The sequence below is a fragment of the Actinomycetospora sp. C-140 genome (assembly GCF_054796175.1).
The window spans coordinates 1-111,667 of record NZ_JBTWNF010000020.1; the positions used below are offsets into that span (position 1 = coordinate 1).

110 protein-coding genes, 1 tRNA gene and 1 pseudogene (1 of these 112 cut by a window edge) are annotated in these 111,667 nt (G+C 74.8%); 55 read left to right on the forward strand and 57 right to left on the reverse strand.

Going from position 1 to position 111,667, the window contains the following annotated elements:
- Positions 1-114: 114 nt before the first annotated feature.
- The 3 genes from ACR9E3_RS26590 to ACR9E3_RS26600 are packed head-to-tail and all read right to left on the reverse strand — an operon-like array spanning position 115 to position 2,750.
- On the reverse strand, positions 115-918 hold the full coding sequence (locus tag ACR9E3_RS26590; protein WP_460383767.1) for an SDR family NAD(P)-dependent oxidoreductase: 804 nt from the start codon (positions 916-918) through the stop codon (positions 115-117).
- A gap of 3 nt (positions 919-921) precedes the next feature.
- The gene (locus ACR9E3_RS26595; protein ID WP_460383768.1) at positions 922-1,773 is read right to left on the reverse strand and encodes a 3-hydroxyacyl-CoA dehydrogenase family protein; all 852 of its coding nucleotides are present in this window, start codon (positions 1,771-1,773) and stop codon (positions 922-924) included.
- Between the two features lie 53 nt (positions 1,774-1,826).
- On the reverse strand, positions 1,827-2,750 hold the full coding sequence (locus ACR9E3_RS26600) for a LysR family transcriptional regulator (RefSeq protein ID WP_460383769.1): 924 nt from the start codon (positions 2,748-2,750) through the stop codon (positions 1,827-1,829).
- Positions 2,751-2,861: 111 nt separating this feature from the next.
- Between ACR9E3_RS26600 and ACR9E3_RS26605 the strand changes: the two genes are divergently transcribed.
- Positions 2,862-4,070 carry an MFS transporter gene (locus ACR9E3_RS26605; RefSeq protein ID WP_460383771.1) on the forward strand — a complete coding sequence of 403 codons (1,209 nt, stop codon included), beginning with the start codon at positions 2,862-2,864 and terminating at the stop codon, positions 4,068-4,070.
- Between the two features lie 53 nt (positions 4,071-4,123).
- Here the strand turns inward: ACR9E3_RS26605 and ACR9E3_RS26610 are convergent, their stop codons facing one another.
- Positions 4,124-5,041 carry an AEC family transporter gene (locus tag ACR9E3_RS26610; RefSeq protein WP_460383772.1) on the reverse strand — a complete coding sequence of 306 codons (918 nt, stop codon included), beginning with the start codon at positions 5,039-5,041 and terminating at the stop codon, positions 4,124-4,126.
- Between the two features lie 50 nt (positions 5,042-5,091).
- On the opposite strand from ACR9E3_RS26610, the gene ACR9E3_RS26615 reads away from it, so the two are divergent.
- Positions 5,092-5,853: an SDR family NAD(P)-dependent oxidoreductase gene (locus ACR9E3_RS26615; protein WP_460383773.1), complete on the forward strand. Its 762-nt coding sequence runs from the start codon at positions 5,092-5,094 to the stop codon at positions 5,851-5,853.
- Position 5,854: 1 nt separating this feature from the next.
- On the opposite strand, the gene ACR9E3_RS26620 is transcribed toward ACR9E3_RS26615, so the two are convergent.
- Entirely contained in the window at positions 5,855-6,640 is a 786-nt protein-coding gene (locus ACR9E3_RS26620) for a helical backbone metal receptor (protein WP_460383774.1), read from the reverse strand.
- 74 nt (positions 6,641-6,714) lie between these two features.
- On the opposite strand from ACR9E3_RS26620, the gene ACR9E3_RS26625 reads away from it, so the two are divergent.
- Positions 6,715-8,073, forward strand: coding sequence for a wax ester/triacylglycerol synthase family O-acyltransferase (locus ACR9E3_RS26625; RefSeq protein WP_460383777.1), 1,359 nt, complete (start codon positions 6,715-6,717; stop codon positions 8,071-8,073).
- A gap of 53 nt (positions 8,074-8,126) precedes the next feature.
- Here ACR9E3_RS26625 and icmF read toward each other — a convergent pair whose 3' ends face one another.
- Complete coding sequence (gene icmF / locus ACR9E3_RS26630) at positions 8,127-11,360, reverse strand: fused isobutyryl-CoA mutase/GTPase IcmF (protein ID WP_460383778.1); 3,234 nt, start codon at positions 11,358-11,360, stop codon at positions 8,127-8,129.
- Positions 11,361-11,587: 227 nt separating this feature from the next.
- Here icmF and ACR9E3_RS26635 point away from each other — a divergent pair, with 227 nt between their 5' ends.
- Together ACR9E3_RS26635 and ACR9E3_RS26640 are read left to right on the forward strand one after the other, a co-directional pair.
- Positions 11,588-12,559 carry a proprotein convertase P-domain-containing protein gene (locus ACR9E3_RS26635; protein WP_460383780.1) on the forward strand — a complete coding sequence of 324 codons (972 nt, stop codon included), beginning with the start codon at positions 11,588-11,590 and terminating at the stop codon, positions 12,557-12,559.
- 332 nt (positions 12,560-12,891) lie between these two features.
- Positions 12,892-13,047 (forward strand): hypothetical protein, encoded by a 156-nt coding sequence (locus ACR9E3_RS26640; protein WP_274199477.1) that lies wholly within the window; start codon positions 12,892-12,894, stop codon positions 13,045-13,047.
- Between the two features lie 61 nt (positions 13,048-13,108).
- Here ACR9E3_RS26640 and ACR9E3_RS26645 read toward each other — a convergent pair whose 3' ends face one another.
- The 3 genes from ACR9E3_RS26645 to ACR9E3_RS26655 are packed head-to-tail and all read right to left on the reverse strand — an operon-like array spanning position 13,109 to position 15,594.
- Entirely contained in the window at positions 13,109-14,197 is a 1,089-nt protein-coding gene (locus tag ACR9E3_RS26645) for a nitronate monooxygenase (protein ID WP_460383781.1), read from the reverse strand.
- A 24-nt stretch (positions 14,198-14,221) separates the two neighbouring features.
- A complete protein-coding gene (locus ACR9E3_RS26650) occupies positions 14,222-14,728 on the reverse strand; it encodes a 2'-5' RNA ligase family protein (RefSeq protein ID WP_460383783.1) in 507 nt (168 codons plus the stop codon).
- On the reverse strand, positions 14,725-15,594 hold the full coding sequence (locus ACR9E3_RS26655) for a pseudouridine synthase (RefSeq protein ID WP_460383936.1): 870 nt from the start codon (positions 15,592-15,594) through the stop codon (positions 14,725-14,727). The genes ACR9E3_RS26650 and ACR9E3_RS26655 overlap by 4 nt, the downstream gene beginning before the upstream one ends.
- 173 nt (positions 15,595-15,767) lie before the next feature.
- Between ACR9E3_RS26655 and ACR9E3_RS26660 the strand changes: the two genes are divergently transcribed.
- Positions 15,768-16,811 carry a methyltransferase gene (locus ACR9E3_RS26660; protein ID WP_460383785.1) on the forward strand — a complete coding sequence of 348 codons (1,044 nt, stop codon included), beginning with the start codon at positions 15,768-15,770 and terminating at the stop codon, positions 16,809-16,811.
- Here the strand turns inward: ACR9E3_RS26660 and ACR9E3_RS26665 are convergent.
- From ACR9E3_RS26665 to ACR9E3_RS26695, 7 genes are all read right to left on the reverse strand, one after another.
- Complete coding sequence (locus tag ACR9E3_RS26665; protein ID WP_460383787.1) at positions 16,808-17,569, reverse strand: DUF5995 family protein; 762 nt, start codon at positions 17,567-17,569, stop codon at positions 16,808-16,810. The genes ACR9E3_RS26660 and ACR9E3_RS26665 overlap by 4 nt on opposite strands.
- On the reverse strand, positions 17,566-20,778 hold the full coding sequence (locus ACR9E3_RS26670) for a helix-turn-helix transcriptional regulator (RefSeq protein WP_460383789.1): 3,213 nt from the start codon (positions 20,776-20,778) through the stop codon (positions 17,566-17,568). Before ACR9E3_RS26670 ends, ACR9E3_RS26665 begins: the two co-directional genes overlap by 4 nt.
- Positions 20,779-21,047: 269 nt before the next feature.
- Complete coding sequence (locus tag ACR9E3_RS26675; RefSeq protein ID WP_460383791.1) at positions 21,048-22,202, reverse strand: cobalamin-independent methionine synthase II family protein; 1,155 nt, start codon at positions 22,200-22,202, stop codon at positions 21,048-21,050.
- Positions 22,203-22,268: 66 nt separating this feature from the next.
- The gene (locus ACR9E3_RS26680; protein ID WP_460383793.1) at positions 22,269-23,087 is read right to left on the reverse strand and encodes an IclR family transcriptional regulator; all 819 of its coding nucleotides are present in this window, start codon (positions 23,085-23,087) and stop codon (positions 22,269-22,271) included.
- Between the two features lie 4 nt (positions 23,088-23,091).
- Positions 23,092-24,177: a histidine phosphatase family protein gene (locus ACR9E3_RS26685; RefSeq protein WP_460383794.1), complete on the reverse strand. Its 1,086-nt coding sequence runs from the start codon at positions 24,175-24,177 to the stop codon at positions 23,092-23,094.
- Positions 24,174-25,112 (reverse strand): catechol 2,3-dioxygenase, encoded by a 939-nt coding sequence (locus tag ACR9E3_RS26690; RefSeq protein ID WP_460383795.1) that lies wholly within the window; start codon positions 25,110-25,112, stop codon positions 24,174-24,176. The genes ACR9E3_RS26685 and ACR9E3_RS26690 overlap by 4 nt, the downstream gene beginning before the upstream one ends.
- A gap of 17 nt (positions 25,113-25,129) precedes the next feature.
- Positions 25,130-26,044, reverse strand: coding sequence for a catechol 2,3-dioxygenase (locus ACR9E3_RS26695; RefSeq protein WP_460383796.1), 915 nt, complete (start codon positions 26,042-26,044; stop codon positions 25,130-25,132).
- Between the two features lie 140 nt (positions 26,045-26,184).
- Here ACR9E3_RS26695 and ACR9E3_RS26700 point away from each other — a divergent pair, with 140 nt between their 5' ends.
- The 7 genes and pseudogenes from ACR9E3_RS26700 to ACR9E3_RS26730 all read left to right on the forward strand — a co-directional run bounded on the left by ACR9E3_RS26700 (position 26,185) and on the right by ACR9E3_RS26730 (position 30,829).
- The gene (locus ACR9E3_RS26700; protein ID WP_460383798.1) at positions 26,185-26,910 is read left to right on the forward strand and encodes a hypothetical protein; all 726 of its coding nucleotides are present in this window, start codon (positions 26,185-26,187) and stop codon (positions 26,908-26,910) included.
- Positions 26,907-27,737: an IclR family transcriptional regulator gene (locus ACR9E3_RS26705; protein WP_460383799.1), complete on the forward strand. Its 831-nt coding sequence runs from the start codon at positions 26,907-26,909 to the stop codon at positions 27,735-27,737. Before ACR9E3_RS26700 ends, ACR9E3_RS26705 begins: the two co-directional genes overlap by 4 nt.
- Positions 27,738-28,526, forward strand: a complete 789-nt coding sequence (locus tag ACR9E3_RS26710) for a 2-keto-4-pentenoate hydratase (protein ID WP_285648410.1) — start codon at positions 27,738-27,740, stop codon at positions 28,524-28,526. It begins immediately after the preceding gene.
- Between the two features lie 2 nt (positions 28,527-28,528).
- Positions 28,529-29,290: a 2-keto-4-pentenoate hydratase gene (locus ACR9E3_RS26715; protein WP_460383800.1), complete on the forward strand. Its 762-nt coding sequence runs from the start codon at positions 28,529-28,531 to the stop codon at positions 29,288-29,290.
- 43 nt (positions 29,291-29,333) lie between these two features.
- Positions 29,334-29,549 (forward strand): annotated as a pseudogene (locus tag ACR9E3_RS26720) (2-hydroxymuconate tautomerase); the annotation flags it as partial.
- A complete protein-coding gene (locus ACR9E3_RS26725; RefSeq protein ID WP_460383801.1) occupies positions 29,546-29,887 on the forward strand; it encodes a Rieske (2Fe-2S) protein in 342 nt (113 codons plus the stop codon). The pseudogene ACR9E3_RS26720 and the gene ACR9E3_RS26725, both read left to right, overlap by 4 nt.
- A gap of 102 nt (positions 29,888-29,989) precedes the next feature.
- The gene (locus ACR9E3_RS26730) at positions 29,990-30,829 is read left to right on the forward strand and encodes a proprotein convertase P-domain-containing protein (RefSeq protein WP_460383802.1); all 840 of its coding nucleotides are present in this window, start codon (positions 29,990-29,992) and stop codon (positions 30,827-30,829) included.
- A gap of 21 nt (positions 30,830-30,850) precedes the next feature.
- Here ACR9E3_RS26730 and ACR9E3_RS26735 read toward each other — a convergent pair whose 3' ends face one another.
- From ACR9E3_RS26735 to ACR9E3_RS26760, 6 genes are all read right to left on the reverse strand, one after another.
- On the reverse strand, positions 30,851-32,152 hold the full coding sequence (locus ACR9E3_RS26735; protein ID WP_460383803.1) for an MFS transporter: 1,302 nt from the start codon (positions 32,150-32,152) through the stop codon (positions 30,851-30,853).
- A 155-nt stretch (positions 32,153-32,307) separates the two neighbouring features.
- Positions 32,308-33,771, reverse strand: coding sequence for an MmgE/PrpD family protein (locus ACR9E3_RS26740; RefSeq protein ID WP_460383805.1), 1,464 nt, complete (start codon positions 33,769-33,771; stop codon positions 32,308-32,310).
- A complete protein-coding gene (locus tag ACR9E3_RS26745) occupies positions 33,768-34,616 on the reverse strand; it encodes a cyclase family protein (protein WP_460383806.1) in 849 nt (282 codons plus the stop codon). Before ACR9E3_RS26745 ends, ACR9E3_RS26740 begins: the two co-directional genes overlap by 4 nt.
- Entirely contained in the window at positions 34,613-35,491 is an 879-nt protein-coding gene (locus ACR9E3_RS26750) for an HpcH/HpaI aldolase/citrate lyase family protein (RefSeq protein WP_460383807.1), read from the reverse strand. The genes ACR9E3_RS26745 and ACR9E3_RS26750 overlap by 4 nt, the downstream gene beginning before the upstream one ends.
- Positions 35,488-36,699 carry a CaiB/BaiF CoA transferase family protein gene (locus ACR9E3_RS26755; RefSeq protein WP_460383808.1) on the reverse strand — a complete coding sequence of 404 codons (1,212 nt, stop codon included), beginning with the start codon at positions 36,697-36,699 and terminating at the stop codon, positions 35,488-35,490. The genes ACR9E3_RS26750 and ACR9E3_RS26755 overlap by 4 nt, the downstream gene beginning before the upstream one ends.
- Complete coding sequence (locus tag ACR9E3_RS26760) at positions 36,696-37,505, reverse strand: IclR family transcriptional regulator (protein ID WP_460383810.1); 810 nt, start codon at positions 37,503-37,505, stop codon at positions 36,696-36,698. Before ACR9E3_RS26760 ends, ACR9E3_RS26755 begins: the two co-directional genes overlap by 4 nt.
- Positions 37,506-37,693: 188 nt before the next feature.
- Here ACR9E3_RS26760 and ACR9E3_RS26765 point away from each other — a divergent pair, with 188 nt between their 5' ends.
- Together ACR9E3_RS26765 and ACR9E3_RS26770 are read left to right on the forward strand one after the other, a co-directional pair.
- Complete coding sequence (locus tag ACR9E3_RS26765; protein WP_460383812.1) at positions 37,694-39,073, forward strand: FAD-dependent oxidoreductase; 1,380 nt, start codon at positions 37,694-37,696, stop codon at positions 39,071-39,073.
- Positions 39,070-40,548, forward strand: coding sequence for a dihydroorotase (locus tag ACR9E3_RS26770; protein ID WP_460383813.1), 1,479 nt, complete (start codon positions 39,070-39,072; stop codon positions 40,546-40,548). Before ACR9E3_RS26765 ends, ACR9E3_RS26770 begins: the two co-directional genes overlap by 4 nt.
- 32 nt (positions 40,549-40,580) lie before the next feature.
- On the opposite strand, the gene ACR9E3_RS26775 is transcribed toward ACR9E3_RS26770, so the two are convergent.
- The 3 genes from ACR9E3_RS26775 to ACR9E3_RS26785 are packed head-to-tail and all read right to left on the reverse strand — an operon-like array spanning position 40,581 to position 43,264.
- Positions 40,581-40,820, reverse strand: coding sequence for a hypothetical protein (locus ACR9E3_RS26775; RefSeq protein WP_460383814.1), 240 nt, complete (start codon positions 40,818-40,820; stop codon positions 40,581-40,583).
- A gap of 11 nt (positions 40,821-40,831) precedes the next feature.
- Positions 40,832-42,181 carry a Rieske 2Fe-2S domain-containing protein gene (locus ACR9E3_RS26780; RefSeq protein WP_460383816.1) on the reverse strand — a complete coding sequence of 450 codons (1,350 nt, stop codon included), beginning with the start codon at positions 42,179-42,181 and terminating at the stop codon, positions 40,832-40,834.
- Between the two features lie 39 nt (positions 42,182-42,220).
- Entirely contained in the window at positions 42,221-43,264 is a 1,044-nt protein-coding gene (locus ACR9E3_RS26785; protein WP_460383817.1) for a GlxA family transcriptional regulator, read from the reverse strand.
- Between the two features lie 72 nt (positions 43,265-43,336).
- Here ACR9E3_RS26785 and ACR9E3_RS26790 point away from each other — a divergent pair, with 72 nt between their 5' ends.
- The 3 genes from ACR9E3_RS26790 to ACR9E3_RS26800 are packed head-to-tail and all read left to right on the forward strand — an operon-like array spanning position 43,337 to position 46,048.
- The gene (locus ACR9E3_RS26790; RefSeq protein WP_460383818.1) at positions 43,337-44,653 is read left to right on the forward strand and encodes an MFS transporter; all 1,317 of its coding nucleotides are present in this window, start codon (positions 43,337-43,339) and stop codon (positions 44,651-44,653) included.
- Complete coding sequence (locus tag ACR9E3_RS26795) at positions 44,650-45,270, forward strand: carboxymuconolactone decarboxylase family protein (protein WP_460383819.1); 621 nt, start codon at positions 44,650-44,652, stop codon at positions 45,268-45,270. The genes ACR9E3_RS26790 and ACR9E3_RS26795 overlap by 4 nt, the downstream gene beginning before the upstream one ends.
- Before the next feature lie 10 nt (positions 45,271-45,280).
- Entirely contained in the window at positions 45,281-46,048 is a 768-nt protein-coding gene (locus ACR9E3_RS26800; protein ID WP_460383820.1) for an IclR family transcriptional regulator, read from the forward strand.
- A gap of 3 nt (positions 46,049-46,051) precedes the next feature.
- Here ACR9E3_RS26800 and ACR9E3_RS26805 read toward each other — a convergent pair whose 3' ends face one another.
- From ACR9E3_RS26805 to ACR9E3_RS26815, 3 genes are all read right to left on the reverse strand, one after another.
- Positions 46,052-47,242, reverse strand: coding sequence for an MFS transporter (locus ACR9E3_RS26805; protein ID WP_460383821.1), 1,191 nt, complete (start codon positions 47,240-47,242; stop codon positions 46,052-46,054).
- A 125-nt stretch (positions 47,243-47,367) separates the two neighbouring features.
- Entirely contained in the window at positions 47,368-48,465 is a 1,098-nt protein-coding gene (locus ACR9E3_RS26810) for a PEP/pyruvate-binding domain-containing protein (RefSeq protein ID WP_460383822.1), read from the reverse strand.
- Positions 48,462-50,270 carry a PEP-utilizing enzyme gene (locus ACR9E3_RS26815; protein ID WP_460383823.1) on the reverse strand — a complete coding sequence of 603 codons (1,809 nt, stop codon included), beginning with the start codon at positions 50,268-50,270 and terminating at the stop codon, positions 48,462-48,464. The genes ACR9E3_RS26810 and ACR9E3_RS26815 overlap by 4 nt, the downstream gene beginning before the upstream one ends.
- A 182-nt stretch (positions 50,271-50,452) precedes the next feature.
- Between ACR9E3_RS26815 and ACR9E3_RS26820 the strand changes: the two genes are divergently transcribed.
- Positions 50,453-51,208 carry an SDR family oxidoreductase gene (locus tag ACR9E3_RS26820; protein WP_460383825.1) on the forward strand — a complete coding sequence of 252 codons (756 nt, stop codon included), beginning with the start codon at positions 50,453-50,455 and terminating at the stop codon, positions 51,206-51,208.
- 96 nt (positions 51,209-51,304) lie between these two features.
- Here ACR9E3_RS26820 and ACR9E3_RS26825 read toward each other — a convergent pair whose 3' ends face one another.
- From ACR9E3_RS26825 to ACR9E3_RS26870, 10 genes are all read right to left on the reverse strand, one after another.
- The gene (locus ACR9E3_RS26825) at positions 51,305-52,120 is read right to left on the reverse strand and encodes an alpha/beta hydrolase (RefSeq protein ID WP_460383827.1); all 816 of its coding nucleotides are present in this window, start codon (positions 52,118-52,120) and stop codon (positions 51,305-51,307) included.
- Positions 52,121-52,122: 2 nt separating this feature from the next.
- Positions 52,123-52,854, reverse strand: a complete 732-nt coding sequence (locus ACR9E3_RS26830) for a pentapeptide repeat-containing protein (protein WP_460383828.1) — start codon at positions 52,852-52,854, stop codon at positions 52,123-52,125.
- A 152-nt stretch (positions 52,855-53,006) separates the two neighbouring features.
- A complete protein-coding gene (locus ACR9E3_RS26835; protein WP_460383829.1) occupies positions 53,007-53,519 on the reverse strand; it encodes an SRPBCC domain-containing protein in 513 nt (170 codons plus the stop codon).
- On the reverse strand, positions 53,516-53,848 hold the full coding sequence (locus ACR9E3_RS26840; protein ID WP_460383831.1) for an ArsR/SmtB family transcription factor: 333 nt from the start codon (positions 53,846-53,848) through the stop codon (positions 53,516-53,518). Before ACR9E3_RS26840 ends, ACR9E3_RS26835 begins: the two co-directional genes overlap by 4 nt.
- Before the next feature lie 52 nt (positions 53,849-53,900).
- A complete protein-coding gene (locus tag ACR9E3_RS26845; protein WP_460383832.1) occupies positions 53,901-55,136 on the reverse strand; it encodes a cytochrome P450 in 1,236 nt (411 codons plus the stop codon).
- A gap of 44 nt (positions 55,137-55,180) precedes the next feature.
- Positions 55,181-56,170: an AraC family transcriptional regulator gene (locus ACR9E3_RS26850; protein ID WP_460383833.1), complete on the reverse strand. Its 990-nt coding sequence runs from the start codon at positions 56,168-56,170 to the stop codon at positions 55,181-55,183.
- A gap of 6 nt (positions 56,171-56,176) precedes the next feature.
- On the reverse strand, positions 56,177-56,599 hold the full coding sequence (locus ACR9E3_RS26855; protein ID WP_460383834.1) for a tautomerase family protein: 423 nt from the start codon (positions 56,597-56,599) through the stop codon (positions 56,177-56,179).
- Complete coding sequence (dmpG, locus tag ACR9E3_RS26860) at positions 56,599-57,633, reverse strand: 4-hydroxy-2-oxovalerate aldolase (protein ID WP_460383835.1); 1,035 nt, start codon at positions 57,631-57,633, stop codon at positions 56,599-56,601. The genes ACR9E3_RS26855 and dmpG overlap by 1 nt, the downstream gene beginning before the upstream one ends.
- Entirely contained in the window at positions 57,630-58,535 is a 906-nt protein-coding gene (locus ACR9E3_RS26865) for an acetaldehyde dehydrogenase (acetylating) (RefSeq protein WP_460383837.1), read from the reverse strand. The genes dmpG and ACR9E3_RS26865 overlap by 4 nt, the downstream gene beginning before the upstream one ends.
- A gap of 66 nt (positions 58,536-58,601) precedes the next feature.
- On the reverse strand, positions 58,602-59,321 hold the full coding sequence (locus ACR9E3_RS26870) for an IclR family transcriptional regulator (RefSeq protein ID WP_460383838.1): 720 nt from the start codon (positions 59,319-59,321) through the stop codon (positions 58,602-58,604).
- 109 nt (positions 59,322-59,430) lie between these two features.
- On the opposite strand from ACR9E3_RS26870, the gene ACR9E3_RS26875 reads away from it, so the two are divergent.
- Genes ACR9E3_RS26875 through ACR9E3_RS26920 form a run of 10 tightly spaced genes read left to right on the forward strand, consistent with a single transcriptional unit; the run spans position 59,431 to position 66,841 of the window.
- Positions 59,431-60,414 carry a DODA-type extradiol aromatic ring-opening family dioxygenase gene (locus ACR9E3_RS26875; RefSeq protein ID WP_460383839.1) on the forward strand — a complete coding sequence of 328 codons (984 nt, stop codon included), beginning with the start codon at positions 59,431-59,433 and terminating at the stop codon, positions 60,412-60,414.
- The gene (locus ACR9E3_RS26880; RefSeq protein ID WP_460383840.1) at positions 60,414-61,226 is read left to right on the forward strand and encodes a class III extradiol ring-cleavage dioxygenase family protein; all 813 of its coding nucleotides are present in this window, start codon (positions 60,414-60,416) and stop codon (positions 61,224-61,226) included. Before ACR9E3_RS26875 ends, ACR9E3_RS26880 begins: the two co-directional genes overlap by 1 nt.
- Complete coding sequence (locus ACR9E3_RS26885; protein WP_285648385.1) at positions 61,226-61,516, forward strand: BMC domain-containing protein; 291 nt, start codon at positions 61,226-61,228, stop codon at positions 61,514-61,516. Before ACR9E3_RS26880 ends, ACR9E3_RS26885 begins: the two co-directional genes overlap by 1 nt.
- A gap of 5 nt (positions 61,517-61,521) precedes the next feature.
- Positions 61,522-61,860 (forward strand): BMC domain-containing protein, encoded by a 339-nt coding sequence (locus tag ACR9E3_RS26890; protein ID WP_460383842.1) that lies wholly within the window; start codon positions 61,522-61,524, stop codon positions 61,858-61,860.
- Positions 61,857-62,102 carry a EutN/CcmL family microcompartment protein gene (locus ACR9E3_RS26895; RefSeq protein ID WP_460383843.1) on the forward strand — a complete coding sequence of 82 codons (246 nt, stop codon included), beginning with the start codon at positions 61,857-61,859 and terminating at the stop codon, positions 62,100-62,102. Before ACR9E3_RS26890 ends, ACR9E3_RS26895 begins: the two co-directional genes overlap by 4 nt.
- The gene (locus ACR9E3_RS26900) at positions 62,099-63,190 is read left to right on the forward strand and encodes a PEP/pyruvate-binding domain-containing protein (protein WP_460383845.1); all 1,092 of its coding nucleotides are present in this window, start codon (positions 62,099-62,101) and stop codon (positions 63,188-63,190) included. The genes ACR9E3_RS26895 and ACR9E3_RS26900 overlap by 4 nt, the downstream gene beginning before the upstream one ends.
- Positions 63,180-65,003 carry a PEP-utilizing enzyme gene (locus ACR9E3_RS26905; RefSeq protein WP_460383846.1) on the forward strand — a complete coding sequence of 608 codons (1,824 nt, stop codon included), beginning with the start codon at positions 63,180-63,182 and terminating at the stop codon, positions 65,001-65,003. Before ACR9E3_RS26900 ends, ACR9E3_RS26905 begins: the two co-directional genes overlap by 11 nt.
- Positions 65,000-65,707: an HAD-IA family hydrolase gene (locus ACR9E3_RS26910; protein ID WP_460383848.1), complete on the forward strand. Its 708-nt coding sequence runs from the start codon at positions 65,000-65,002 to the stop codon at positions 65,705-65,707. The genes ACR9E3_RS26905 and ACR9E3_RS26910 overlap by 4 nt, the downstream gene beginning before the upstream one ends.
- On the forward strand, positions 65,704-66,150 hold the full coding sequence (locus ACR9E3_RS26915; RefSeq protein WP_460383850.1) for a RidA family protein: 447 nt from the start codon (positions 65,704-65,706) through the stop codon (positions 66,148-66,150). The genes ACR9E3_RS26910 and ACR9E3_RS26915 overlap by 4 nt, the downstream gene beginning before the upstream one ends.
- Positions 66,140-66,841, forward strand: coding sequence for an alpha/beta hydrolase family protein (locus ACR9E3_RS26920; protein ID WP_460383852.1), 702 nt, complete (start codon positions 66,140-66,142; stop codon positions 66,839-66,841). The genes ACR9E3_RS26915 and ACR9E3_RS26920 overlap by 11 nt, the downstream gene beginning before the upstream one ends.
- Here ACR9E3_RS26920 and ACR9E3_RS26925 read toward each other — a convergent pair.
- Positions 66,829-67,251, reverse strand: coding sequence for a hypothetical protein (locus ACR9E3_RS26925; RefSeq protein ID WP_460383853.1), 423 nt, complete (start codon positions 67,249-67,251; stop codon positions 66,829-66,831). The genes ACR9E3_RS26920 and ACR9E3_RS26925 overlap by 13 nt on opposite strands.
- A gap of 156 nt (positions 67,252-67,407) precedes the next feature.
- Here ACR9E3_RS26925 and ACR9E3_RS26930 point away from each other — a divergent pair, with 156 nt between their 5' ends.
- Complete coding sequence (locus ACR9E3_RS26930) at positions 67,408-70,215, forward strand: ATP-binding protein (RefSeq protein ID WP_460383854.1); 2,808 nt, start codon at positions 67,408-67,410, stop codon at positions 70,213-70,215.
- A 6-nt stretch (positions 70,216-70,221) separates the two neighbouring features.
- Here ACR9E3_RS26930 and ACR9E3_RS26935 read toward each other — a convergent pair whose 3' ends face one another.
- On the reverse strand, positions 70,222-71,070 hold the full coding sequence (locus tag ACR9E3_RS26935; RefSeq protein WP_460383855.1) for a mycofactocin-coupled SDR family oxidoreductase: 849 nt from the start codon (positions 71,068-71,070) through the stop codon (positions 70,222-70,224).
- Between the two features lie 182 nt (positions 71,071-71,252).
- On the opposite strand from ACR9E3_RS26935, the gene ACR9E3_RS26940 reads away from it, so the two are divergent.
- The 3 genes from ACR9E3_RS26940 (at position 71,253) to ACR9E3_RS26950 (ending at position 75,822) form a co-directional block, all read left to right on the forward strand.
- The gene (locus tag ACR9E3_RS26940; RefSeq protein WP_460383856.1) at positions 71,253-72,149 is read left to right on the forward strand and encodes an AAA family ATPase; all 897 of its coding nucleotides are present in this window, start codon (positions 71,253-71,255) and stop codon (positions 72,147-72,149) included.
- Between the two features lie 221 nt (positions 72,150-72,370).
- Positions 72,371-73,132 (forward strand): vWA domain-containing protein, encoded by a 762-nt coding sequence (locus ACR9E3_RS26945; protein ID WP_460383857.1) that lies wholly within the window; start codon positions 72,371-72,373, stop codon positions 73,130-73,132.
- Positions 73,133-73,212: 80 nt separating this feature from the next.
- Complete coding sequence (locus ACR9E3_RS26950) at positions 73,213-75,822, forward strand: AAA family ATPase (RefSeq protein WP_460383858.1); 2,610 nt, start codon at positions 73,213-73,215, stop codon at positions 75,820-75,822.
- 19 nt (positions 75,823-75,841) lie between these two features.
- On the opposite strand, the gene ACR9E3_RS26955 is transcribed toward ACR9E3_RS26950, so the two are convergent.
- On the reverse strand, positions 75,842-76,303 hold the full coding sequence (locus tag ACR9E3_RS26955; RefSeq protein ID WP_460383859.1) for a nuclear transport factor 2 family protein: 462 nt from the start codon (positions 76,301-76,303) through the stop codon (positions 75,842-75,844).
- 67 nt (positions 76,304-76,370) lie between these two features.
- Here ACR9E3_RS26955 and ACR9E3_RS26960 point away from each other — a divergent pair, with 67 nt between their 5' ends.
- Both ACR9E3_RS26960 and ACR9E3_RS26965 read left to right on the forward strand, forming a co-directional pair.
- Positions 76,371-77,666 carry an alpha-hydroxy-acid oxidizing protein gene (locus ACR9E3_RS26960; protein WP_460383860.1) on the forward strand — a complete coding sequence of 432 codons (1,296 nt, stop codon included), beginning with the start codon at positions 76,371-76,373 and terminating at the stop codon, positions 77,664-77,666.
- Positions 77,667-77,684: 18 nt separating this feature from the next.
- The gene (locus ACR9E3_RS26965) at positions 77,685-78,434 is read left to right on the forward strand and encodes a histidine phosphatase family protein (protein ID WP_460383861.1); all 750 of its coding nucleotides are present in this window, start codon (positions 77,685-77,687) and stop codon (positions 78,432-78,434) included.
- A gap of 21 nt (positions 78,435-78,455) precedes the next feature.
- Here ACR9E3_RS26965 and ACR9E3_RS26970 read toward each other — a convergent pair whose 3' ends face one another.
- The gene (locus ACR9E3_RS26970; RefSeq protein WP_460383862.1) at positions 78,456-78,788 is read right to left on the reverse strand and encodes a GYD domain-containing protein; all 333 of its coding nucleotides are present in this window, start codon (positions 78,786-78,788) and stop codon (positions 78,456-78,458) included.
- A 226-nt stretch (positions 78,789-79,014) separates the two neighbouring features.
- On the opposite strand from ACR9E3_RS26970, the gene ACR9E3_RS26975 reads away from it, so the two are divergent.
- The 4 genes from ACR9E3_RS26975 (at position 79,015) to ACR9E3_RS26990 (ending at position 81,360) form a co-directional block, all read left to right on the forward strand.
- Positions 79,015-79,323, forward strand: coding sequence for a hypothetical protein (locus ACR9E3_RS26975; RefSeq protein WP_460383864.1), 309 nt, complete (start codon positions 79,015-79,017; stop codon positions 79,321-79,323).
- A complete protein-coding gene (locus ACR9E3_RS26980) occupies positions 79,320-79,994 on the forward strand; it encodes a DUF4383 domain-containing protein (RefSeq protein ID WP_460383866.1) in 675 nt (224 codons plus the stop codon). The genes ACR9E3_RS26975 and ACR9E3_RS26980 overlap by 4 nt, the downstream gene beginning before the upstream one ends.
- A 90-nt stretch (positions 79,995-80,084) precedes the next feature.
- Positions 80,085-80,903 (forward strand): enoyl-CoA hydratase, encoded by an 819-nt coding sequence (locus ACR9E3_RS26985; protein WP_460383868.1) that lies wholly within the window; start codon positions 80,085-80,087, stop codon positions 80,901-80,903.
- 55 nt (positions 80,904-80,958) lie between these two features.
- Positions 80,959-81,360, forward strand: coding sequence for a VOC family protein (locus ACR9E3_RS26990; protein WP_460383869.1), 402 nt, complete (start codon positions 80,959-80,961; stop codon positions 81,358-81,360).
- A gap of 164 nt (positions 81,361-81,524) precedes the next feature.
- Here the strand turns inward: ACR9E3_RS26990 and ACR9E3_RS26995 are convergent, their stop codons facing one another.
- Complete coding sequence (locus ACR9E3_RS26995; protein ID WP_460383870.1) at positions 81,525-82,250, reverse strand: hypothetical protein; 726 nt, start codon at positions 82,248-82,250, stop codon at positions 81,525-81,527.
- 169 nt (positions 82,251-82,419) lie between these two features.
- On the opposite strand from ACR9E3_RS26995, the gene ACR9E3_RS27000 reads away from it, so the two are divergent.
- The 3 genes from ACR9E3_RS27000 to ACR9E3_RS27010 are packed head-to-tail and all read left to right on the forward strand — an operon-like array spanning position 82,420 to position 84,971.
- Positions 82,420-83,583 carry a sensor histidine kinase gene (locus ACR9E3_RS27000; RefSeq protein WP_460383871.1) on the forward strand — a complete coding sequence of 388 codons (1,164 nt, stop codon included), beginning with the start codon at positions 82,420-82,422 and terminating at the stop codon, positions 83,581-83,583.
- Positions 83,580-84,257 carry a response regulator gene (locus ACR9E3_RS27005; RefSeq protein WP_460383872.1) on the forward strand — a complete coding sequence of 226 codons (678 nt, stop codon included), beginning with the start codon at positions 83,580-83,582 and terminating at the stop codon, positions 84,255-84,257. Before ACR9E3_RS27000 ends, ACR9E3_RS27005 begins: the two co-directional genes overlap by 4 nt.
- Before the next feature lie 57 nt (positions 84,258-84,314).
- Positions 84,315-84,971 carry a winged helix-turn-helix transcriptional regulator gene (locus tag ACR9E3_RS27010; protein ID WP_460383873.1) on the forward strand — a complete coding sequence of 219 codons (657 nt, stop codon included), beginning with the start codon at positions 84,315-84,317 and terminating at the stop codon, positions 84,969-84,971.
- A 25-nt stretch (positions 84,972-84,996) separates the two neighbouring features.
- Here ACR9E3_RS27010 and ACR9E3_RS27015 read toward each other — a convergent pair whose 3' ends face one another.
- Positions 84,997-85,713, reverse strand: coding sequence for a TetR/AcrR family transcriptional regulator (locus ACR9E3_RS27015; RefSeq protein ID WP_460383874.1), 717 nt, complete (start codon positions 85,711-85,713; stop codon positions 84,997-84,999).
- 50 nt (positions 85,714-85,763) lie between these two features.
- Here ACR9E3_RS27015 and ACR9E3_RS27020 point away from each other — a divergent pair, with 50 nt between their 5' ends.
- The gene (locus tag ACR9E3_RS27020; protein ID WP_460383876.1) at positions 85,764-87,221 is read left to right on the forward strand and encodes an MFS transporter; all 1,458 of its coding nucleotides are present in this window, start codon (positions 85,764-85,766) and stop codon (positions 87,219-87,221) included.
- A 1-nt stretch (position 87,222) separates the two neighbouring features.
- On the opposite strand, the gene ACR9E3_RS27025 is transcribed toward ACR9E3_RS27020, so the two are convergent.
- A complete protein-coding gene (locus tag ACR9E3_RS27025; protein WP_460383877.1) occupies positions 87,223-88,137 on the reverse strand; it encodes an enoyl-CoA hydratase-related protein in 915 nt (304 codons plus the stop codon).
- 340 nt (positions 88,138-88,477) lie between these two features.
- Between ACR9E3_RS27025 and ACR9E3_RS27030 the strand changes: the two genes are divergently transcribed.
- Positions 88,478-88,726 (forward strand): hypothetical protein, encoded by a 249-nt coding sequence (locus tag ACR9E3_RS27030; protein WP_460383878.1) that lies wholly within the window; start codon positions 88,478-88,480, stop codon positions 88,724-88,726.
- A 158-nt stretch (positions 88,727-88,884) separates the two neighbouring features.
- Here the strand turns inward: ACR9E3_RS27030 and ACR9E3_RS27035 are convergent, their stop codons facing one another.
- The 3 genes from ACR9E3_RS27035 to ACR9E3_RS27045 all read right to left on the reverse strand — a co-directional run bounded on the left by ACR9E3_RS27035 (position 88,885) and on the right by ACR9E3_RS27045 (position 96,211).
- Positions 88,885-94,707, reverse strand: a complete 5,823-nt coding sequence (locus ACR9E3_RS27035; protein ID WP_460383879.1) for an ATP-binding protein — start codon at positions 94,705-94,707, stop codon at positions 88,885-88,887.
- Between the two features lie 221 nt (positions 94,708-94,928).
- A complete protein-coding gene (locus tag ACR9E3_RS27040; RefSeq protein WP_460383880.1) occupies positions 94,929-95,180 on the reverse strand; it encodes a hypothetical protein in 252 nt (83 codons plus the stop codon).
- A 101-nt stretch (positions 95,181-95,281) separates the two neighbouring features.
- Positions 95,282-96,211: a nicotianamine synthase family protein gene (locus ACR9E3_RS27045; RefSeq protein ID WP_460383882.1), complete on the reverse strand. Its 930-nt coding sequence runs from the start codon at positions 96,209-96,211 to the stop codon at positions 95,282-95,284.
- Positions 96,212-96,312: 101 nt separating this feature from the next.
- On the opposite strand from ACR9E3_RS27045, the gene ACR9E3_RS27050 reads away from it, so the two are divergent.
- The 3 genes from ACR9E3_RS27050 to ACR9E3_RS27060 are packed head-to-tail and all read left to right on the forward strand — an operon-like array spanning position 96,313 to position 98,363.
- A complete protein-coding gene (locus tag ACR9E3_RS27050; RefSeq protein WP_460383883.1) occupies positions 96,313-96,672 on the forward strand; it encodes an ArsR/SmtB family transcription factor in 360 nt (119 codons plus the stop codon).
- 11 nt (positions 96,673-96,683) lie between these two features.
- Entirely contained in the window at positions 96,684-97,823 is a 1,140-nt protein-coding gene (locus ACR9E3_RS27055; RefSeq protein WP_460383884.1) for an adenylate/guanylate cyclase domain-containing protein, read from the forward strand.
- Between the two features lie 18 nt (positions 97,824-97,841).
- Positions 97,842-98,363: a VOC family protein gene (locus tag ACR9E3_RS27060; RefSeq protein ID WP_460383886.1), complete on the forward strand. Its 522-nt coding sequence runs from the start codon at positions 97,842-97,844 to the stop codon at positions 98,361-98,363.
- A 124-nt stretch (positions 98,364-98,487) separates the two neighbouring features.
- Here ACR9E3_RS27060 and ACR9E3_RS27065 read toward each other — a convergent pair whose 3' ends face one another.
- The 5 genes from ACR9E3_RS27065 to ACR9E3_RS27085 form a co-directional block, all read right to left on the reverse strand.
- Complete coding sequence (locus ACR9E3_RS27065; RefSeq protein WP_460383888.1) at positions 98,488-99,972, reverse strand: HNH endonuclease signature motif containing protein; 1,485 nt, start codon at positions 99,970-99,972, stop codon at positions 98,488-98,490.
- Between the two features lie 82 nt (positions 99,973-100,054).
- Positions 100,055-101,380 carry a hypothetical protein gene (locus ACR9E3_RS27070; protein ID WP_460383890.1) on the reverse strand — a complete coding sequence of 442 codons (1,326 nt, stop codon included), beginning with the start codon at positions 101,378-101,380 and terminating at the stop codon, positions 100,055-100,057.
- A gap of 149 nt (positions 101,381-101,529) precedes the next feature.
- The gene (locus ACR9E3_RS27075) at positions 101,530-102,315 is read right to left on the reverse strand and encodes a crotonase/enoyl-CoA hydratase family protein (RefSeq protein WP_285648350.1); all 786 of its coding nucleotides are present in this window, start codon (positions 102,313-102,315) and stop codon (positions 101,530-101,532) included.
- Positions 102,312-103,070 (reverse strand): SDR family NAD(P)-dependent oxidoreductase, encoded by a 759-nt coding sequence (locus ACR9E3_RS27080; protein ID WP_460383891.1) that lies wholly within the window; start codon positions 103,068-103,070, stop codon positions 102,312-102,314. Before ACR9E3_RS27080 ends, ACR9E3_RS27075 begins: the two co-directional genes overlap by 4 nt.
- Positions 103,071-103,133: 63 nt before the next feature.
- Positions 103,134-104,330, reverse strand: coding sequence for an MFS transporter (locus ACR9E3_RS27085; protein WP_460383892.1), 1,197 nt, complete (start codon positions 104,328-104,330; stop codon positions 103,134-103,136).
- Positions 104,331-104,397: 67 nt separating this feature from the next.
- Between ACR9E3_RS27085 and ACR9E3_RS27090 the strand changes: the two genes are divergently transcribed.
- A complete protein-coding gene (locus ACR9E3_RS27090) occupies positions 104,398-105,300 on the forward strand; it encodes an SDR family oxidoreductase (protein ID WP_460383893.1) in 903 nt (300 codons plus the stop codon).
- A gap of 5 nt (positions 105,301-105,305) precedes the next feature.
- Here ACR9E3_RS27090 and ACR9E3_RS27095 read toward each other — a convergent pair whose 3' ends face one another.
- Entirely contained in the window at positions 105,306-105,620 is a 315-nt protein-coding gene (locus ACR9E3_RS27095) for a GNAT family N-acetyltransferase (protein ID WP_460383894.1), read from the reverse strand.
- A gap of 269 nt (positions 105,621-105,889) precedes the next feature.
- On the opposite strand from ACR9E3_RS27095, the gene ACR9E3_RS27100 reads away from it, so the two are divergent.
- From ACR9E3_RS27100 to ACR9E3_RS27110, 3 genes are all read left to right on the forward strand, one after another.
- Positions 105,890-106,753 carry an esterase/lipase family protein gene (locus ACR9E3_RS27100; RefSeq protein ID WP_460383896.1) on the forward strand — a complete coding sequence of 288 codons (864 nt, stop codon included), beginning with the start codon at positions 105,890-105,892 and terminating at the stop codon, positions 106,751-106,753.
- A gap of 125 nt (positions 106,754-106,878) precedes the next feature.
- Complete coding sequence (locus ACR9E3_RS27105) at positions 106,879-107,163, forward strand: WhiB family transcriptional regulator (protein ID WP_460383897.1); 285 nt, start codon at positions 106,879-106,881, stop codon at positions 107,161-107,163.
- Between the two features lie 30 nt (positions 107,164-107,193).
- A complete protein-coding gene (locus ACR9E3_RS27110; RefSeq protein WP_460383898.1) occupies positions 107,194-107,604 on the forward strand; it encodes an OsmC family protein in 411 nt (136 codons plus the stop codon).
- Between the two features lie 3 nt (positions 107,605-107,607).
- On the opposite strand, the gene ACR9E3_RS27115 is transcribed toward ACR9E3_RS27110, so the two are convergent.
- Complete coding sequence (locus ACR9E3_RS27115) at positions 107,608-107,964, reverse strand: nuclear transport factor 2 family protein (protein WP_460383899.1); 357 nt, start codon at positions 107,962-107,964, stop codon at positions 107,608-107,610.
- A gap of 32 nt (positions 107,965-107,996) precedes the next feature.
- Here ACR9E3_RS27115 and ACR9E3_RS27120 point away from each other — a divergent pair, with 32 nt between their 5' ends.
- A complete protein-coding gene (locus ACR9E3_RS27120; protein ID WP_460383901.1) occupies positions 107,997-108,644 on the forward strand; it encodes a rhomboid-like protein in 648 nt (215 codons plus the stop codon).
- On the opposite strand, the gene ACR9E3_RS27125 is transcribed toward ACR9E3_RS27120, so the two are convergent.
- Complete coding sequence (locus tag ACR9E3_RS27125) at positions 108,550-109,263, reverse strand: winged helix-turn-helix transcriptional regulator (protein ID WP_460383903.1); 714 nt, start codon at positions 109,261-109,263, stop codon at positions 108,550-108,552. The two genes, ACR9E3_RS27120 and ACR9E3_RS27125, sit on opposite strands and share 95 nt — an antisense overlap.
- A gap of 121 nt (positions 109,264-109,384) precedes the next feature.
- Between ACR9E3_RS27125 and ACR9E3_RS27130 the strand changes: the two genes are divergently transcribed.
- Positions 109,385-109,831: a cupin domain-containing protein gene (locus tag ACR9E3_RS27130; protein ID WP_460383905.1), complete on the forward strand. Its 447-nt coding sequence runs from the start codon at positions 109,385-109,387 to the stop codon at positions 109,829-109,831.
- Between the two features lie 7 nt (positions 109,832-109,838).
- On the opposite strand, the gene ACR9E3_RS27135 is transcribed toward ACR9E3_RS27130, so the two are convergent.
- Complete coding sequence (locus tag ACR9E3_RS27135) at positions 109,839-110,651, reverse strand: hypothetical protein (RefSeq protein ID WP_460383906.1); 813 nt, start codon at positions 110,649-110,651, stop codon at positions 109,839-109,841.
- Positions 110,652-110,734: 83 nt separating this feature from the next.
- Between ACR9E3_RS27135 and ACR9E3_RS27140 the strand changes: the two genes are divergently transcribed.
- Positions 110,735-110,809 (forward strand) — tRNA-Leu (locus ACR9E3_RS27140).
- A gap of 356 nt (positions 110,810-111,165) precedes the next feature.
- Positions 111,166-111,667 carry the 5' portion of an ANTAR domain-containing response regulator gene (locus ACR9E3_RS27145; protein ID WP_460383907.1) on the forward strand. Its footprint extends 128 nt past the window's final position, so the window shows 502 of its 630 coding nt (coding positions 1-502); it begins with the start codon at positions 111,166-111,168; its stop codon lies beyond the right edge, outside the window.

Here is a 111,667-nt window from a genome sequence, read left to right on the forward strand (position 1 = left end):
CGAGCCTGGTAGCGGACCAGACCGGAACCGCTGACCGACACGCTCACAGATCAACGGGGAGTTCGTACGCGTAGAAGCAGCGAACAGCGCGTTCGCTGCGAAAGACCCCGGACCTCAGTAGTGGACGACGCCCCGCTCGCCGCCGCCGGCCGCGACGGTGTCGCCGGTGACCGCGACGGCGCGGGGCGAGGCGAGGAACACGACGACGTCGGCGACCTCGTCCGCGGTGATGATCCGCCGCAGGCTGGTGCCCGCCGCGAGCTCCGCCCGGACCTCGTCCTCGGAACGCCCCGTCGACTCCATCCGCGACGCCACCATCCCCGGCGTCCGCTCGGTCTCGGTGTAGCCCGGGTGCACGACGACGACGCCGACGCCGTGCGGGCCGAGCTCGTCGGCGAGGTTCGCGGTGAGCGCCGCGACGCCGACGTTGCGGATCGTCCCGGCGATGGAGCCGGTGCGCCGCGCGTTGAGCCCCGAGATGTTGACGATGCGGCCCCAGCCCTGCGCCGTCATGTGCGGGGCGACCGCGCGGGCGGTGCGCAGGTAGCCGAGCACCTTGGTGTCGACCTCGGAGAGCACCGCGTCGTCGGTCAGCTCGGTCAGCGGCGGGATCGGTGAGCCGCCTGCGGGTCGGGCGGCCGCGTTGACCAGCACGTCCACGCCGCCGAGCTCGTCGACCACCCGCGCCACCATCGCCCGCACCGACGCGTCGTCGGTGGTGTCGGCGACGACCGTCAGCACCCGCGACGCGGGCCCGGCCGCACGCACCCGCCCGGCGGCGGTCTCCAGCGCCTCGGCGTCGCGGGCGACGAGCACGACGTGCGCGCCCTCGGTCGCGAGCACCCGCGCGCACGACAGCCCGATGCCGCGCGACGCGCCGGTGACGATCGCGACGCGGCCGCCCAGTCCCAGGTCCACGGCTCAGCTCCAGTCGTAGAAGCCGCGCCCGGACTTCTGCCCGAGCTCGCCGCGCTCCACCTTGTCCCGCAGCAGCTGCGGCGGCGTGAACCGCGGGCCGAGCTCCGTCGTGAGGTGCTCGGCGATCGCCAACCGGACGTCGAGTCCCACCACGTCGGTGAGCCGCAGCGGGCCCATCGGCCAGCGGTAGCCGAGCTGCATGCCGGTGTCGATGTCCTCCGGGCTCGCGACGCCCTCCTCGACCATCCGGATGGCCTCGAGGCCGACTGTCAGCCCGAGGCGCGAGGTGGCGAAGCCGGGCGCGTCGTTGACCACGATCGCGGTCTTGCCCAGCGCGTCCACCCACTCGCGGGTGGCGCTCGTCGTCTCCTCCGACGTACCGGGGTGCACCACCAGCTCGACGAGCTTCTGCGCGGGCACCGGGTTGAAGAAGTGCATGCCGATGACGCGGTCGCCGGGCAGGTCGGCCGCGATCGCGGCGATCGAGAGCGACGAGGTGTTGGACGCGAGGACCGCGCCCGGGCAGGCGCGCGCGGCACCGCCGAGCACGGTCTGCTTGAGCTCGACCCGCTCGGGGACGGCCTCGATGACGATCGCCGCGTCGTCCGGCAGTTCGGCGACGTCGGTGGCGAGGGTCAGACGGGCGAGCAGGTCGTCGCGCGTCGTGCCCTCGGGCAGCTTCCCGCGCGACGCCGCGCCGTCGAGGCTCGTCTCCACCGCCTGCCGCGACGCGTCGACGCGGGAGGCGTCTGCCTCCACCAGGGCCACCGGCGATCCGGCGGCAAGCAGGACGTGGGCGATCCCGGCGCCCATCGTCCCGCCGCCGATGACCGCGGCCGTCGGGCGTGCATCCACGAGTTCTCGAACCTCCAGGGTCGTGTGTGTGGCCGCCGGTATCTCAGCACGACTCACGACTGCGCGAGCGCCAACGAGACGTGATCGGGCATGAGCACCGCCGCCCGCGACACGAGCGCGAGGAATCGGTTGGTCAGCGCGTCGGGCTCGGCACCGGTGTAGGCGACGAGCTCGCGCTCGACGCGGGGGACCGGGCGGGCGATCGCGCCGATGAACTGGGGCGGGACGATCGCCGCGGGCACCAGCGACGGTCCGATCCCGGCCGCCGTGAGCAGGGGAGCGACCGCGGTCTGCTCGGTGCGCACGGCGACCTGGGGTCGGTAGCCCACCTCCCGGCACGCGTCCAGCAGCACGTCCGACAGCGCGTGGTCCGGGGCGTACTGCACCCACGGGACGTGCTCGAGCCGGCTCAGGGCGATCTCCCCGGCGGCGGGGCGCATGAGGTCGTCGGCGCCCAGGTTGGGCGGCAGCAGCACGACCATCTCCTCGGTGCCGAGGCTGCGCTGTCGTCCACGCCACTGCGGCGGCACCGGCCCGACGCCGACGTCGGCCTGGCCCTCGGCGATCGCGGTGGCGAGCGCGTCGCCGTGCCGGTGCTCGTAGAGCCGCACGGTCACGACCGGGTTCTCGGTGCGCCATCGACGCAGCACGCCGGGGAGGAGCCCCAGGCTGACGGAGTACACGGTGGCCAGGCGCAGCTCGCCGCCCTCGGAGCCGGTGGCCGCCCGGGCGGCGGCGTTGCCGCGCTCGGCGGCCGTCACGGCGGTCCGGGCGTGGGGGAGCAGGGCCCGCCCGGTCGGGGTGAGAGCCACCGCACGGGGCAGGCGGCTGAAGAGTGATCCACCCAGCTCCCTCTCGAGCGTCGCGATCTGCTGCGAGAGGCCGGGCTGGGTGACGAACAGCCGGTCGGCGGCCCGCGTGAAGGAGCCCTCGTCCACGACCGCGAGGAAGTACTCGAGCTGGCGCAGCGTCGGCATCAGCTCAGCTTATGGCTCATGGCGAGAAGCTTCTTCGACTTATGGTTCCTGCGCTCGCACGGTGGATGGCGACCGGATGAAGACCAGTCGTCCACCCCCGAGGAGCTCCCCGTGCCTCTGGCCCTGCTCGCCCTCGCCCTGGGCACCTTCGGCATCGGCACCACCGAGTTCGTGATCATGGGCTTGCTGCCCGAGGTCGCGGGCGACCTCGGTGTGCCCGTCTCCGAGGCAGGCCACCTCGTGTCCGCCTACGCCGCCGGCGTCGTCGTCGGCGCGCCCCTGCTCGCCGGCGCGACCGTCAAGCTGCCCCGCCGCCCCGTCCTCATGGCCCTCATGGGCGTGTTCGCCGTCGGCAACCTCGCCTCCGCGATCGCCCCCGGGATCGGGTCGCTCATGGTGGTCCGCTTCCTGACCGGCCTGCCGCACGGCGCCTTCTTCGGCCTGGCGTCGGTGACCGCCGCGGCCATGGTCGGCCGCGACCGCCGCGCCACCGCCGTGTCGCGGGTCTTCCTCGGCCTGACCGTCGCCAACGTCGTCGGCGTGCCGCTCGCGACGCTGCTCGGCCAGGCCGCCGGCTGGCGCGCCACGTTCGCCGTCGTCGGCGTGATCGGGCTCGTCGCCCTCGGCGCCGTCGCCGCGTTCGTCCCGGCCGCCGCGCCCGCCGCGACCGGCAAGGGCGCCCTGCGCGGCGAGGTCGCCGCGCTGCGGCAGCCGCAGGTCGTGCTCTCGCTGGCCGCCGTGGTGTTCGGCTTCGGCGCGATGTTCGCCTGCTACAGCTACGTGACGCCGATGCTCACCGAGGTCGGCGGGTTCTCCACCGCCACGGTGACGCTGCTGCTCGCCGTCGTCGGCCTCGGCATGACCGCCGGCTCGGTGCTCGGCGGCCGCGCCGCCGACCGGGCCCCGCTCGGGACGCTGTACGTGTGCCTGCTTGCGCTGGCCGGCGTGCTCGTGAGCTTCGTCGTCACCGTGCACCACCCGGTGCTGGCGGTGCTCTCGCTGTTCGGCGCCGGCATGTTCTCGCTGGCCCTCGGCCCGGCGATCCAGACCCGCATCCTCGACCTGGTCGGTGAGGCGCCCACGGTGGCGTCGGCGGCCATCCAGTCGGCGTCGAACATCGCCAACTCCCTCGGCGCGTGGCTGGGCGGCATGGTCATCGCCGCCGGCCTCGGCTACCTCGCCCCCACGATCGTCGGCGCCGCCCTCGCCGTCGTCGGCCTCGCCGTCCTGGCGCTGTCCGGCGGCCTCGAGGTCCGCGGCCGCCGCCGGTCGACGGCCGCCGAGGCGCCCGACGAGACCCGCGAGCTGGTGCCCGCCTGACCCCGTATGTGAGCGAACTTTGGTGCTATGGCCCCAAAGTTCGCTCACATACGTCAGAGCGCCACCACCAGCAGCACCGGGACGCTGAGCAGGGTCGTGAGCAGGGCGGCGTCGCGGGCCAGGGCCACGCCGGTGTCGAAGCGCACCGCGTACCCGAAGACGTTCTGCGCCGTGGGCAGGGCCGCGCTGACCACGACCGTCAGCAGCGCCGGGCCGGTGAGGCCGAAGACCAGCCCCAGCGCCCAGGCGATGAGCGGGTGCGCGAGGTTCTTCAGCACGATCACCGCACCCAGGCACACGGGGTCGTCGTCGCGGCCCGGCCGCTGGGCGTGCGCGAGCGAGAGCCCGAAGGCCAGGAGCATCGCCGGCACCGCGAGGTCGGCCAGCAGCTCGACGGGCTCGAGCAGGCTCTCGGGCACCCGGACCCCGGCCACGTTGAGCGCGAGGCCCGCCACCGTCGCGATCAGCAACGGGTTGCGCAGCGGCGCCAGCAACGCCCCGCCGAGACCTCCGGTCTCCCCGCGGCGACGGGCGGCGACGGCGTCCAGCAGCGTGGTGTAGGCGGGCGTGAGCACCGCCAGCTGGAAGATCAGGGCCGGCGCGATCTCGGCGGCGCTGCCGAGCGCGTAGGTCGCGATCGGGAGGCCCAGGTTGCCGGCGTTGAGGTAGCCGCTGGCCATCGAGCCGACGACCGTCTCGCCGCGCGGGCGGCGGCGCAGCATCCCGACCGGCACGTAGAGCAGGCACACCGCCACGGCCGCGAGGGCGGTGACGACGAGGCCCGTCGAGAGCACCCGCGCCACGTCCGCCCGCAGCAGCGTGACGAAGAGCAGCGCGGGGCTCGCGACGAAGAACGCCGTCCGCGACAGGACCTCCGTGGCCCCGTCGGGGAGCACCCCGAGACGCCCCACGAGGATCCCCACGGCGACGACGACGCCGATGACGACGAAGCCCTCGACCACACCGCTCACGTGCCGACCACCCGACGAGCCTAGGCACGGACCGCTACGGTCCCCCGACCATGGGCATCCTCGATCGCTTCCGCCTCGACGACCGCGTCGCCGTCATCACCGGCGCCAGCTCCGGGCTCGGCGCGGTGTTCGCCACCGCGCTGGCCGAGGCCGGCGCCGACGTCGTGCTGGGCGCACGGCGCACCGAGAAGCTGGAGGACACGCGCAAGGCCGTCGAGGAGCGCGGGCGGCGGGCGGTCACCGTGCGCACCGACGTCGCCTCGCCCGAGGACTGCCACGCGCTCGCCGACGCTGCTGTGAACGAGCTCGGGCGCCTCGACATCCTGGTCAACAACGCCGGGATCGGCACCGCCTACCCCGCGACCAAGGAGACGCCGGAGCAGTTCCGCGAGGTGATCGACATCAACCTCAACGGCTGCTACTGGATGGCGCAGGCCGTCGCGCGCCACATGGCGCCCGGCAGCGCGATCGTCAACGTCTCGAGCATCCTGGGCCTGACCACGGCCGCTCTGCCGCAGGCCGCGTACTCGGCGTCGAAGGCGGGCCTGCTCGGCCTGACCCGCGACCTCGCCCAGCAGTGGACCGGCCGCAAGGGCATCCGCGTCAACGCCCTCGCGCCCGGCTTCTTCACCTCGGAGATGACCGACAGCTACCACGAGGGCTACCTCGAGACGATGATGCCGCGGGTCCTCGCCAACCGGATCGGCGATCCGGAGGAGCTCGCGGCGGCCCTGGTGTTCCTCGTGTCCGACGCCGGGTCCTACGTCACGGGCACCACCCTGACCGTCGACGGCGGCGTCACGACGACCTGAGCTACGCCCTGAGCGATGCCACCCCGAGCTGCTCGGGCAGCACCCGGGCGGCCTCGAGCAGGCTGGGGCCGTACCAGGTGAGCAGGCGCCCGCTGACCAGCGCCGACGGCGCCACGAAGCTCTCCGGCCCGTCGTCGGCGGTGAACGTGTACGGCTCGTCGGGCAGCACGACGAGGTCGTGCGCGGGAAGGTCGGCGGGGTCGAAGCGCGGGTAGCGCTCGGTGCTGTCGCCGAGCACGTTCTGCACACCCAGGCGGTCGAGGACCGCGCCGGTGAACGTGTCCGAGCCGACGGCCATCCACGGCTTGCGCCAGATCGGCACGACGGCGCGTCGCGGCGTCTCGGGCAGCGGGAGGGTGTCCCAGGCGGCGCGCGCCCCGTCGATCCACGCCGGGCGCTCGAGCCCGCACGCGGCGAGCATCCGCTCCAGCGAGCGCAACGCCCCGTCCACGGTGCGGATGTCGGTGACGTAGACGGCGAGGCCGGCCTCGCGCAGCTTCTCCAGCTCGCCGGGCTTGTTCTCCTCGGCGTTGGCGAGCACGAGGTCGGGGCGCAGGCCGACGATCGCGTCGATGTCGGGGTTCTTGGTCCCGCGCACGCGCGTGACGTCGTGGTCGTCGAGGTCGGGCGGGTGCGTGCACCAGTCCGTCGCCCCGACGAGCAGGCCGGGCGCGGTGACGCCCACCGCCTCGGTCAGGGAGGGGACGAGGCTGACCACGCGCCGGACGGTCTCGGGGAGCGGGACGCGGCGGCCCTCGTCGTCCTGCACGTTCATGCCGGCGTTCATGCCCCCAGCGTGCCACCGCGAGACATCCGATACCGTCGGTACCGGCATTCTCGTGTGATCGGAGGACCACCCCCGTGGACCGTTGGGCGTCGGGCATCGACACCGCGTGGTTGCAGCTCGAGCAGCCGACGAACCGGATGGTGGTGCACGGGATCCTCTTCTGCGAGGGGCCGGTGGATCTCGACGCGCTGCGCGAGCGCGTCCGCGACCGGTGGGTCGCCGCCTATCCCGGGCTGCGGCAGCGGCCGACGTGGACGGTCGGGCAGCTCGGCCCGGCCCGGTGGGTCGACGCCGCCCCGGATCTGGACGAGCACGTCCGGACCGTCGCCCTCCCCGCGCCGGGCGACGACGCCGCGCTCGCCCGCCACGTCGGTGCCGCCATGTCCGAGCCGCTGCCCGCGGACCGGCCGTGGTGGTCGCTGCACCTCGTGACGGGCTACCGGGGCGACGGGTCGGCGCTGCTCGTCAACATCCACCACGGGCTGGCCGACGGCGTCGCGCTGAACCATCTGTTCCACGTGCTCGCCGACGAGCAGACAGCCGAGGGGACACCATCCGCGTACGCGGAGGCCCCACGCCGCCCGCGCCGTGCCCACGACTGGCGGCTGCTGCACCGGGAGGCGCGCCAACGGGTCGCCGACCTGCGCGCGAAGGTGCGCGCGGCCGGGACCTCCGAGGGGGCCGCGGAGCTGCGCGCCACCGGGCGGGCGGTGCGGACGTCGACCGCGATGCTCACCCGCCCGCCGCACGACCCGCCCTCGGCGCTGCAGGGCCGACCGGGCCCGGCGAAGTCGGCGCGCTGGACGTCGATGGTGCCGCTCGAGACGGTGAAGGCCGCCGGCAAGTCCGCCGGCGGGAGCGTCAACGACGTCCTCTGCGCCGCGATCGCCGGGGCGCTGCGGGAGTTCCTCGGCGAGGACACCCCGCGGCTGCGCGCCGTGATGCCGATCAACATGCGTCCCCTCGACCGGCCGATCTCCGACGAGCTCGGCAACGAGGTGGGGCTCGTGCTGCCACCCCTGCCCACCGACGAGCCCGACCCGGAGCGGCGGGTGGAGCGGGTGCACGCCGCGATGGCGACGATCAAGCGCACCGACCAGGCCCTCGCCACGTTCGCGGGGATCGCCGGGTCGGGGCACGGCCGTCCGGAGTGGACCCGGGCGCTCGTGGCCCGCTACGCGACGACGTCGTCGGTGATCATCTCGAACGTGCCGGGCCCGATCGCGCCGCTGACGATCGCCGGGACGCGCGTCCGCGACGCCCTGTTCTGGGTGCCCTGCTCCGGGGACCTCGCCCTCGGTGTCTCGATCCTGAGCTACGCCGGGCGCGTGCGCCTCGGGGTCCGGGCCGACACGGCGATCCTCGGCGGCGAGGACGGCGTCGACCGCTTCGTCGCCGCCCTCGACGCCCAGCTCGGTGCCTTCGGCATGTGAGCACTTTGGAGTGCTCTGGCACTCCAAAGTGCTCACATGCGGCGGAGCCGCACCTACATCGAGCGGCGGTACTGCCCGCCGACCTCGAAGAACGCGTCGGTGAGCTGGCCGAGGGTGCAGACGCGGGCCGCCGACATCAGTTCCGCGAAGACGTTCGCCCCCGAGGTCGCCGCGTCCTGCAGCCTCCGCAGGGCCTCGGGTGCCGTGTCGGCGTGGCGGGCCTGGAAGTCCGCGACGCGCTCGAGCTGGCCCTTCTTCTCGTCCTCGGTGCCCCGGGACAGCTCGAGCTCCGGCGCCTCCTGCTCCGCGTCCTCCGGCGGCAGGAAGGTGTTGACGCCGACGATCGGCAGCGAGCCGTCGTGCTTGCGCGACTCGTAGAGCATCGACTCGTCCTGGATCTTGCCGCGCTGGTAGCCGGTCTCCATCGCGCCGAGGACCCCGCCGCGCTCGGCGATCGAGTCGAACTCCTGGAGCACGGCTTCCTCCACGAGGTCGGTCAGCTCGTCGACGACGAAGGAACCCTGCAGCGGGTTCTCGTTCATCGACAGGCCCCACTCGCGGTTGATGATCAGCTGGATCGCCAGCGCGCGGCGCACCGACTCCTGCGACGGGGTGGTCACGGCCTCGTCGTAGGCGTTGGTGTGCAGGGAGTTCGCGTTGTCGTACAGCGCGCACAGCGCCTGCAGCGTCGTGCGGATGTCGTTGAAGTTCATCTCCTGCGCGTGCAGCGACCGCCCGGAGGTCTGCACGTGGTACTTCAGCTTCTGGCTGCGCTCGTTCGCGCCGTAGCGCTCCCGCATGGCGACCGCCCAGATGCGGCGCGCCACGCGGCCGATGACGGAGTACTCGGCGTCCATGCCGTTGGAGAAGAAGAACGACAGGTTGGGCGCGAAGTCGTCGATGTCCATGCCCCGCGCGAGGTAGGACTCGACGTAGGTGAACCCGTTCGCCAGCGTGAAGGCGAGCTGGCTGATCGGGTTCGCCCCGGCCTCGGCGATGTGGTAGCCGGAGATCGACACCGAGTAGAAGTTGCGCACCTTGTGCTCGATGAACCACTCCTGGATGTCGGCCATCATCCGCAGCGAGAACTCGGTGGAGAAGATGCAGGTGTTCTGGCCCTGGTCCTCCTTGAGGATGTCGGCCTGCACCGTGCCGCGCACGTTCTCGTAGGCGTGGGCGGCGAGCTCCGCGCGCTCCTCCTCGCTCGGCTCCCGACCTTTCTCCTCGGTGAACGCGTCCACCTGCTGGTCGACCGCGGTGTTGAGGAAGTACGCGAGGATCGCGGGCGCCGGGCCGTTGATCGTCATCGACACCGACGTGGTCGGCGACGTCAGGTCGAAGCCCGAGTAGAGCACCTTCATGTCGTCGAGCGAGGCGATCGAGACGCCCGAGGTGCCGACCTTGCCGTAGACGTCGGGCGGGGTCGCCGGGTCGTGCCCGTAGAGGGTCACCGAGTCGAACGCGGTGGACAGGCGCTTGGCCGGCGAGTCCTCGGACAGGTAGTGGAACCGGCGGTTGGTGCGGAACGCGTCGCCCTCGCCGGCGAACATCCGGGCCGGGTCCTCGCCCTCCCGCTTGAACGCGAACACCCCGGCGGTGAACGGGAAGTGCCCGGGCAGGTTCTCGCGGCGCAGGAAGCGCAGGATCTCCTCGTCGGCCGTGAACGGGGGCAGCGCGACGCGGTGGACCTTGGTGCCCGAGAGCGTCTCGCGGGTCAGCTGGGTGCGCAGCTCCTTGTCGCGGACGTGGACGACCATCTCGTCGCCCGCGTAGTCCTCGACGGTCTGCGGCCACGCGTCGAGCAGGGCCGCGGCCTCTCCGGGGAGGTCCCGCTCGGCCTCGGCGAGGACGGCCGGCAGCTCGCCGGCGTCGCGGTCGCCGAGCGCCTCGGCGGCCTGGCGCAGCGCGGCGCGCCGGCGGGCCGCGACGACCATCGAGTCCGTGTCCTGGTGGTACGAGCGCACCGTCCCGGCCACGTCGGCCAGGTAGCGGGCGCGCTCCGGCGGGATGGAGGCCGCGAAGTCGGTGGAGACCTTCGAGTCCGGAATCGTCAGCCGGCCCTCGCCGACGGTGAGGCCGTGCCCGCCGAGCATCCCGCGCAGGTGGCCGTAGAGGGCGGTGACGCCGTCGTCGTGGAACGTGGCGGCGCTGGTGCCGAAGACCGGCATGTCCTCCCACGAGGCGCCGAACGCGTCGCGGTTGCGCACCAGCTGGCGGGCGACGTCGCGGCGGGCGTCGTCGGCGCCGCGGCGCTCGAACTTGTTGATCGCGACGGCGTCGGCGAAGTCCAGCATGTCGATCTTCTCGAGCTGGGACGCGGCGCCGAACTCCGGCGTCATGACGTAGAGCGAGGAGTCGACGAAGTCCACGATCCCGGCGTCGCCCTGGCCGATGCCCGGCGTCTCGACGATGACGAGGTCGGCGCCCGAGGCGCGCAGCAGCAGGATCGCGTCCGCGAGGTTCTCCGGCAGCGTGCCCCCGCCGCCGCGGCTGGCCATCGAGCGGAAGTAGACCTGCGCCCCGCCCAGGGAGTTCATGCGGATGCGGTCGCCGAGCAGCGCGCCGCCGCCCTTGCGCCGCGTCGGGTCGACCGCGAGCACCGCGATCCGCAGCTTGTCCTCCTGGTCGAGGCGGAAGCGGCGCACCAGCTCGTCGGTCAGCGACGACTTGCCCGACCCGCCGGTGCCCGTGATCCCGAGGACCGGGACGGTCTTCCCCTCGACGACCGACCTCGCCCGCTCCCGGACCTCGGACGGCAGCCCGCCGGCCTCGGCCACCGACAGGGCGCGCGCCAGCGTGGCCGGCTCGCCGGTGAAGACGCCGTCCCAGCTCGACGGCGCCTGCGCGCCGAGGTCGACGTCGCAGGCCTCGATCATCGTGTTGATCATCCCCGGCAGGCCCATCCGCTGGCCGTCGGTGGGGGAGAAGATGTGGGCGACGCCGTGGGCGTGCAGGCGGTCGATCTCGTCCTGGACGATGACGCCCCCGCCGCCGCCGTAGACCTTGACGTGCCCGGCGCCGCGCTCGCGCAGGAGGTCGACGAGGTAGGAGAAGTACTCGACGTGCCCGCCCTGGTAGGAGCTGATCGCGACGCCGTGCGCGTCCTCCTGGATGGCGGCGGTGACCACCTCGTCGACCGAGCGGTTGTGGCCGAGGTGCACCACCTCGGCGCCCTGGCGCTGCAGGATCCGCCGCATGATGTTGATCGCCGCGTCGTGCCCGTCGAACAGGCTCGCCGCGGTGACGAAGCGGATCGGGTTCTCCGGGACGTACAGCTCGTCCGTCATCGTTCCTCGCAGTCCGGGGTCGGCGCCTCGGCCCCGAATAGTAGGACGTCAAAGCGTTTTGCGTGAGGCGACGCACGTCACTCACACAACGAAGCAATTGACTAGTGCGAACGAGTGAACAAGCGCTGATGCGCGACTGCTCTCGGTTACTCTCCGTCTCACCAGCCACGGAGGGTGAGGAGCCCGACGGGTTGTCCCCGCACCCCGCCCGCCCCGGGAGTCCCCCCATGAGCACCACCACCCCGTCCGGTTCGTTCCCCGCTCCCGAGGGCGACCCGTCCGCCCGGCCGACCACCGTCGTCAGCCAGGCCGCGCAGCCCACCGCGATGGTCGGCCAGGTGCCGGCCCCGGAGGCGCCGACGGCCTCGGGCGCCACCTCCGGCGCCGATCCCTCCGCGCCGCACGGCCAGCAGGCGCTCGTGCCCGGCCAGCAGCCCGGGTACGGCCAGCCCACCCAGCAGCAGCCCACCCAACAGCAGCCCACCCAGCAGCAGCCCGGCCACGACCCGTCCGTCCACGGCCAGCCCGGCTACGGCCCCGGCTACGACCAGCCCGGCTACGGGCCCGGCTACGGGCCGGGCTACGGCCAGCCCGTCTACGGCCAGGCCGCGTACGGCCAGCCCGGTGCCGGCCAGCCCGGCTACCCCCAGCCCGGGTACGGCGCACCCGGCCAGCCCCCGGCCGGCGGGATGCCGGGTTACGGGGGTCAGCCGCCGGCACCCCGCAAGCGCGGCTGGATCGGGTGGGTGGTCGGCGGCGTCGCGCTGCTCCTCGTGATCGGCATCGTGGGGGCCGTCCTCCTGCTCTCGGGCGGCAGCACCTACATCGGCGTCTCCGGCGAGCGCGTGGCGATCCCGGACGCCAACCCCGCCGGCGTCACCGACTCGATCATCGTCGACGGGTCCGGCCAGGTGCAGAGCGTGCACGTCGAGGCGACGATCTCGCACCCGTACACCTGCGACCTCACCGTCTCGCTGATCTCGCCGCAGGGCACCGAGATCCCGCTGGCCGACCCGCCGACCTGCGACCGCGCCAACCCGAACCTCGGCGTGAACCTCGACAGCACCGCGCCGGGCAGCCCGCTCGCCCCGCTCGTGGGCCAGGAGGCCGGCGGCGAGTGGCGCCTCCACGTCGTCGACGCGGTCGGCATCGACCAGGGCGCGATCACCGGGTGGGGTCTCACGGTCCAGACCGGCTGAGCCGTCCGGCCCAGCGTCTCGGGGGAATGAACGGCGCTTCCGCTGCTTCGGATGCAGCGAGAGTTCCGTTCGTTCGTCCCCGCCGGCGCTCATCCAGGCCTCGCCCGCCCGTGCAACGGCCCGACCGGGAATTAATGTCGGATCGGTGACGGAACGATCACGCCACGGCCGCGTACCATCGCGAATCTGGACACCGTGTGGCCGTTCGTCGTCCAGCCCGTGGCGCGAACGGCTGATTCAGGAATGGTCCGATTGCTGAGTGTTCATGGCCAGGTGCTCGGGTATCTGGCAGCCCACCGGCCCCAACGGGCAATGTTGACCAAGGAGTAGCAGTGATCATTCTCGGAGTCATCCTGATCATCATCGGGGCCATCACCGGCATCTCGATCCTGTACACGATCGGCGCGATCCTCGCGGTCGTCGGTCTCGTGCTCACGATCCTGGGTGCCGTCGGCCGCGGTGTGGGTGGCCGCAAGACCTACTTCTGAGCGACCGGTCTCGCCCGACGGCCCGTCACCCGCGTGGTGGCGGGCCGTCGGTGTGTCCGGGTCAGGCCGCGCGGCGCTCCCGATCGAGGCGGGCGACGATCTCGCCGGCCGGATCCTCGGTCACCGCCCGCCACCCGGTGCCCGCCCAGAGGTGGACGGCCTCCGGGTCGCCGGCCGCCGCGGCCGCCGCCCGCACGGGCCGGGTGAGGTGGTGCAGCTCCGGGTACGCGGCGGGCGCGTCGGCGGCGTGCTCGTCGGTGAAGCGGTTCGCCAGACCCCGGGCCGGTCGCCCGGTGAACGCGCGCGTGACGACGGTGTCCCGCGCGTCCGCGGCGAGCAGCGCCGCGCGGTGGGTCGCCGAGGTACCCGCCTCCGGGCAACAGAGGAACGCGGTGCCGAGGCCGGCGGCGACGGCTCCGGCCGCCAGCGCGCCGGCGACACCGGCCCCGTCGGTGATCCCTCCCGACGCCACCAGCGGCAGGTCGGTCGCCGCGCGGACGGCGGGCAGCAGCGTCGCGAGCGGCTCGGCGCCCGCCTCCGGGTCACGGGTCGAGCTCCTCTGCGCTCCGTCTCCCGGGTCGTCGCCGCCGGTGTCGACGTGCACCCCGCGGTGACCGCCGGCGTCGCGGCCCTGCACCCACAGCGCGTCGAGGCCCAGCGCGGCCGCGGCGCGCGCCTCGGCCACCGAGGTCACCGTGGCCACGAGCGCCGCGCCCGTCGCGCGCAGCGCCGCGAGCCGGGCCGCGGACGGGAGCGCGAACGTCACCGACACGACCGCGGGACGGTGCCGCGCGAGCACCGCGATCTTGTCGTCGACCGCGTCGTCGTCGGCGCGGGGCTCGCCGAGCGCGACGCCGTACCGCGCGGCCTCGCCCTGCAGGCTCGCGGCGTAGGTCGCGATCGCCGCGGCCCGGGCCGCCGGGTCCGGATCGGGGTCGGCCGGGAGGAAGAGGTTGACGCCGTACGGGCGCGGGCTCAGCCCTCCGAGCTCGGTGAGCTGACCGTCGAGCGCCTCCGCGCCGAGGTAGCCGCCCGCGAGGAACCCCATCCCACCCGCCGCGGCGACGGCGGCCACCAGCGCGGGCGTCGACGGGCCGCCCGCCATCGGGGCGGCGACCACGGGCACGTCGAGCGGGGGGAGCTCCGGCACGGTCGACCAGCCTGCCCGAGCGGGTCAGGCGCCGCCGAACGGGAACTCGCCCGCGCCCTCCCACGGCCCGCCCCGGTAGTGCCACAGCCCGAGACCGGTGATCGTCGCCGTCCACGGCACGTGCTCGGCGGTCAGCTCGGCGAGGGTCGTGCGCGCGGTCGCCGCGTCGACCTTGTTCTGCACGGTGACGTGCGGGCGCAGCCGCTGACGGTCCTGGCGGGTGAGATCGCCGGCGAACCGGTCGGCGACGCGCTCGTGCACCGCCGCCAGCCCGGGCGCGTCGACGGGGTGCGCCACGCCGCGCCCCAGCGACACGGGCGCGCCGATCACCGCCGGGATCGGCGCCCGGTCGGTGACCTCGGCGAGCACGTCGGCCACCGCGTCGAACCGGGCGCCGGGCAGGGCGTGGAAGAGCGTGAGGTGTGCGCCGACGACGCGTCGACCGGCCGGGAACCAGCGCCGCCTGCGGTCGTCGAGCTCGTCCTGGGAGGCGGCGTCGAGGAGCGCGGTGACGATCAGCGGATCGGTCACGGTCCCGCGGCCCAGCCGTCCGGGTCGTCCCAGGCCTGCAGCGTGCGCCGGCTCGTGAACCGCCGCTCGGCGCCGGTGCGCGGGTCCGGGAAGGCGAGCTCGCGGGCCAGGAGCTGCAGCGGCGCACGGAAGTCGTCGAGCGGGACGTCGCGCACGGTCGGGTAGAACGGGTCGCCGAGCAGCGGCAGCCCGAGCGAGGCCATGTGCACCCGCAGCTGGTGGGTGCGCCCGGTGTGCGGGGTCAGGCGGTAGCGCGCGCGGGCGCCGCGCACGTCGACCAGCTCGACGAGCGTCTCCGCGTTCGGCTCGCCCGGTGTCTCGTACGCGGTGACGACGCCGCGCTCCTTGACGATCCGGCTGCGCACCACCCGCGGCAGCTCCACCGACGGGTCGTACGGGGCGACGGCCTCGTAGACCTTGGCGACGCGCCGGTCGCGGAACAGGTTCTGGTAGGTCCCGCGCCGGTCGCGGTCGGCGACGAACAGCACGAGACCCGCCGTGACGCGGTCGAGCCGGTGGGCCGGGCTCAGGTCGGGGAGCCCGAGCTCGTGGCGCAGCCGCACCAGGGCGGTCTCGCGGACGTGGCGCCCGCGCGGGATCGTCGCGAGGAAGTGCGGCTTGTCCACCACGACGATCTCGTCGTCGCGGTGCACGACGTCGACCGCGAACGGCACGGGCGCCTCGTCGGGCAGGTCGCGGTGGAACCACACCACCGCCCGCGGGACGAACGGGGCGTCCGGCCCCAGCGGGCCGTCGTCGGACACGATGCGCCCCTCGGCGAGCATCGCGTCGACCCGCGCCGAGGGCACCGGCAGCCGGTCCACGAGGTGGTCGCGCAGCGTCGACCAGGGCCCGTCGTCGGGCATCCGCACCCGTGCCGGGTCGAGCCCGTCCCGCGGCGGCAGCGGCGGAGGACGACGGGACACCTCCGCGAGCCTACGGACGTGCCGAGCGGGGGAACGGCGCGCTCCGTGCGGACGAATTCGGGCCGCGCCCGGCGCCGCATCCGCCACAGTCGGTCTCCGGAGGGGGGACCACGATGACCAGCACCGACACCGACGCCGGCACCGCCGCCGCCGACCCCGCCGAGCGGGACCGGCTCCTGGAGCTGCTGACGGCGTACTGGCGCACCCAGATCGTCGGCCTCACCGCCGAGCTGGGTCTGCCCGACGAGCTCGCCGACGGCCCGCGCGGTGTCGCCGAGCTGGCCGCGCGCACCGGCACCGACGCCGGGCAGCTCGGGCGTCTGCTGCGGGCCCTCGACGGGTTCGGTCTCGTGGCGGGCCTCGACGACGGCCGCTACGCGACCACGCCCGCGGGTCGCTGGCTCGAGCGGGACCGGCCGGGCGGCATCCACGCCCGCGCGCTGCTCGTGCGCCGGCTCTGGTACCCGTCGTGGGACGGCCTGCTCGCGTCGCTGCGCGACGGGCGCAGCGGGTTCGAGCACCGCTTCGGCGCCCCGCTGTTCGAGCACCTCGCCGCGCACCCCGACACGAACGCGCTCTTCGACGCCACGATGTCGGGATCGACGGCCGTCGCCGCGGACGAGGTCGCGGCGGTCTACGACACCACGTGGGCCCGCACGCTGGTGGACCTCGGCGGCGGCACCGGCGCGCTGCTGAGCGGCCTGCTCCGGCGCAACCCGGCTGCCCGGGGCGTGCTGGTCGAGACCGGCCCGGTCGCCGAGCGGGCCCGGGCCACGCTGGCGGCCGGCGGCCTCGACGGGCGCTGCGAGGTGCGGGCCGGGGACTTCTTCGTCGACGTGCCGGGCGGCGCGGACCTCTACCTGCTCTCGTGGATCGTCCACGACTGGGACGACGAACCGGCCGGGCGGCTGCTCGCGCGCTGCCGCGAGGCGATGGGACCGCAGGCCCGCCTGCTCGTGCTCGAGGTCGTGCTGCCCGAACGCCCGGAACCCACCACGGCCGGGCTCTACGACCTGCACATGATGGCCGTCGTGGGCGGGCGGGAGCGCACCGAGGCCGAGTACGACCGGCTCTTCGCCGCCGCCGGCCTGGAGCGGGTCGCCACGATCCCGACGACCGGGCTGCGCGCCGTCCTCGAGGTCCGGGTGGCCGGCTAGATCAGTGCTCTCGCGAAACCGGTCGCGACGCGGTCCAGCGTCCGCGTGGGGACGTCGCGGTAGCCGGGCGTCGTGTGGTGGCGCCACATGCGCTCGGCGAACGTCCAGGCGAGGTCGCGGGTGCCGACGACGAGCAGGTCGCCGAGCACGTTGCCGGCCTTGTCGAAGAGCGACCCGTCGCCGCCGACGTCGGACCACGGGGCGTCGAACTTCCCGCACAGCGAGTCCATGTTCCGCTCGAAGATCGTGTTGATCGCCCGGTAGTCGTCGTACTGCTCGTCGGTGGTGCCCAGCGGGGCGTCGGGGTGGCGCTCCCAGACGTCGAGCAGGGCGAAGGCGAGGTCGAAGTTGACGTGGGCGTTCACGCCGGTGGCGGCGAAGCGCCACGGCTCGATGCCGTCCTCCTGGCGACGGTCGAACAGCAGCTGCCAGCACCCCGGGACGGTCGCGCCCGGGGTGCCGTGGGCGAGCATCGCGTCCAGGTAGCGCTGGGCGAAGGCGATGTCGAGCTCGATGATGAAGTCGCCGCACCGGAACAGCGACCGGTTCTCGTACGACGCGAGGACGTCCTCGGTGATCTGCTGGTACAGGCGCGAGAAGCAGGCGACGCCGTCGTCCTCACCCCGCGGCTGCAGCGTCGCCGCCACCGTCGAGATCTTCTTGAGCCGGTCCACGACGGACGGGACGTCCGTGAGCGCCGGCCGGGCGAGACCGGTCAGCGACCCGAGGTTGCCGGCGAGGGTGTGGTCGTCGTTCATCGCGGGCCTCTCTCGGCGCTGGTGGGGCGGGCGCGGACGCGCTGCAGGAGCGCCGCGGCCTGGGTGCGCGAGCGGGTGCCGGTCTTCGCGAGCACGCGGGAGACGTGCACGGCGACGGTGCGCTCGCTGATGTAGAGCCGGTGGGCGATCTCGCGGTTGGACAGCCCGTCGGCGAGCACGGCGAGCACCTCGTGCTCCCGCGACGTCAGCGCCGCGAGCTCGGGGGCGCGCCGGGTCGCGGCGCCGGCGTCCGCCGCGGCGGCCGGGCGGTCCGCGGTGGTGACGACGGCGTCGCCGGCGTGCGCGACGTCGAGGCGGGCCCTCCGGGCGAGGGCGTCGATCTCGGCGAGGAACGGCCCGGCGCCCATCGCGTGGGCGGTCTCGGCGGCGGCGCGCAGGGCCCGGGCGGCCTCCCCGCGCCGCGCGCCGGTGGCGAGCAGGGCCTCCGCCCGTCGCAGCAGGGCGTAGGCCGCCGGGTAGGGGTTGAGCTGGGCGCTCCACATCTCGGCCACCTGCCCCCAGGCGGCCGGGTCGCTCGCCCCGGCGGCGCGGCCCGCCTCGGCACGGCACATCCGCACGTAGGCCAGGACGGTGCGCCGCAGCGCCGGCACCGTGTGCGGGACCCGGCGCTCGAGGTGCACGACGTGGCGCGCGAGCCGGTCGAGCGTCGCGCGGTCGGTGGTCATCCCGCGCCCGGCGGCCTCGGCCTCCGCGCGCAGCCCGTGCCAGACCAGCGGCGCGATGAGGAAGACGTCGTCGGGCGTGTGCTCGGCGACGTCGAGGCCGCGGGCGACGAGCCCGCGTGCGAGGTCCGGGCGCCCCCGCCACATCTCGACCCCGGAGCGCAGCGTGAGCAGCGGGACCCGGTAGCGCGAGGCGACCGTGACGCGCCGGGGTGCGCGGTCGTCGGGGTCGTCGGGCTCGGGGTCCTCCTCGCCCGTGCCGTCGAGGGCGAGCAGGTCCACGGCGCGCAGGTCCTCGTCGGCCTCGACGAACTCGCCGCGCCCGACCTGGAGCCGGCAGCGGGCCAGCCGCACCTCGAGCGCGTCGGCGCCGGTGGGGGAGAGCGCCCACGCCTCGTCGACGGCGTCGGAGGCCTCGGCCCAGCGTCCGAGCCGGAACAGGCCGTTGGCCGCGGTGGCGAGCAGCCGCACCCCCGCCGAGCGCGACAGCCCGAGGTCGCGCATCCGTGCCACGCCCTGGCGCGCGATCTCGACGCCCTCGTGGATCTCGGCGAGCGGGCCGGAGAGCAGGTCCGCCCAGGCCTGGTAGGCGCGCCCGACCGCCGCGGCGTCCCCGGTGCGTTCGGCGATCATGAGGCCGTCGGCGACCGACGCGAGCCCGGCGTCGGGGTTCTCGAGATAGGCCTGGGCGAAGCCGAGCGTCGCGAGCATCGGCGCCTGCTCGGCCTGCTCGCCGCCCGCGCGCGAGACCGCGAGCGCCCGCTCGGCCTCCTGCTGCGCCCCGCGCACGTCCCCGGTGATCAGCAGGGCCTCGGCGTGGGCGGCGTGCACCGCGGCCAGGGCGGGGTCGTCCCCGACGCGCCGCCCGGCCCGGCCCGCGTCGTGCAGCACGGCGACGGCGTCGCCGGTGCGCCCGGCGTCGAGCAGTGAGCGCCCGAGCCGCACCACCGCGGGCAGCTCGCCGACGCCGGCGGACGCCGGGTCCGGGACGATCCGGCGCAGCAGGTCGACGGCCGCGTCGTACTCGCCGGCGAGCTGCGCGGTGTCCGCCGCCCGGTTCAGGAGCGTGCCCGACTCCGGGTCGCCCGGGGGCAGCGCCCGCACCCGGCGCCCGGGCAGCAGCTTGTCCGACGGCGGGGCGGTGCGGGCCGCCGCGAGCTCGAGGGCGGCCATCCACTGGCGGTGGGCGGTGCCGAACTCGTGCATCCGCTCGGCGAGGGTCGCGGCGTGCACCACGGCCGGCAGCGCGCGCTCCGGGTCGTCGGCGCGGGCCCAGTGGTGGGCCCGGCGCAGGGCGACGGCGGGGTCGGTGTCGTCGGCCACGGCTCCCACCGCTCCCGCCGCTCCCGCCGCCTCCAGGGCGTCGCGTGCCGCCGCCGGGTCCATGACGGCGTCCAGGGCGAGGGCGTAGCGGCGGTGCAGGCGCCGGCGCTCGCCGGGCATGAGGTCGGCGGCGACGACGTCGCGCATCAGGCCGTGGCGCAGGGCGTAGCCCTCGACGTCCGGGTCGACCACCACCACGGCCGCGTCGGCGGCCTCGCGCAGGGCCTCGACCAGCTCGGACTCCTCGGCGCCCACGACCGCGGCGAGCAGGCCGTGGGCCACGGGCTCCTCGCCCAGCGCGATCGCCTGCACCGCCGCCCGCGCCGCCCGTCCCAGCCCCGCGACGCGGCCGAGCACGACGCCGCGCAGCCCGGGGGACAGGCCGTCGTCGGCGCCCTCGGAGACGGCGGCCAGGGTCTCGGCGACGATGAAGGCGTTGCCTGCCGAGCGGTGCCAGACGAGCCCGGCGAGCGCGTCGTCGCCGCCGGCGTCGCGCACGATCCCGGTCACCGCGTGGTGGGGCAGCGGCGCCAGCTCGACCGTGCGCACGGCCCGGTCGCGGGCGAGCTCGGGCAGCATCCGCCGCAGCGGGTGGGCCGCGTCGAGAGCGTCGGAGCGGGCGGTGGCGACGACGAGGATCCGCTCGTCGACCAGGTGCGCCACGAGGGAGACCAGCAGCTCGCGGGTGGTGCGGTCGGCCCAGTGCAGGTCGTCGACGACGACGAGGACCGGCGCCGCGGCGGCGACCGCGTGCAGGACGCGGCGCACCAGCTCGAGCAGGTGCCCGGTCGACGGCGGCACCGCGGCCGGACCGGGGTCGAGCAACGGGGCGAGCTCGTCGCGCCACGGCTCCAGGGCGGCGCGCGCGGCGAGCGTGGGCGCCGGGGCGTCGTCGGGGGCGCGCAGCACGCGGCGCAGGCCCGTCGCCACCGGCCACAGCGGGAGCTGCTCGCCGACGTCCACGGCGGCCCCGGACACGACGACCCCGCCGTCGGCCTCCACACGCTCGGCGAGACTCCGCACGAGACGCGTCTTGCCCGCGCCCGCGTCACCGGTGACGACGACGGTGAGGGCGCCCGACGTCCGCGCCCGGTCCCAGCACCGGGCCAGGGCCGCGGCGTCGCCCGCCCGCCAGGGTGCCGGGGCCGAGGGGGCCACGGCGACGTCCGCCCCGCCGCCTCCCGTCGCCTCCTGACCTGGCACGACGAGGACGCTAAGCCGCCCCCGCGGCTCCGTCCAGCGGCGTACGCACGCGGTCGGCCGGGCTAGTCATTTCTGCTGATGCCCCGCGTCCCGTCGTCGGCCAGGCTTCTGACCGAGGGCGGGAGGACGGTCGTCGGGGGACCGGGAGGGGGTCGCTCCGAGTCCTCGCCCGCTCCGGTCCTGCGGCCGGGCGCGCGACGGGAGGGGGAGGCGGAACGGCACGGCGCCCGGGGGGACGCACCGCCGCCTGCCTCCCCCTTCCCGTTCGCTCAGAACAGGCGCGAGGTCGCGATCTCCGCACCCCGCGACAGCGCGCGGAACTTCTCCCACACCACCGTCGGGTGCACCTCCGGCGCGTAGCTCGCCCGCGAGGAGAACCCGCAGTCGGCGCCGGCGATGACGTTCTCCCGCCCGACGCACGAGGCGTACCAGCCGATCATGTCGGCGATCAGCTCGGGGTGCTCCACGTAGTTCTGCGCGTGGCCCAGCAGGCCCGGGACGAGCACGGCGCCGTCGGGTAGCGGCAGGTCCTGCCAGACCTTCCACTCGTGCATGTGACGGGGGTTGGCGACCTCGAACGAGTACGCCCCGGCGTGGATCCCGAGCATGTAGGGCGCGACCTCGCCCATCCCGATGTCGTGGATCCGCGGGCCGTGGTTGAGGCCGTAGCAGGTGTGCAGGCGGATCCTCTCGGTCGGGATGCCCCGCAGGCTGTGGTTGACGATCTCGGCGTGCTCGCGCGCGGTGCGGTCGCGCTCGCCGGGCTCGAGGGTCGGGTCGGAGAGGATCTCGATCAGCCAGGGGTCGTCGACCTGCAGCAGGAACCCGGCGTCGACGATGGCGAGGTACTCCTCGCGCAGCGCCTCCCCGACGGCCTCGTAGTACTCGCGGTCGGTGGCGTAGTACTCGTTGCGCCCGAAGCCGCGCGGTGACGTCGAGGGCATGAACGCCTCGACGACGCCCGAGACGCCGGCGAGGGCCTTGTGCAGGTTGGCGAGGTCGGTCTGGAGCTCGTCCTGACCGGTGTAGGAGACGGGCCCGACGCACGCGATGCTCTGCATCGGCGCGACCGTCTTCGTGTACTTGCCGAGGTAGCCGTCGTAGTACTCCGGGAACGCGTCGATCTCGACCTGCCACGACGGCGGGAGCAGCCGCTCGCCGGAGTCGGGGGAGAAGCCGTCGAGCCGGCGCTGGACGTAGGTCGCGAAGCTGACCTTGCCCATCTCGCCGTCGGTGACGACGTCGAGGCCGACCTCGCGCTGGCGGGCGACGACGTCGGCCACGGCCTCGGTCACCTGGCGGGCGAACAGGTCGGCGTCGTACGGCCGTCCGTGCTCCTTCTCCCGCATCGTGTCGAGCAGGGCCTCGGGTCGGGCGAGGCTGCCGACGTGGGTCGTCAGGACGCGGTCGGTGCTGCGCTGCATGACCACGACGCTAGGAGCGGCCCGGCGGGGCCGTACGCGTCGCGTTCCGGTCCGGCGAACACGGGCTCAGCTGCGGGCGCGCTCCAGGTCGGCCGAGACGCGGGCGGCGGCGCGGCGGACGCCCTGGACGACGGCGGGCTTGCGCGGCCCCAGGATGCGCGAGGTCGGGGCGACCACCGAGAGCGCGGCGACCGGGTGGGGCCGGCCGCCGCGGGTGAGCGTGATCGGCGCCGCGATCGACGACCAGCCGGGCTCGAACTCCTCGCGCGACGTGGCGTAGCCCTGCTCGCGGGTGGTGGCGAGGATCTGCCGGTAGCGCATCGGGTCGACCACGGTGAACGGCGTGTAGCGCTGCAGGCCCCGCTCCAGGATCGCCGTGATGAGCGCCGGGTCGCCCGCCGCGAGCACCCGCCCCGCACTCGACGAGTGCGCCGGGTTGCGGCGGTGCTCGCTGCGGAAGCGGACGTTCATGCCGGCGGCCTCGGTGCGCTCGACGTAGAGCACGTCGGTGCCGACGACGACGCCGAGCTGGATCGTCTCGCGCAGCAGCTCGCGCAGCTCGCCCATCGCGGGCAGGGCGACGTCGCGCAGCATGAGCCGGTCGACGGCGAGCTGCCCGTACTCGAAGAGCCGCAGGCCCAGGCGGTAGCGGCCGGACCCGGTGCGCTCGAGCAGCCCGCCGGTGGACAGCGCGGCGAGCATCCGGCAGGCGGTGCTCTTGGCGATGCCCAGCCGGGCGGCGACGCGGGTCGCGCCGAGCTCGGCCTCGTCGGCGAAGCAGTCGAGCACGGCGACGGCCGTCGAGACCGACCGCAGCGGGGAGTCGTCCTCGCTGCCCGCGGCCGGCGCGTCCAGGTCCAGGGGCGGCAGTGACAACACGGTCATGCGATCAGGCCTCCCCGGTGTCTTCCCAGTGTGGGAACTCGTCGGGCGGCGGCACGTTCACCTCGGTGACCCGGTTGCGGTAGGAGACGAACGCGGTGCGCCCGCCCTCGCGCATCTTGATCCGGATCTCCTCGGTGTTGAGCGGCTCGCCCGGGTCGTAGCCGTGGGCCCAGGTGGCGAAGGCCCGCATCGGCCCGGAGTGCGTCGCGGCGAGGATGCGGCGGTGGCGCAGCGTGCCGTCGGGCTGCTCGTCCTCGGTCATGAGCCGGTGGAACCCGCGCCAGAAGCGGCGCACGCACATCGCCGGCGGCTCGAAGTACATCATCGGGATCGTCAGCCACTCCTGGATCGGGTCCGCCCCGCCCAGCTGCGTGCGGTAGAAGCGGTCGATCTCGACGAGCCAGCGCGGGCGGTCGCCGACGGCGAGGCGCTCGAGGGTCTCGTTGGTGGCCTGGTACTGGCGGAACGCCGAGGTGACGTCGCGCAGCCCGTCCGGCGTCCACACCCCGAAGTTGCGCAGCTCCGGGATCGGCTCCTTCTCGGTGATCTCGGCGTCGATGCCCCACATCGCGAGGCCGTCGGTGACCCCGTTGTAGAGCTGGTCGGCGGTCTGGCGCGCGCGGTTGGTGTCGGCGCAGACCAGGCGGACCCGGTCGCCGTGGTCGAAGCGGCGCGCGAGCTCGTGGCCGCGCCGGTGGGCCTGCCAGCCGCCCATCGGCGTCAGGCCGGCGTCGGTGGAGTAGCCCTGCGTGATGCCGTGCCGGATGATCGAGATCTCGCAGACGATCTTCTCCGAGCTGCGGCGCTCGACCGGCGCGGCGACCTCCTTGCCGCGGCTGGCCTCGGCCAGGGCCGGCGTGAAGGTCTTCCCCTCGTAGGAGACGGTCCCCGTCTCGACCGGCGACGCCCCGCGCTCGCGGAAGCGGCGCAGGTAGAGCGGGGTGTCGTCGGGTTCGGGCGGCGCCGCGGGGGCCGTGGTGGCCTCCGGTGCCCTGTCCGCACCGCGGCGCGAGCGGTAGCGCGACAGGTAGTCCGGGGCCTCGTACCGGTCGACGCGGCGGGCGTCGGGGCGGTCCTCCACGCCCGTCACGAGTGCACCGTGAAGAAGCGCTCGTTGACCTGGCGGTGGTAGTAGAAGATGGCGCGCCCCATCTCCTCCTCGGTCCAGGTGATCGGCTCGAAGTCCGGGTCGACCCAGTAGCCGCCGGTGAAGAGCTCGTTGCGGTTGCCGGCCGGGTCGAAGAAGTACGTCGTGTACCCGCGGGTGACGCCGTGGCGCGTGGGGGCCACGTCGATCGTCACGCCGTGGTAGGCGAGCGCGTCGGCGGCCTCGCGGATGCCGTTCCAGTCGTCCATCCAGAACGCGAAGTGGTGCAGCGCCCCGTTCGGGCCCGTGATCACGGCGATGTCGTGCGGGGTGTGGGAGTGCTCGAGGAACGTCGCGAGCTGGTGCCCGTCGTTGGCGAGGATCTGCTCGGTGAGCCGGAACTCGAGCATCTCGGTGAAGAACGCCGTGAACGCCTCGACGTCCTCGGCCATGACGAAGAGGTGGTCCAGGCGCGGCGGCGCGATCCCGATGAGGTCCTGCGGCCGCGGCGGCGGGTTGGTCTTCGGCAGCATGTTGCCGATGCGCTCGGTGCCGTGGGTGAGCTCGACGAGGTGGCCCGACGGGGCCTCGAAGCGGATCGCCTCGCCCCACCCGGGGCCCAGCTCGCGCAGCGCGAAGCGCTTCACGGGGACGCCGGCGGACTCGAGCTTCGCGGTGAAGTGGTCGAGGTCGGAGCTCTCGTTGAGCTTGAACGACATGTGGTCGAGGCCGTAGGTGGGGGCCTCGCGCAGGATCACCGAGTGGTGCTCGCGCTCGTCCCAGCACTTGAGGAAGACCCGCGGGGCGCCGTCGCGCTCGTCGCGGGCGGTCTCCACGAGGCCCAGGACCTCGGTGTAGTAGGCGGTCGCGAGCTCCAGGTCGGGGACCCGGACCTCGACGTGCTGCAACCGGATGATCCGGTCGGAGGTGGTGGCCACTGTGCTGTTCTCCCGGCTCAGGTGTGCATCCGCAGGAACCGCTGGCTGATGACGTTCTCGTAGTAGAAGAGGCCCTTGCCGAAGTTGTCCTCGGTCCAGGTGAGGATCTCGGTGTCGGGGTCGACCCAGTAGCCGCCGGTGAAGACCTCGTTGCGGATGCCGAGCGGGTCGAAGAAGTAGATGGTGTTGCCGCGGGTGACGCCGTGGCGCGTCGGGCCCTGGTCGATCTGCACGCCGTTGTAGGCGAGCGTGTCGGCCGCCTTGCGGATGTGGTCCCAGTCGTCGAGCCAGTACGCCCAGTGGTGCAGGGCGCCGTTCGGGCCGTTGACGATGGCGATGTCGTGCGGGGAGCGGGTGTTGCCCGCGAGCCACACGCCGAGCTGGTGGCCGTTGCCGTCGAGCACCTGCTCGGTGAGGCGCATCCCGAGCACGTCGATGAAGAACGCCGCGGACTCGGCGACCTCCTCGGCGTTGACCAGCATGTGGTCCATGCGCGGCGGGGCGATGCCGGCGAGGTCGGGCGGGGGGACCGGCGACGGGTTGTGCTTGCCCAGCATGTTGCCGGTCTTCTCGATGTCCCAGACCAGCTCCATGATCTGGCCCGACGGGATCTCGAACCGGATCGACTCGCCCTGGCCGATCGCACCCCCGCGGCTCACGCGCGTCGTGGGGCAGCCGTAGGCCTCGACCTTCTTCTCGAAGTCGTGGAGGTCGTCCTCCTCCTCGACCCGGAAGGTGAAGGAGTCCATCCCGGTGCGCGGGTTGTAGCGCATCCGCAGGGAGTGGTGGTCCTCCTCGTCCCAGCACTTGAGGTAGACCGCGTCGTCGGTGCGCTGCACCTGCCGAAGGCCCATGACCTCCGTGTAGTACGCCGTCGAGAGGTCCAGGTCGGGAGTGCGGACGTCGATGTGGGCCAGGCGGAGGATTCCCATGCGAGATGCCCTTCCGGGGGCGGGCCGGCTTCCTTGACGTCGCGACGCTAACCGCCCTAGCGTTCCGCAAGGAAGACAGCGCGTTCCGGTTTCCGGAACGCCCGCTCTTGACGGACACAGCCTTGACGGAGGAGGCCGGGGTGCCGGACCCGATGGCGATGCGCACGGCCGTCGCCGGCTACGTCGAGGGCATCCACCGTGCCTACCTCACGCAGGCCGCGACGTTCCCGCCGGCGATCCAGGGGCGCCTGCCGCTGCTGGCGGGCGGCCGGCTGACGGTCGCGGCGGTCGGCGCGCGCAACCTGCACATCCTCGCCACCACCGAGGGACTCGGGCCGACGCGCGGCCAGGAGGTCGAGCTGCCGGGCGAGATCGAGGGCCTCGCGTGGGTCGTGCGCTTCTACGACCCCGTGGTGGTGCCCGCGCTCGGGCTGATCGACGAGTCCGAGGGACCCGCGTCGGAGAAGGTGCGCGGCGCGCTGGGGATCTCGACGGTCGTCTACCACGTCGTCACCCAGCCCGGCTCCGGGCTCTCGCCGCACCACGCGGGCCACGTCGGCTCGGGCCTGGCGAGCGCGCACTCCGCCGCCGCCCGCGACTTCGAGCGCCTGCGCGATCGGGCCCGTGGCCGCGAGGCGCTGGTCGACGAGATGGAGGGCGCCGCCGTCGCCGGGCTGGCCCGCGCCCAGATCCTGCTGGCCCGCGCCATCCGCCCGTACGACGCCGCCGTCGTCGAGGCCGTCGACGCCGCGATGGCGCCCGGCGCGACGCCCGACCCGGACGCGGTGCGCAAGGTCCTGTTGAACGCCTTCACCGGGACACGGAGCGAAGCGGAGCTGGACCCGTCGGGTCGGGAGCCGGCGTGACCGACGCGCCGCTGCAGACGGTCACCAACGCCGCCCGGCTGCTCAAGGCGTTCCTGACGCGCGAGGAGTCCCTGGGCGTCTCCGAGCTCGCCCGGCGCCTCGGTCTCGGCAAGAGCGCCGTGCACCGGCTGCTCGCCACGCTCGCCGCCGAGGGGTTCGTCGAGCAGGATCCCCGCACGGGCGGCTACCGCCTCGGGCTCGTCGTCTTCGAGCTCGGCGAGGCCGTGCGCGTGCACATGGACCTGCACGCCGCGGCCGGCTCCGTCCTCGCCCACCTGCGGGAGGAGACCGGCGAGTCCGCGCAGGTCGGGATGCTCGACGGCCACGACGTCGTCTACGTCGACCGTCTCGAGTCGAGCCACGCGCTGCGGCTGTTCACCGAGACCGGCCGACGCGTGCCGGTGCACTGCACCAGCTCGGGCAAGGTCCTGCTGGCCTTCGCGCCCGAGCACGTCCGGGAGCGCTACCTCGCCACGGCCGCCCTGGCGCGGCACACGCCGCACACGCTGGCCGACGCCGACGAGCTGCGCCGGGCCCTGGTCGCCGTCCGCGCCCGCGGCTGGGCCGACGCCGTCGACGAGCGCGAGATCGGCGTCGCGTCGCTGGCGGCCCCGATCCGCGACGCGCGCGGCACCGTCGTCGCGGCCATCGGGATCGGCGCGCCGGTGAGCCGGTTCCGCGCCATGCCCCGCAAGCGCCTGGCCCGCACGGTCGTCGAGGCGGGCGAGGCCGTCTCCCGCCGGCTCGGGTGGTCCGAAGAAGCAACATCCGACAGCGCCGGCTCCGCCGCGCTCCGCGTCGCCCCGTTACTCGAGAAGGAGAGCTGAGTGGCCGTCACCGACGCCGCCGCGAAGGCCCGCGCGCTGTACGAGGCGCGCCGCACCCGCGTGCCGATCGCGCCGTTCACCGACAGCGAGCCGGGCCTCGACATGGCCGACGGCTACGCCATCCAGCAGGAGCTGGTGCCCCTGCTGCTCGCCGACGGCGACCGCGTCGTCGGGCACAAGGTCGGCGTGACGTCGGCGGCGATGCAGAAGATGATCGGGATCGACACCCCCGACTACGGCCCGGTGCTCTCCTCGACGGTCTACCGCGACGGCGACGCGATCCCGCTCGACCGCTTCATCCAGCCCAAGGTCGAGGCCGAGATCGTCTTCGTCCTCGGGCAGCGGCTGCAGGGGCCGGGGATCGGGCCGACCGACGTGGCGCCCGCCGTGGCCGGCGTGGCCGCGGCGATGGAGATCGTCGACTCCCGCATCGCCGACTGGCGCATCAAGCTCGCCGACACCGTCGCCGACCTCGCCTCCAACGGCGCGGTCGCGGTGTCGTCGCACCTCGTGCCGCTGACCGGCCTCGACACCCGGCTGATCGGGATGACGTTCACCCGCAACGGCGAGCTCGTCGACACCGGCGCCGGCGCGGCCGCCCTCGGCGACCCGCTGGCCGTCGTGGCGTGGCTGGCGAACGTGCTCGGCGAGGCCGGGGTCGCCCTCGAGCCCGGCCACATGATCATGACCGGCGCGCTGCACGCCGCCGTGCCGCTGGCCGCGGGCGACGTGTTCCGCGCCGAGTTCGACCGGCTCGGGCCGGTGACGATCCGGGTGAAGGAGTCCTAGGGATGGCCGACGTACAGGAGCTGGCCGACCGGCTGACCAAGGCCGTCACCGAGCGCACCGCGATCGACCCGCTCACCGACGACGTCCGTGACCTCGACCTCGAGACCGGCTACGCCGTCCAGCGCGTCCTGCGCGACCGGGCGGGCTCGCGGGTGGGCTGGAAGCTCGGCGTGACCTCGCGGGCCAAGCAGGCCCAGGTCGGCGTGTCCGACCCGGTGTGCGGGTTCCTGCCGGGCACCGGGGCACTGGACCTGGGGGAGCCGCTGCGGACCGGCGAGCTGATCCAGCCCCGCGCCGAGCCGGAGATCGTGTTCCAGATGGGGCGCGACCTCGCGGGCGAGCACGTCACGGCCGTCGACGTGCTCGGCGCGACGTCCGGGCTGGCGGTCGGCATCGAGATCCTCGACTCCCGCTTCCGCGACTACCGGTTCACGATGGCCGACGTCGTCGCCGACAACACCTCGGCCGCGCGCTTCGTCGTCGGCACGCCGGTCCCGGCCGCCGGGATCGACGTGCGCCTGGTGGGCGTGCTGCTGGAGAAGAACGGCGAGCTGGTGGCCACGGCCTCGGGCGCCGCGTCGCTCGGGCACCCCGCCGCGGCCGTCGCCTGGCTGGTGCGCCGCCTCGCCGCCTCCGGCGAGGGCCTGGTGGCCGGCGACGTGATCCTCTCCGGCGGCCTCACCGCCGCCACCCCCGTCGCCCCCGGCGACGTCGTCACCGTGACCATCGACCGCCTCGGGACGGTGGAGCTCGCCTGTACGTGAGCGAACTTCGGGGCTATGGCACCACAGTTCGCTCACATGGACGGAAGGCAACGACATGCCGCTCGTGCAGATCACCCTCGCCCGGGGCCGGACCCCGGAGCAGCTCGCCGCGCTCGGGGAGGAGGTCACCGCCGCGGTGACGAAGGCCGTCGGCGCGCCGGCGGGGAACGTGCGCGTCGTCGTCACCGAGTGCGAACCCGAGCACTGGTTCGTGGGCGGGGAGTCGCTGGCGTCGTTGCGGGAGTCCGGCAGGCGATGAGCCTCGTGCGCGTCGAGGGGCCGGGCGTCGTCACGAGCGACGACGGCCGGCGCTTCGTCGTGCTCGCCGTGCCCGACGGGCTGCGGGTCGTCGACGCCGTCTGCCCCCACAACCGCGGGCCCCTCGACCAGGGCTGGGTCCGCGAGGGACACACCCTCGTGTGCCCGTGGCACTGGTACCGGTTCGACCTCGACACGGGGGAGTGCGCCACCTCCCCGCAGCACGTCCTCGGGGTCCACCCGGTCCGCGAGATCGACGGCGCGACCTACGCCGACGTCGGCGACCCGCCGCGTCCGATGTCGTGGTCGGAGCGGCTGCGGGCGCACGCCCGGGAGTGACCCGTCCGGTTCGTCCGGTCCTCCGTGGATGCGCGGAATCCACCCGAACCGATCTTGTGAGGGGAAGCCTCGCGGTCCCGTGCGAGAGGTATGTTCCCGCCCGTGTCCTCCCCCTTCGGCGGTTCCGGCTCGGGTGACCCGAACCGCCACGAGTCGTTCGGGTCCCAGCCCACGCAGTACGGGCCGCAGGCCGATCCCTCGGCGGGCGGGTACAACCCCTACGGCCAGCAGCAGGGCTCCGGGCCGCAGCCGTACTACGGGGACCCCTCGCAGCAGGGGTACGGCCAGCAGCAGGGGTACGGCACCCAGCCCTACGCGAACCCGTACGGCCAGCAGCAGCCCTACGGCGGCACCCAGCCCTACGCGAACCCCTACGCCCAGCCGGGCTACGGGCAGCCCTACGGGCAGCAGCCGTACGGGGCGCCCTACGGCCAGCCGGGATACGGCTACGGCCAGCAGCCGCCGAAGAAGAACAAGGCGCTGCCCTGGATCCTCGGCGGGGTCGGCCTGCTCCTCGTCATCGTGGTGGTCGTCGTCCTCATCGTCACCCTCGGCGCGAGCGGCCCGCTGACCGGCGCGTCGGCGCGCTCGCAGCCGATCCCGGACAACAGCCCCGCCGGCGTCACCGACGTCATCAACCTCGACGGCCGGGGCTCGGTCTCGGCCCTCCAGGTCCAGGTGACGATCACGCACCCCTACACCTGCGACCTCGTCGTCACCCTGCGCTCGCCCGCGGGCGCCACCGCGACGCTCGCCGACAGCAACGCCTGCGACCGCGCCCGCCCGGGCCTCGCGCTCAACCTCGACAGCCGCCAGGGCGGCAGCCCGCTCTCGCCGCTGGTCGGGCAGCCGGCGGGGGGACCGTGGACGCTGCAGGTCGTCGACGGCGTCGCCATCGACCGCGGCACCCTCGACAGCTGGAACATCACCGTCGACCGGTAGCGGTCGGCGCGCCGACGTCCGTCAGGCCGGGGTGACCGTCGCGGCGTCGCCCGAGGGGTTCGTGGTCCCGTCGGTGTGCGACGGCTCGCGGGTGCCGAACAGCATCGCCAGGGCGCCGACGAGGGCGAGCACGCTCATCGTGACGAAGCCACTGGTGAACGTCCCCGTGCCCGACACGATGAAGCCCATCGCCAGCGGGGCGACGATCCCGGCGAGGGCGAAGGCGGCGTCGGAGAACCCGGCCGCGGTCGCGGGCTGGGCGGGCTCGGCGTCGATCGAGGCGACCCACCAGATGCCGCCGGTGACGAAGCCGAACCCGACGCCGCAGGAGATCGAGATCAGGGCGACGGTCAGGGTCGGGTCGAGGAACACCGGGATCAGCGAGGCCCCGGAGAGCAGCAGCGCGACGCCCATGATCGTGAACCGGCTGCGGACGCTGCGGGTGCGCCGGTAGACCCGGTCGACGAGGAAGCCGCCGACGAGGGCGCCGACGATCCCGGCCGCCCACGGCGCGATCGCGAAGGCGCCGACCGCCTTGAGGCTCAGCCGGAACGCCGTCGAGAAGTACTGCGGCAGCCAGTACATGAAGCCCCAGAACATGAAGCCCCACGCGAAGTAGCCGACGGCGACGATCCAGAGGTTGCGGTTGGTGAACAGCGAGCGCCAGTCGGTGCGGCGCGGCGCGGAGCCCTGCTCGGCCGCGTCCTGGCCGGCGGCGATGAGCGCGCGCTCCGCGTCGTTGACGCGGCGCGAGTCGTCGGGGGTGGCGGCCAGCAGCCCGGCCGCGACGACGGCCCACAGCACCCCGAGCCCGCACATCGTCCAGAACATCCCGCGCCAGCCCACCGCGCCGATGAGCTGGGTGAGGAGGGGGCCGGCGATGAGCAGGCTGCCCGAGACGGCCACCCCGCCGATCAGGGCGAGGGCGAAGCCGCGCTCGGCCCGCGGCAGCCAGCGGCTGGCGGTCCGGCTCGCCGCCGGGAAGGCCGGTGCCTCGGCCGCGCCGAGCACGATGCGGATGAGCAGCAGCCCGACGAACCCGCCCGCGAGCGGGGTCAGCGCGGTGCACAGCGAGAACAGCAGGATCGCGGTCAGCAGGATCCGCCGCGTCCCGAACCGGTCGACGAGCGGCCCCGAGAGGAACGCGAAGACCATGTACCCGATCGCGAAGACGCTGGAGACGACCCCGTACTGCGCGGTCGTGATCCCGAACTCCTGCTGCAGCGGCGTGACCGCGTAGGAGATCGCGCTCCGGTCGATGTAGTTGATGACGATGAGCGCGACGATCAGCGCGATCGTGGTCCATCGGAAACGGGTCGGCATGGTGGTCACCTGTCGCTGAGTCACCGTTCCGTCCAGAGGAACGGCGGGACGACTGTTGTGGTCTCGCAGCATGGCGAGTCCGTGATGATCGGGTCAAGGGAGCCGGTCACCGGCTCCACAGCGAATTCGGCGATCGTTCCGCTGAAAGGAACGACTCAGCGGCGGAGCAGGACGCGCAGCCGGTCGGCGAGCTCGGCGGGCCGGCGGCCGTCCCGGAGCTCCCGGACCGCGCCCGCCAGGGCGTCGAGCCCGGCGCCGTCCCCGATCCCCGGGGAGCGGGCGGCGTTGCCGGCGAACTTCGTCGCGTGCTCGGTGTCCGACAGCGGCCGCCCGGGACCGCCGCGGTTCTCCCGCACGCGCTCGGTCACGGTCTCTCCGGAGCGCAGGTGGGCGGTGAGGACGGCCGGGAAGCGGCGCGGGAAGGCGGCGGTCGCCTCCTCGTCGGCCACGACCTCGACGCGGGCGGCGAGGGCGAGGCGGCCCGGGTCGGCCGCGGCCTCGTCGGTGAAGTCGGCGTGGAACACGCCGAGCCCGGAGGGGTCCCGACCGCCCGTCAGGGCGGCCGCGACGGTGTAGGGCCCGCTGAACGCCGCGTGGTAGCCCGACCGCGGGTGGATCTTCTGCTCCCGCGGCTCCGCGATCGTGCGCAGGACCGGGGCCGGGGCACCGAGGACCAGCCGCTCGACGTCGTCGGGACGGATCCCCTGCTCCCGCAGGGCGAGCGCCGCGTCGATGCCGGCGTGGGTGAAGTGGTTGCAGGGATACGGCTTGACGAAGATCCCGGGTGTCTCCCAGTGCTCGCCGAGGCCCTCGGTGACCGCCTCGATGCGCACCCGGTCGCCGCAGAAGGCCCGCAGGAACCCGAAACCGCCCTCGAGCACCGTCGGGGGACCGGTGAGCCCGTGACGCGCGAGATCGGCGGCGGCCACGCCGGCGTGCGCGGCCCAGCCGCAGTGCACCCGCTTGATCGTGCCGCCGGTCCGGTTGGCCTCGATGATGCCGCTCCCCATGCTCGCGGCGATCCCGATCGCGGAGGTGAGCTCGTCGGCGCCGAGCCCGCGCAGCATCCCGGCCGCGAGGGCGGCGCCGACCGCGCCGCAGATCGCGGTGGCGTGCTGGCCCCACTCGAAGAACACCGACGTGCGCGCGGCCTCGTCGTACCCGGCCATCCCGAGGCGGCAGGTCAGCTCGACCCCGACCGTGGCCGCGTCGAGGAACGCCGGCCCGCTCGCGCCGGTCGCCTCGGCCACCGCGAACGCGGCCGGGAGCACCGCCGCCGACGGGTGCAGCACCGAGGGCAGGTGGGTGTCGTCGAAGTCCAGGCTGTGCGCCAGCGTGCCGTTGACCAGCGCGGCCGAGGGCGGCGGCAGGCGCTCGCCGGTGGCGAACGAGGTCGCCGCCCCCGCCCCGCCCCACTCGTCGACGACCGCGGAGACGATCCGCCCCGGCTCCTCGGCGCGGGCGGCCAGGCTGTTGCCGAGCAGGTCGACGGTCCGCGCGGCCATGTCGTCGCGCAGTGCGGCGGGCAGGCCCTCGGCGACGACGCGGACCGCGAGGTCGGCGACCGCCTGGGCCGGGGTGCGGCCCGTCCCCGACGGTGCGGCGGACGTCGCGGTCACGCGAGCACCGCCACGGGGCGCACCGGCGACCCGGTGCCGCCGACGATCCGCAGCGGCGCCATGACGAAGAGGAACTCGCCGAGCCCCGCGGCCGAGGCGTCCTCCAGGGCCAGGTGCTCGACGATGTGGACGCCGTGCTCGACGAGCAGGATCCGGTGCACCGGCAGGACCCGGTGCCCGGCGCCCGGGGGGATGCGCTCGTACGCCGTGGTGTCCGCGCCGGTCGCGACCACGCCGCGCTCGGCGAGCCACCGCGCGCCGTCCTCGGTCACCCCCGGCACGCCGTCGGCCTGACCGAGATAGGTCGGGGCGTCGTCGAAGTGGCGTGCCCAGCCGGTGCGCACGAGCGCGACGTCGCCGGGACCCGGCTCGGTGCCGACGCGCGCCGCGGCCGCCGCGAGGTCGTCGGCGGTGACGCCCTCCCCGGGATCGAGGACCCCCACGCCGCGCGTCGCGGCCACGTCGAGCAGCACCCCGCGGGTGACCATCGGTGGGATGTTCTCGGCGCCGTGCTCGGCGTGCACCCCGCCCGCCTGCGCCTCGAGCGCGTCGACGCCGCCGTGCAGGCACCCGTCGTGGCTGACGTGGGCGAGCGCGTCGACGTGGGTGCCGACGTGCCCGCCGGTCACGAGGATCTCGTTCGAGGCGGACCCGCCGTCGGGACGGACCATGTCGCCGTGGCGGCGGATGAGCGTCATCCGGAAGCCCGGGTGGTTCGGCGAGCAGGGCATCCCGGTGAACAGCGGCTGGCCGAGCTCGATGGTGCGCAGGCCGCCGGCGACGGCGTCGAGCAGCGCGCGGGTGCCGGGCGTCGTCGCGGCCGGCTCGGTGGTCGAGGTGCTCACGGCATCTCCCTGTCCTGGGCGGGGTCACGGTCGGGAGCCGCGGGTGCGGCCCGGTCGAGGACCGTCCGGGCGGCGGCGGCGACGGCCGGGTCGACGAAGCGGCCGTCGGCGTCGCGGACGGCGGTCTCGCCGCCCGTGGTGTCGAGCGCCGCGAGCAGCGCGCGGGCGCGGGCGAGCTCGTCGGCGGTGCTCGTGAAGGCCGCGTGGACCACGGGGATCTGGCGGGGGTGGATCACCGAACGGCCCCAGAACCCGCGGTCCCGCGCGGCGCGGCAGTCGGCGGCGAGGCCGTCGAGGTCGGGCAGGTCGGTCCACACCGGCGCGAGCGGCGACGGCAGCCCCGCCGCCCGGCCCGCGACGACCACCCGCTGGCGGGCCCACTCCAGCGCGGAGCGGTCGACGACCCGCAGGTCGGCCGCGAGGTCGGTCTCGCCGAGCGACACCGCGGCGACCAGCGGATGGGCCGTGGCGAGGGCGAACGCCCGCTCCACGCCCAGGGCGGACTCCAGGAGCAGGTGCAGGGGGCGCGCCAGCCGGTCGGCGAGACGGGCCACGGCGTCGGGATCGGTCGCCTTGGGGACGCGGACCCCGTCGACGGCCGCGCCCGCGAGCACGGCGGCGTCCGCGGAGCCCCACGGCCCGTCGGGGGCGTTCATCCGCACCCACAGCGGCCGGTCGCGCCCTCGTGCGTCGCCGGCGAGCTCGGCGACGGCCTGTCGGGCGGTGTCCTTCGCGCCGGGTGCGACGGCGTCCTCGAGGTCGACCACCACCGCCTCCGCCGTCCCCGACAGCGCCTTCGCGACGAGGTCGGCGCGGTGCCCGGGGACGTAGAGCCAGCTGCGGGCGACACCCAGGCCGCCCGGCCCGGCGCTCACAGCGCCCCGGCGGCCCGCAGGGCGGCGAGCCGCTCGGCGTCGACGCCGTGGCGGGCGAGGACCTCGGCGGTGTGGGCGCCCAGGGGCGGTCCGGCGGTCCGGACCCGGCCGGGCGTGGCGGAGAGCCGGAACGGGACGTTCTGGAAGCGCACCGGCCCGAGCTCGTCGTCGTCGACGGTCACCACGCTCTCCAGCGCGGTGTACTGCGGGTCGGCGAGCACGTCGGCCGCGGTGTAGATCGGCGCCACGGCGGCCTCGGCCTTCTCGAACGCGGCGACGACCTCGTCGCGGTCCCGCTCGGCGATCCAGGCGCCGACCGCGGCGTCGAGCTCGTCGGCGTGCTGCGCGCGGGTCGACCCGGCGGCGAACCAGGGCTCGTCGAGGTAGTCGGGGCGCCCGACCAGCCGCATCACCCGTTCCGCGATGGACTGCGCGCTGGTCGAGACGGCGACCCAGCGCCCGTCGGCGCACCGGTAGGTGTTGCGCGGCGCGTTGTTCGAGGAGCGGTTGCCGTGCCGGGGCTGCAGCTCGCCGAGCTGGTCGTAGGCCACGAGCTGCGGGCCGAGCACGGTGAGCAGCGGCTCGATGATCGCCATGTCGACGACCTGGCCCCGCCCGGTGCTCTCGCGCGCCCGCAGTGCGGTCATGACCGCGAACGCCGTCGTCAGGGCGGTGACGCCGTCGGCGAGGCCGAACGGCGGCAGGGTCGGCGGGCCGTCGGGCTCGCCTGTGATCGACGCGAACCCGCTCATCGCCTCGGCGAGGGTGCCGAAGCCGGGCCGGTGGGCGTAGGGCCCGGTCTGGCCGAAGCCGGTGACGCGGGCGAGGACGAGCCCGGGGTTGCGCTCCTGGAGCACGTCGGGGCCGAGGCCCCAGCGCTCGAGGGTGCCGGGACGGAAGTTCTCGACGACGACGTCGGCGTCCGCGGCGAGCTCCCGGAAGATCTCCTGCCCCTCGCGGGTGGAGAGCACCAGCGTGATCGACTTCTTGTTGCGGCCCAGCATCTTCCACCACAGCCCGACGCCGTCGCGCTGGGCGCCGTGGGTGCGCGACGGGTCGCCGCGGGGGTGCTCGACCTTGATCACCTCGGCGCCGTGGTCCCCGAGCAGGGTGGCCGCGAGGGGCCCCGCGAACAGGGTGGCGACGTCGAGGACCTTGAGGCCGGCGAGCGCGCCGGCGTCGTGGGCCGTGGGGTCGGGGCTCGTCATCGCGCGGCCCCTTCGGCGACCGGGACGGGGCGGAGGCGGCCCGGGTCGGCGCCGAGACGCCGGGAGATGCGGTCGGCGACGGCGACCACCCGGGGTGCGATGGCCGCGACGAACTCGTCGGTGACGCGGTAGCGGGGCCCGCACACCGAGATGGCGCCGACGACCTCACCGGAGACGCCGAACACCGGGGCGGCGACCGACCCGGCGTCGGCCTGACGCTCGCCCGCCGAGGCCGCGTAGCGCTGCTCCGCGATGCGGTCGAGCTCGGCGCGCAGCACGTCGGGGTCGGTGACCGTGGCCGCCGTGAGCGCGGCGAGGCCGGCGGCGAGGAGCTCCTCGCGCGCCCCGTGGTCGAGGAAGGCGAGCATGCACTTGCCGGAGCTGCCGGCGTGCAGGGGGAAGCGGCGACCGAGCTCGACGGTCATCTTGATCTCGTGGGTGCCGACGACCTGGTCGAGGTAGACACGTCCGCCGGGCACCGTGGTGGAGAGCGTGACGGTCTCGTGGGTCTCGTCGCGCAGCTCGCGGAGCAACGGCAGGGCGGCCACGCGCAGGTCGGACTCGCGCAGGGCCCGGGCGCCGATCGCCGCGGCGGCGGGACCGAGGCGGTACTCGCGGCTCTGCGGGTCGACCGCGACCATCCCGCGCCCGGCGAGCGAGGTGAGGATCCGGTGGACGACGGCCTTGGAGAGCCCGAGCTCGCGGGCGATCCGCGAGACCCCGAGCGTCGAGGGCCCGTCCACGAACAGCAGGAGCACGTCCGCCACGCGGGACGTGCCCTCCGTGCCGCCGCTGGCCTCGGTCACCGTCGACCTCCGTTCCGCGACCACGTCGGGATCGCCGTACCGCTGATCGAAACGCAGCGTGACGGGCGAGAGCGCTCGACGTCAAGCGTCGACGCCCAGCCCGTTGCCATGAGCCCGACGAGCTGCTCAGATGACTGAGGGGACGTCGTCGGGCGGCGTTCCTCCCAACGGAACGAGGGAGCGGAGCGATGGCCGACGTCGACCTCCTCGTCGCCGGTGCCGGTGGCGGGCTCGCCGGCGCGCTGCGCGCGGCGCAGGCCGGGTGCGACGTCGTCGTCGCCGAGGCGAACCCGCAGTACCGGCGGGGCAACAACACGGCGATGTCGACGGCGATGATCCCGGGTCCCGGGAGCCGCTACCAGCGTGCGGCCGGCGTCGACGACTCCCCGGAGCGGTTCCTCGCCGACGTCGCCGCGAAGACCCGCGGCGAGGCGGATCCCGCGGTGGCGGGCACTCTGGCGCGGGTCGGTGCGGAGCTCGTGGAGTGGCTGGCCGACCGGGTCGGGCTCCCCGTCGAGCTGGCCGACGTCGACTACCCCGGGCACTCGGTGCGCCGGGTGCACACCGTGCCGGGCCGTCACGGCGCGGCGCTGCTGCAGGGGCTCGTCGCGGCGGCCGAGGCCGATCCGCGCGTCGACCTCCTGGTGCCCGCCCGGCTCGTGGGCCTCGACCGCGAGCCCGACGGGGCGTGGCGGGCCCGGCTGCGCCGTCCCGACGGCGTCGAGGAGGAGCTCACCGCCCGGGGCGTCCTGCTCGCGACCAGCGGCTACGGGGCCGATCGCGACCTGGTCGCCACCCACCTCCCCGAGATCGCCGATGCCGCGTACCACGGCAGCGAGTACGCCACCGGCGACGCGCTGCGCCTCGGGACCGCCCACGGCGCGGCCGCCCTGACGCTGGACGCCTACCAGGGCCACGCCGGTCTCTCGGCCGCGGCGCGCACGCTCGTGACCTGGACGACGGTGATGGCGGGCGCCGTCGTCGTCGACGCCGAGGGTCGTCGCTTCGGCGACGAGACCGTCGGCTACTCGGAGTACGCCGCCATGCTCGCCGCCCGGCCCGGGGCCCGCGGCTGGGTCGTGCTCGACGCCCGGATCGACGTCGCGACCCGGGAGTTCCTCGACTACCGCGACGTCGTCGCGGCCGGGGCCCTGCGCTGGGCGGACACCGTCGCCGAGCTCGCCGCGCGGATCGGGGTGGACGCGTCCGTGCTCGCCGGCGAGCTCGCGGACGCGGCCGCCGTCGCGCGCGGGTCCGCCGCGGTCGACCGGGTCGGGCGCCGGTCGGTGGCGGCCGCGCTCGCGCCGCCCTACGCCGCCGTGGAGATCGTCCCCGCGCTCTTCCACACCCAGGGCGGGCTCGCCGTCGACGGGCACGCCCGGGTGCTCGACGCCGCCGGACGACCGCTCGGCGGCCTCTACGCCGCGGGCGGCGCGGCGGTCGGCATGTCCGGCCACGGCGCCGCCGGCTACCTGGCCGGCAACGGCCTGCTGCCCGCCCTCGGCCTGGCCTACCGGGCCGCCGAGCACCTCTCGACAGGACACGCCCCCGAGGAGATCCCCGCATGACCCACGACCTCGTCGTCCGCAACGTCCGCGTGGTCCGGCCGGGGGCGCAGGACGTCCCGCTCGCCGACATCGCCGTCGACGACGGGCGGATCACCGCCGTCGGCCCGGACCTCGGCACCGACGCGACCGAGGTGCACGACGGCCACGGCCGGCTCGCCTTCCCCGGCGTGGTCGACGCGCACCAGCACTGGGGGATCTACAACCCGCTCGCCGACGACACGGTGACCGAGAGCCGGGCGTGCGCGCAGGGCGGGGTCACCACGTCGCTGACCTACATGCGCACCGGCCAGTACTACCTGAACAAGGGCGGCCCGTACGCCGAGGTGTTCCCCGAGGTCCTCGCGGCCTCCCAGGGGCGCTCGCACGTCGACTACGCGTTCCACCTCGCCCCCATGCAGGCGAGCCACATCGACGAGATCCCCGCGCTCGTCGACGAGCACGGCGTCCCGTCGTTCAAGATCTTCATGTTCTACGGCAGCCACGGGCTGCACGGGCGCTCGGACGCGCAGAACGACTTCCTCATGATCCCCGAGGGCGAGCGCTACGACATCGCGCACTTCGAGTTCGTCATGCGCGGCATCCAGCGGGCGCGCGAGCAGCGCCCCGACATCGCCGACCAGATCTCGCTGTCGCTGCACTGCGAGACCGCCGAGATCATGACGGCCTACACCCGCATGGTCGAAGAGGAGGGCCGGCTCTCCGGGCTCGAGGCGTACAGCGCCGCGCGCCCGCCGCACTCCGAGGGCCTCGCGGTCACCATCGCGTCCTACCTCGCCCACGAGACGGGGCTGCCGACGATCAACCTGCTGCACCTGTCGTCGGCCAAGGCCCTCGAGGCGGCGATGCTGATGGCGGCGGCGTTCCCGCACGTCGACTTCCGCCGCGAGGTCACCATCGGCCACCTGCTCGCCGACGTGCACACCGCCGACGGCGTCGGCGGCAAGGTCAACCCGCCGCTGCGCCCGCGCTCCGACGTCGAGGCGCTGTGGCGCCACGTGCTCGCGGGCGACGTCTCGTGGGTCGTGTCCGACCACGCCTGCTGCAAGGAGGCGACGAAGTTCGGGCCCGACCACGCCGACGTCTTCGCGGCCAAGTCCGGGTTCGGCGGCACCGAGTACCTCCTGCCGGGCCTCGTCGGCGAGGGCCTCAAGCGGGGTCTCGCGCTCCCGCGGATCGCCGAGCTGACCTCGACGACTCCGGCCCGGCGCTTCGGCCTCGGCACCAAGGGCGACCTCGCGCCCGGGTTCGACGCCGACATCGCGCTCGTCGACCCGGACACCTCGTGGACCGTCGACCCGTCGGCGTCGGAGTCCACGCAGGAGTACAGCCCGTTCCGCGGACTGGAGATCGGCGCCACGGTGACGCGCACCTTCCTGCGCGGGCGGACGGTGTTCGCCGACGGCGCCGTGGTCGGCGAGCCGGACGGGCGCTACCTGAAGCGCCCGACCCCGCCCGTCCGGCCGACCTCGTCCTGACCCTCGGCCTGGACCTGGGCCTGGCCCTCGTCCTAGTGCTCCGGCTCGTGCCCCACGGCCGTGCCGCCGGTGGTGGTGACCTCGCCGGTCCAGTCGCACGTCGAGCACCAGCAGTAGAACCGCCGGGCGTCGCCCTCCCAGAACTCGTTGGCGAGGCCGAGATCGCGGGCGCACGCCGGGCAGAAGCGTGGGGCGTCCCGGCGGTGCGCCTCGACGTCGGCGGCGAACCGGCGGTCGATCTTCGCGCCGGGTGAGCCGTCGGGAGCCGTCACGGGGGACATCCTCACCGCGGGATCAGCCCCGAGTCCACCTGGGCCGAGGTGTCGGGGGCGAGGGTGGCGGTGCCGATGCCGCCCTCCGGGGTGAACGACGGCCGCCCCGCCTCCTTGTCCGCCTCGACGCGCGCGGCGGCGTCGAGGTGCACCGTCTTGATCGCCTCGAGGTCGGGGGAGTAGCGCGTGGAGCCCATGTTGCAGAAGTCGATCGCGAACTCGGCGCCGCCGGCGTGGAACTTGTCCTTCTCGCAGGGCAGGTCGATGCGCTCGTGGGGCTCGCGGATGACCCCCAGCGGGTCCTCGCCCTTCGCGACGGCCTGCATGGACTGGCGGAACATCTTGCGCAGCAGCGAGACCCCGATGTCCGAACGGCCGAGGTGCTCGGTGGTGCGGTCGGTGATCGGGCCCTGCGTCACCCAGGCCATGATGTCCTGGCCCTCGACGTAGTTGACGACGTGGTTCCCGCGGTCGTCGAACACGGGGATCTCGTAGTCCGGGACCCGCTCCTGCGCCACCGGCTCGTAGCCCTCCGGGGCGTGCACCGTGTACAGCATGAACCGCGTCGTCGTGCGGTTGATCGGCACGCGGATCTGCATCTGGTGGATGCCGCCGCCGCCGACGCGCATGTTGTAGGGGAAGACCAGCGGGTGCCCGACCTTCCAGTCGTCGTTGTCCTCGCTCGCCCCGGCGAGCACGCGGCGCTTGATGATCCCCCACTCGAAGGCGTCGAAGCCGATGCGCTGGTGCTTCTTGCCGAACGACGCCGGGGCCTCGAAGCCCTCGTGGCGCCCGATGAACTCGAAGTAGCGGCCGTGCAGGTGCTCGACGTGGTGCGGGTCGACCGCGTTCTCCATGATCTGCACGTAGTTGCACGGCAGGTCGGCCCAGCCGATGTCGCGGTAGCCGTCCATCACGTAGACGTCGAAGCGGGGCAGCAGCGGCGCCGGGTCCGGCCCGACGTAGGCCCAGATCAGCCCCCCGAGCTCCTCGACCGTGCCGGCGGTGGCGCGCACGCGCTCCTGGAAGTTGGTGTTCTCCTTCTCCGCGGGCTGGTCGGTGCACGCGCCGTCGGTGTCGAACTTCCAGCCGTGGTACGGGCAGCGCAGGCCGTCGCCCTCGACCACGCCGTAGGCCATCGACGCCTTCCGGTGCGGGCAGGGCTCGGGGATGATCCCGAGCTTCCCGGACGGCGTGCGCCAGAGAGCGAAGAACTCACCGAGCAGCTCGACGCGCTTGACCGGGAACTCCTCGAGCTCGCGGGTGAACGCGACCGGGTACCAGTAGCGGCGCAGGACCTCGCCCATCGGCGTGCCGGCCTCGACGGCGGTGAGTTCCTCGTTCTGCTCGGCGGTCAGCACGGTGGCGGCCCTCCCGGGTCGGTGGCGGTGACCTCGACGCTAGGGAGCCGCGGGACCGGAGAGAAGAGCCGTGTCCCTCTCCGCGGGATGCCCGCCGCGGAACCGCCGCCGGTAGGCGAGCGGGGACAGCCCGACCTCGTCGGCGAGGTGCGCCCGCAGCGACGCCGCGGTGCCGAGCCCCGCGGCCGCGGCGACCCGGTCGACGGGCAGGTCGCTGCCCTCGAGCAGGCGCCGCGCCCGCGCGACGCGCTGGGCGACGAGCCACGCGTGCGGCGACGTGCCGGTCTCCGCCCGGAAGCGCCGGGTGAAGGTGCGGACGCTCATCGCCGCGCGCGCCGCGAGGGCGGCGACGTCGAGGTCGGCGTCGAGGTGCTCGACGGCCCACGCCCGTACCGCCCCGGTGTCGCCGGCGCCCTCCTCCGGCAGCGGGCGGTCGATGAACTGGGCCTGCCCGCCGTCGCGCCAGGGCGCGACGACGAGGTGGCGCGCGACGGCGTTGGCGACCTCGGCGCCGTGGTCGCGGCGCAGGACGTGCAGGCAGAGATCCAGGCCGGCGGCCAGGCCCGCGGAGGTGGCGACGTCGCCGTCGTCGACGAAGAGGACCGATTCGTCGACCTCGAGGTCGGGGTGCAGGGCGCGGAGCTCGACCGCGCGTGCCCAGTGCGTCGCCACCCGGTGCCCGGCGAGGCGGCCGGCGGCGGCGAGCACGAAGGCGCCGGTGCAGATCGACATCCAGCGGGCGTGCGCCGGCACGGCCCCGAGGGCCTCGTGGACCTCGGCCGGGAGCACCCCGTCGCGGCGGGCCGGGACGAAGTGCGTGCCGGGCACGATCACCGTGTCCGCCGCGGCGAGCGCTTCCGGCCCGTGCTCGAGCAGGAGCGAGAAGCCCGCCGTCGTCGCCACCCGGTCGGCGAGCCCGCACACCCGCACGTCGTAGAGCGGGCCGTCGGGGCCCTCCGCGGTGCCGAAGACCTGCGGCGGGATCTGCAGGTCGAAACCGACGACCTCCGGCAGGGCCAGGACGGCGACGACGTGACGGCGGGACGCGGAGCCGGCCGGAGCGGGACCTTCGTGCTCGGTCATGGCCGGATTCTTGCACGTCTTGGCGTTCGGGCCACTGGTTCGTCGACCGGAGATCGCGCAGGCTGACCCCTCGTGACCGAGACGCGCCCCGACGCCTCCGCGGACGCACCGCCGAGAGCCCGCCCTTCCGCCTGGCCCTGGGCCGTCGCCGCCACGGCGTTCGTGACGCTCCTGGGCGCCTCGGGCTTCCGGTCGGCGCCCGGGGTGTTCGTCGACCCGCTCCACACGGAGTTCGGCTGGTCGACCGCGACGATCTCGTCGGCGGTGTCGCTGAACCTGCTGCTCTACGGCGTCGTGTCGCCCTTCGCCGCCGCGCTCATGGAGCGGTTCGGGATGCGGCGCGTCGTGAGCATCGCGCTGCTGCTGGTCGCCGCGGGCAGCGGGCTGACGGTGTTCATGACCTCGGCCTGGCAGCTGGTCCTGCTGTGGGGCGTGCTCGTGGGGGTCGGCACCGGGTCGATGGCGCTGGCGTTCGTCGCCACCGTCACCGGGCGCTGGTTCGTGGCGCGCCGCGGGCTGGTGTCGGGCGTGCTGACCGCTGCGCAGGCCGCCGGCGGGCTCGTGTTCCTCCCGCTCATGGCCTCGCTCGCGGGGTCGGTGGGCTGGCGCGTGGCCTCGCTCGTGGTCGCCGGCGGCGCGCTGGTCGTCGTGCCGCTGGTGGTCTTCGTGCTGCGCGACCGGCCGTCCGACGTGGGGACGGTCGCGCACGGCGCCGATCCCGAGGACGTCCAGCCGGAGGAGGTCGTCACCGGGGGCGCCGCCCGACGCAGCCTCACCGTGCTGCGCGACGCCGCCCGCACCGGCACGTTCTGGCTGCTCGCGGGCGGGTTCGCGATCTGCGGCGCGACGACGGTCGGGCTCCTCAACACCCACTTCGTCCCGGCGGCCCACGAGCACGGCATGCCCGCGACGACGGCGGCCGGGCTGCTGGCGGTGGTCGGAGTCTTCGACGTGATCGGCACGATCGCGTCGGGCTGGTTCACCGACCGCGTCGACCCGCGCAGGCTGCTCGCCGTCTACTACGTGCTGCGCGGCGCGTCGCTGCTGGTGCTGCCGTTCCTGCTCGCCCCGACCGCCGCGCCGCCGCTCTGGGCGTTCATCGTGTTCTACGGCCTGGACTGGGTGGCCACGGTCCCGCCGACGGTCGCGCTCTGCCGCGAGCGCTTCGGGGCCCGCGCCCCGATCGTCTTCGGCTGGGTGTTCGCCGCGCACCAGGTCGGTTCGGCGATCGCGGCGGTCGGGGCCGGCCTGATCCGCGACCTGTCCGGCTCCTACGACGGCGCCTGGTGGAGCGCGGGGGCGCTCTGCGTCGTCGCCGCGGGCCTCTCGTTGGCGGTCCCGCGCGCGCTCGCGGCTCGTCGCGGGGACCAACTAGCGTCCGCTCCATGACGATCTCCGTGCACCCCGGCGCCGACGACCGCGAGTGGGGCGGCCGGCTCCCGCGCAACGAGACGCTCGAGCTCGACGACGACCAGCGCGCGGCCCGCGAGAAGCTCCTCGAGAACGCCGGGGCGTGGGCGGAGCGCTCCGGCTTCGCGCCGATCGACGACCACGGCGGGATGATCGGCCCCTTCAACCCGTTCGTCCTGCGACCTGAGCCGGCGCGGGCGTTCAACCGCTGGGTCGTCGCCGACCAGCGGGGATCGTCGCTGTCCGCGCCGATCCGCGAGGTCGTCATCCTCACCGTCGGCGTGGCGTGGCAGGCTGACTACGAGATCTACGCCCACGTCGCCGTCGCCCGGGCGGTGGGCCTGTCCGAGGCCGTCATCGACGGGCTGCGCCGGAACGAGGCCGACGGCTTCGCGGACGACGAGCTCGCCGCTCACCGGTTCACCGACGAGCTCGTGCGCACCCACCGCGTCGCCCGGCCGACGTACGACGCCGCGATCGAGGCCTTCGGGCGCGACGGCGTCCTGGACCTGGTCCACCTCGTCGGCATGTACCTCGCGACGTCGGCGCTGCTCAACGCGTTCGAGATCCCGGCGCCGCCGATCCCGGAGCCCTAGTCTGTCCCGCATGGCGGGACGTCCGAGCTGGGAGCTGGGCTCGGTGCGCAACGCCGCGCGGCTGCTCAAGGAGTTCTCGTTCACCGACCGCGAGCTCGGGGTCGCCGAGCTGGCCCGGCGGCTGGGGCTCGGCACGAGCACGGTGCACCGGATGCTCGCGACGCTGGCCGACGAGCGCCTCCTCGAGCGCGGGCCGTCCGGGACCTACCGGCTGGGGCTCGCGGTCCACGAGCTCGGCGCGAGCGTCGCGCCCCACGTCGGGCTGCACGAGGCCGCGATGCCGGCGATGGCGGGGCTGCGCCACGTCACCGGCGAGACGGTGCAGCTCGCGGTGCTCGACGGGATGCACTCGGTGTACGTCGAGCGCCTCGAGAGCCCGCACACGGTCCGGATCTTCTCGCGGGTCGGGACGCGGCTGCCCGCGACGACGACGAGCACGGGCAAGGTGCTGCTCGCCGCGCTGCCCGCCGACGAGCTCGACGCGCGGCTCGTCGCCTGGACCCCCGAGCGCCCGACACCCCACTCGATCGCCGACGAGGCGACCCTGCGCCGGCGCCTCCGGGAGATCGTCGAGCGCGGCTGGGCCGACAACCGCGAGGAGAGCAGGCTGGGCGTGGTGTCGGTGGGCGCCGCGGTGCACGACGAGCACGGGGCGGCGATCGCGGCGCTGAGCGTGGCCGCCCCCGTCGCCCGCACCGGGGGCACCACGCTGCGACGGCACGTCGCGCAGGTCGTCGAGGCCGCGGGCGTGATCGAGCGCCGCCTGACCGGCTGGTGAGGCTCAGGCCGCCGGGCGGGGCTCCCGCTGGACGAGCAGGCTGACGAACGCGACGAGCGCGAGCAGGGCGACGATGCCGGCGAAGACGACCCCGGCGGTCACCAGCCCGACCGCCGCGGACGCGACGCCCTCGCCGATCACCGGGATCGAGATCCCGATGTAGAGGACGAGGAAGAAGCTCGACGCCACCTCGCTGCGCCGCGCGGCCGGGCTGCCGGCGCTCACCGCGGCCAGCCCGGCCCGGAAGCTCATGCCCTGGCCGACGCCGGCGACGGCGGCCCCGGCGACGAGCACGGGCAGCGACGCCGTGCCGATCGCGGTCCCGACGAGGCCCATCCCGACCACCAGCGCGGCGCAGCCGGTGAGGAGCGCCGGGCGCTCGCCGAGGCCGGACGACGCGATCTGTCCGAGCGTCGACGCGCCGAGCAGCGTGAAGACCACGAGGCCGTTGACCAGGTGGTCCTGCTCGTGCAGGACCTGGGTGAGGAAGGCGGGGGAGACCGCGGTGAAGAGGCCGAGCACGGCGAAGCCCGCGAAGCCGGCGATCGCCGCGCGGACGAACACCCCGCGCACCTCCGGGGGGACCGAGACCTTCTGCGGGCGCCAGGAGACCGGGCCGGCGGGCGTCTCGACGGGCTCGACCACGCACCAGACGGCCGCGCCGACGACGAGCACCAGCACGATGTGCACGAGGTAGGGCAGGGCCAGCGGCGCCGGCGCGAACTGGGCGAGCGCGCCCGCGACCACCGGGCCGAGCCCCAGTCCGAGCATGTTCACCGCGGCCGCGAGCAGGCTGTACGGCTTCTGGCGCCCCTCCGGGGCGAAGTCGACGATCGCCGCGGTCGCCGTGCCCGTGAAGATGCCGGCGGACAGGCCGGAGAGCACCCGCCCGGCGAACAGGGTCCCGAGATCGTCCGGGATGAGGAAGACCGCGCTGGAGACCGCCGCGAGCACGAGCCCCGGCAGCAGCACCGCGCGACGCCCGACCTGGTCGGAGAGCCGGCCGAACAGGAGCAACGCCGCTGTCACGCCGACCGCGTACGCCGCGAAGATCAGCGTGACCATCACGCCGCCGAAGCCCTGCTCCCGCTCGTAGATCGGGTAGAGCGGCGTCGGCAGCGTTGCGCCGAGCATCGTGACGAGGAAGGCGAGGGCGACGACGATCGCCGCGGCCCGTCCCCGCAGTCCGCGCACCGCGGGGGCGTCCGAGATCGACGAGCTGATGGTGGTCCTCCGTCCGGTTGCGCGCGATGCGCCGACGGACGGCATTCCCCGGCCGTGCCGGCGCTACGCGGGCACCGGCACGACCGGGACGCTCGTCACCGTCCCGGGATCGGCTTGCCGGAGAAGAGGTACTTCTGCGCCAGGGCCACCGGGTCGTAGGCGGCCGGCGACGCCTCCTCCGCCGAGGCGGTCACCGTCACCGGGCGGGTCTGCACGATGCAGACCGGGTCGCCCGCGCGCCGGTGCCGTCCGATCACCCACTCCACGTCGACCGGGTGGCCGTAGTGCTCCTCGATCGCCCGCACCGCCGACGCGATGGCGCTGATCTGCTCGTCGTCGAGCACCTGGCGGTCGGCGAGCTTCGCCGGCATGTCGATCTCGGTGACCGCGCCGACCGCGAAGTCGAACGCCGAGACGATCCGCTTGTGCGCGACGTCGTACCGCAGGACTCGGCCGTCGGCCTTCCCGACCTCCACGTGGTCCGGGTCGACGAGCCCCTGCACGATCGCCTCGCCCCAGCCCCAGCTGGTCTCGATGACGATGCGGTCGGCCTTGCCGGTGACCGGGTGGACCGAGAACGCGACCCCCGAGGCGCGGGCGTGGATCAGCTCGATGACGCCGACCGCGATCGGCATCGCGTGGTGGCTGATCCCCTTGCGCAGCCGGTAGGCCAGCGCCCGGGCGGTGAACAGCGAGCCCCAGCAGTTGCGGACCGCGTCGAGCACGCGCTCGATGCCCGAGACACCGAGGTAGGTGTCGAAGATGCCCGCGAAGCTCGCGTCCGCCGCGTCCTCGCCGGTGGCCGACGAGCGCACCGCGACCGGCACGTTGACGTCGACCGCCCGCAGGCACAGCTCCTCGTACGCGTCGGTGAGCGTGGTGGTGAGCTCGTCGGACATCGGCGTGTCCACGAACAGCCCGCGGATCTCCTCCGAGGCCGCCGCGACCTCGGCCTCGGGGGCCTGTTCGCCGAGCCGCGAGATGATCGCGTCGATCTTCGCGTCGAGCCCCGTCTCGGCGCAGTGGCGCAGGTAGGCCCCGGTGGTGACGGCGAAGCCGTCGGGCACCTGCACGCCGGAGCGCAGGAGCTCCGAGAGGCGGCCCATCTTCGAGCCGCCCAGCTCGATGGCGGTCGTCGGGTCGGTCTCGTCGACCCAGATGACCGGTGTGGTGGTGGGGTCCCCAGAGGTCATCCGACCACGGACCCGATGGTCGAGCTCCGCTGCGCTCCCTCTCCCGCCGCCGCCTCGCTCGCGGGCGCCCGGTCGGCGGCCTTGGTGAGCACGGTGACGGTGCCGGTCGTGCCGTCGACCTCGATCTCGTCGCCGTCGCCGATGGAGAAGGTCGCGACGCCCGTCGCGGTCACCGTCGGGACGCCGTACTCGCGGCCGACGATCGCGGCGTGGGAGAGCATGCCGCCGCCGTCGCACACGGCGCCGGCGATCTTGCCGAAGGCCGGCGTCCAGTTCGGTGACGTCGACTCGCAGACCAGGATCGAGCCGGGCTCGAGGCGGTGCAGCTCGTCGGAGGACTGGAGCACGCGGGCGGTGCCCCGGGCGGTGCCCTTGGCCGCCGCCACGCCCTGCAGCACGGTCTGCGACTTCGCGTCCGGGTTCTGCACGGCCTTGATCGACTGCGGGTTGAGCCCGAAGATCTCGATGAGGATCGGGTCCTCGACGGCCTCGGGGATCGTGCCGAGCACCTTGGGCATCTCGCTGCGCTTCGCGTGCCAGTGGTCGAAGTACTGGCGGCGCTCGGCCACCAGGCTCTTGAGCTCGCCCTGGTAGGGCTTGCGGCCGGAGGCGACGTCCATGAGCTCGGGCCAGAACAGGTAGAGCATGTCGTCCTTGTTGTCCGCGTTCTCGCGGCGCGCCAGCTCCTGGCAGCCCCACCGCAGCGGGAGCATGACCTTGAGGTCGATGTAGTAGTTGTGGTCGTCCTGCCACCAGGGGAAGTTCGCGGCCTGGTTGGACTCCAGGCCGGCGTCGAAGACGGCCTGCTCCTCCTTGGTCAGGCCCGAGCGCGCGTTGTCGATCGCTTCCTCGCGCTCGGCCATCGCGTTGCGCGCCGCGGCCTCGAAGTCGTGGTCCTCGGGACGCTTGAGGAAGGTCTTCACCAGGCCCAGGGCGATCGCGTTGTCCTCGATCCAGCTCGGCACGCCGACGTCGCAGGTCGCCTCGGCGCGCCAGCCGTAGATCTGGAGGAAGTCGTCGAACTCGGTGAGCCACTGCGACGCCGCGCCGCCGTGGCGACCGAGGGCGTCGCGCAGCTCGTGGGGCTCGTGGGTGTCGAAGACGTCGGCGATGCCCAGTTGCCGGGCCCGGGCGGCGAGCCGGTCGAGCTCCCGGTCGGTCTCCATGATCTTGGTGTCCTCGCCCTGGAGGAACTTGCCGATCTCGTTGGGGTTGATCCCCATGTCGGCGCAGGCGCCGTAGAAGCCGAGGAAGTTCGCGAGCATCGGGTACATGACGCCGAAGTGGATCTCCATGGCGCGCTTGTGGTAGCGGCGGCCCTGGCCGAGCAGGTCGCTCAGGTCCGGGGTGCCGGCGAAGTCGACGCCGCGGAAGTACGACCAGGTCGACTCGAGCTCGTCGCGGCCGCCCTCCCAGATCGAGCGGTAGTTCTGCAGGAAGTGCGGCAGGTTCGTCGCGATGCGGTTGGCGCGCGCACCGATCTCGCGGGGGTCGGTCTCGGGCAGGGCGCAGCCGTAGAGGTGGGTGCCCGCGAAGCGCGCGGTGACGCCGCGCCCGGGCGGCAGCGGCAGCGACTCGGCGGCGTGCTGGGTGCCCCAGCAGTAGCCGTCGCCGCTCCACAGCGTGGCCGCGAGCGGGGTGAGCCCGCGCGACCAGTGGAAGTCCAGGAACCAGAAGCCCTGCTCGTCCCCGGGCTTGAACGGGCTCGCCGGGTCGACGATCCAGGGCATCTCGAAGTGCTCCGGCTTGTACCCCGGGTACCACTCGCCCGTGGCGAAGTCGTCCACCGGCACCACGTTGGCCATCTGATCCTCCTCGTCGATGAGCGCGCGATCACGGTCGTGCCCCCGGGTCTGTGATGCAAGCAACACGTTCCGCGCCCGCGAACGTTGCCAACCGCCGAACGGCCTCGTGCGGCGGTCCGGCGGTGATCCCTAGGGTCACGCGCCGTGCGTGGTGTGTTCCTGGAGGTGGGTCGGTGGGCGGGGTGAGCGAACCGTCGGCCGTGGTCGTGGGTGCCACCGGCGCCCTGGGCGGCGCGATCGTGCGGCGGCTGCGCTCGCGCGGGGTCCCGGTCCTCGCGGTGGCGCGCTCCGCCGACGCCGTCGCGTCCCTGGGCGCCGACGACGAGGGCGTCGTCCCGTGCGCGGCGGACATCGGCTCCGACGATGCTTCTGCGGTCATCGCCACGGCGCTGGGGTCGTGGGGTGCCCCGGTGCGGATGGTCGTGCAGGCCGCCGGGCTCCCGGCGCTGGGCGGACTGGACGCCGTCGAGCCCGCCGCCCTCGGCGCCGCCGTGGCGCTGAAGGTCGGCGGCCTGCTGCGCCTGGTCCGCGCGGCCGACCCGTGGCTGGGGGAGGGGTCGCGGCTCGTGGCGCTCGGGGGCCATTACGGCGCCGAGCCCTCCCCGCACGTCCCCGGCGCCGGCGTCACCAACGCCGCGCTCGCCAACCTCGTGCGCCAGCTCGCCGACGCCTACGGCCCGCGCGGCATCACCGCCCACCTCGTCGCCCCGGGGCCCGCGGACACCGACCGCCTGCGCCGGCTCTCGGCGTCGCAGGCCTCGGCGCGTGGCGTCGACGTGGAGGATGTGCTCACCGAGCGCCGGGCCGAGTCGCCCCTGGGCGCGCTCGTCACCCCGGAACAGGTCGGGTGGGCCGTCGCGACGCTGCTCGACCCCGAGGCCGCGGCGCTCACCGGGTCGACGCTGGCGCTGGACATGGGTGCGCGGCGCGGCATCTGAGGGCTCCTCGGCATCTGACGGAGATCAGGGGCGCGGTACGCACCTCCGCGGGCCGTCCGCGGTGCGTGGCGCGCTCCTGATCTCTCGCGGTGGGCGTCAGGAGAGCGTGCCGGCGAGGTCGACGACCGCACCGACGACCGCGGGCCCGTGGGCGAGGACGGCGTCGTTGTGGTCGGCCCGCGGGACGGCGACGACACGCGCGCCCGCCGCCGCGGCGACCTCCCGGCTCTGCGCAGGGGGGATCGTGCGGTCGGCCTCGCCGAGCACGACGGTCGTCGGGACGCCGGTGCCGTGCACCAGGTCGACGACCGGGAAGCGGTCGGCGAGCAGCGCGCGCACGGGCAGCACCGGGTAGGCGATCTCGGCGATCGCGGCCAGCTCGGTGAACGGCGAGCGCAGCACCATCCCGGCGACCGGGGCCTCGGTCGCGAGCCGCGCGACCACGCCGGACCCGAGGCTCTCGCCGAGGTAGAGCAGGCGACCGGGATCCACGCCGCGCGCGCCGACGAGGTGCTCGCGGGCGGCCCGCGCGTCGGTGACCAGCCCGTCCTCGCTCGGCCGTCCGGGGTTCCCGCCGAAGCCGCGGTAGTCGAACAGCAGGACGTCGAGGCCCTGCGCCGCCAGCGCCGCGGCCAGCGGGGCCCGGGCCGCCCGGTCGCCGGCGTTGCCGTTCGCCACCAGCACCGTGACGTCGCGGCGGGCGCCGCTCGCCGGGACGAACCAGGCGCCGAGGCGCAGGCCGTCCGCCGTGGCGAGCGTGACGTCCTCGCCGCGCGCCACGACCGTCGCGGCGGCCGGGACCGGACCGGCGTCGGGGAGGTAGATCAGCCGGCGCTGCCCCAGCCAGAGCACGGCGACCAGCACGGCGGCGGTCGTGACCAGCACGAGGCCGACCACCACCAGCGCCCGCACCGTCAGATCACCTGGAGCCCGAGGGCGCGGCAGACGTCGGCGGCCTGTCCGGTCGACACGATCGCGCCGCGGAGCACCGCCGGCGTCTCGGGGGTGATCTCCCCGAGGTCGGCGCCGCGCAGGTCGGCGCCGGCCAGGCGGGCGTGGGTGAGGTCGGTGCCGCGTAGCGCGCAGTCGGTGAACACGGCGTCGCGGAGGTCGGCGCCGGAGAGGTCGGCGTCGGAGAGGTCGACGCGCTCGAGACGCCAGCCGCGCAGCGCCGCGTCGGCGAGCCGGGCGAGGGCGAGCGAGCAGCCGTCGACGGTGAAGGTCACCGCGAGGCTGCGCATGCCGGTGAGGTCGGCGCCGATCATGCGGCAGTCGCGGAACGCCGTGTCGGTGAGCCTGGCACCGACGAGGCGGGCGCGGGAGAGGTCGACGCCGGTGAGGGCCGCGTCGGTGAGGTCGGCGTCGCCGAGATCCGCGCCGGCGAGCGAGCCGCCCTCGATCCGGACACTGTCGAGCACCGCACCCCGGAACCTGGCCCCGGGCGCCCGCACGCGGTCGAGGACGGCGCCCGTGAGATCGACACCGGAGAGGTCGAGCTCGTCGAGGACGCAGCGGCGCAGTGTCCAGGGGCCGCCGCGCCCGAGGACGTCGCGGACCTCCTCGGCGTCGGCGCCGGTGAGGTCGACATCGGAGACCTCGGAGCCGTGGCGGAGTGCGTCGAGACCGTCGAGGCCGGGGGTGCTCACGGGCGCCGAGTCTGCCCCGCCCCCGGGACGCTGCACCCGGGGTGTGCGAGCGATGCGGCTTTCCTGGCGTCCCACGCCAGGATCGCCACAGGCTCGACCCGGCGACACGCCGGGCGCCGTGTCGTGGGGCGCTGCACCGCCGATCGCGTCCGTCAGCCCGGGATGGGGGCGCCGGACGGCACGCCGGCGGCGACATAGCCCTCGTAGAGCGTTTCCCACGCCGGTGTGCGTCCGCCCGGTGCACTGGTCGGCGTGCCGGAGGCCGCGGCGTCGAGGGCGTCCAGGCAGAGGTCCCAGCCGGCGGCGTTGCGGGCGGCGCCGTCGCGCTCCTGCATGAGGTGGGTGAACGTCAGACGGGTCCGGCCGTCGCGCAGGGTCTCGACGTCGAAGCGGAGCTCCTCGCCGTCCCAGGTGAACGCGACGCGCCGCGGCGGGTCGTGGGCCAGCACCTCGCCCGTGCCGCCGTCCCCGTCGGTCCCGAACGTGAACGCGAGCGCCGCGCCCACGTCCCACGACGTCGCTGTGACCTGGGCGGGGAACCAGTGCACGAGCTCCGAGGGGTCGGTGAGCAGCGCGAACACCCGGTCCGCGGCGTGGGCGTACTCGCGGACGAAGCGCAGCGCGGGGCGTCCGTCGATCTCGAGGTAGCTGCCGGTGGGGCTCACGGGGCGTCCTTCCGTGGATCGGTGTCCTCGAGGCGCCGGCCGAGGGCGTCGAGGCTGTCGGACCACAGCCGCCGGTAGGGCGCGAGCCAGGCGTCGAGGGCGGCGAGCGGCGCGGGGTCGATCTCGTAGACCCGGCGCTGGGCCTCGGGCCTCGCGCGCACCAGCCCCGCCTCGCGCAGCACCCGCAGGTGCTTGGACGTGCTGGGCTGGCTGAGGTCGAGGCTCTCGACGAGCTCGCCGACCGCCCGGGGGCGCTCGCGCAGCAGCCCGAGCATCGCCCGGCGGTGCGGGTCGGCGAGGGCCGTCCACGTCGCGGCGTCGGTGGTCACGCCCCCGAGCATGCCTCAAGAGGAATATTCTCCGCAAGGCATGAAGCACGGGTCACCACGCGACGTCGAGGGTCTCCAGGCCGCGGAAGAAGTAGCTCGCGATGTAGGTGGGCTCGTAACCGTCGGCGAGGCACATCCCGGGCAGACGACGCACCAGCGTCTCGAGCGCGACGCGGATCTCGGCGCGCGCCATCGGTGCGCCGGGGCACACGTGCAGACCCCGGCCGAAGGCGAGGTGGTCGCGGACGTTCGTGCGGTCGATGTCGACGACGTCGGGGTCGGGGAACGTCGTCTCGTCGCGGTTCCCCGAACCGAACAGCAGCAGCACCATCGTGCCGGCCGGCAGGTCGGTGCCGCCGAGGCTCGTGTCCTTCGTCGTGATCCGGAACAGCCCGCGGTGGGGCGCGTCGCGACGCAGGACCTCCTCGGTGACCTTCGGGATCGCCTTCGCGGGGTCGGCGAGCACGCGGGAGTGCACCTCGGGGTTCTGGAGGATCGCGAGCATCGTCGCCGTGATCGCGTCCCGGGTGGTGTCGAAGCCGGCGACGCGGGCGGCGCCGCGCACCACGTTGATGACGTAGTCGTCGTCGAGGCCGGGGAAGCCGTGGGCGCCGTGCACGAGGTCGGAGATCAGGTCCTCGCGTCGGTGCGCGCGCCGGTCGTCGACGAGCTCCTGCAGGTAGCGGGTGTAGTCGGCCATGCGGCGGGCCGAGGCGATGCGGTCGTCGAGGGGCGCGAGGAGGTTCCAGAGCATGTTGACGTCGTCGGTCCACTGCTGGATCCGCTCCCCGTCCTCCGCCGGGAAGCCGATGATCGCATTGATCACCGACTGCACGAACGGGACCGCGTAGCCGCCGACCAGATCCGCGCCGTGCCCGTCGAACCCGTCGATCAACGACTCCGCGGTCGCGCGCATCGTCGGCAACATCGCCCGCACCCGGGCCCCGGTGAAGCCGGCGTCGAACACGCGGCGGATCGGGTGGTGGGCGGGCTCGTCCTCGTTGACCACGGCGTTGGTCTCCGGGACGCCGCCGGCCCGCAGGACCTCCGTGACCTCGGGCGGGTTCCAGTAGATCTTCGGGACCGCGACCGCCGACGAGTACGTCGCCGGGTCGTCGATGACCGTGACCAGGTCGTCGTACCGGGTCACCATGTAGGCGCCGAGGACCGGGTTGATCATCGGGGAGTGGGCGCGGGCCTCGCGGTAGAACAGGTGCGGGTCCTCCCGGTGCGGGCTGACCATCGGGTTGAACTCGAGCGCGGGGCTGCTCTCGTCGGTGGCGGTCACGGCGTCGTGCCTCCCCGGGGACGGGTGGTGGTGGCGGCTCGACGCTAGGTGTGGCGTGGCTCACGGGTCGAGCCGCGCGCGGTAGGCCTCGTGCCGGATCCGGCAGTCCCCGAGGGCGGTTCGCCGAACGCCGCGCGGTAGGACCGGGCGAAGCGCCCGAGATGCGTGAAGCCCCAGCGCATGGCGACCTCGGCCACCCCGCCCCGCCCCGCGGCGAGATCGTCGCGGGCGCGGCGCAGGCGCACGTCGCGCACCATTGCCATGGGGGAGACGCCGTGGTGGCGGGCCATGCCGTCGCGCAGTCCGCGCGCGCTGACCCCAGCGATCTCCGCGAGCGCGGTGACCGTCCACGGGTGTTCGGGCCGCTCGACGACGGCGGCCACGGCACGGCGCACCGACTGCGGTCCCACCGCGGCGGCGGGCGCGGCGAGGGCGTCGCGGTACGGGTGGTCGACGGTGTGGAGCAGGCCCGCGACCACGGCCTCGACCAGCGGCCGCATCACCCGCGGGTCCGCGGCGAGCCCGCGCGGGTCGGCGGCCAGGTCCGCGAGGCTGCGCACCAACGACCACCAGCGCCGGCCGTCGTCGGACCCGAGGTCGATCGTCGGGGCCAGCGCCACCGCGCCGCGCACCGGCCGCTCGAGCAGGGACGTCAGCTGGTCCTCGAGGGCGCCGCGGTCGATCTTGAGCCCGAACAGGCGCCCGCCCTCGGCCCACCCGTGGAGGCGGGCGGTGCCGTCGGGTCGGTAGACCGCCGCGGTGGCCGCGGTGGAGCACACGTCGGCGCGCCCGCTGCGGGTGCGCAGCACCCCGTCGAGGGCGATGTTGACCTCGTAGCCGGTGGCCAGCTCGCCGGTGTCGATCACCACCTCGCCGCCGTACGACAGCACCCCGGCGGCCACCGGCCCGAGGTCGACGGCCGAGAGCGACATCGAGAACTCGGCCGGGTCGTGCAGCATCGTCAGCCGGTGCGGAAAGTAGATCTCCGCGCACTCCGCCCGGGCGCGGTCCGGATCCGACGTGCTGACGTGCACGGCCGCCTACCCGGCCGGGGACCTTGCCGCCGCCGCCCGCGCCGCGATCTCGTCGCGCCGGGCCCCCGACGCCGGCACGCCGCCGATGGCCCAGTCGTCGGGCGGCACCTGGATGATCCGCCCGCGCACCCGCTCCCGGGCCGCGCCCAGGACGTCGACGACGATGTCGGTGAAGTCCGCGAGCAGCCGGTGGCGCTGCTCGACCGGCCGGCCCTCGAGGACGATCGCCGTGAAGTACGGCGCGGGGGCACCGCCCGTCTCCCCGCCGACCGCCCAGTGCTCACGCGCGTGCAGCGTCAGATACGCGCGGACGCGCTCGATCGGCGACGCGAGCACCTCGGCGTAGCGCCGGCTCATCTGCTCGAGCAGGCGCTGGTGCTCGGCGGGCGAGTGGTCGCCCTCGACGAGGTGGACCTCGAGGATCGGCATCAGCCCTGTTCCCGCTGACGCGCGAGCTCCAGGGCCACGTCGATGATCATGTCCTCCTGGCCGCCGACCAGCCCCAGCTCGCCGCACCGGCGCAGGATGTCGGGCACCGGGACCTTGTAGCGCTCGCCGGCGTGCTCGGCGTGCAGCAGGAAGCTCGAGTAGACGCCCGCCCAGCCCTGGGTGATGGCGTTGCGGTCCATCTTCGGCCAGCGGTGCAGGTACGGGCGCACGACGTCCTCGGCCGCGTCGAGCAGCGCGGTGACGTCGAGGCCGGTCTCGATGCCCATGCGGTCGAACACCGCGGCGAGCACCTCGGTGGGGGAGTTGCCGGAGCCCGCGCCGAGCGCGCACAGCGAGCCGTCGATCTCCTTGACGCCGACCTCGGCGGCGATCACGGAGTTGGCGACGCCGAGCGAGAGGTTCTGGTGGCCGTGGTAGCCGACCCACGCCTCGTCGCCCACCTCGGCGAGCAGCGCCTCGAACCGCGCCCGGGCGTCGTGCATCAGCAGCGCGCCGGCGGAGTCGGTGACGTAGGGGCACTGGCAGCCCGCGTCGACCATGATCCGCGCCTGCTTCGCGAGGTCCTCCGGCGGCGTGCGGTGGGCCATCATGAGGAACCCGACGGTCTCCATGCCGAGGTCGCGGGCCACCCCGAAGTGCTGGGGCGAGACGTCCGCCTCGGTGCAGTGGGTGGCGACCCGGACGACGTCGGCCCCGGCGTCGCGGGCACGACGCAGGTCGTCGACCGTGCCGATGCCGGGCACGAGCAGCACCGCGATCCTCGCCTGCTTCGCCTCCTCGCGGGCGGCGGCGATGAGCTCCAGCTCGTCCGTGTGCGAGAAGCCGTAGTTGAAGCTGGAGCCGCCGAGCCCGTCGCCGTGGGTGACCTCGATGACCTCGACGCCGGCGCGGTCGAGAGCCCGGACGGTGTCCCGGACCTGCTCGGAGGTGAACTGGTGCGCCTGCGCGTGGGAGCCGTCGCGCAGCGTGGTGTCGGTGATGCGGACGTCGTGGCGAATCTCGGGCCTCGTCATGCCGGGACCTCCATGTCCGTGGCGATCAGCTCGCCGACCTGCGCCGCGGCGGCGGTCATGATGTCGAGGTTGCCGGCGTACTCGGGCAGGTAGTCGCCGTTGCCCTTGACCTCGAGGAACACGGCCACGCGCCCATTGCCACCCCACTTGTCCGAGGGCGGGTCGAACTGCGGCTCGGCCCGCATCGTGTAGCCCGGGACGTACTGCTGGACACGGCCGATCATGTCGTGGACCGAGGCGGCGACGGCGTCGGTGTCCGCGTCGGGCGGCAGCGAGCAGAACACCGTGTCGCGCATGATCATCGGTGGCTCGACCGGGTTGAGGATGATGATCGCCTTGCCGCGCTCGGCGCCGCCGACCTCCTCGACCGCCCGGGCCGTGGTCTGCGTGAACTCGTCGATGTTCGCGCGGGTGCCGGGCCCGGCCGACCGTGACGCCGTCGAGGCGACGATCTCCGCGTAGCTCACCGGCGCGACCCGCGAGACCGCCGCGACGATCGGGATCGTGGCCTGCCCGCCGCAGGTGATCATGTTGATGTTCGGGGCGTCGAGGTGCTCGGGCATGTTCACCGCCGGGCACACCATCGGCCCGAGGTGCGCGGGCGTCAGGTCGACGGCCCGGATCCCCGCGTCGGCGTAGCGCGGCGCGTTCGCGACGTGCGCCTTCGCCGACGTCGCCTCGAAGACGATCTTCGGGAGCGGGTCCTGGCGCAGCAGCCAGTCGATCCCCTCCGACGACGCGGGCACGCCCATCGCCCGCGCCCGCTCGAGCCCGTCGGACTCGACCACGCCGACCATCGCCATGACCTCGATGCGCGCGCTGCGCGCGAGCTTGGCCAGCAGGTCGGTGCCGATGTTGCCCGGGCCGACGATCGCGGCCGGGACCTTCGCAGGCGCACTCATGCCCGCAGAGTGACACCGCTCACCGGCGCCGCGGAACCGCAGCGTTCCGCCCCTCGGGACAGGCGGTCAGACCAGCTGCCGCCCGGCCCGCGCCGCGGCGGTGACGACGTCCTCCGCGGCCCGGGCGAGGACCGCGCGGGAGAACAGCGGCGTCGGGCCCGCGACCGAGAGCCCGCCGACCGGCCGGCCGTCCGCGTCGACCACGGGCGCGGCGACCGAGGTGCGCCCGGCCTGGAACGCGGAGCTGACGACGAAGCCCGCCCGCCGGGCGGCGTCGAGCTCGGCGTGCAGGGCCGCGCGGTCGGGCGGGGCGAGGTCCTCGTCGCGGCACAGCCGGTCGATGCGCGCGTCCGTCTCCGCCGCCGACAGCCGCGAGAGCGCCGCCTTGCCGCAGCCGCCGCGCCAGGCCGGCGCGCGCAGGCCGACACGGTTGTCCATCGGCGTCCGCAGCGGCCCGGTCTCCCGGTGCAGGTAGACGGTCCAGCCGCCGACGAGCTGCCCGACGTGGACCTCCTGCCCGGCGACGCGGCACAGGCCGCCGAGGCCGCCCTCGACCGCCGCGACGAGCCCGGTGCGCTCGATGATCTGCCCCGCGAGGCCGACCAGCAGCGGCCCGAGCCGCCAGCCCCGCCGGGGCACCGTCTCGAGCAGGCCCTCGTCGGCGAGGGTCGTGGCCAGGACGTGGACGGTGCTGCGCGGGATGCCGGTGCGGTCGGCGAGCGCCCGGGTGGAGAGCACGTCGCTGCCCGGCCCGAACGCGCGCAGCAGCAGCGCCGACTTGCTCACCGCCGCCACCGTCACCCGGTGGAGCATCCTCGGCCCCGGAACGCGGTGTCCAGCACCGCGGGACGGCGGCCTGGGTGGCGGGCGGCGGCGCTCCCTAGCGTGCGCCGGCATGGGTCGGGTGTTCCACGTCACGGCCGGCAGCGGCCGGTCGGCGTCACGGCGCGCGGAGCGCACCGCGGCGACGGCGCCCGCCCCCGCCGCACCCGCCCAAGACGGCGGGGGGCGCGGGGGCATCGTCGCCGGCTACCTCGCACCGCACCCGCCGCACCTCGTCTACGCCGAGAACCCGCCGCAGAACGAGCCGCGCTCCACCGGCGGCTGGGAGGTGCTGCGCTGGGGCTACGAGGAGCTGCGCAAGCGGCTGCGCGCCCACCGGCCCGACGTGCTCGTGGTGCACGCCCCGCACTGGATCACGATGGTCGGCCACCACGTCAACTGCGTGCCGAACCCCCGCGGCGTCTCGGTCGAGCCGATCTTCCCGCACCTCTTCCGCTACCACTACGACTTCCGCACCGACGTCGAGCTCGCCGAGGCCGTCGTCGAGGAGGGCGCGAAGGCCGGCCTGGTCACGAGCGGGCTGCGCGAGGACGGGGTGCGCGTCGACTACGCGACGATCGGCGCGCTGCACCTCGCCAACCCCGACTGGGACCTCCCGGTGGTCTCGCTCTCGGCCAACAACAACCCGTACTACTACTCCGACGCCTCGCTGGCCGAGATGGAGACCCTGGGGGAGGCGACGCGGCGGGCGATCGAGAGGACGGGCCGCCGCGCGGTCCTGCTGGCGTCGAACTCCTTGAGTCACCTCCACTGGGACACCGAGCCGGAGCTCCCCGAGGACATGGGCGTCGAGCGTCCCTTCGACCACGCCCAGTACGCGGGGGACATGGAGCTGCTGCGCGCCGTCCGCGAGGGGCCGACGTCACGGCTGAAGGACGCGATCCCGCAGCACATCGCGGCCACCTCGTCGGAGACCAAGGCCGGCAGCCTGACCTGGCTGATGGCGGCCATGGGCTGGCCCGCGATCGCCGGCGACGTGCTCGCCTACGGCACGGTGATCGCCACCGGGAACGCCGTCGTGGAGTGGGTGCCGTGATGGCCTCGCCCGCCGCCCTCGTCCCCGCCATGCCCCACCTCCTGGCCGGCGACCCCGCCGAGAGCTGGGCCGAGCTGGCCGCGGCCACCCGCACCGTCGGCGACCGCCTCCGCGCCGCGGGCGTCGACACCGTCCTGCTGCTCTCGACGCAGTGGTTCACCGTGCTGGGCCACCAGGTGCAGTGCGACGAGCGCCTGCGCGGCCGGCGGACCGACGAGAACTGGTACGCCTACGACTACGGCCACCTCGACCACGACCTCGCGATGGACGTCGAGCTGGCCAACGCCTGGGCCGACGCGATCGACGCCGCGGGCATGCAGGCCCGGCGGACGCGCTACGACGGGTTCCCGGTGGACACGGGCAGCGTCGTCGCGTCGCGCCTCCTGGACCCGCAGGGCCGAGGTCACTGGGCCCAGGTCTCCTGCAACCTCTACGCCGACCCCTCGGCCATGGCCGCGGTCGCCGCCGCCGGCGTCCGGGCGGCGACGGGGCTCGGGCGCCGGCTCGGCGTCGTCGCGGTGAGCGGCCTGTCGTCCGGCCTCACGCCGCGCTGGATCCGCCCGTCCGAGGACCGCGTCGAGCCCGAGCACGACCGGTGGAACCGCAAGGTCCTCGACGCGATCCGCACCGGCGACCGCGAGGCCGTGCTCGGGATGCGCGAGGAGTTCGCGGTGGCGGCGCAGGCCGACAGCCAGTTCCGGGCGTTCGCGTTCCTCGCCGGCAGCGGCGCGGTGGACCGGCCCGGCGAGGTCCTGGCCTACGGGCCGGTGTGGGGCACGGGAGCAGCAGTCGTCTGGTGGGGAGAGAGCTGATGGCACGGGCAGTGGGGTTCATCGAGGCCGAGGGCTTCGTGCCCGTGTTCGACGCGGTCGACGCGATGGTCAAGGCGACCGAGGTGGAGGTCCGCGGGGCCGTCCGGCTCGGCGGCGGCCTGGTCGCGGTGGCGGTCACCGGCGACCTCGCGACGGTCGAGGAGGCCGTCGAGGTCGGCGAGGAGGTCGCGCGCGCGGTGTCCGGGCGCGCGGTGAAGTCGATCGTGTTCGCGAGCCCGTGCACGCCGGTCCAGGCCCTGGCCGGCGACCTGTCGATGGTGGGGAGCTGATCACCGTGGCCGAACGGGGTGCGGGTGCCATCGGGATCCTCGAGACGCGCGGCGTGGTGGCGCTCAGCGCGGGCATCGAGGCGATGATGAAGACCGCCGACGTCGAGACGGTGGCCGTCGAGCGGGTCAGCAGCGGCTACCTCGCCGCCGCCGTGCGGGGTCCGCTCGCCGCGGTCCGGCAGGCGATCAACGCCGGGTCGGCGGCGATCGAGCAGTACGGCGAGCTGCGCGCGGCGCAGGTCTACCCGAAGCCGCACGGGGTGTCGGTCGGCCTGCTCGAGAACGGGAGCTCCGAACGGCTCGCCCGCGCGATCGAGGCGTCCGGCTCGGGGTCGGGGCAGTGATCCTCGGCGAGGTCGTCGGACGCGTGTGGTCCGAGCGCGAGGTCGACGGGCTCGGCGGCGCGCGCATGGTCGTCGTCCGCGACCCGGAGTCGGGGACGAAGCGCGTCGCGGTGGACCTGCTCGACGCCGGCACCGGGACGACGGTGCTCGTCGCCACCGACGAGGCCGCCGCGGCGGTGACGGGACGCAGCTGCGTCGACGCCGCCGTCGTCGCGCTCGTCGCGGGGTGGGACGCGCCGTGACCGGGGACTGGGTGGTCGGGCTCGCCGACCAGGTCGCCGGCGACCCGGACACCGTCGGCGGCAAGGGCGCCGGGCTGCACCGGCTCGTCGACCTCGGGGTCCGGGTGCCGTGCGGGTTCGTCGTCACCACCGACGCCTTCCGGGCGGCACTCACCGACGAGGCGCCGACCGTCGAAGCGCCCTTGCGCGACCTCCCGCCCGACGCCCCGATCGACGTCGTCGAACGCGCGGCGTCCGCGACCCGGGCGCGCCTGCTGCGCGCGGTCGCCGCCGGCCCGGTGCTCGACGCGGTGCGCGCGGCCTACGACGAGCTCGCCGGCGGCATCTCCCGGGTCGCCGTGCGCTCGTCCGCGGTCGGCGAGGACGCGGCCGGCGCCTCGTACGCCGGTGAGCACGACACCTACCTCGAGCTGCGCGGCCGTGACGCCGTCGCCGACGCCGTGTGCCGGTGCTGGGCGAGCCTCTACACGGCGCGGGCCGTGTCGTACCGGGCGCACGCGGGACTCGGCGCGGCCGGGGCGATGGCCGTGGTCGTCCAGGAGATGGTCCCGGCGCGCGCGGCCGGGGTCTTCATGACGCTCAACCCGGCGAACGGGGACCGCTCGACGGTGGTCTGCGAGGCCGTGTGGGGGCTGGGGGAGCCGCTGGTCTCGGGCGCGGTGACCCCGGACCGGTTCGTCATCGACAAGATCAGCGGCGAGGTCGTGCGCCGGGAGATCGCGACGAAGGAGCGCTCGCTGGTGCGCTCCGCCGAGCACCCGGGCACCGTCGAGGTCGACGTCCCGGCCGACCAGCGGGACGCGCCGTGCCTCGACGACGCCGAGCTCGCCGAGCTGCTCGAGCTCGCCCGGCGCGTCGAGCGGTCCGCGGGCGTGCCGCAGGACGGCGAGTTCGCCGTCGCGGAGCCGGGCGGACCCGCGCGCGTCCACCTGCTCCAGACCCGCCCCGAGACCGTCTGGAGCACCCGCGCGCCCCGCGCGGCCGCTCCTTCGGGCTCGGGCTCCGCGCTCTCGGCCGTGCTGGCCACGCTGACCCGGGGTGCCTCCGGCGCCCCACCGCCCGAAGGGACGCCCGACCATGGTGGCTGACCGTTTCCCGAGCCCGTTCGACATCGAGACCCCGGCCGGCGCCGAGGGCTGGGAGTCGATGTACGACTGGTACCACCTGTTCGGCCCCGAGCGGCGCGAGCTGGACGAGGGCCGGTTCTGGTTCGCCGACCGGCTGCACCACCCCGACGTCCTGCACCCGTACGACGAGATCCAGTGCGAGTGCTGGTGGCAGGCCCTCGGCGCCTTCAACACGCGGATCTTCGCGATGCCGCCGGCGTTCGGCGTCGACCAGCGCATCCTCAACGGGCGCCTCTACGTCACCCCCGTCGCCGCGCCGCCCGACGACGTCGCCGCGCGCGCCGAGGAGTTCGGCCGCCGCGCCGGGCACTACTACGAGCGCTGGGACGCGATCTACGCGGAGTGGAAGGAGAAGGTCACCGCGAAGCTCGCCGAGATCCGGGCGATGCGCTTCGACCCGCTGCCCGACCTCGAGCCCGAGAGCACCGTGTTCGACCACGTCGGGCACTCGGCCGGCTTCCGGATGATCCGGGACTTCGACCGGCTCGTGCTGACGATGTACGAGACGTACCAGTACCACTTCGAGCTGCTCAACATCGGCTACGCGGCCTACCTGACGTTCTTCGCGATGTGCCGCCAGGCGTTCCCGGACATCTCCGACCAGTCGATCTCCCGGATGGTCGGGGGGCTGCGCGTCGAGCTCTACCGGCCCGACGACGAGCTCAAGCGCCTCGCCAAGGAGGCCCAGCGCCTCGGGCTGGTCGACCGGCTGTCGGGCACCGAGGACGCGGCGACGCTGTTCGCGTCCCTGCGGGAGGACGCCGCCGGCGCGGAGTGGGTCGCCGACTGGGAGCGCACGGCCGACCCGTGGTTCCTCATCAACACCGACCCCGGCCACCCCGGCGGCTACCACACGTACCCGACCTGGGCCGACCAGCCGGACATCCCGCTGGCGTCGGTGCGCGAGTACCTGCGCCGCCTCACCGACGGCGAGTCGATCGACCGCCCGACCGACGAGGTGCTCGCCGAGCGCGACCGCATCACCGCGGGCTACCGCGAGCTGCTCTCCGACGCCGACCGCGCCACGTTCGACGACACCGTCGGCCTCGCCCGGCAGGTGTTCGCGTTCATCGAGGAGCACGTGCTCTACATCGAGCACTGGATGTGGGCGACGTTCTGGGCCAAGTCCCACGAGCTGTCGCGGGCGCTCGCCGCGATGGGCGAGGTCGACGAGCCCGAGGACATGTTCTTCCTGCGCCGCTACGAGGTCGCCGAGGCGATCTACGACTGCGTCGCGGCGTGGTCGGTCGGGTCGCGCCCGCGCGGCGCCGACCACCTCCGGCCGCTCATCGCCCGCCGGCGCGAGATCTACACGGCGCTGCGGGCCTGGGAGCCGCCGCCCGCGCTCGGCCCGCCGCCCTCGCAGATCGACGAGCCGTTCACCGTGATGCTGTGGGGGATCACGACGTCGTCGGTGTCCGAGTGGCTGCGCGCCGACGGCGACGACGGCACCCTGCGCGGCACCGCGGGGTCGCCGGGCGTCGTCGAGGGCCCGGTCCGCGTCGTCACCCACCCGTCCGAGCTGCCCGACGTCCAGCCCGGCGACGTGCTCGTCTGCCCGGCGACGTCGCCCGCGTGGGCGCCGGTGTTCGCCCGCATCGCCGCCACCGTGTCCGACGTCGGCGGGATCATGAGCCACACGGCGATCGTGTGCCGCGAGTACGGCATGCCAGCGGTCGTCGGCACCGGCAACGCGGTGTCCTCGCTGCGGACCGGCCAGCGCGTCCGGGTGGACGGGAACGCGGGCGTGGTGACGGTGCTGGAACCCGCGTGACGTCCTGCGCCCCGCGCCCGCCGGGACCCGGGGATCCCACTCCGCCCGACCCCGTCCGGGCCGCCCGCCGCCGCGCGCTGCGCCGGACCCGGACCGCCGGCGGCACCCTGCTGCTCGACATGGGTGGGGTCGTGATCCCGACGCTCTTCGAGTCCACGGACGTGCCCGGCTTCCCGGCCGGGCCGACGGGCGTCGACGCCGACTACCGGACGGTCGAGGCCGGCGAGTCCCAGGAGCGCGACTACTGGGCCCGGCTCGCCCGGCGCCGGCCCGACATCGACATCGGCGCGCTGTGGCGGGACTGTTCGTACGTGCGCGGCGAGGTGCTCGGGCTGATCGCGCGGCTCGCCGGACGCGTGCGCGTCGTGGCCTTCACCAACGACATGGCGCACTGGTTCGGCGACGACTGGCCGGCCCGCTTCCCCGCCGTGGCGCGCTTCGACGGCGTGCTGGAGGCGGCGAAGATGGGCGTGCTCAAGCCCGACCCGCAGGCCTTCCGCGCCGCCGCCGACGCGCTGGGCGAGGACCCGGGGCGATGCCTGTTCGTCGACGACCTCGCCGCCAACCTCGACGGGGCCCGCGCGGCGGGGATGAGCGCCGAGCTCTTCGACGTGACCGACCCGGCCGGTTCCGTCGCCCGCGTCGCCCGCGCGCTGGGTCTGCCCGCCGACGAACCCCGGCGGCGGAGGGTGTGGGCACCATGAGCACCCCGGAGGAGAGGGTCGCCGAGCTGGGCCTGGAGCTGCCGGCCCTGCGACGCCCGGCCGGGCACTACCGCGGCTGGACGACGGCCGGGGACGTGCTGCACCTCGCCGGGCAGGGCGCCGACGGGCACACCGGACGCCTCGGCGCCGACCTCGGCGTCGACGACGGCTACGCCGCGGCGCGGGCGTGCGCGCTCAACCTGCTCGCCCAGGCCCGGGACGCCGTCGGCTCGCTCGACCGCGTCGCCCAGGTCCTGGTGCTGCGCGGCTACGTCGCCTGCACCGACGACTTCGTCGACCAGCCCGCGGTGATCGACGGGGCGTCGGACCTGCTGGCGTCGGTGTTCGGCGAGCGCGGCGAGCACGCCCGTACGGCGATCGGCGTCCGGGCGCTGCCGCGGGGCTTCGCCGTCGAGCTGGACGCGATGCTGCGTGTCCGCTGAGCGCCGGTGGTACGGGGACGACCCCTCGCATTTCGTCGAGATCCACCACGGGACCGGCGCCGGCGTCGTCGTCCTGCTGCACGGCGGGTTCTGGCGTGCCCGCGTCGGACTCGACCACATCGCGCCCGTCGCGCGCGATCTCCACGCCCGTGGGCACACCGTCTGGAACGTGGAGTACCGACGGGTCGGGCAAGGGGGGTGGCCGGCCACCCTCCAGGACGTCGAGGCGGCGGTGCGCACGGTGGAGGAGCTGGCCGTGGTGGTCGGCCACTCGGCCGGCGGCCACCTCGCGACCTGGGTCGCGTCCCGGGTCCCCGTCGCCGGCGTCGTCTCCCTCGCCGGGGTGCTGACGCTCGCCGACGCCGCGCGGGACGGCGTCGGCGGCGCCGCGGTGCCCGACCTCCTCGGCGGGATGCCCGACGAGGTGCCCGACCGCTACGCCGAGGCCGACCCGGCCGCCCGGCTCCCGCTCGGCGTCCCGGTGCGGGCCGTCCACGCCCCCGACGACGACCGCGTCCCGATCGCGATCAGCCGGGCTTACGTCGACCGCGCCCGGGCGGCCGGCGACGACGCCCGGTTCGTCGAGGTCGCGGGCGACCACTTCACGCTCGTCGACCCGACCCATCCGACCTGGTCGACGGTGTACGGCTGCATCAGGGAGCTGGCCGTCGACCGTTCTCAGGGAAAGTAGAGGTGCGCGACCTGGTTCTCGACGAGGGTGCCGTCGTCGGGATGGCCGCCGAACACCGTGGAGAGGATGCCGGTCGCGCCCGCGAAACGGCCGGTGCCCTCGAGGCGCCAGATCACCGCGCCGCGCAACGACCCTTCCTGCGGCCCTGGCTCGAGCAGGCCCGTGCCGATGGTGGAGAGCTCGAGGGTCCCCCCGTCGACGGTGATGGTGCCTTCCTCGAGCAGCGACGTCTCGCCGACCATGGTCACCGTCGTCACGTAGCTCGCCGCGCTCGGGACGCCCGCACCGTCGTCGTCGCCGTCGAGGAGCACGACCGTGCCCGGCCCGGACTTCACCTCGAAGGTCGGCGGCTCGCCCGCGGGTGGGGCCGCCTCGGGCCGGAACTGCAGCTGCCAGGTCTGCCTGCGCATCGTGTGTCCCTCTCCTGCCGGGTAGCGGTGGTGGCACCAGCATCGGGAGCGGACCGCCGCTCGGGCAGGGGAACGCCACGTACGTAGCGCGCGGCGGCCACGTAGACAGGCTCGACCACGGGACGGAGACCGGCCGATACTGCGGACGTGGGCGCCATGCGTTCCCCGGTCGTGATCGGCCGGGATACCGAGCGGGAGGTGCTCTCCGCGGCGCTGGCGGAGGCCGCCGACGGCCGCGGGGCCATGGTCGGCGTGGTCGGCCCACCCGGTATCGGGAAGTCCCGCCTGGTCGTCGAGTTCCTGCGGTCCGCGGACGCCGCGGTCGTCTTCGCGGGGCGGTGCACCGAGGGCGCCGCCTCCGCGGCCTCGCTGCGTCCGATGACCGAGGCCCTGGTGAGCGGCCTCCGCGGACGAGCCCTTCCCGATGACGCCGACCTCGAGCCGTTCCTGCCGGCGCTGCGCCGCGTGGCCCCCTTCTGGCCGGCCACGCCCCCACCGGCGGACGGGTCACCGATCGTGCTCGCCGAGGGCATCCACCGGCTCGTGCTCGCGGTCGCCGGCGCCCGAGCCGCAGTCCTCGTGGTGGAAGACCTCCAGTGGGCGGACCCGGACACGCTCGCCGTCGTGGAGTACCTCGCCGACCACGCCGCCGCCTCCCGCCTGTTGTTGCTGGTGACGGCGCGGTCCGGCCCGGGGCGGGCCCTCGCCTTGCTGCGACGCCTGGAGCACCGAGGAGTCCACCGCGAGCTCCTCCTGCCGGCGCTGACCGACGAGGACGTGCGGTCGATGGCGGCCGCCTGCCTCTCCGAACAGCCGGACCCGGAGACCGCGGGGATGTTGCGCGACCGCGCCGACGGGTTCCCGCTCCTGGTCGAGGAGCTTCTAGGAGCGGGGGCGGCGGCCGTGCGCGCCGGCCACGTCCCGGCAACGGTCGCGGAGACGACCGCCGCGAAGATGTCCGGGCTCGACGACCCGGCGCGCGAGGTGTTGCGGGCCGCCGCGGTCCTGGGGGTCGGGTTCGCCGCGTCGCTTCTGCTCGCCGTCGTGGACCACGACCCGCCCGTGGTCCGGCGTGCGCTCGCGGCGGCCGCGGAGGCCGACCTCGTGCAGGTGGGCGCCGGCGGCGCCGTCTTCCGGCACGCCCTGACCCGCGACGCCGTCGCGGCGGTGACGCCGCCGGACGAGAGGGCACGGGTGGCTCGCCGGGCCTGGGAGGCGCTCGCGGACGACCCGGAGGTCGCCGGCGAGGGGTCGCCGCCGGCCGTCGAGTTCGCGGTGCTCGCGGGCGAGCACGCCGCCGCCGCCGAGCTGCTCCGTCGCGGCGCCCGGGCCGACCTCACGCGGGGGTCGCTCGCCACCGCCGAGGTCGCGCTGCGACGCGCGCTGGCGCTCGAGTCCGACCGTTGCGGCCGCCTCGCGTCGGACGACCTGCTGGCCGACGTGCTGATCGCGCAGGGCCGCCCCCTCGAGGCGGCGGCGGTAGCGGCGGTCCCCGCAGGTCGTGCGAACGGGACGGGGACCGCGTCCGCCCGCCTCCGGCTGACCCGGGCCTGGTCGGCGGCCGCGCGGTGGGAGGAGGCCGTCCGGGAGAGCGCCGCCGTGCGCCGGGCGCTCGACGGCCGGCCCGATGCGGCGCTCGGTCGCGAGCTCGACCTCGTGGACGCCGAGATCGCGTTCGGACGTGAGGAGTACGGCCGATCCGAGGAACTGGCGCACGGCGTGCTCCGCGCGGCCGCCGCCGCGGGCGCCGGTGACCTGCAGTGCGCTTCGCTCGAGCTGCTCGGCCAGCTCGTCCGGCGCCGTGACCTGGACTCGGCGCGTGTCCTGTTCGAGCGGTTGCTCGCCGTCGCGAACGAGCACGACCTGCCGATCCGGCGTCTGCACGCACTGCACGAGCTCTCGACGGTGGACCTGCTCTGGAGCCTGGACCCCGCCACGGCCGAGCGCACGGATCGGGAGGCGAGGCGTCAGGGCGCGGTCGGTCTGGCCGCCTTCTCCGCGTTCCACCGCGCCGTGATGCGCTGCTGGCGGGACGAGAACGACGACGCCGATGCCCTGCTCGCCGAGAGCGAGCGCCTCTGCCGCTCGCTGCAGCTTCCCGTCCTCGGGATGGTCCTCGCCGTCCGCGCCCTGCTGGCGGCCCGCCGGGGCGACGACGAGGATCCCCTCTGTGCCGCCGCGCTCGCCGCGACGCCGGGCCCCGATGGTGACGCCCACGTCCGTGCGGCCGTGAGCCACGCCCACGCCACCCGACTGCTCCTCGCCGAAGACCGTCCCGGCGCCCTCGCGGTGCTCGATCCGAGCGTGGAGATCTACCGCCGTGGACTCGACACCACCTCCGGGCCACCGCTGGCGCTCTGGATTCTCCTCGCGGTCGTCGAGCGAGGCGACGACGCCCTCGACGAGATCGCGGATCTGCCCGGGATCCGCCTCGCCCGCTGGACCGCCGGCCACGTCGGCTACGCGGAGGCGGTGTCGTCGGGCCGGCGTGGCCGTGCCGCCGAGGCCGCGGCGCGGTTCTCCGTCGCGGACCTCACGATGACCCGGCCCGTGCCGATGCCCCATTTCCGCCACGTCGCGCGTCGGCACGTGGCCGAGGCCGCCATCGCGGACGGCTGGGGGGATCCGGGTCGCTGGCTGCGCGAGGACGAGGCGTACTTCCGTTCGCGGGGCCACGATCTCGTCGCGGGTGCCTGTCGTGGGCTCCTGCGACGCCTCGGCGAGCCCGTACCCCGGCAGACCCCCGGGCCCGCGGTGCCACACGCTCTGGCCGGGCGCGCCGTCACCGGCCGCGAGATGGAGGTGCTGAACCTGCTCGTCGAGGGCCTGCCGAACCGCGTGATCGCGCGTCGCCTGGTCCTGTCCGTCCGCACGGTGGAGAAGCACGTCGAGCGTCTGCTGGCGAAGCTCGAGGCCTCGTCCCGCACCGAGCTCGTCGCCCGGGGCGCCCGCGGGTCGTGGTGACCACGGTCAGACGACGTTGGGGTAGCGGTAGGGCTGGGTCCCCCCCGCGTCCACGACCTGGGTCGTGCCGGTGACGTAGCGCGCCTCGTCGGAGGCCAGCCAGAGGATGGCGTTCGAGATGTCGACCGGGTCCAGCCAGGGGATCGGGATCGCGTTGACGTTCTTGTACGCCTCGGTGGCCTGCTCCTTCGTCGCGCCCTCGACGCCGGTGAACAGGTCGTAGATCGCCTGGTTCTGCACCATGTCGGTGTTGACCACCGTCGGGTGCACGGAGTTGCACCGGATGCCGTGCTGGGCGAGCTCCACGGCGAGCACGCGCATCAGACCGGTGACGCCGTGCTTGGCGGCCGTGTAGTGCGCCAGGTTGCCGTAGGCGACGATGCCGGCCGTCGAGCTGGTCAGCACGATCGACCCGCCGTTGCCGGCCGCGAGCATCGCGGGGATCGCCGCCTTGCAGGTCTTCCAGACCCCGGTCAGGTTGACGTCGATCATCTCCTGCCACACGTCCTCGGAGAGCTCCCACGCGGGCGCGAACGAGGCGATGCCGGCGTTGGCCGAGACGATGTCCAGGCGGCCGAACTCGCTGACCCCGTCGGCGACGGCGGACTCGAGGGCGCCGAGATCGCGGACGTCGGCCACCCGGGCGAGGACGCGGCGGTCCAGTTCTTCGATCTGCCGGACGGTCTCGTCGAGGTCATCCCGGCGGGCCTGGGGGTAGGGCGTCGTCTTCGCGTCCTCGCACGAGTCGACGGCGATGATCTCCGCGCCCTCCTGGGCCAGCCGGAGCGCGTGGCTGCGTCCCTGGCCCCGCGCCGCCCCGGTGATCAGTGCGACCTTGCCCTCGACCCGACCCATGACGTCCTCCGTCTCCGCCGGGCGCCGTCGCCCGGCCCTCCTTCACCGTGGAGCTGGTCGTTAGCGCAGGTCAATCGAACGATCGGACGTGCCGATTCGTCCCTACCGACCGGACGTTTGGCAGCGCCGGGAAGGGGCTGGTAGTCATGGTCCGACCGACCGGCGCCGGAGGGGTACGAGAGATGACACGAGCCGACCCCGCTGCCCGGCGCGACGCGATCACCAGCGAGCTGGTCGGTCGCCGCCGGGAGCTCGACCTCGTCCTGGCCGCGGTCACCGCCGGCCGGGACATCCTGCTGGAGGGTCCGCCGGGGACCGGGAAGTCGACCATGCTCCGCGCGATCACGCGGAACTGGGGCATCCCGTTCGTGCTGGTCGAGGGCAACGCCGAGCTGACGCCCGCCCGGCTCGTCGGCCACCACAATCCGGCACGGGTCCTGCGGGAGGACTACTCCGAGGACAACTTCGTGGCCGGGCCGCTGGTCGAGGCGATGCGCTCGGGCGGGTTCCTCTACATCGAGGAGCTCAACCGGGCTCCCGAGGACACGCTCAACGTGCTGCTCGCCGCGATGGCCGAGCGGGAGGTCGCCGTGCCCCGGGTCGGCACCATCCCGGCGGAGGCCACGTTCCGGGTGCTCGCGTCGATGAACCCGTTCGACAACGTCGGCACGGCACGGATCTCGGACTCCGTCTACGACCGGTGGTGCCGCCTCGCCGTCGGGTACCAGGACGCCGCCGAGGAGACCGACATCGTCGCCGTCCGCACCGGTTCCACCGACGGGACGCTGATCGGCGACGCCGTCGCCATCACCCGCGCCACCCGCCACCACCCGGAGCTGCGCCGGGGATCCAGCGTGCGCGGGGCCATCGACACGGTGGCGATCGCGACCGAGCTGGCGGCCCTCGGGAGCTACGAGGAGCGGACGCGCCTGGTGCTCGACGCGGCCCTGCTCGCGCTGACCGCCCGGGTCGGCGTCGACGAGGCCTCCGACGCGAGCCCCGAAGAGGTGATCACCGAGATCTGGGAGAACCATTTTTTCTCCTCCCCCGGCGGGCGGCGCCGGGTCCGCACCGCCTGAGCGTCGACAACGCCGTCGCGATCCCGAGCGCCGAGGGGCGCGAGCGCCGGACGCTCGACCCGCTGCGGCGCCGGCCCAAGCAGCTCGCCGAGGCGCCGGCGCTGTTCCGCGAGGGCTCCGACCCCCTCGTCGTCGACCTCGGCGGCACCCGGGCCGGGGACGGCGCCGACACCCGGCCGGCCGGGGGGCAGGGGGTCCTGCTCACGGGCCAGACCGCGCGCATGGCCGACCTGGACGAGCTGCTCGAGGACCGGACCGCGGACCCCGAGGTCGCCGCGATGGCGCAGCGGATCGCGCGGCGGCTGGCCGTGCGCCGGCGCCCGCGGGAGGCGCGCGCGGAGCGCGGTGCGGGACGGCTGCTCTCGGTGCCCTACCGCTACCGCAGCGACGACATCGACCTCGACCGCACCATCGAGGTGCTCGCCGAGCGGCCGGTGCCCGAGGACACCGACATCGTCGTCCGCGAGCGGATGCGGGCGCGACGGGCGGTCGTGCTGGTGGTGGACGTGTCCGGGTCGATGCGGGGCGAGAAGGTCAAGATCGCCGCGGCCACCGTGGCCGCCCTGTCGGCGGATCTCGTGCACGACGTGCACGGGCTGGTGGCGTTCTGGTCCGACGCGGCGCTCCTCGCGTCGACGGCGAAGCCGGTCCCGCCCGCACGTCTGCTCGACCAGCTGGTGCGCATCCCCGCCCGGGGGCTGACCAACGTCGGGTTCGGCCTCTCCGTCGCCCGGGCCGAGCTCGCCCGCTCGACCGCGCGCCGGCGGACGGCGATGCTGCTGACCGACGCGGTGCACAACGCGGGCCCCGACCCGCGCGAGATCGCGCGCCGGTTCGACGAGCTGCACGTGCTGTGCGAGACCGACGGCGAGCACGACGCCCCGCTCGCCCGGGACATGGCCCGCCTCGGGCACGGCCGGTTCGCCCCGATCGCGACCCACCGCGACGTCGCCCCGGCGCTGAACCGCCTGCTCGCGGGCTGAGGCCGTGACGCACGCCCCGTGACCGTCGCGGGACGCTGCGTTCCTGGTGAGGCCCCGCGCTGACCTGCGACGATGTGGTCATGGCGGCCGGGCTGCTCGAGCGCACCGAGGAGCTCGGGACCCTCGGTGCCGCGCTCGCGTCGGCGGCGTCCGGGCACGGCAGCGTGGTGCTCGTCGCGGGCGAGGCGGGGATCGGGAAGAGCACCCTCATCCGGTCGTTCACCGCCGGGCTCGGGGCCGGCACGCGGGTCCTGGCCGGCGCCTGCGACGACCTGATCACCCCGCGCACGCTCGGCGCGATCCGCGAGGCGTTCGCCGGGCGGTCACCGCGTCTCGAGGAGCTCCTCGCCGCGGGGGCCCGCGACGACCTGTTGGCCGGCGTCCTCGCCGAGCTCACCGATCCCGCCCGCCCGACCGTGCTGGTCGTCGAGGACGTCCACTGGGCGGACGACGCGACGCTGGACGTCCTGCGGTACGTGTGCCGGCGGGTCGAGGACACCGCGGCGGTGGTGGTCGTGTCGTACCGCGACGACGAGGTCGGGCGCGACCACCCGGCCCGGCGGCTGCTCGGCGGGCTCACCGGTGTCCCGGTGCACCGGCTCCCGGTGCCGCGCCTGTCGCCCGCCGCGGTGGCGGCCCTGGCCGGCGGGACCCGGCTGGCGTCGGCCGAGCTGTACCGGCTCACGGGCGGCAACCCCTTCTACGTCACCGAGGTGGTCGCCGACGGCGACGGCGCCGTGCCCGTCACGGTCGCCGACGCCGTGCTCGCGCGGGTCCACCGGCTCCCACCGGCGACCCGGAACGTCCTCGAACGTCTCGCGGTCATCCCGTCGCAGGTGGAGCTCCCGCTGGCCCGGACCCTGCTCGGCGACCTGGCGGCGCTGGCCGAGGCCGAGCGCCGGGGGGTGCTGCAGGTCCGGCCGGACGCCGTCGCGTTCCGGCACGAGCTGGCGCGGCGCGCGGTCGAGGACGCGGTGCCGCTCAGCGAGCGGATGCGGACCCACGCGGAGGTGCTGGCGATCCTGACCGCGCGCGAGGACATCGACCTGCCCCGCGCCCTGCACCACGCCGTCGAGGCCGCCGACGACGCGGCGGTCGTGGAGCTCGCACCCCGCGCGGCGGCGCAGGCGGCCCGCGCGGGCAGCTACACCCAGGAGATCGGCTGCCTGCGCCTGCTGCTGGAGCGGGAGCACCTCGTGGCGCCCGCCGACGCCGCCGCCGTCCGCCAGCAGCTGTCGTCGTCGCTCTGGGTGGTCGACGAGCTCGCCGAGTCCCTCGAGCACGGGCTCGCGGCGGTCCGCATGCGCGAGCGGCTCGGCGACGTCGCGGCGGTCGGGGAGGCGCTGCTCGTCCTCCCGCCCACCCAGATGGGGCTCGGGCGCACCCAGGACACGCTCGCCGGCGTCGCGCGAGCGATCGAGCTGCTCGGTGCGGTCCCGGAGACGCCGGCGCGAACCCTCGCGCACGTCCACCACTCGCTCACCCTGGGGATCATCGGCGACGCGCGGATGCTGGACGCGGCCCGCGAGGCGGCCGCGTCGGCCGAGCGGACCGGCGTCCCGGAGTTCGTCGCGCTGAGCACGATGTGCCTCGGCCGGGCCCGGCTCCTGCTCGGGGAGCCCGACGCGGGGCTGGAGCTGATGCGCGCGGGGCTGGCCGGCACGCGGGCGGCGAACGCCCACCTGTTCACGATGCTCTGCTACGGGTTCACGGTCGTCGACCTGTTCGACCTCGGGCGCTACGAGGAGTGCCGGCGTTGCGTCGACGAGGCCATGGTCTACGGCAACGAGTGCGAGATGTGGTTCCTCGTCGAGCACCTGCAGGTCTACCGCCACCGGTTGCAGGCGCTGCACGGCGAGTGGGACGCGGCGATCGACGGGCTCCGCGAGATCGTCGGGCCGCGCGGCGACCCCGAGCGGGCGTCGGCCCGCTACGCCCTCGGGGCGCTGGCCGCGCTGCTCGCCCGCCGGGAGTCCGACGACGCGGGCGCCGTCCGGACCCGGGCGCTGGACTACGCCCGCCGCGCGGACTGCTACCACGACTGGATGACCGCGCTCCCGGCCGAGATCGAGGCGGCGTGGCTGGCCGACGACCCGGCGGCGGCGCAGGACGCCGTGGACCGGCTCGACGAGCTCACCGCGCGGGCGGGCCGGGAGACCGAGCGCGGGGAGCTGTACCGGTGGAAGCGCCGGCTCGGGCTGTCCGCGGACGTACCGCCGGGCTGCCCCGAGCGGTGGGCCGCCGGCATCCGCGGCGACTGGCGCGCGGCGGCCGCGGCGTGGGGTGCAGAGGACGCCCCGTACCCGCGGGCGCTGGAGCTGCTCGACTCCGGGGAGGCCGAGCCGACGCTGGAGGCGCTGCAGGTCCTCGACGACCTCGGCGCGAAGCCCGCCGTCCAGATCGCCCGGCGGCGGCTGCGCGATCTCGGCGTCACCCAGATCCCGCACGGACCGCGCCGGACCACCCGGGAGAACCCCGCCGGCCTCACGGCCCGGCAGATCGACGTCCTGCGCCTGCTCGCCGGGGGACTCACGAACGCCGAGATCGCCGCGCGGCTGGTGATCACGGAGAAGACGACCGACCACCACGTGTCCGCGATCCTGACCAAGCTCGGCGTCCCCCACCGGCGGGCGGCCGCCGCCGCGGCGCGCGACCTCGGCATCGCGCCCGACCGGCGCCGCGTGCCGTAGAGGAGCCGACGCCGCGGGGTCAGGCGTGCGGGTAGCCGCGGTCGGCGTAGTCGAAGCCGCCCAGCTCGAGGCGCGTGTAGCCGGTGGCCTGGGGCGAGGCGTAGTAGGCGCGGATCTCGGTGATGCGCCCGTCGTCGTCGAACTCGTACCACTCCGCGCCGCGCAGGATCACGCCCAGCGAGCCCTTGTGGTGGGTCCACTCGCAGACGGCCTGGCGGCGGGGCTCGTCGACGACGATGGCGTCGACGGTCCACGACGACCCGCGCTCGCGCACCGCGGTCGCCCAGCGCTGCCCGATCACCCGCGCGCCGACCCACGGCCCGTCGTACATGTCCGGCGGGAAGTAGTGCCGGGCGTTGCCCGCGAGGTGGGCGGCGACCAGATCGGCGTCGCCGGCCGTGCAGGCGTCCATGTAGCCCCGGACGGTGGTCTCCAGCTCGGCGGCGGTGGTGCCGCCGACGAAGCCCGCTGCTGCGCTCAACGCGTCTCCTCGAGGATGTGGATTTTCTGACGACGAACGCCAGCGTGGCCGCCAGGCTTGCACGAGGATGCCCGCCGTGGGTGCGAGCGGACGAGTGCGTCAGGACGAGGTCTACCGGGGCGGGATCACGGGGCGGCGACCGGCGGTGCCGACCGCGTTCCCCGCGCTGGAACGGCGCGCGCGGCGGGCCATGACCCGGAGGGCCTGGGCCTACGTCGCGGGTGGGGCCGGCAGCGAGGAGACCGTCGCCGCCAACCGGGCGGCGTTCGCGCGCCACCGGATCGTGCCCCGCATGCTGCGCGGGGTGGGGGAGCGGGACACCTCGGTGGAGCTCTTCGGGCGACGCCTCGAGCACCCGCTGCTGCTCGCCCCGATCGGCGCGCTGGACCTGGTCTCGCGCCAGGCCGACCTCGCCGTGGCGCACGGGGCCGCGCAGGCGGGCGTCCCGATGATCGTGTCGAACCAGGCGGGCTTCCCGTCCGAGGAGATCGCTCCGTACGCGACGGCCGGCTGGTGGTCGCAGCTCTACTGGTCGACCTCCGACGACCTCGTCGACTCCTTCCTCGCGCGCGCCGAGGCGGCCGGGGCGGGCGCGGTCGTCGTCACCCTCGACACCACCGTGCTCGGCTGGCGCCCGCGCGACCTCGACCTCGGCCACCTGCCGTTCGCCCGCGGCCTGGGCATCGCGCAGTACACCTCGGACCCGGTGTTCGCCCGGCTCACGCGGGAGACGGCCGACGGGCCCGCACGGGCGACCCCGACGCCGACCCCCGCGGCCGTCCGGACGCTGCTGGAGATCAGCCGGAACCACCCCGGGCGGTTCGCCGACAACCTGCGCTCGCCACTGCCCCGTGCCGCGGTGGAGACGTTCCTGCGGGTCTACTCCCGCCCCACGCTGGACTGGGACGACATCGCCACCCTGCGCACCCGTACCCGCCTGCCGGTGGTGCTCAAGGGCGTCCTGCACCCCGACGACGCGCGACGCGCCCTCGACGTCGGGGTCGACGGGGTGCTGGTCAGCAACCACGGGGGGCGGCAGGTCGACGGGTCGGTGGCGACCCTCGACGCGCTGCCCGGCGTCGTCGAGGCCGTCGACGGGCGGGCGCCGGTGCTGCTCGACTCGGGGGTGCGCAGCGGCGCGGACGTCGCCCGCGCGCTCGCCCTCGGCGCCACCGCGGTCTGCCTGGGCCGCCCGTTCGCCTACGGGCTCGCGATCGCCGGCGCGGCCGGGGTGGCGCAGGTCGTGCGGGACGTGCTCGCCGAGCTCGACCTGACCCTCGCCCTCGCCGGCGCGCAGCGCCCCGCCGATCTCGAGCTCGCGCCGTTCGGCACCACGGAACCGGCCGCGCGGCCGCGGGGCTGATCACGACAGGGTGGGCGCATGAGTCGTGTGTTGCTGATCCGCCACGGCGAGACCCACGGGTACTACGACGACGTGGGGCTCACCGCGCTCGGCGAGGAACAGGTGCGTGCCAAGGCCAAGGAGCTCGCCGCGACGCTGCCGCCGGGGACCCGGATCGTGATGCCGCACGCGCCGACCGCCCGCGGCACGGCGACCGCGCAGCTCCTGCGCGAGGTGCTGCTCGCCGAGCTCCGGCCGGAGGACGACGTCGCCGTCGGCGAGCTGGTGCCCGACGCGCGCTTCGACAGCCTGCAGTTCCTGTACGACGGAGAGGCGCGCGAGTCCTCCGGCGTCGCCCGGCACCGGCGTGCCCTCGACGGCGACCCGCCGGACTGGGCGCGGGCCTTCGACCGCTTCGACACCGACTTCGGCGCGGGCTCCAAGCTCGGCGGGCCGATCGACCGGTGGATGGTCGCGACCGACCTGCACTTCGAGCCGCCCCAGGTGATCGCCTACCGCGCCTGGGCCGGCATCCGGGCGCAGCCGGCGGACGCGGTCGCGCTGGCCAGCTCGCACTCGGCGCTGCTGCGGGCGTTCGCGAGCGCGGCGACCGGCCACGACGTCGGCGAGCCGCACAACCTCGAGCACGTCGACGTCGAGCTCGCGGGCGGGCGGGCGACCGTGACGTTCCGCGGGGAACGGGCCGACGTCGCGGTCCCGACCGAGCTCCCGCCGTGGCTGGACCCGTCCTACCTCGACGCGGGGGAGCGGGCCGCCCACCGGTGGTGAGGCGCGGCGGGGTCGCCCCCCTCAGTCGCCGGGTCGCCGGTAGGTACCGCGTGCCGTGCCGGCCGCGGTCAGCACGTCCGGGAGGTCGCCGGCCGCCAGGAGCTGCGCGGTCCGCACGGACGAGAACGAGCCGCTGCTGGTGACGGCGAGCGAGAGCGCGGCGGCGGCCGACGCGTCCGGCACCTCGAACAGCACCATGCCGTCGTCCTCGCCGAGCATGTACCAGAGCGCGTCCAGGGTGCCGCCCACTCCCTCGACGGCCTCGCGGACGGCGGCGGTGCGGTCGGCGGGCTTCGTGAGCAGCGCCGCCCACGTCTCCGGGGTGTACGAGAAGAACAGGGCGAACTGGGGCATGGCTCCTCCGCTCGGTCGCGGGCACCGCGTCCGGGGAGTGTCGCGCCGGCCGCGGCGTCACGTCAGTAGGTGACCCGGGGCCCTAGGTGCGCCCGTCCTGCGTCCCGCGGTGCAGCGTCCGCTCCGCTGACCTGCGGGCCGGGGCGACGCCGAGACGTCACGTTTGGGCGCCCCCGCCCGCGCCGATGCTCCTGGGTCCTGCCGCCGCGATCCGGGAGCGTCCGCCATGTCCCTCGCCGACACCCTCGCCCGCTGGCGTGCGCGCCTGACCGGCGAGCGCGGTCCCGTCGGCCCGTCGCCCGCGTCCGACCCCTCCGAGTCCGACGCCGGCCACGACCCGCGCACCGCGGCGTCGCGCGTGTCCGGGGGTGCGCACGCCGAGCACCACGGTGACCAGGGCGCGGTGACCGGGACCGGTGACACCGACACGTTCGTCGGCCGCGCCGCGGGCCGCGACCTCGGCTACGCGGGGGAGACGGGCGCCGAGGCGCGCCGCGAAGCCCAGCGGGAGCGCACGCAGGAGCCCGGGCGGTGAGCCCGGACGCCGTGCGCGCCGACCACCGCGTCGTGTGGGTGCACCGCGTGGGCGCGGTCGTCGTCGCCGTCGTCATCGCGGTGTTCGGCGTCCTCGGGTTCGCCGGCGGGCTCGGGTTCTTCGACACCGAGGGGGCGCCGGTCCTCGGCCTGTCCACCAACGGCGCGCTGTCGACGATCTCCCTGGTGACCGCGATCGTCCTGGTGGTCGCCGCGATCCGGGGCGGCCGGGCGTCGTCGACGGTGATGATCGTGGTCGGGGTGCTGTTCCTCGTCTCGGCGTTCGTCAACCTCTGGCTGATCGGGACGAGCGCCAACGTGCTCGCGTTCCGGCTGCCCAACGTCTTCTTCTCGATCGGCGCCGGCTGCGTCCTGCTGTTCACCGGCGCCTACGGGCGCGTCTCGGCCGGGCTGCCCGCGGACAACCCGTACGCGCAGGCGGGGGACGCGGACACCGTCGGGCCGGGCGTGCCCGAGGACGCCGACCGCCAGCCGCGCCCGGCCTCCCCGGCCGAGGCCGCGGCGGACGAGGCGATGGCCGAGGCCGAGCGGGCGGTCGCCCAGGGCGGCGCCGACCAGGAGCTCCGCGACCGCCTGGCCGCGGCCGACGAGGCCCGCACCCACGAGGAGCGGCGGGCGATCTGGATGCGCGGCGAGGGCACCAGCGCCTGAGACGGACGGCTCCGCCCTGTCCGGTCGGGCAGGGCCGGGTGGCCCGCTCCGCGCTGGTCCCACGGGCTCACGACTGATAGACGTGGACGCATGAGCGTGAGCACGGCCACCCCGCACACCTCCGACGCCGGCACCGGGCCGTCTGCGGTCCGCGTCGAGGTCGACGGCCCCACCGCGGTCCTGACGCTCGACAACCCGAAGCGCCGCAACGCGCTGTCCGTGGCGACGATGACCGAGCTGACCGCTGCGCTGCGCGAGGTCTCGGCGCGCGAGGGCGTCCGGGCCATCGTCCTGCGCGCCGAGGGCCCGGCCTTCTCCGCGGGACACGACCTCTCCGAGATGGTCGACCGGACGCTCGACGAGGAGCGCGAGGTCTTCGCCGTCTGCACCGACCTCATGTCGGCGCTGCACGCGGTGCCCCAGCCGGTGATCGCCGCCGTCCAGGGCGTGGCGGTCGCGGCCGGCTGCCAGCTCGTGGCCGCCTGCGACCTCGCGGTCGCCGCCGACGTCGCGGTCTTCGGGACGCCGGGCGTGAAGATCGGCCTGTTCTGTTCCACCCCGATGGTCGCGGTCACGCGCGCGATCGGCCGCAAGCGCGCCATGCAGCTGCTGCTCACCGGCGAGACGATCGACGCGGTCACGGCCGCCGACTGGGGCCTGGTCAACCAGGTCGTCGCGCCGGACCAGCTCGACACCAGCGTCCGCGCGCTCGCCGCCAAGGTCGCCGACGCCAGCGCGGTCACGCTGCGCATCGGCAAGGAGGCCTTCTACCGGCAGGTCGACCTGCCGGAGGACGCGGCCTACGAGGAGATGCGGGAGACGATGGCGACCAACGCCATGACCTGCGACGCGCAGGAGGGCATGTCCGCCTTCCTCGCCAAGCGCCCCCCGAACTGGCAGCACCGCTAGCCGGACCCGAGCACACCCGAGCACACCCGAGCACGAGGCAAAGGAGCCCGCCACCATGGCCTTCCCCGGCCTGCAGCACGTCGCGATCACCGTCTCGGACCTGCAGCGCAGCACCGAGTGGTACAGCCGCCTGTTCGGCGCCGAGCCGGTGCTCGACGAGGACGAGGAGGGCGGCGAGTTCCACCACACCGTCTACGCGCTCGACGGCGGCCAGCTCTTCGGCCTGCACACCCACCAGGGTCGCGAGTCGAAGGACCGCTTCCAGGAGACCCGCACGGGCCTCGACCACGTCGGCTTCGCCCTCTCCGGCACCGCGGAGCTCGAGAAGTGGCGCGACCGCCTCGACGAGCTCGGCATCCAGCACGGCGACATCAAGAAGGCGCACTACGGCTCGGGCGTCTCGTTCCGCGACCCCGACGGCATCGCCCTCGAGTTCTTCATCGCGCCCGGCACCTGAGCCGCGCCGGCCTGGTGCAGCGAACGTGCTGTTCGCTGCTTCTATGCGCCGAAAGTCCCCGTTGATCATTTGACGGGCCACACGCCCCGGACGACACGAACGCGCCGTTCGCTGCTTCTGGCGCAGCGAACGGCGCGTTCGTTCCGTCTCGGGGTGGGAGGGGGTCAGGCGGCGGCGATCTCCGCGCGGCGGACGCGGGCCGAGGCACGCTGGATCAGCCGGACGCCGACCACGATCATCGGGGCCGTCGAGACGAACATGCCGACGAGGACGCCGTAGGTGCCCGGCACGAAGAAGCCGGCGAACCCGATCACGGAGACCGCCAGCAGCCACCAGCTGACGACGCCGGCGCGGGCGAGGGCGGCGACGACGAGCGGGATGCCGACGAAGCCCACGAAGCGCCCGCTGATCATCCACGTCGACACCCAGGGGTCGGCCCACACACCCTCGGTCAGCGCGGTGGCGGCCTCGAGCGGCATCGCGCGGGCGGCGGCGCCGGTGAACCAGTCGGAGAGCAGCAGGCCGGAGAGCTGGATCGCGGAGAACGACGTCAGGATCGCGGCCAGCGGCACGACGACCCGGCCGCGCGGGCCCCGCACCAGCCCGATGATCGCGAGCACGCCCAGCGCGAACGCCACCCACGAGTAGTGCAGCAGCCCCGCCGAGAGGGCCGTGAGCCCGGGATCGGCCCCCAGGCTCGCGACGTAGTCCGCCGGGGCGTCCGAGGCCTGGGGCGGCGACGTGGCGACGCCGGCGGTGAACAGGACCGGGAACGCGATCAGGGCGAGGCCCGCGGCCAGGCGGACCGGGGAGGTGCCGGTCGCGGGGGAGGCGGCGGGGGAGGCGGCGGGGGTGGCGATCGCGGCGGTGGGGGCGGACGTCGTGGTCATGGTGGCTCCTCGTGATCCTGGTTGCGCTGTTCGAGCGATGAGCAGAACGGTAGGGAGCGGCTTACGCTCACACATCGTGTTCACGGCTCGATCACCTCGTCCCGAGGGCCACCCCGGGTCGTCCCGCAGGAGGACCCCGCGCGCGTCGCCGCCGCCTACGCTCCGCGCGATGGGTCCCGTGCCGTCCCGTCTCGTCGCCGGTCTCCTCGCGGCCGCGCTCGTGCTGGCCGCGAGCCTCGTCGAGGCCCTCACGTACCGCGGGGCGCCGCCGGAGTCGTTCGTGGTGCCGGTCGTCCTGCTCGTGGTCGGTGCCGCGCTCGCGCCGCTGCTGCCCGCGGTCGGGCTCGTGGTGGCGGTGATCGCCTACCCGGTGCAGCTGCTGCTCGACCCGGACAGCCCCGGCGTCGGCGGGACGACGCTGATCGTGATGATGGTGTTCGTCGGGCTCGCCGCGCGGCGGTTGCGGCCGCGCTGGAGCGCACCGGGCGCCGCCCTGACCGCGCTGAGCGGCTCGGGCGCCCTCGTCGCGACGGGCGAGGAGGTCTTCGAGTTCGTGTTCTTCGCCGTGACGATGGGCGGGGCCTGGCTCGTCGGCTGGCTCCTGCGCCGCGAGGCCCGTCGCAGCGCCGAGCTGCGCGAGCTCGCGGCCGCCCTGGCCGCCGAGCGCGAGCGCTCCGGGCGCCTGGCCGTCGTCGAGGAGCGCGCCCGCATCTCTCGCGAGCTCCACGACGCCGTCGCGCACACGGTCAGCGTCATGACCCTGCAGGTCGGCGTGCTGCGCCGGCGGCTGCAGGACAGCCCCGAGGGGGAGGCGCTGCGCGCGGTGGAGGAGCTCGGACGGCGCTCGGTCGACGAGCTGCGTCGGGTCGTCGGCGCGCTGCGACCCGACGCCGGCGAGCCCGATCCGCGCGACCCGCCGCCCTCGCTCTCCCGGCTCGCCGGACTGGTCGACGAGCTCGGCCGCGTCGGCCTCGCGGTCACCGTGCGCGAGGACGGCCCGCCGGCGGTGCTCACGCCGGCGATGGACACCTCGGCGTACCGGATCGTCGCCGAGGCCCTGACCAACGTGCTGCGCCACGCGGACACCGCCGAGGCCGAGGTCGTGCTCACCCGTGACCGGGAGGCGCTGACGATCACCGTGCTGGACCGGGGACGGGCGCCGGCGGACACGACGGATCCCCACGGCGGGCACGGCCTGCTGCACATGCGCGAGCGCGCTGCCCTCTTCGGCGGGACGCTCACGGCCGGTCCGCGCGACGGCGGCGGCTACCGCGTGGAGGCGGTGCTCCCGCTCGCCCCGGCCACCGCGACGACACCCGCGGAGATCGCGTGACCGACCCGACCACCCCCATCCGCGTCGTCCTCGCCGACGACGAGACGCTCGTGCGCGCCGGCCTGCGGATGCTGCTCGAGGGCGAGCCCGACGTCGTGGTCGCGGGGGAGGCGGCCGACGGGCGCGCCGCGGTGCGGACCGCCCTCGACGTCCGGGCCGACGTCGTGCTCATGGACGTGCGGATGCCCGGGCTGGACGGGATCGGGGCGGCGCACGCCCTGGCCGAGGCCGGGTCGCCGGCTCGGGTGTTGGTGCTGACCACGTTCGACGAGGACGAGACCCTCGAGGCCGCGATGCGCGCCGGGGTGGCCGGGTTCCTGCTCAAGACCGCGCCGCCCGAGGACATGCTCGACGCCTTGCGCCGGGTCGCCGCCGGCCAGGGTGCGCTGGACCCCGCGGTGGTGCCGCGGGTCGTCGCCGCCGTCGCCCGCAGCCGGCCCCGGCCGTCGCCGCCGCCCGCGCTCGGCACCCTGACGGCCCGTGAGGCCGAGGTGCTCGCCGAGGTCGCCCGCGGGCTGTCGAACGCCGAGGTCGCCGCCCGGCTGCACCTGGGGGAGACCACGGTGAAGACCCACCTCGGCCGGGTGCTCGACAAGCTCGGCCTGCCCGACCGACCCCGGGTCATCGCGTGGGCGTGGCGTCACGGTGTGGTGGGCGCCGACGACGGACCGTGAGAGTCCTAATTCCGAACTTTCCGAGGCGGTAGTCGTATCCGGTGGTAGGGTCGACGTATGGCTGCACGACGGGACTACTTCGACGGTTGCGGCGCCGCCCACGCGCTCGACCTCGTCGGGGAGCGGTGGGCGCTGCTGGTGGTGCGCGAGCTGATGCTCGGGCCCAAGCGCTTCACCGACCTGCGGGCGGGGCTCCCGCACGCGAGCCCGAACGTGCTCTCGCAGCGGCTGCGCGAGCTCGAGGACGCCGGCGTCCTGCAGCGGCGGCGGCTGCCCCCGCCGGCGGCGTCGGCGGTCTACGAGCTCACCGAGTGGGGCCTGGAGCTCGAGCCGGTGCTGCAGACGCTGGGCCGGTGGGCCGCGCGGGCGCTCCCGCCCTCGGACAGCATCAAGGTCGACTCGTTCATCCTGTCGCTGCGCACCCTGTTCGTGCCCGAGCGCGCGGCCGACGTCGACGTGACGCTGCAGCTCGTGCTCGACGGGCAGCCGTTCCGCGTGCGCCTCGCCCACGGCGAGCTGGACATCGAGCGCGGCGAGACCCGCGACGCCGACGTCACCCTGCGGTGCTCGCCCACCACGCTCGCGCAGGTCGTGCACATGGGGCTGCCGGCGGCCGACGCCCAGGCGGACGGCTCCCTGGAGCTCACCGGCGACGTCGCCGCGCTGAACCACCTGGTCGACAGCGTGCAGATGCCGGCGCCGCTGCCCGCCTGAGCCGCGCGGTCCCGGTCGGCGCCTGTCAGCGCCGGGCGAGCCCGTCGATCATCAGGCCGAGTGTGAAGTCGAAGCGGTCGTGGCCCTCGCCCGCGGTCAGCTCGGCGGCGTGCCGGACGGTCTGGGGGAACCGGTCGGCCGGCAGCGAGGTCAGCCGCCGCTGCAGCTCCGCGCGGTCGACCACCCAGACGGCGTCGTCGCCGCTCGCCCGCTGCCGCACCAGCGCGGCCTCGAGGCAGTAGCCGGCGACGTAGAGCAGCAGGGCGTCGATGGCCCATGCGGCGTCCTGCGGCGGGACGCCGCCCGCGAGCAGGATCGCGAGCATGCCCTCGCTCACGCGCGCGGTCTCGAGGTCGGTCGGTGCCATGGCGAGCGCGGCGCGCGAGACGCCCGGGTAGGCCAGGAAGCGGTCGCGCAGCTGGACGCACACGCCCCGGATCTGGTCCCGCCACGTCGCCGGGTCGGGTTCGGGCAGCACCAGCTCGGCGGAGAGCCGCCCGATGAGCAGCTCGTCGAGGTCGGCCTTGTTCACCACGTGGGCGTAGAGCGAGGCCGGCCCCGTGTCGAGCGCGGTCGCGAGCCGGCGCATGGTGAGGGCCTCGTAGCCCTCGGCGGCGATGACGCCCAGAGCGGTGTCCACGACCTGCTCGACGGTGATCGGGGCCGTCCGGCGCCGCGGCCGGCCGTCGGCCTCCTCGCGCGGCGCCTGGTGGCGCGCCGCGCGCCGCTCCCGGGGGTTCACCGCACCACCTTAGCTTGACGCGAACGACGTTCGCACATAGAACAGTGTTCGTGTCTACCGTTCCCCGCCGCGCGCCCGCCTCCCTCCGCGAGGCGTGGATCGCTCTCGCGGGTCTGTCCGCGGTGTTCCTGTTCGAGATGCTCGACAACTCGATCCTCACCGTCGCGCTGCCGACGATCGGGCGCGAGCTGGGGGCGTCGACGGTCGCGCTCCAGTGGGTCACCGGCGCGTACGGTGTCGTGTTCGGCGGGTCGATGCTCGTGTTCGGCGCCGTCGCCGACCGGTGCGGACGCCGCCGCGTGATGATCGTCGGCCTGGTGCTGCTGGGCCTCGCGAGCCTGGCGACCGCGTTCGTCACCACGGCCCCGGAGCTGATCGCCGTCCGGGCGCTGATGGGCGTCGCGGCGGCGATGACGACCCCGGGCTCGATCGCGCTGGCCTTCCGGCTGTTCGCCGACGACGGCCTGCGCGTCCGGGCCACCACGCTCATCTCGACCGTCGGCCTGGTCGGGCTCGCCGTCGGTCCGACCGCGGGCGGCCTGGTGCTCGCGGTCGCCCCGTGGCAGGTCCTGCTCCTGGTCAACGTGCCGATCGCCGTGCTCGCGATCCTCGGCATCCGCCTCGGCATCGCCGCCGACGACCCTGCCGACCTCCACCGCGATCCGGTCGAGGTGCCCGGGGCCGTGCTCGGCACCGCGACGATCGTGCTCGCCCTCGTCGCCCCCACCCTGTTCGTGGAGGAGGGCGCCGGGTCGTGGGCGCCGTGGGCGGCGGCCGCGGCCGCCGTCGTCGCCGCGGTCGCGTTCGTCCTGCGCGAGCGCACGGCGCGCCACCCGCTGCTCGACCTCGCGCTCGTCGCCCGCCCCCTGGTGTCCGGGGGCCTGGCCTACAAGGCGGCGGCCGGGGTGGCGACGGCCGGCCTCGGTTACCTCGTGACCCTCCAGCTGCAGCTCGACCTCGGCTGGTCGCCCGCCGCGGCGGCGCTGGGCATGCTGCCGCAGGTCGTCGTCCTCATCGCCGCGGGACCGTTCGTGAACCCGTTCGTCCAGCGGGTCGGCTTCGACGCGGCCGCGTGGTCGGGCGCGGTCGCGATCGTGGCCGGGCTCGCCGCCTACACGCTGTGCGGCGGCCTCGGCTACCCCGCGGTCGCCGCCGCCCTGGCGCTCGTCGCCGCCGGTCTGCGCATCTCCGGCGTCGTCGCCGCGGTGAACGTGCTGCGCGGCCTGCCCGAGGACCGGACCTCGATCGGCGCGGCGCTCGTCGACACCTCGACCGAGGTCTCCTCCGGCGTCGGCCTCGCCGTCACCGGCACCGTCCTCGCGGCGCTGTTCACCGGCCCGATCGCGACGGCGGACTGGAGCGCGGCCCAGACCGCGGAGTTCCGCGACGCCGTGACGCTCTCCGGCGCGGTGCTGACGGCCCTGGCCGCCGTGCTCGCCGGGTGGGCGATCGTCCGCACGCGGCGCAGCAGGCGCGCTCCGGAGGCGGTCGACGCCCTCGCCGGGTAGCTCAGGGTCGCGCCGGCCACGCCGGCACCAGGTCGGTGTGGTCGCGGGTGCGGCGCAGGGGGAACGCCGGCGCGCGCTTCTCGAGGAACGCGGTGACGCCCTCGGCGGCGTCGCGGTCGCGGCCGAGCTCCGCGACGGCCCGCGAGTCCAGGGCGTGCGCCTCCCAGGGTGAGGACGCCGACAGCATCGACCACAGCATGTGCCGGGTGACGGCCACCGACACCGACGAGGTGTTCTCGGCGATCTCGCGGGCCAGGGCGTAGGCGGTGTCGAGGAGGTCCTCGTCGGGCACGACCCGCGACACCAGCCCGCCCTCGAGGGCCTCCTTCGCCCCGAACACCCGGCCGGTCATCGTCCACTCCATCGCCCGCGAGATGCCCACGACCCGCGGCAGGAACCAGCTCGACGCCGCCTCGGGCACGATCCCGCGCCGGGCGAAGACGAAGCCGAAGCGTGCCGACGCCCCGGCGATGCGCACGTCCATCGGCAGCGTCATCGTCGCGCCGACGCCCACGGCAGGCCCGTTGATCGCGGCGATCACCGGCACCTGCAGCGCGGCGAGGCGCAGCGACACGACGCCGCCCCGGTCGCGGCCCACCCCGCCGATCTCGCCGTAGCGCGCCGCCTTGGTCTCGGCGGGATCGCGGTCCCGGTCGTCGAACGTGCTGCCGCCCTCGCCGAGGTCGGCGCCCGCGCAGAACGCCCGGTCGCGGCCGGTCACCACGAGCACGCGCACGTCGTCGTCGGCGTCGATCGCGTCGCAGGCCGCGACCAGCTCGTCGCACATCCGCCCGGTGAACGCGTTCATGCGCGCCGGCCGGTCGAGCACCACGGTCGCGATGCCGTCGGCCACCGAGTACTCGATCTCGGTGAACCCGCCTGCCGATGACCCGCCTGCCGATGACCCGTCCGCCACGCCGACCTCCTCGTCGTCCCGCCCTCGAATCCCCGCACTCTCGCCGCCGACCGCAGTAACGGTCAACCCTGACCGTCGCGAGTCCCCGTGGCGGGCGTCGCCGTGCCAGCCTGGCGTCCACGCTGACGATGAACATCAGGAAATCCCCCCCTCGCCCGGGCTGCGGACCGTGCCGGACTGGTCACTCTCGATCATCCGAGCTGCGCCGATCGGGCTACCCGCGACGCGCGGGTGTCGCGGAGCGTGGACAGGGGCGCGACGGGGTAGGAAGGTCGGGAGTCCGGGTCGACGGCGCTGTCACCCGTTCCCCACCGGCGCCCGTGGCGCACGAGGAGGACCCGTGACCGCTCTGACCAGCACCGACAGCACCGACTCCACCGACAGGGCCGAGATCGTCGTCGACGTGCCCGCCGACCCCGCGACCCTGAGCTGCCGGCTGCACGGGGTCATCGCCGGGGCCGGGGAGGGGGCGACGCTGACGGTCGTCGTCGAGGCCGGCGAGCGCGCGGCCGAGCCCGATCTCGCCCGCGTGCTCGCCTGTGCCCGCGACGCCGCCCTCGGCCGCGGTCTGGGCTTCGTCGTGCGCTGACGATCCCCGGCTGTCGGTGACCCGTGGTTTCCTGGAGCCATGTCCTTCGTCCACGGGCACGCGCGCGAGTCGGGGTGGGTCGTCAGCCACTACCGGCGGCCCCAGCGCGCCGGGGACCACCAGCTCGATCTCGCGCTGCCCGCCCCGCGGCCCGCGGATCAGGACTGCGCGACCACCGGCTCCGCCGAGTCGGCCCCGGACGAGGACGAGCCCGACGAGCCCGACGAGTCCGATGAGGCCGAGGACGCCGACGCGGCGCGGTCGAGCGTCCGCTCCATCCCGCGCCGCACCGCCTCGACGAGGTAGGGCCGGAGCCGTGCGGGCTCGACGATCGCGTGCACCGAGCCCATCTCCTGGGCCCGGGCCACCGAGTGCTTGGTGTCGAACTCGTCGGCGACCTCGCCGAGCTTCTCGGCCCGCACGACGGGGCGCACGCCCGCGAGCTCGGCGCGCAGCTCCGCGACGTCCTCCCCGCGCTCGAGGCCGTCGGTGATCCGGCGCTCCAGGTCGGCGACGCGCGGGTCGGCGGCGGTGCGCTTGGCGACGTCGCCGGCGAACACCACCGCCGCGGCCGGGGCGCCGCCGAGCACCGAGGCGTACGAGCCCTCGACCGCGGCGACCTCCATGTCGTCGTTGAGCGTCCCGGAGAACACGACGAACGCGCCGCCGTGGTAGCGCGAGACGACGCAGAACACGATCGGCCCGTCGAAGTTGACGACCGCGCGGCCGATCTCCGCGCCGTACTCGAGCTGGAGGCCGCGCAGCGATTCCGGTGACCCGTCGAAGCCCGACAGGTTGGCCAGCACCACCAGCGGCCGGTTCCCGCTCGCGGCGTTGATCGCCCGCGCGGTCTTCTTCGACGAGCGCGGGAACAGCGTGCCCGCCGTCCACTGGGACGGCCCGTCGACCGGGGGCGGTCCGCGCCGCGGCAGCGGCTTGGACTCGATGCCGATGAGCGCGACCGGCTGCCCGCCGAGGTGGGCGTCGAGCGCGACCACCGACTCGGCGGCCTGCATGTCGGCCCAGCGCTCGAGCGTGGCGTGGTCGGTGTCGGCCACCCCGCTCATCAGCGAGCGGATGTCGAAGGGCTTCTTGCGCTCGGCGTTCACCGCCGGATCGAAGATCTCCCCGAGCCGCGTGAAGCCCTCGCCGTGGTGCGGCGCGTCCCGCACGTCGCGCTCCACCGGGTCCTGCGTCGGCGCCGGCCGGGGAAAGCGCTCGCCCGGGACGACGTAGGTGTGCGCGTAGTGGCGCAGGAGCACGTCGACGGCGCGGGAGAGGTCCGGCGCCCAGTACTGGGCCTCGCCGTTCGGGCCCATGATCCGGTCGTAGCCGCCGATGCCGTAGTTGTCCTCGGCCGAGACGCCGCCGGAGTAGTCCAGCGACTGCTTGCCGGTCAGCACCATCGCCGAGTCCGGAGTCATGACGAGGATGCCCCGGGTGTGCATCAGCATCGTCGCCTCGGCGTTCCAGTACGGCTGGGCGCCGACGTTGATGCCGGTGACGACGACGTTGATCTCGCCGCCCTCCTGCGTGAACCGGATGATCGCCCGGAGCACCCGGGAGATCCAGTCCATGTTCTCGGTGCCGGAGTCCATCGCGATCTTCGCGCCGGCGGACACCGCGTACCACTCGACGGGCACGCCGTGCTCGCGCGCGAGGTCGATGGCCGCGAGGACGCGGCGGCACTCGGGCTCGGCGATGGCCCCGAGCGCGCGGGTGGGGTCGCCCAGCAGCACGACGCGCGTGAGGCCCTCGGGCTGGCGCTCGGTCGGCGTGGTCACCATGCCGAGCACGAAGTTGGCGGTGTTCGACCCGTAGGGCCGGTCGACGGGCACCGGGCGCAGCGACTCGGGGTCGAGGTCGTACTCGGTGAACGTGCCCGGGTCGCCGTCGACGTCGGGGCTGCGGGTGATCAGCGGGATCAGCTCGTAGGGGTAGAGCGTCCCGCGCCGGGCGGCCTTGATGACCTTCTGGGTGTACGCGTCGAGTTCCCGCATCGGGTGCGTCGGCGGCTCGGTGACCCGCAGCGTCAGCCCGGCGCCCGGCGGGCGCGACATCCGCAGCACCCACTCCCGCGTTCCCGGGCCGTCCTCTGCCGGGGTCCGGAACCGCACCATCACCTGCTCGATGCCGAGCGACTCGGTCCGCGGCGCGAGCGTGCGCACGATGCCGTCGAGCTCGAGGAGCGGGACCTCGACGACGGGCCACACGTAGAGCATCACGCGGTTCCAGCGCAGCGCCGCGAGGTCGCCGTCGGCGGCACGCGCCGAGCGCAGGCTGTCCAGGGCTGCGTCGAGCACGGCCTCGACCTGCGGCAGCGCCCGGATGCCGCCCGCGTCGTCGCGCAGCACGGTGAGGTCGCGGACGTCGCCGGTCGCGATGAGGCGCTGGTCCTCGGGGACGTGGCGGCCCTGCGCGCGGAAGAGGTGGACGTCGGTGGCCGACGGCAGCCGCGTGAGCTCGAAGTCGCGCAGCCGCCAGACGCCCAGCCGCTCGGCGACCATCGGGTGCAGGCCGCGCAGCGTGCGGTCCTCGACGGGCTGGAGCTCGCCGGCGCCCTCGGGCGAGGAGGTCGGGTCGGGGCGGAACGTGAACCAGCTCGTCGCGCCGCCGGCCGCGTCGGAGCCGGAGTCGGCCTCGCCGCCCATGGCCCCGCGGATGCCGACGGTGACGCGCCCCACCGCGCCGGGGACCGTGCCGATCGAGTGGCGGATCCGGGTGGCGCGGTCCTCCGGCCCGTCGGGGGACTCGGGGCCCCGCGGCGAGGTCACGTAGAGGTCGACGAGCACGGTGGAGCCGGCGGGCAGGGCGTCGATGAGGCGGTGCAGGTCGGTCTGCACCGTCGCCGGGGCCGTCGCGCCGTCGGGCTGGTCGACCGTCGCCACCGTGGCGAGGACGACGTAGGAGTGCCCCTCGTAGCTGTAGCGGGCGGTCAGGAGCGGGCGGCCGTCGTGCTCGTCGACGTGCACGTCGCCGAGGTCGCGGATGAGCCCGTAGTACCGGCGGGTCATCACCTCGAGCATCACCGCGTGGTGCCGCTCGGCGAACACCCCCAGGATCGGCTCGCCCGAGGCGACGATGTCGTCGATCTGGCGGGCGCGCTCGGCGGGGTCGTCCGCGAGCGCGTCCAGCTCGGCGCGCACCCGCTCCTGCACCTGCGACCGCTCGGCCTCGATCAGCGGCGCGTCGAAGCAGCGGAAGCGGACCTGCCGCGCGAGGTCGCCGATCTGCGGGTGGCGCACCTGGGTCGCGGCCACGAGGTGGTCGAGCACGGCGCGGTAGGCCTCGCCGTCGCGCGACGCCGACTCCGGGTGCCGCATCCGCGCACCGAGCAGCGCGGCGACCACGGGCTGGTGGGCGCCGGCGCGGCGGTGGGCGAGGAACATCCGGTAGAGCGCCGGCCCGAGCAGCTCCGGGGCGGCGCCCAGGTCGGGCACCCCGTAGTGCTCCAGGGCCCGTGTCAGCTTGAGCCGGAACGACTCGGGCAGCACCTCGGCGTCCGCGTCGCGCGAGCGCAGGTAGGCGTAGAAGTACTCCTGCGGGTTGCGCGTGGACTCGTCGTCGACCGCGGTGTCGTCCACGTCGAGCTCGCCCGGCCCGCCCTCGAGGCGGCGGTTGCGCGACAAGGCGGAGAGGTCCGCGACGATCCGCAGGATGCCCATCTCGTCGGTGAGCAGGTCGGGGTCGTCGGCCGGGAGCTCCTCACGGGCCCGGTCGAGCGCCGTGAGCAGCGGCTTCGTCTCGCCCTCGTCGACGTCGTAGCCGAGCACGAGCGCGCGCAGCGCGGCGAGGGCGTCGCGGGCCCGGGCGCGCGCGTCGAGCGGCTCGGCGCCCGGCGCCGGGGCGGCCAGCTCGGCGAAGCTCGCCCGGCCGTCGCCGGCGGGGGTGGCGGTGTCGTCGGCGTCGGGCTCGAGCCGGACCAGCCGTGCGCCGCCCTCGACCTGGGTGTTGGCGTCGACCATCACCTCGGCCACCCGCCCCGTCACCGGCGCGCGCAGGGCGGTCTCGAGCTTCATGCTCTCGACGACCGCGACGGTGTCGCCCTCGGAGACCTCGTCGCCGGGGGAGACCGGGATCGACACCACCATGGCGGGCGCCGGCGCCCGGACCAGCCCGGCCTCACCGCCCGCGATGCGGTGCACCGCGCCGTCGACCTCGACGAGGTAGTCCGGCCCCTGCTGCACCGAGAGCACGCCGAACGTGCGCCCGCCGACGGTGAGGCGGCGCTCGAAGCGCCCGGAGCGCTCCACGACCACGTCGACGCCGTCGTTGATCTGGTCGAGCTCTGCTCCGCTGCGTCTCCCGGCGACGCTGTCGCCGTCGAGCACCACGCGGTAGTGCGACGGGCGCGTGCGCGCGACGTGCAGTCGATAGGACTCGCCGACGACACGGACGTCGACCTGGTGCCACACCTCGTGCCCGACTTCCGGGCGCCCGCGCTCGGCGGAGAGGAAGAGCCGGCCCTGCTGGCGGAACTCGTGGGCGCCGTGCGCCTCGACCGCCGCGGCGAGCAGCGCGACGTCGACGCGCCGCGGCGGGGTGTAGCCCTCGGCCATCATCGTGTCGAGCCAGGTGGTGTCGGCCGTGCCCTGCGCGACCTCCGGCCGCGAGAGCAGGTCGAGCAGGAACGCCTTGTTCGTGGTGCCGCCCTCGACGACCACCGCGGTCTGGCGGATCGCGCGGCGCAGCCGGGCGCGGGCCTCGTCGCGGGTGCGGCCCCACGCGATCACCTTGGCGATCATCGAGTCGTACTGCGGCGGGATGACGTCGCCCGTGGCGACACCGGTGTCGACGCGGATACCGGGGCCGGCCGGCAGCACGAGGTGGCGGATCGCGCCCGGCGCGGGCGCGAAGCCGTGCTCGGGGTCCTCGGCGGTCAGCCGGGCCTCGATGGCGTGCCCGGAGGCCGGGGGACGGATGGGGTCGGCCATCACCTCGTCGCCCAGCACGTCGGCGAGCGCGCCGCCCATCGCGACGTGGAGCTGGAGCTTGACGACGTCGACGCCGGTGACGGCCTCGGTCACCGGGTGCTCCACCTGCAGCCGGGTGTTGACCTCCATGAACGAGAGGACCTCGTTGGCCGGGTCGTAGAGGAACTCCACGGTGCCGGCGTTGACGTAGCCCGCGGCGCGCGCGAGGTCGGCGGCGCTCTGGCGCAGCAGCCGGTCCTGCTCGGCGTCGAGCACGACCGACGCCGACTCCTCGAGCACCTTCTGGTTGCGCCGCTGCACGCTGCAGTCGCGCACGCCGAGCGGCACCACGCCGCCGACGGCGTCGGCGACCACCTGCACCTCGACGTGGTGGCCGCCGCGGACCGCGCCCTCGAGGAAGACGGTGCCGTCGCCCGCGGTGCGCTCGCCCTCGGCCGACGCGCGGGTGAAGGCGTCGTCGAGGTCCTCGGCGCGCGCCACGAACCGGATGCCTCGCCCGCCGCCGCCGGCGGTGGCCTTGACCATCAGCGGGAAGCCGATCTTCTCGGCGGCCTCGCGGGCGGCCTCGACGTCGGCGACCGGCCCGCCGCTCCACGGGGCCATCGGGACGCCGACGCTCTCCGCGATCCGCTTCGACTCGATCTTGTCGCCGAGTCGCTGCATGGTCTCCGAGCCCGGCCCGACGAACGTGATCCCGAGGCGCTCGCAGAGGGCGGCGAACTCGGCGCGCTCGGAGACGAAGCCCCAGCCCGGCCACACGGCGTCGGCCCGGCAGGACACGAGCGCCCGCTCGAGCTCGGGGAGGTCGAGGTACGGCACGGGCCCCATGTCGTCGGGGTCGTCGGGGCCGATCAGCACGGCCTCGTCGGCCTCGCGCACGGCCATCGCGTGCCGGTCGACGGCGGTGTGCACCGCGATGGTGCGGATCGGGGGGAGGGTGCCGTCGTGCTCGGCGTTCCACTCCCGGACGGCGTTGATGAGCCGCATCGCCGGCTCGCCGCGGTTGACGACGGCGAGACGCTGGAACGGACGTGGTGGCACGCTCACGGTCCGGACCCTAACCGCGACGAGGGGTCACGCGGAGCCCTCGCGCGCCCCCGTCCGCCGTCGGGCCGACGATCGAGGGCGCCGTCGGTCACCCCGCCGCCCCTGCTCGTCGGCCCCGACCTGTGGCGATGCGTCCGACCGGGCGTCGTGCAGCTCACGTGCCGCGGAGGAAGATCCGGTGAAGCTACTCGCCGGTCACGTCGGGACGGTGTCGTCCCGGCTCAGGGGAAGGTCAGCAGATCCGGGACGTGCCCGACGCGCCGGCCGCCGAGCGCCGGCGGTCCGGGGGCCACGGCGCGGTCGTCCCGCAGCGAGCGCAGCAAGTCGGTCACCGACCGGCCCGCGCCGTCGCCCGCGTGGCGGGTCCGGTGCGACGCCGCCGCGCCGGTGGCCGCCGCGCCGGCCGCGTCCGCACCGGCCGTGCGCTCGTGGTCGGCGTCGGCCATCGCGGCGAAGATCGGCGTCGGCTCCATCCCGGGCGACGCTAGCCGCGCGCGGGGGCGCCGGGCCGGGCTCGCCCACGAACGAGGGCAATGACGTCACCCGCGCGAGGGGAGGATCCGCCGGGGATCGCTCAGGCCGGGACGCGGGCGAGCACCACGGAGTTCACGACGTCGGTGTGCGGGTGCAGCACGGCGACGGGGTCGAGGCCGCCGAGCGCGCCGTGGCCGGTGTCGTCGACGTCGAGCACGGGGTAGAGCAGGCCGCGCAGGGAGTGGGCGCTGCGGGCGAGCACGGTGGCGCCCGGGCGCATCGCGGCGCGGACGTGGGCGAGCGCCGCGGCCTTGTCGTCCGGGGCGAGGCCCACGAGCGCGGCGACGCAGACGAGGTCGTAGCCGGTGAGGTCGCCGAGGGCCAGCACGTCGCCCTCGGCCACGGTGACGTCGTCGCCGAGGGCGCGGGCGAGCGCCCCGCCCAGGGCGACGGCCTCGGGGTCGATGTCGACGGCGTCGACCCGCACGCCGTACCGGGCGAGCATCAGCGCCGAGAGCGGCAGCGGCCCCGACCCGACGAAGAGCGCGCGACGCGGCGCGCTCGGGGCGTGACCCGCGACCGCGTGGTACTCGATCCGTGTCAGGTCGCGGTAGTTCTGCACGTAGGGGAACCGCTCGAGCTCGACGGCGGGGTCCACCGCGGCGAGGGTCCGGCGCGCCCACGCACGCTCCAGGGCGTACTCGCCGGCGGCGCAGCGCGCGCGGAGGTCCGGCAGACGCTCGGCGAGCCGCGGGTCGCCCAGCACGGCGTCGACGACGTGGGCCGGCCGCGGCGCGACGGCGAGGCCGACCAGGCGGGTGAACACCGTGTCCGTGGTCGGGCCGGGCTCGAGATCGGGAGCGGCGACCAGCGCGTCGTGCAGGGCGAGGATCTCGGTGAGGAGCGCGGTGTGCTCACCCGTCTCGTGGTGGCAGGCACGGACCGCCAGGCGGGGGGAGAGGTCGAGGGGGCGTTCGGCCACACGGGCCCGGCCGGCGCGGGTCGATGGGCGATCGAGCGGACTGCTCATCTCCTGCGGTCCTTCCCGGGGTGGGCTGCGTCGTCGGAGTCGTCGGGAGTCGGCCGAGATCCCATGGAACACGATCTCGTCCCCTGGCACGATACGTAAACGTGTACGCAACTGACAACGTCGGGCCGTTCGCCGACCTCCCGGCACCCGAGCACGTCGACGTCGCCGTGGAGGGCCTGCGGATGCTGGCCGACCCGACGCGGTTGCGGATCCTGTGGCTGCTCTGCGGCGACGAGCTGGACGTCTCGACCCTCGCCGAGCGCCTCGGGGCGACGCGCCCGGCGATCTCCCAGCACCTCACGAAGCTCCGGCTCGCCGGTCTGGTGACCCAGCGCCGTGCCGGACGTCACGTGCTGTCCCGGGCGCGCGACCACCACGTGGGTGAGCTGCTCGACGTCCTGCTCCACGACGCGGGACACCGTCGGGCGATGACCGCGCACCCCCGCGCGGAGGCCCCGTAGGGTCCGCGCCCGTGGGGGGACCCGAGGGGCCGCTGGGGGAGGTCGTCGCCGCGCTGTGCGGCAGCCGGTCGGCCGCGCAGGTGGTTGACGCGCAGGGCCGGCTCGCCTGGGTGTCCGAGCAGATGCTGATGATGGCCGGCGCGGACGAGGACACCGACGTCGGCGTCGGGCAGCACGTCGACGAGGTGCTCGAGCGCCCGATCTGGCGCGAGATGCTCACGCCCGAGGCCGTCGAGACCCTCCGCCGCGACCTCCACCCCCGCCTCGACGACCCCTCGGGCGAGCACGCGCCGCTGTGGGTGCTGCCGCTCGAGCTGCGGATGGGGTCGCGGCAGCGTGGCATCGGCATGCTCGGCGTGACCCTGCGCCACGCGGACGGTTCGCCGCTCGGCGCGGTGCTGATCTACGCCCCGCTGCTACCGGCGCGGGTGCTCGCGCTGGTCAGCGAGGGCGACGAGGCGATGTTCACGCGCATGGCCGACCTCTCCGAGCCCGCGCAGCGCCCCGCGGCCGTGGTCTTCGCCGACATCGACGGCTCCGGCCCGTTGTCACGGCGGCTGCCCACCGAGGTCTACTTCGAGCTGATCCGGGGGGTGACCACCGCGTTCGACGAGCTGGTCGGACGCCACGGCGGCATCGTCGGCAAGCACGCGGGTGACGGGGCGAGCGCCTACTTCCTCGCGGAGTCACACGGGTCGGACTCCGACGCCGCCGCGGCGGCCCTGCGCGTGGTGCAGACGCTCCCGGACGTCGTGGCGGACGTCGTCGCGGACCTCGCCGAGAGCGGCGCGGACATCGCCGTCACGGACTGCCGGATGAACATCGGCGCGCACTGGGGCGCGGATCTCTTCATCGGTCAGATCGTGACGGGTGGCCGCCTCGAGGTCACCGCGCTGGGCGACGAGGTGAACGAGTGCGCGCGGGTCGAGCAGGTGGCGACCGGCGGCCAGCGTCTGATCACGAAGACGCTGGTCGAACGCCTCGACGACGGTGCCGCCGCCGACCTCGGCCTGCGCCCGCGCGGCATGACCTACCGCATGCTCGCCGACCTGAGCCGCGACGGTGCGGCGGCCGCCGGGACCACCGGCGCGAAGGCCGGGCTGAAGGCGGAACGCGACGCGGGCTCGTTGGCGGTCCACGATCTCGGTTGAATCATCTACGGTGCTCCCGTGAGTGCCGAGAAGTCGTCGTTGATCAGCGAGGACGAGCGCCAGCGGCTGACCGCGGCGCGCGACCGCATCCGCGAGGAGTTCCTCTACTCGCGGGAGAACCGCCCGCCGTCCACCGGCAAGGGCATCCACCACACCGCCCTCGTGTGCCGCGACGTGCGCACGACCGTGGAGTGGTACCAGAACGTGGCCGGCTTCCCGGTCACCGTTCTGTTCGAGAACCGCGACCTGGCGGGCTCGACCCATTTCTTCTTCGACGTCGGCAACGGCAACTGCCTCGCCTTCTTCGACCTGCCCGGCGTCGACCCCGGCCCCTACGCCGAGGTGCTCGGCGGGCTGCACCACATCGCCATCTCGGTGCCGGGCAGCCAGTGGTACGGCATCAAGCGACGCCTCGACGAGCGCGGGACCGACTACATGGTCGAGTCCGAGGTCTCGATCTACACGCAGGACCCGGACGGGGCTCGCGTCGAGTTCATCATGGACCCGCTGGGGGAGATGTACGGCGAGGACACCGTCTGATCGCCGTCTGATCGCCGTCGACGGCGTGCGGCCGTCTGATCGGACCGGCTCCCCTCGCGCGTGACTGTCGGGAGGGCGCGCGGGTGCTGGAGATGCTTCGGATTCCGAAGCAGTCCCCGCCCGATCAGCTCGCGACCCGCGCCCGTCCGCCGGGCCGGGGTTGTCGGTCGGGGTCGATCCAGCCCGGGGGTGTGAACCAGGGCAGGCCGTCGACGATGGCGACGGTCCAGTGCCCGTGGTGGATGAGCTGGTGGTGGAACCGGCACAACAAGGTCATGTTGTCCAGGGCGGTGTCGCCGTGGTCGAGCCACTGGCGCACGTGATGGGCGTGGCAGCGGCGGGGTCGTCGGGTGCAGCCGGGGAACGCACACCCACCGTCACGCACGATCAGGGCGCGGCGGATGCCCTCTGGGGCGGTGTAGGACAGCCGCCCGACGTCCAATGGTTCGCCGCGGGAGCCCAGGACCATCGGCACGATGCCGGCGTCGCACGCCCAGCGGCGGACGGTGGTGACGTCGACCGCGTGCCCGGAGTCGAGGACGCCGTGTCCGACCTGGTCGCGCAGCCACCGGTGGTCGATGGTGATCGTGAGCAGGGCCCGGGCCGGCCCGGCGCCCGGGCTGGACGCGGGACTCGGCATGGCCCGCAGCGGCTCGGGGGTCCGCGGCTCGGGGATCAGCGCCTGCTGACCGACACCCTCACCGGCACCCTCACCGGCACCCTCGCCGGCACCCTCACCATCGCCGGCGCTGTCGGCTGCGGTGTCGGCGGCGTCGCTGTCCGTCTCGCTGTCCGTCTCGCTGTCCGTCTCGCTGCTCGTCTCGTCGCCGGCGTCGTGGGTGTCGGGGGTGTGGTCGAGGTTCTCCCGGCGGGCGTCGGTGGCCAGCCCGGTGGCGCCGAGCGCGTTCTGGGCGAGGTCTTTGAGCGCGTCGGCGTGCCGACGGGCCAGGTCCCGGTCGTCGTCGGGGCCGGCGGGGGTCGAGAGCAGGTCGAACACCTCGACGATCATCTCGGCGTCCAGCGGGTCCTGCAGCCGGCCCTTCAGGGCCAGTGACCCGTCGCGGCGGCGCAGCAACCGCAGCTCGTCGCGCGCGTCGGCGCCGTCGGGTGGGGCGACGCCGTCGGGATCGAACTCGGCGAGCATCCGGTCGGCGACCCGGCGCAGCATCCGCGGCGGCAACCCCGCCGCCGCCTCGGCCAGGATCCGCTCACACGAGACCAGATCGTCGACCGCGACGGTCCCGAGGTGTTCCAGACGACCCATCGTGCGGCGGATGATCACGACGTGGTCGCCGGAGACCTGACCCTCGGCGCACACCGCCGCGGTGCACGGATAGCGCGGGGGCAACGGCTCACCCCGCAACGACACCCGCGGGCAGAGATCCTCGGCCTCCTCGACCCGGCGGCCGGCCTCGGCCGGGTCGACCCGCCACAGCTCCGCGACCAGCCGCGCCGCGCTGCGGTCCCCGGTCGCCTGCGCCACCCCGAGACGGACCAGCTCGGCGACGTCCTCGAGCTGGCGGTAGTAGCCCCGACGCTGGTCCACCACCCGCTCGCGGGCCCGGTCGAGCGCCGCGCACTCCGCCGGCCCCACCACCCGCTCGCTCATGTGTTCGATTCTATCGAACACCACCGACAACGGCGACACCCACGACAACATCGTCGCGATCGCGAACGGCTCCGCGCGGAGGTCAGGCCGGAGGGGACAGGTCCTCGCGGGCGGCGCTGGCGCCCTCGCGGAAGCGGGCGAGGTTCTCGCCGATGGCCTGTGGGTCCGATGGCCGCGCCGGGCCCGAGCGCGGTGGCGGGAGCACGGCGCCGGGCGCGAGACGGGCGGCCGGGTCACGGATCGGGAGCCCGGCCGCGGTGAGCCCACCGGTGGGACTGTGCAGGGCCGCCTGCGCGGCCTCGTACCCGGTGTCGGCGGGGGAGGACCACGCACCGTCCCCGCCCGCCCGCGACTCCGCCACGTCGAGGAACCACGCGGACAGCTCGTCGAAGATCGGCTCGCTGTCGCTCTCCGCCGCGCGGTGGTGGGCCCCAGCTGCTCGGTCACGCGGGCCAGGGACCGGCGTGATCGGCTCGGTGGGCGGCGAGAACGCCGCGGCGCCGGGGGGCGCTCCGGCCTCGGGCGGCGGTGTCGGTGGCACGAAGACGGGGGCCGGGTCGCCGCGTCGTGTCAGCGCCGCGAACGTCCGCCCGCGACGCGGTGCGGGCTCCGGCACGCCCTCGGTGGGCGGCTCGAGGCGCGGCGCCCGACCCGCATCGGGGCCCGGCTCACGCCACGGCTCGAGGCCCGACTCACGCCCCCGCTCGAGTGCCGGCTCGAGGCCCGGCTCACGCCCCGGCTCGGGGGTCGGCTCACGCCCCAGCTCGGGGCCCGGCTCACGCCCCGGCTCGTCCCTCGGGTCGAGGGTCGGCGCCGAGGTCGGCTCGGGCATCGCCCGCTCCGCCACCGCCGGTTCGTCCAGGGGAGGGGGCGGCGGCACGGTGGGCGGGGACAGGGGCGGCACGCCCCCCGACGACGGCACCACGCCACCCGGGAGCGGCGAGGAGCCCGAGGAGCCCGAGGAGCCCGAGCCGGTCGAGGACGCCGTGCCCCACCGCGACATGAGTTCCCGCAGCTCGCCGTCGTCGTGCTCGGAGACGCGCACGACGGGGACGCCGTAGCGCCCGACGCGGCGCCGGAACCGCGCGGGCAGCTGGCTGTGGAGCATCCCGTCCAGCTGGGCGAGGTACTCGCCGACCGAGGAGGCGCGGACCGCGACCGGCAGCTCGTCGCGCGTGAACGACCAGAGTGCGCGCAGACGCTCACGGCCGTCGAGGACGGTCTCGTGCTCGTCCTCGCCGGCGACGACGATCGGGGGGATCGGCCAGCGCCGCAGGACGGAGTCGACGAGGAGCTGCTGGCGACGCAGGGTCCAGCCGCCGGGACCGTCCCACCCGGGATCCAGCTCCTCGCGGGAGATCCGTGCGAGCAGCACCTCGAGCTCGACGACGGAGTGGTGCAGGTCCATGCCTGGTCCCCCGGGGCTGGCTGTCCCGATCGCGCGTCGGCCGGCGCCCGCCTGGTCGAGCGACGAAGCCTGCATCGTAGGTGATGCGCCCCCGTCGCTGGTGGGTGATCCGGGCCGCCGTGACGACCCGGATCACCGACCGGCGCGGATCAGCGACCCTGCCAGACCGGAGCGCGCTTCTCGGCGAAGGCCGCGGCGCCCTCGCGGGCGTCCTCGCTGCCGAGTACCGGGCCGAGGATCTCGCCCTGGCGCTTCCAGGTCTCGGCGGCCGACCAGTCGGGCGACTCGACGATCACGCGCTTGCTCGCCCGCACCGCGAGCGGGCCGTTGGCGCCGATCCGTCCCGCCAGCTCGCGGGCGCCGTCGAGGGCGCCGCCGGGGGCGGTGAGGTGGTTGACCAGGCCCCAGCGGTGGGCGTCGGCCGCCGACATCGGGTCGCCCGTGAGGGCGAGCTCCATGGCGACGGTCCGCGGGATGCGCGTGGGCAGGCGCAGGAGCCCGCCGGCCGCGGCCGCGAGCCCGCGCTTGACCTCGGGGATGCCGAAGCTCGCCTCCTCCGAGGCGACGACGAGGTCGCACGACAGGGCCAGCTCGCAGCCCCCGGCGAGCGCCGGCCCCTCGACGGCCGCGATGAGCGGCTTCTCGGGCGGTCGCTGGGTGATGCCGGCGAAGCCGCGGTCGCCGATGTGCGGGCGTTCCCCGCGCAGGAAGGCCTTGAGGTCCATCCCGGCGCTGAAGAACCCGCCGGCGCCGGTGAGGATGCCGGACACGAGGGCGTCGTCGCCGTCGAGCTCGTCGAGGGCGTCGGCGATGCCCTGGGCCACCGCGGTGTTCACCGAGTTGCGGGCCTTCGGCCGGTCGATCGTGATGACCAGCGTCGTGCCCTCCCGCTCGGTGCGCAGGACGGTCTCGTCGTCGGCCGAGGGGGCGCTCACCGCGGGCCCATCCGGATCGCGCCGTCGAGGCGGATCGTCTCGCCGTTGAGCATCGGGTTCTGCAGCATCGAGACCGCCATCTGCCCGTACTCGGCCGGGTCGCCGAGGCGGCGCGGGTTGGGCACGGACTCGCCGAGAGCCTTGCGCACGTCGTCCGACAGCGTCGCGAACAGCGGGGTGTCGAACAGGCCGGGCGCGATCGTGTTGACGCGCACCAGCTTCGAGGCGAGGTCGCGCGCCGCGCAGAGCGTCATCGACACGACGCCGCCCTTGGACGCGGAGTAGGCCATCTGCCCGATCTGGCCCTCGAACGCCGCCACCGACGCGGTCATGATCATCGCGCCGCGCTCGCCGTTCACCGGCTCGGTGCGGGCGATCGCCGCCCCGCCGAGACGCAGGGCGTTGAACGAGCCGAACAGGTTCACCCGGATGACCCGCTCGAAGGCCTCCATGTCGCCCGGCTCGCCGTTCTTCTCCACGACGCGGGTGAGGCTGCCGATCCCCGCACAGTGCACGAGCGCGCGGAACGGCCCGGCGGCCTCCGCGGCGGCGACGGCGGAGCCGAGCGCGTCGGCGTCGGTGACGTCCGCGGCGACGAACTCGCCGCCGAGGTCCGCGGCGACCTGCTTGCCGTTGGACGACGGCAGGTCGGCGACCACCACCCGGCCGCCCGCCGCGGTGATCGCCTGCGCGGTGGCCAGACCGAGGCCGGACGCGCCGCCGGTGACGAGGGCCGAGACGCCCTGCAGATCCATGATCAGGTTCCTCCCGTCGATGGGTGAGCTGTCGCGCACCATAAACAGTCGGAGCTGACTGTGTCACCGTCCCCGGCTGCCGGCACGCGTCCCGGTGACCACCGCGGCGACGACGGCCACGACGAGCGTGATCACGACGGCCGCGCCGATCGCGGCGGCCGGGGCGACGGCGTCGATCAGCACCCCGGCCAGGGGAGAGGCGATCGTCGCGCCGACCATGAGCGCCGAGCTGTGCAGCCCGGTGGCGACCCCGCGGGCGGCGTCGGGGGCGAGGCGCCCGACCGTCTCCGCGGCGGCGGCCAGCGCCGGCGCGCAGAACGCCCCGGCGGGCACGAGCAGCAGCGTCACCGTCCACCACGGCCCGCCGAGGGCGACCGGCAGGGACCCGAGCGCGAGGAGCCCGAGCAGCACCGCGGTCGGGGGCGGCCGGCGCGCCGCCCCGTAGACCCACCCGCCGAGCAGCGACGCCGCGCACCAGATGGTGTTGGCGAGGGCGAACCACGCGGTCTCGCCCCGCCCGGTGAGGATCGCGACCACCGACAGCTCGGTCGCGGTGAGCATGAGGATCGCCGCGGCGGTGGCGGCCAGGGCGACGAGCATCGGGCCGCGCAGCCACGAGCGCACCGGGGGCGGTCGCTCGCCGTGCGGGACGCCCCGCGGCCGGACCGGTGGGTCGAGCCACCCCAGTGCCGCGGTGGCCAGCACGAACGCGGCGTCGACGACCCAGGCCCCGGTCCCCGGCAGCGTGAGCGCCACGAGGGTGCCCAGCGCCGGCCCGACCGCGTAGGTGACCTCGACCGACATCGCGTCGAGGGCGAACGCCGGTCGCTGGTGCTCGGCGGGCACCGAGGCGGCCACCGACTGGCGCACCACGGAGAACGCGGGCGGCATCAGGAGCCCGGCCGCGAGGGCGGCGGGGACGAGCGTCGTCGCGTCGAGCAGGGGGACGACGGCCCAGAACACGGTCTGGGCGACGGCGCAGAGCAGCAGGACGGGGCGCAGTCCCCGGTGGTCGATCAGCCGGCCCAGCAGCGGGGCGCCGAGGGCGATCCCCGCCGTGACCGCGCCGCCGACGAGCCCGGCGGCCGCGAACCCGCGGTCGAGGCCGACGGCCACGTGGAGGGTCAGGAACACCCCGACGGCGGTGACCGGCAGGCGGGCGGCGAAGCCGATCCCGGAGAGGGCCGCGAGCCCGGGCAGGCGCAGCACCGCCCGGTAGGTGGCCACCGCGCCGACCGCGCCCCCCGTCGTCCCGGCCACGTCCCCATCATGACCCGGCGCGGCGACCGAGGTCTGCCGCGCGGCCCGCGTGGGCACACCGCTCCCCATGACCGAGCCGACCGACCCGACAGCACCACCCGTCCTGCCCACCGCGACCTATGCCGTCACCGGCGCGACCGGCCACCTCGGCCGCCTCGCGGTCGACGCCCTGCTGCGACGCCACGTCCCGGCGCGGAACGTCTTCGCGCTGGTGCGCGACCCGGAGAAGGCCAAGGACCTGGCCGACCTCGGCGTCGGCGTCCGCGAAGCCGACTACGACCGGCCCGACACGCTCGGTCCCGCGCTCGAGGGGATCGAGCGTCTGCTGCTCGTGTCCAGCCCGTCGGCCGAGGACCCGGTCGGGCAGCACACCGCCGTGATCCGCGCGGCCGACGCGGCCGACGTCGGCTTCGTCGTCTACACGAGCATCCTGCACGCCGACGACACCGAGAACGTCCTCGCGCCGAAGCACGCCGACACCGAGGACGTGCTGCAGGGCTCCGGGCTGCCCTTCGCCGTCGCCCGCAACGGGTGGTACACGGAGAACTACACCGCCCGGCTCGACGACTACCTCGCGCACGGCGAGATCGTCGGCGCCACCGGCGACGGGCGGATCTCGGCGGCGACCCGGGCCGACTACGCCGAGGCCGCCGTCTCCCTGCTCACCGGCGACATCGCCGACCAGCAGGGCTACTGGGAGCTGGGCGGTCCTGCGTTCACCATGGCCGAGCTGGCCGCGACGATCACCCAGGTCACCGGCACGGAGGTGACCTACCGCGACATCTCCGCGGAGGAGTTCGCCGACGCGCTGCAGTCGATGGGCATGGACGCCGACACCGCCGGGTTCGTCACCGCCCTCGAGCTCTCCGCCGCCCGCGGTGAGCTGGAGACCGACAGCCCCGCGCTGGAGAACCTGCTGGGCCGCGCGCCGACGCCGCTCGTCGACGCCGTCCGCGCCGCGCGCCTGTAGGTCCGTCAGCCGGCGACGGCGCACTCCCCGTTGCCGACGGGGTCCAGGAAGCGGACGTCGACGCCGTCGAGGCGCTCGGGGTGGTCGCGCAGAAAGGCGCGCACGCGGGGGCAGAGCGGGACGATCCGGTAGCCCCGGTCCCGCAGGAGGCCGAGCGCCGCGCCCAGCAGGACGGGGGCGTCGCCGTCCCGGACCTCGGAGTAGGCCAGGACGGCGGCGTCGGCTCGCAGGCCGAACTCGACGAACCCCTCGATCGCGCCCGCCCGGCGGAGCTCGACGCGCGTCCGCGCGGCGTCGTAGACGATCTCGAGCTCGGCCATGGTCCCCCGACCCTGCGTACAGCGGTGCGCACGCAGCGTTGCCGGTGCCGCCGACCGGCACAAGGCTCGGCTCCCCGGTCCGGGTGGTCGGCCGCCGCCGGAGAGTCCAACGGCCTCCCTCGTGCGCCGAACGGTCCGGTCGCTGCCCGATCGGGGCGGGCTCGACCGGAGGCCGGGGTGACGTCGGGGTTGTCCGGGCTGCCCACCGGGTATCTCGATCTCCAGTGCGGTGCCGCGTCGGGGCGACACCCAGCGAGGAGGTGGTCGTCATGACCGTCCCCACTCCGGAGACCGGCTCCACCTCCGTGGTCGCGTCCCTGCCCTTCCCGGCCTGGTGGCTCACCGCCACCGATCTCGGCCGCGCGTCGGTCGAGACCGTCGCGTGGCACGCGGTCCGGCACGTCCTGCCCGGCGGCGGGCGCGGTGACGGACGCCCGGTGCTGGTGCTGCCGGGCTTCCTGACCAGCGACGTCGCGACCGCGGCCCTGCGCGCCCACCTGCGCAACCGCGGCTTCCACACCCACCGCTGGACCCTCGGACTCAACCGCGGGTTCACCGACGCGATCCTCGACGGGCTGCTCGCGCGGTTCGACGAGGTCCACGCCCAGCACGGGCGTCCGGTGGCGATCGTGGGCTGGAGCCTCGGCGGGCTGATGGCGCGCTGGCTCGCCCAGCAGCGGCCCGACGCCGTCGAGCGCATCGTCTGCCTCGGCTCGCCCTGGCGCGCCGAGATCGAGGAGAACCGCGTCACCGGCGCGTTCCGGGCCGCCGAGCGCCACTGGGGCTTCTCCGACCGCACCGACGAGGTGATCGAGCTCGTCCGCCGCCCCGTGCCGGTCCGTTCGGTCGCCGTCTACTCGCCCTACGACGGGCTCCTGCACGGCGACGGCTGCCGCCAGGACGACGGCGACCTCTGCGAGAACGTCGTCGTCCCGAGCAGCCACTGCGGGCTCACCCACAACCCGGCGGCCCTCATGGCGGTCGCCGACCGTCTCGAGGTGCCCCTCGAGCGCTGGCGCCCCTTCCGCTGGCCGCAGGCGGTCTCGCACGGGTTGTCGGGCGACGGCCGGGGGCGTCGTCGTCGGCGCACCCCGGTCCCGGCCCCGATGACGTCCGTGCCGGCCGCGGCCTGACGTCCTCCCGACCCCCACGACCGTCCACGCACCGGCGCCCTGTGCGTTCCCGCTTCGGGGAGACGCGGATCTCACACAGGTTGCGCACAACAAGGTGTACGACAGTCGGTAGGAGGTGTGCATCAATGGCTGATGTCTCGCGGCTCCCCTGGGCGATCACCGACCACTGGGACTGGCAGCGCGACGCCGCGTGCCGCGGCATGAACTCCGAGCTCTTCTTCCACCCCGACGGCGAACGCGACCCCCGCCGCAGTCGCCGCATCGAGGCGGCGGCCCGGATCTGCTCCGGCTGTGCGGTCCGCGAACCCTGCCGTGACTGGGCCCGCCGCGTCGCGGAGCCGTACGGCGTGTGGGGAGGGGAGAGCGAGCAGGAACGCCGCGAGCACCTCGCCCGCGGGCGCCACGGCTGAGACCGGAGCGGTGATGGCAGGCTGAGGACCATGGACGCACCGGCCGTGTGGGCCCGGGGTCACCTGCCCGACGGCGACGGGCGCACGGTCGCCCTCGACGTCAACGGCCTGGCGCTGGACTGCGTGGTCCCCGCGGACGACGGTCCGCCCGACGGCGCGACGTCCTTCGGGCTGCTGGCCGCCTCCCTGTCGTCGTGCACCGCGATGTCGGTCCGCACGTTCCTGCACCGCTGGCACGTGCCGGGCTGCGCCGTGACCGTCGACGTGTCCTTCGAGGCCGGGCCGCCCCCGGTGCTGCACCGCGAGGTCCGGCTCGCCGTCGACCTCGACCCCGACGCCCGCCGCCAGCTCGCGACCGTCGTCGACAGCACGCCGGTGACGGTCCTCCTGCGCGACGCCCTGGTGATCGTGACGCACCTGGACGTCGGCGCACCGGCCTGACGGTCAGCCGTCCAGCAGCGTGTGCAGCCGGGTGATGCGGCCGTCCTCGACGAGGGCGATGTCGGTGCCGGCGACGACCGGGACGCCGCCCTCGGGTCCGAACGCCCAGGACAGCAGGCCGAGATCGCCGCTGAGGCGCGCCGGTCCGGTGGCGCGGAAGACGAAGTCCGCGGGAGCGTCGGCCAGCAGCGCCGTCACCTTCGCGTCGACGGCGTCGCGCCCGCGCACGAGGGCCTCGGGGTCCTGGAACAGGACGTCCTCGTGGTAGATCGCCGCGATCGCGGCGCGGCGGCGGGCGTCGTCGCGCTCGCCGAACACCTCGACCAGGTTGCGCTGCAGGATCTCGCCGACGTCCGTCATCGTTCGATCATGCCGTGCCGGGGAACGGGGCCGTGAGGTCCTACCTCCGTGCCGGTCCGGTGACGGCGGCGTACCTCGCGGTCCTCGTCGTCGCCCACCTCGTCCTGACCCGGACGGGCGCCTTCGCGTCGGCGCAGGCGTGGAGCAGCACGAACATCGAGAACCTCGCCCGCCACCCGCTGGGCTCCGTCGCCGCCAGCCTGGTGTTCCTGAGCAACGGCCCGACGATCACACCCGGCACGGTCGTCATCGTCGTGGTCGGCATCGGCGGCGCCCTGTGGTGGCTGGAGTCCCGGTACGGGCTCGCCACGGCGGCCGTGGCGTTCGTCGGCGGCCACGCGGGGGCGACGGCCGTGACGGCGCTCGTGATCCTCGCGGCGGTGCGCGCAGGCGTGTATCCCGCCACCGTGCTCGCCGCGCCCGACGTCGGCGTCAGCTACGGCGCCCAGGCGGCCGCGGCGTGCGTCGTGGCGCTGCTGCCGTGGTGGGCGTCCGCGGCCGGCGGGGCGGTGCTCGTGGCGTGGCCGCTGCTCGACGCGACGTGGATCGGCGCGGTCCCGGACTTCACGACCGTCGGCCACCTCGTCAGCGCGGCGCTGGGGTTCGGGGTGGGGCTGCTCGTGCGGCGGCGGTCCCGGGCGTCGACGCGGCGAACGGGCTCGGCCGGATCCAGCCCGTGAACGCGCGGGCGAGGTCGGTCGGCCCGTCGAGGGTCAGGCGACCGGCGCGCAGGGCGTCGTCCCAGCTCAGCCGGGTGAGGTGGATGTCGACCAGGCAGCCCGCGTCGGTGCGCGCGATGAGGTCCTCGGTGTGGCCCAGCCCGCGCGAGCACAGCTCGGGGTGGGGGCGGCGCAGGATGAGCCAGGAGCGCTCCTCGGGCCGGTCGACGAGGTCGAAGCGCACGACGACCGTCCGCTCCGGGAGCCGGTCCACGTCGACGAGCTTCGTGGTCACCCACAGCACGTACGCGGGCTCGAGGTGGTGCGGCTCGATCTCCAGCCAGCGGGCGCCCCACTGCCCCATGGCGTCGGTGACGGCCTTGAGCTCGCGGCCCTTCTCGGTGAGGTCGTAGCACCGGCCGCGCCCGCTCGGGGCGGGCTCGCTCGTGATGATGCCGTGGCGCTCGAGCGTCGTGAGCCGCTGCGCGAGCAGGGCGGTGGGGATGCCGGGCGCGCCCTGGCGGATGTCGGTGAACGTCCGGCATCCGGCGAGCAGGTTGCGCACGATGAGCGGCGTCCACCGCTCCGCGAACAGCTCGGAGGTCCGGGCGATGGGGCAGAACTGCCCGTAGGTGCGCACGGCCCGAGGGTCGACCTCCCGGGAGCACGGGACAACTTCACTTTCTGAGCGTGGCGCGCGGGGGAGTCGTGAGGACCCTGACGGGCACGAACCCATCGCACCGATGACAGAGGTGAGCACCATGCTCCTCCCGGACCAGGCCCACGTCGTCCGCCCCGGCGAGGGCGCCGTCGCCGAGCTCGGCATCGCCCGCATGCGGGTGCTCGCCGCGGGCGAGACCACCGGCCGGACGTGCACCCTCGCCGAGTTCAGCGGCGGTCCCGGCGCCTGGACGGTCCCGCACCGCCATCTCGGGATGGAGGAGTCCTTCTACGTGCTCGACGGCTCCTTCGACGTGGGCGTCGGGGACACCGAGGTCCACGTCGAGCCGGGCGACTACCTGCTCGTGCCGCGCGACACCCGGCACGTGCTCGCCGCGGGCCCCGACGGCGGCCGGTGCCTCGTGCTCATGGTCCCCGGCGGGCTCGAGGACATGTTCTTCGAGCTCGGCGGGCTCAGCGCCGACGCCATCCGCGACCCCGCCGTCCGCGCCGCGATCTCCGCACGCCACGACTCGGTGCCGGCCTGAGCGGCGGTCAGTACTTCGGGCCCACGACCTCGTCCAGCCGCGCGACCGCCTCGCGCCGCGCCGCCGAGACCAGGTCCCACCTCGGTCGGCGGTACGCGACGCCGAGGCGGTCGAGTGCGGTCGTGGCGATGCCGAGGATGTCGGTCGACTTGTTCGAGAAGAAGTAGCGCGGGTATTCGTAGCGCTTGGTCCCGCTCTCCGTCTGCCTCTCGGTCCAGTTGGTGATCCGACAACCATCGGAGTGGAAGAGACCCCGGAGGAGCCTGCCGGGCTCGCGTTCGACGATCTCCTGCTGCCACGGCTCGAGAGCGATCCGGCGCGCGTGCTTGGGGCCGGCGCCGTGCTGTGGGAAGAGGCAGGGCCAGTGGGTCGAGTAGCTCTTGACGTCCGCGCAACCGATCCTCTGGACCGTGCAGACAGACGACGTCGGCATCACCGCCCGGAGGGATGCGCGGACCTCGGTCGCGATCCCGGGCCAGTCGTCGGCGCAGGCGATCGACAGTGCGGCGACCCCGCGACGCCCGATCGCGATGTAGCCGTCGCCCAGGTAGGAGCCGAGCAGGTACGCGTACTCCGCCTCGTCGAGTGGCCTCCCGTGGCAACGAGGACACGTGCGATCACGTCCGTCGTTGCGACGCGACCGTCGGTCGCCTCGGCACCAGTGGGCAACGGTTCCCCTCGGGACGCCGAGTTCCCGGGAGATCTCAGTTGGTCGGAGACCGAGGGATGCCAGCTCCTGGGCTCGGAGGACCACTGGTCTGGGATGCACGCCCTCAGACTGGTCCTGCACTCCGACATCCTCGTCGGCGTCGGAGAGCATGCGCCGGAGGCCGACCTCGTCGCCCGACTATGCTCCGATGCGTTCGGACCACCTGCTCGCGCGATTTCTGGGCCGGACAGACCGCCCCCGTAGCCCAAACGGCAGCAGGCAGCGGATTCAAAATCCGTACAGTGTGGGTTCGAGTCCCACCGGGGGCACGCGTCGCGACGACAAGATCCGGAATTGGTGAACGATCGCTCCGCTCAGCGGAGCACGCGCTCACCAACTGAGGATCTTGCCCGCCCGGGGCTGCGGGTCAGAGGACGAGCCCGGAGCCGTGTTACGCCCTCCACACGAGGTGAGCGTCACCGTCCGTGATCCCGGCTCCGCCAGGTACTGTCCTGAATCGAAACGGCCTGCCCGAACCGGCCTCCGGGGACGTGTCCACCGACCGGGGCGGGCGGGGCGGCCGTCCCGGGGCGATCGCAACGCCGCGCCGCCGGGGGGCGGCGCGACGACGCGTGAGGACCGGACGCAGCGGGGCGCGACCGGGCCCGGGACGAAGGAGCCGCTCATGAGCCAGCCGGCCGACACCATCAGCGAGACCGAGCCCGCGCCCGCGGCGGACGTGCCCGCCGGCCTGCGGGTGGTGGTCGCGGAGGACGAGGCGCTCATCCGGCTCGACCTCGTGGAGATGCTCCGCGAGGAGGGCTACGACGTCGTCGGCGAGGCCGGCGACGGCGAGGAGGCCGTGCGCCTCGCCCGCGAGCGCCGCCCCAACCTGATCATGATGGACATCAAGATGCCGGGCACCGACGGGCTCGAGGCAGCGCGCACGATCGCCGGCGAGCGCCTGGCCCCGGTCGTCATGCTCACGGCGTTCAGCCAGCGCGAGCTGGTCGAGTCCGCGCGGGACGCGGGCGCGATGGCCTACCTGGTCAAGCCGTTCTCGAAGACCGACGTCGTGCCCGCCATCGAGCTGGCCGCGTCGCGGTTCGCCGAGGTCACCGCGCTCGAGGCCGAGGTCGCCGGGCTCACCGACCGCCTGGAGACCCGCAAGGCCGTCGAGCGGGCCA

Bases quoted from the DNA above. Each gene is read 5' to 3' on its own strand.
- ACR9E3_RS26600 (WP_460383769.1), bottom strand. From the start codon at position 2,750: ATGCCGACGCTGCGCCAGCTCGAGTACTTCCTCGCGGTCGTGGACGAG.
- ACR9E3_RS26615 (WP_460383773.1), top strand. From the start codon at position 5,092: ATGGGCATCCTCGATCGCTTCCGCCTCGACGACCGCGTCGCCGTCATC.
- ACR9E3_RS26620 (WP_460383774.1), bottom strand. From the start codon at position 6,640: ATGAACGCCGGCATGAACGTGCAGGACGACGAGGGCCGCCGCGTCCCG.
- icmF (WP_460383778.1), bottom strand. From the start codon at position 11,360: ATGACGGACGAGCTGTACGTCCCGGAGAACCCGATCCGCTTCGTCACC.
- ACR9E3_RS26635 (WP_460383780.1), top strand. From the start codon at position 11,588: ATGAGCACCACCACCCCGTCCGGTTCGTTCCCCGCTCCCGAGGGCGAC.
- ACR9E3_RS26655 (WP_460383936.1), bottom strand. From the start codon at position 15,594: ATGCCCGACGACGGGCCCTGGTCGACGCTGCGCGACCACCTCGTGGAC.
- ACR9E3_RS26660 (WP_460383785.1), top strand. From the start codon at position 15,768: ATGACCAGCACCGACACCGACGCCGGCACCGCCGCCGCCGACCCCGCC.
- ACR9E3_RS26665 (WP_460383787.1), bottom strand. From the start codon at position 17,569: ATGAACGACGACCACACCCTCGCCGGCAACCTCGGGTCGCTGACCGGT.
- ACR9E3_RS26675 (WP_460383791.1), bottom strand. From the start codon at position 22,202: ATGCAGCGCAGCACCGACCGCGTCCTGACGACCCACGTCGGCAGCCTC.
- ACR9E3_RS26680 (WP_460383793.1), bottom strand. From the start codon at position 23,087: ATGACCGTGTTGTCACTGCCGCCCCTGGACCTGGACGCGCCGGCCGCG.
- ACR9E3_RS26695 (WP_460383796.1), bottom strand. From the start codon at position 26,044: ATGGGAATCCTCCGCCTGGCCCACATCGACGTCCGCACTCCCGACCTG.
- ACR9E3_RS26715 (WP_460383800.1), top strand. From the start codon at position 28,529: ATGGCCGACGTACAGGAGCTGGCCGACCGGCTGACCAAGGCCGTCACC.
- ACR9E3_RS26725 (WP_460383801.1), top strand. From the start codon at position 29,546: ATGAGCCTCGTGCGCGTCGAGGGGCCGGGCGTCGTCACGAGCGACGAC.
- ACR9E3_RS26735 (WP_460383803.1), bottom strand. From the start codon at position 32,152: ATGCCGACCCGTTTCCGATGGACCACGATCGCGCTGATCGTCGCGCTC.
- ACR9E3_RS26755 (WP_460383808.1), bottom strand. From the start codon at position 36,699: ATGACGAGCCCCGACCCCACGGCCCACGACGCCGGCGCGCTCGCCGGC.
- ACR9E3_RS26765 (WP_460383812.1), top strand. From the start codon at position 37,694: ATGGCCGACGTCGACCTCCTCGTCGCCGGTGCCGGTGGCGGGCTCGCC.
- ACR9E3_RS26770 (WP_460383813.1), top strand. From the start codon at position 39,070: ATGACCCACGACCTCGTCGTCCGCAACGTCCGCGTGGTCCGGCCGGGG.
- ACR9E3_RS26785 (WP_460383817.1), bottom strand. From the start codon at position 43,264: ATGACCGAGCACGAAGGTCCCGCTCCGGCCGGCTCCGCGTCCCGCCGT.
- ACR9E3_RS26795 (WP_460383819.1), top strand. From the start codon at position 44,650: ATGACGATCTCCGTGCACCCCGGCGCCGACGACCGCGAGTGGGGCGGC.
- ACR9E3_RS26800 (WP_460383820.1), top strand. From the start codon at position 45,281: ATGGCGGGACGTCCGAGCTGGGAGCTGGGCTCGGTGCGCAACGCCGCG.
- ACR9E3_RS26810 (WP_460383822.1), bottom strand. From the start codon at position 48,465: ATGACCTCTGGGGACCCCACCACCACACCGGTCATCTGGGTCGACGAG.
- ACR9E3_RS26815 (WP_460383823.1), bottom strand. From the start codon at position 50,270: ATGGCCAACGTGGTGCCGGTGGACGACTTCGCCACGGGCGAGTGGTAC.
- ACR9E3_RS26855 (WP_460383834.1), bottom strand. From the start codon at position 56,599: ATGCCGATCCTCGAGGTCCACCTCGTCGAGGGCGACCACTCGCCCGCC.
- dmpG (WP_460383835.1), bottom strand. From the start codon at position 57,633: ATGACGAGGCCCGAGATTCGCCACGACGTCCGCATCACCGACACCACG.
- ACR9E3_RS26865 (WP_460383837.1), bottom strand. From the start codon at position 58,535: ATGAGTGCGCCTGCGAAGGTCCCGGCCGCGATCGTCGGCCCGGGCAAC.
- ACR9E3_RS26875 (WP_460383839.1), top strand. From the start codon at position 59,431: ATGGGTCGGGTGTTCCACGTCACGGCCGGCAGCGGCCGGTCGGCGTCA.
- ACR9E3_RS26880 (WP_460383840.1), top strand. From the start codon at position 60,414: ATGGCCTCGCCCGCCGCCCTCGTCCCCGCCATGCCCCACCTCCTGGCC.
- ACR9E3_RS26885 (WP_285648385.1), top strand. From the start codon at position 61,226: ATGGCACGGGCAGTGGGGTTCATCGAGGCCGAGGGCTTCGTGCCCGTG.
- ACR9E3_RS26905 (WP_460383846.1), top strand. From the start codon at position 63,180: ATGGTGGCTGACCGTTTCCCGAGCCCGTTCGACATCGAGACCCCGGCC.
- ACR9E3_RS26915 (WP_460383850.1), top strand. From the start codon at position 65,704: ATGAGCACCCCGGAGGAGAGGGTCGCCGAGCTGGGCCTGGAGCTGCCG.
- ACR9E3_RS26925 (WP_460383853.1), bottom strand. From the start codon at position 67,251: ATGCGCAGGCAGACCTGGCAGCTGCAGTTCCGGCCCGAGGCGGCCCCA.
- ACR9E3_RS26930 (WP_460383854.1), top strand. From the start codon at position 67,408: ATGCGTTCCCCGGTCGTGATCGGCCGGGATACCGAGCGGGAGGTGCTC.
- ACR9E3_RS26935 (WP_460383855.1), bottom strand. From the start codon at position 71,070: ATGGGTCGGGTCGAGGGCAAGGTCGCACTGATCACCGGGGCGGCGCGG.
- ACR9E3_RS26940 (WP_460383856.1), top strand. From the start codon at position 71,253: ATGACACGAGCCGACCCCGCTGCCCGGCGCGACGCGATCACCAGCGAG.
- ACR9E3_RS26945 (WP_460383857.1), top strand. From the start codon at position 72,371: ATGGCCGACCTGGACGAGCTGCTCGAGGACCGGACCGCGGACCCCGAG.
- ACR9E3_RS26950 (WP_460383858.1), top strand. From the start codon at position 73,213: ATGGCGGCCGGGCTGCTCGAGCGCACCGAGGAGCTCGGGACCCTCGGT.
- ACR9E3_RS26960 (WP_460383860.1), top strand. From the start codon at position 76,371: ATGCCCGCCGTGGGTGCGAGCGGACGAGTGCGTCAGGACGAGGTCTAC.
- ACR9E3_RS26965 (WP_460383861.1), top strand. From the start codon at position 77,685: ATGAGTCGTGTGTTGCTGATCCGCCACGGCGAGACCCACGGGTACTAC.
- ACR9E3_RS26970 (WP_460383862.1), bottom strand. From the start codon at position 78,788: ATGCCCCAGTTCGCCCTGTTCTTCTCGTACACCCCGGAGACGTGGGCG.
- ACR9E3_RS26975 (WP_460383864.1), top strand. From the start codon at position 79,015: ATGTCCCTCGCCGACACCCTCGCCCGCTGGCGTGCGCGCCTGACCGGC.
- ACR9E3_RS26985 (WP_460383868.1), top strand. From the start codon at position 80,085: ATGAGCGTGAGCACGGCCACCCCGCACACCTCCGACGCCGGCACCGGG.
- ACR9E3_RS26990 (WP_460383869.1), top strand. From the start codon at position 80,959: ATGGCCTTCCCCGGCCTGCAGCACGTCGCGATCACCGTCTCGGACCTG.
- ACR9E3_RS26995 (WP_460383870.1), bottom strand. From the start codon at position 82,250: ATGACCACGACGTCCGCCCCCACCGCCGCGATCGCCACCCCCGCCGCC.
- ACR9E3_RS27000 (WP_460383871.1), top strand. From the start codon at position 82,420: ATGGGTCCCGTGCCGTCCCGTCTCGTCGCCGGTCTCCTCGCGGCCGCG.
- ACR9E3_RS27010 (WP_460383873.1), top strand. From the start codon at position 84,315: ATGGCTGCACGACGGGACTACTTCGACGGTTGCGGCGCCGCCCACGCG.
- ACR9E3_RS27040 (WP_460383880.1), bottom strand. From the start codon at position 95,180: ATGGAGCCGACGCCGATCTTCGCCGCGATGGCCGACGCCGACCACGAG.
- ACR9E3_RS27045 (WP_460383882.1), bottom strand. From the start codon at position 96,211: ATGAGCAGTCCGCTCGATCGCCCATCGACCCGCGCCGGCCGGGCCCGT.
- ACR9E3_RS27065 (WP_460383888.1), bottom strand. From the start codon at position 99,972: ATGAGCGAGCGGGTGGTGGGGCCGGCGGAGTGCGCGGCGCTCGACCGG.
- ACR9E3_RS27070 (WP_460383890.1), bottom strand. From the start codon at position 101,380: ATGGACCTGCACCACTCCGTCGTCGAGCTCGAGGTGCTGCTCGCACGG.
- ACR9E3_RS27080 (WP_460383891.1), bottom strand. From the start codon at position 103,070: ATGGATCTGCAGGGCGTCTCGGCCCTCGTCACCGGCGGCGCGTCCGGC.
- ACR9E3_RS27090 (WP_460383893.1), top strand. From the start codon at position 104,398: ATGACCGAGCCGACCGACCCGACAGCACCACCCGTCCTGCCCACCGCG.
- ACR9E3_RS27095 (WP_460383894.1), bottom strand. From the start codon at position 105,620: ATGGCCGAGCTCGAGATCGTCTACGACGCCGCGCGGACGCGCGTCGAG.
- ACR9E3_RS27100 (WP_460383896.1), top strand. From the start codon at position 105,890: ATGACCGTCCCCACTCCGGAGACCGGCTCCACCTCCGTGGTCGCGTCC.
- ACR9E3_RS27105 (WP_460383897.1), top strand. From the start codon at position 106,879: ATGGCTGATGTCTCGCGGCTCCCCTGGGCGATCACCGACCACTGGGAC.
- ACR9E3_RS27110 (WP_460383898.1), top strand. From the start codon at position 107,194: ATGGACGCACCGGCCGTGTGGGCCCGGGGTCACCTGCCCGACGGCGAC.
- ACR9E3_RS27115 (WP_460383899.1), bottom strand. From the start codon at position 107,964: ATGACGGACGTCGGCGAGATCCTGCAGCGCAACCTGGTCGAGGTGTTC.
- ACR9E3_RS27130 (WP_460383905.1), top strand. From the start codon at position 109,385: ATGCTCCTCCCGGACCAGGCCCACGTCGTCCGCCCCGGCGAGGGCGCC.
- ACR9E3_RS27135 (WP_460383906.1), bottom strand. From the start codon at position 110,651: ATGCTCTCCGACGCCGACGAGGATGTCGGAGTGCAGGACCAGTCTGAG.